General features: G+C 70.6%; 109 protein-coding genes, 2 tRNA genes, 1 pseudogene and 1 riboswitch (1 of these 113 running past the window's edge). Of the genes and pseudogenes, 47 read left to right on the plus strand and 65 right to left on the minus strand.

The features are described from left to right. Positions 1-144: 144 nt before the first annotated feature. On the minus strand, positions 145-489 hold the full coding sequence (locus tag BIV23_RS28125; RefSeq protein WP_071383780.1) for a hypothetical protein: 345 nt from the start codon (positions 487-489) through the stop codon (positions 145-147). Between the two features lie 129 nt (positions 490-618). Continuing rightward, positions 619-1,794, minus strand: coding sequence for an ROK family transcriptional regulator (locus BIV23_RS28130; RefSeq protein ID WP_071383781.1), 1,176 nt, complete (start codon positions 1,792-1,794; stop codon positions 619-621). Positions 1,795-1,842: 48 nt separating this feature from the next. Between BIV23_RS28130 and BIV23_RS28135 the strand changes: the two genes are divergently transcribed. From BIV23_RS28135 to BIV23_RS28145, 3 genes are all read left to right on the plus strand, one after another. Next, complete coding sequence (locus BIV23_RS28135) at positions 1,843-2,916, plus strand: Gfo/Idh/MocA family protein (protein ID WP_071383782.1); 1,074 nt, start codon at positions 1,843-1,845, stop codon at positions 2,914-2,916. Next, positions 2,916-3,410: a heme-degrading domain-containing protein gene (locus tag BIV23_RS28140; protein WP_071383783.1), complete on the plus strand. Its 495-nt coding sequence runs from the start codon at positions 2,916-2,918 to the stop codon at positions 3,408-3,410. The genes BIV23_RS28135 and BIV23_RS28140 overlap by 1 nt, the downstream gene beginning before the upstream one ends. Before the next feature lie 87 nt (positions 3,411-3,497). Next, the gene (locus BIV23_RS28145) at positions 3,498-4,379 is read left to right on the plus strand and encodes an LLM class F420-dependent oxidoreductase (RefSeq protein ID WP_071383784.1); all 882 of its coding nucleotides are present in this window, start codon (positions 3,498-3,500) and stop codon (positions 4,377-4,379) included. 98 nt (positions 4,380-4,477) lie between these two features. Here the strand turns inward: BIV23_RS28145 and BIV23_RS28150 are convergent, their stop codons facing one another. The 3 genes from BIV23_RS28150 to BIV23_RS28160 form a co-directional block, all read right to left on the minus strand. Then, a complete protein-coding gene (locus BIV23_RS28150; RefSeq protein WP_071383785.1) occupies positions 4,478-5,332 on the minus strand; it encodes a fumarylacetoacetate hydrolase family protein in 855 nt (284 codons plus the stop codon). Positions 5,333-5,461: 129 nt separating this feature from the next. Beyond that, on the minus strand, positions 5,462-6,202 hold the full coding sequence (locus BIV23_RS28155) for a YidC/Oxa1 family membrane protein insertase (RefSeq protein WP_071383786.1): 741 nt from the start codon (positions 6,200-6,202) through the stop codon (positions 5,462-5,464). Between the two features lie 117 nt (positions 6,203-6,319). Continuing rightward, positions 6,320-6,640, minus strand: a complete 321-nt coding sequence (locus BIV23_RS28160) for a DUF6412 domain-containing protein (RefSeq protein WP_071383787.1) — start codon at positions 6,638-6,640, stop codon at positions 6,320-6,322. Between the two features lie 110 nt (positions 6,641-6,750). On the opposite strand from BIV23_RS28160, the gene BIV23_RS28165 reads away from it, so the two are divergent. Beyond that, the gene (locus tag BIV23_RS28165) at positions 6,751-7,590 is read left to right on the plus strand and encodes a serine hydrolase domain-containing protein (protein WP_071383788.1); all 840 of its coding nucleotides are present in this window, start codon (positions 6,751-6,753) and stop codon (positions 7,588-7,590) included. 36 nt (positions 7,591-7,626) lie between these two features. Here the strand turns inward: BIV23_RS28165 and BIV23_RS28170 are convergent, their stop codons facing one another. Continuing rightward, complete coding sequence (locus BIV23_RS28170; RefSeq protein WP_071383895.1) at positions 7,627-8,154, minus strand: winged helix-turn-helix transcriptional regulator; 528 nt, start codon at positions 8,152-8,154, stop codon at positions 7,627-7,629. A gap of 105 nt (positions 8,155-8,259) precedes the next feature. Between BIV23_RS28170 and BIV23_RS28175 the strand changes: the two genes are divergently transcribed. Further along, positions 8,260-9,660 (plus strand): MFS transporter, encoded by a 1,401-nt coding sequence (locus BIV23_RS28175; protein WP_071383789.1) that lies wholly within the window; start codon positions 8,260-8,262, stop codon positions 9,658-9,660. A gap of 22 nt (positions 9,661-9,682) precedes the next feature. Here the strand turns inward: BIV23_RS28175 and BIV23_RS28180 are convergent, their stop codons facing one another. Continuing rightward, positions 9,683-10,477: a class E sortase gene (locus BIV23_RS28180; RefSeq protein WP_071383790.1), complete on the minus strand. Its 795-nt coding sequence runs from the start codon at positions 10,475-10,477 to the stop codon at positions 9,683-9,685. A gap of 200 nt (positions 10,478-10,677) precedes the next feature. Here BIV23_RS28180 and BIV23_RS28185 point away from each other — a divergent pair, with 200 nt between their 5' ends. Next, the gene (locus tag BIV23_RS28185; protein WP_071383791.1) at positions 10,678-12,153 is read left to right on the plus strand and encodes a glycoside hydrolase; all 1,476 of its coding nucleotides are present in this window, start codon (positions 10,678-10,680) and stop codon (positions 12,151-12,153) included. Here the strand turns inward: BIV23_RS28185 and BIV23_RS28190 are convergent. Together BIV23_RS28190 and BIV23_RS28195 are read right to left on the minus strand one after the other, a co-directional pair. Then, the gene (locus BIV23_RS28190) at positions 12,143-12,919 is read right to left on the minus strand and encodes a TIGR03943 family putative permease subunit (RefSeq protein WP_071383792.1); all 777 of its coding nucleotides are present in this window, start codon (positions 12,917-12,919) and stop codon (positions 12,143-12,145) included. The genes BIV23_RS28185 and BIV23_RS28190 overlap by 11 nt on opposite strands. A 14-nt stretch (positions 12,920-12,933) precedes the next feature. Continuing rightward, the gene (locus BIV23_RS28195; protein ID WP_079173436.1) at positions 12,934-13,953 is read right to left on the minus strand and encodes a permease; all 1,020 of its coding nucleotides are present in this window, start codon (positions 13,951-13,953) and stop codon (positions 12,934-12,936) included. Positions 13,954-14,097: 144 nt separating this feature from the next. On the opposite strand from BIV23_RS28195, the gene BIV23_RS28200 reads away from it, so the two are divergent. Both BIV23_RS28200 and BIV23_RS46960 read left to right on the plus strand, forming a co-directional pair. Next, positions 14,098-15,117, plus strand: a complete 1,020-nt coding sequence (locus tag BIV23_RS28200; protein WP_071383793.1) for a hypothetical protein — start codon at positions 14,098-14,100, stop codon at positions 15,115-15,117. Positions 15,118-15,649: 532 nt separating this feature from the next. Next, positions 15,650-16,462, plus strand: coding sequence for a NaeI family type II restriction endonuclease (locus tag BIV23_RS46960; protein WP_079173426.1), 813 nt, complete (start codon positions 15,650-15,652; stop codon positions 16,460-16,462). Between the two features lie 85 nt (positions 16,463-16,547). Here BIV23_RS46960 and BIV23_RS49735 read toward each other — a convergent pair whose 3' ends face one another. Continuing rightward, positions 16,548-17,363: a hypothetical protein gene (locus BIV23_RS49735; RefSeq protein WP_143079125.1), complete on the minus strand. Its 816-nt coding sequence runs from the start codon at positions 17,361-17,363 to the stop codon at positions 16,548-16,550. A gap of 97 nt (positions 17,364-17,460) precedes the next feature. Between BIV23_RS49735 and BIV23_RS28205 the strand changes: the two genes are divergently transcribed. Both BIV23_RS28205 and BIV23_RS28210 read left to right on the plus strand, forming a co-directional pair. Continuing rightward, positions 17,461-18,492, plus strand: a complete 1,032-nt coding sequence (locus BIV23_RS28205) for a NaeI family type II restriction endonuclease (protein ID WP_079173437.1) — start codon at positions 17,461-17,463, stop codon at positions 18,490-18,492. A 20-nt stretch (positions 18,493-18,512) separates the two neighbouring features. Then, entirely contained in the window at positions 18,513-18,989 is a 477-nt protein-coding gene (locus tag BIV23_RS28210; RefSeq protein WP_079173427.1) for a very short patch repair endonuclease, read from the plus strand. Between the two features lie 8 nt (positions 18,990-18,997). On the opposite strand, the gene BIV23_RS28215 is transcribed toward BIV23_RS28210, so the two are convergent. Then, complete coding sequence (locus BIV23_RS28215) at positions 18,998-20,053, minus strand: DNA cytosine methyltransferase (RefSeq protein ID WP_071383795.1); 1,056 nt, start codon at positions 20,051-20,053, stop codon at positions 18,998-19,000. A gap of 158 nt (positions 20,054-20,211) precedes the next feature. Between BIV23_RS28215 and BIV23_RS28220 the strand changes: the two genes are divergently transcribed. Then, positions 20,212-20,961 (plus strand): HNH endonuclease, encoded by a 750-nt coding sequence (locus BIV23_RS28220; protein WP_071383796.1) that lies wholly within the window; start codon positions 20,212-20,214, stop codon positions 20,959-20,961. Here the strand turns inward: BIV23_RS28220 and BIV23_RS28225 are convergent. Beyond that, positions 20,958-21,581: an ATP-binding protein gene (locus BIV23_RS28225; RefSeq protein ID WP_071383797.1), complete on the minus strand. Its 624-nt coding sequence runs from the start codon at positions 21,579-21,581 to the stop codon at positions 20,958-20,960. The genes BIV23_RS28220 and BIV23_RS28225 overlap by 4 nt on opposite strands. 218 nt (positions 21,582-21,799) lie before the next feature. Here BIV23_RS28225 and BIV23_RS28230 point away from each other — a divergent pair, with 218 nt between their 5' ends. Genes BIV23_RS28230 through BIV23_RS28240 form a run of 3 tightly spaced genes read left to right on the plus strand, consistent with a single transcriptional unit; the run spans position 21,800 to position 23,432 of the window. Beyond that, positions 21,800-22,645 (plus strand): helix-turn-helix domain-containing protein, encoded by an 846-nt coding sequence (locus BIV23_RS28230; protein ID WP_071383798.1) that lies wholly within the window; start codon positions 21,800-21,802, stop codon positions 22,643-22,645. Then, on the plus strand, positions 22,645-22,887 hold the full coding sequence (locus tag BIV23_RS28235; protein ID WP_071383799.1) for a DUF397 domain-containing protein: 243 nt from the start codon (positions 22,645-22,647) through the stop codon (positions 22,885-22,887). Before BIV23_RS28230 ends, BIV23_RS28235 begins: the two co-directional genes overlap by 1 nt. 32 nt (positions 22,888-22,919) lie before the next feature. Next, the gene (locus BIV23_RS28240) at positions 22,920-23,432 is read left to right on the plus strand and encodes a DUF6879 family protein (RefSeq protein ID WP_177240062.1); all 513 of its coding nucleotides are present in this window, start codon (positions 22,920-22,922) and stop codon (positions 23,430-23,432) included. Positions 23,433-23,777: 345 nt separating this feature from the next. On the opposite strand, the gene BIV23_RS28245 is transcribed toward BIV23_RS28240, so the two are convergent. After that, positions 23,778-24,581, minus strand: a complete 804-nt coding sequence (locus BIV23_RS28245; protein ID WP_079173428.1) for an inositol monophosphatase family protein — start codon at positions 24,579-24,581, stop codon at positions 23,778-23,780. Positions 24,582-24,681: 100 nt separating this feature from the next. On the opposite strand from BIV23_RS28245, the gene BIV23_RS28250 reads away from it, so the two are divergent. Next, positions 24,682-24,984, plus strand: a complete 303-nt coding sequence (locus BIV23_RS28250; RefSeq protein WP_071383800.1) for a hypothetical protein — start codon at positions 24,682-24,684, stop codon at positions 24,982-24,984. 17 nt (positions 24,985-25,001) lie between these two features. Here the strand turns inward: BIV23_RS28250 and BIV23_RS28255 are convergent, their stop codons facing one another. Beyond that, entirely contained in the window at positions 25,002-25,952 is a 951-nt protein-coding gene (locus tag BIV23_RS28255; RefSeq protein WP_071383899.1) for a GlxA family transcriptional regulator, read from the minus strand. A 164-nt stretch (positions 25,953-26,116) separates the two neighbouring features. Between BIV23_RS28255 and BIV23_RS28260 the strand changes: the two genes are divergently transcribed. Beyond that, on the plus strand, positions 26,117-26,560 hold the full coding sequence (locus BIV23_RS28260) for a hypothetical protein (protein ID WP_071383801.1): 444 nt from the start codon (positions 26,117-26,119) through the stop codon (positions 26,558-26,560). Between the two features lie 33 nt (positions 26,561-26,593). Here BIV23_RS28260 and BIV23_RS28265 read toward each other — a convergent pair whose 3' ends face one another. Next, complete coding sequence (locus BIV23_RS28265) at positions 26,594-27,913, minus strand: DUF445 domain-containing protein (RefSeq protein WP_071383802.1); 1,320 nt, start codon at positions 27,911-27,913, stop codon at positions 26,594-26,596. 229 nt (positions 27,914-28,142) lie between these two features. Here BIV23_RS28265 and BIV23_RS28270 point away from each other — a divergent pair, with 229 nt between their 5' ends. Together BIV23_RS28270 and rdgB are read left to right on the plus strand one after the other, a co-directional pair. Further along, complete coding sequence (locus BIV23_RS28270; RefSeq protein WP_071383803.1) at positions 28,143-29,507, plus strand: SGNH/GDSL hydrolase family protein; 1,365 nt, start codon at positions 28,143-28,145, stop codon at positions 29,505-29,507. 19 nt (positions 29,508-29,526) lie between these two features. After that, on the plus strand, positions 29,527-30,129 hold the full coding sequence (rdgB, locus tag BIV23_RS28275) for an RdgB/HAM1 family non-canonical purine NTP pyrophosphatase (RefSeq protein WP_071383804.1): 603 nt from the start codon (positions 29,527-29,529) through the stop codon (positions 30,127-30,129). Positions 30,130-30,171: 42 nt separating this feature from the next. Here rdgB and BIV23_RS28280 read toward each other — a convergent pair. The 4 genes from BIV23_RS28280 to bcp form a co-directional block, all read right to left on the minus strand. Further along, positions 30,172-30,247 (minus strand) — tRNA-Leu (locus BIV23_RS28280). 10 nt (positions 30,248-30,257) lie between these two features. Continuing rightward, positions 30,258-31,118: an HNH endonuclease signature motif containing protein gene (locus BIV23_RS28285; protein WP_071383805.1), complete on the minus strand. Its 861-nt coding sequence runs from the start codon at positions 31,116-31,118 to the stop codon at positions 30,258-30,260. Continuing rightward, entirely contained in the window at positions 31,115-31,741 is a 627-nt protein-coding gene (locus BIV23_RS46965; RefSeq protein WP_079173429.1) for an HNH endonuclease, read from the minus strand. Before BIV23_RS46965 ends, BIV23_RS28285 begins: the two co-directional genes overlap by 4 nt. Before the next feature lie 144 nt (positions 31,742-31,885). Beyond that, positions 31,886-32,353, minus strand: coding sequence for a thioredoxin-dependent thiol peroxidase (gene bcp / locus BIV23_RS28295; protein ID WP_071383807.1), 468 nt, complete (start codon positions 32,351-32,353; stop codon positions 31,886-31,888). 93 nt (positions 32,354-32,446) lie between these two features. Between bcp and BIV23_RS28300 the strand changes: the two genes are divergently transcribed. The 3 genes from BIV23_RS28300 (at position 32,447) to BIV23_RS28310 (ending at position 33,649) form a co-directional block, all read left to right on the plus strand. Continuing rightward, the gene (locus tag BIV23_RS28300) at positions 32,447-32,776 is read left to right on the plus strand and encodes a DUF3618 domain-containing protein (protein WP_071383808.1); all 330 of its coding nucleotides are present in this window, start codon (positions 32,447-32,449) and stop codon (positions 32,774-32,776) included. 97 nt (positions 32,777-32,873) lie between these two features. Continuing rightward, positions 32,874-33,176 (plus strand): GroES family chaperonin, encoded by a 303-nt coding sequence (locus BIV23_RS28305; protein ID WP_263980593.1) that lies wholly within the window; start codon positions 32,874-32,876, stop codon positions 33,174-33,176. 52 nt (positions 33,177-33,228) lie between these two features. Then, a riboswitch (guanidine-III (ykkC-III) riboswitch) is annotated at positions 33,229-33,297 on the plus strand. A 31-nt stretch (positions 33,298-33,328) separates the two neighbouring features. Beyond that, positions 33,329-33,649, plus strand: coding sequence for a DMT family transporter (locus BIV23_RS28310; protein ID WP_071383900.1), 321 nt, complete (start codon positions 33,329-33,331; stop codon positions 33,647-33,649). Between the two features lie 16 nt (positions 33,650-33,665). Here the strand turns inward: BIV23_RS28310 and BIV23_RS28315 are convergent, their stop codons facing one another. Beyond that, positions 33,666-36,461, minus strand: a complete 2,796-nt coding sequence (locus BIV23_RS28315) for a transglycosylase domain-containing protein (protein ID WP_071383901.1) — start codon at positions 36,459-36,461, stop codon at positions 33,666-33,668. A gap of 747 nt (positions 36,462-37,208) precedes the next feature. Here BIV23_RS28315 and BIV23_RS28320 point away from each other — a divergent pair. The 4 genes from BIV23_RS28320 to BIV23_RS28335 are packed head-to-tail and all read left to right on the plus strand — an operon-like array spanning position 37,209 to position 40,602. Continuing rightward, positions 37,209-38,009 carry an ABC transporter permease gene (locus BIV23_RS28320; RefSeq protein ID WP_071383810.1) on the plus strand — a complete coding sequence of 267 codons (801 nt, stop codon included), beginning with the start codon at positions 37,209-37,211 and terminating at the stop codon, positions 38,007-38,009. A 37-nt stretch (positions 38,010-38,046) separates the two neighbouring features. Then, positions 38,047-38,823: an ABC transporter permease gene (locus BIV23_RS28325; protein WP_079173438.1), complete on the plus strand. Its 777-nt coding sequence runs from the start codon at positions 38,047-38,049 to the stop codon at positions 38,821-38,823. 3 nt (positions 38,824-38,826) lie between these two features. Next, on the plus strand, positions 38,827-39,795 hold the full coding sequence (locus tag BIV23_RS28330) for an ABC transporter ATP-binding protein (protein ID WP_071383811.1): 969 nt from the start codon (positions 38,827-38,829) through the stop codon (positions 39,793-39,795). Positions 39,796-39,804: 9 nt separating this feature from the next. Then, positions 39,805-40,602 (plus strand): DUF1707 SHOCT-like domain-containing protein, encoded by a 798-nt coding sequence (locus BIV23_RS28335; protein WP_071383812.1) that lies wholly within the window; start codon positions 39,805-39,807, stop codon positions 40,600-40,602. A gap of 101 nt (positions 40,603-40,703) precedes the next feature. Here the strand turns inward: BIV23_RS28335 and BIV23_RS28340 are convergent, their stop codons facing one another. The 3 genes from BIV23_RS28340 to BIV23_RS28350 all read right to left on the minus strand — a co-directional run bounded on the left by BIV23_RS28340 (position 40,704) and on the right by BIV23_RS28350 (position 42,263). After that, a complete protein-coding gene (locus tag BIV23_RS28340; RefSeq protein WP_071383813.1) occupies positions 40,704-41,102 on the minus strand; it encodes a hypothetical protein in 399 nt (132 codons plus the stop codon). Positions 41,103-41,213: 111 nt separating this feature from the next. Next, complete coding sequence (gene rph / locus BIV23_RS28345; RefSeq protein ID WP_071383814.1) at positions 41,214-41,951, minus strand: ribonuclease PH; 738 nt, start codon at positions 41,949-41,951, stop codon at positions 41,214-41,216. A gap of 78 nt (positions 41,952-42,029) precedes the next feature. Beyond that, positions 42,030-42,263, minus strand: a complete 234-nt coding sequence (locus tag BIV23_RS28350) for a PTS sugar transporter subunit IIB (RefSeq protein WP_071383815.1) — start codon at positions 42,261-42,263, stop codon at positions 42,030-42,032. Between the two features lie 127 nt (positions 42,264-42,390). On the opposite strand from BIV23_RS28350, the gene BIV23_RS28355 reads away from it, so the two are divergent. Both BIV23_RS28355 and BIV23_RS28360 read left to right on the plus strand, forming a co-directional pair. Beyond that, the gene (locus BIV23_RS28355) at positions 42,391-43,692 is read left to right on the plus strand and encodes a PTS transporter subunit EIIC (protein ID WP_071383816.1); all 1,302 of its coding nucleotides are present in this window, start codon (positions 42,391-42,393) and stop codon (positions 43,690-43,692) included. A 143-nt stretch (positions 43,693-43,835) separates the two neighbouring features. Further along, on the plus strand, positions 43,836-45,083 hold the full coding sequence (locus BIV23_RS28360) for a PTS transporter subunit EIIC (RefSeq protein WP_071383903.1): 1,248 nt from the start codon (positions 43,836-43,838) through the stop codon (positions 45,081-45,083). A gap of 58 nt (positions 45,084-45,141) precedes the next feature. On the opposite strand, the gene BIV23_RS28365 is transcribed toward BIV23_RS28360, so the two are convergent. Further along, positions 45,142-45,894, minus strand: a complete 753-nt coding sequence (locus tag BIV23_RS28365) for an MBL fold metallo-hydrolase (protein ID WP_071383817.1) — start codon at positions 45,892-45,894, stop codon at positions 45,142-45,144. Between the two features lie 231 nt (positions 45,895-46,125). Between BIV23_RS28365 and BIV23_RS28370 the strand changes: the two genes are divergently transcribed. Next, positions 46,126-46,581, plus strand: coding sequence for a type II toxin-antitoxin system PemK/MazF family toxin (locus tag BIV23_RS28370; RefSeq protein ID WP_071383818.1), 456 nt, complete (start codon positions 46,126-46,128; stop codon positions 46,579-46,581). A 24-nt stretch (positions 46,582-46,605) separates the two neighbouring features. Here the strand turns inward: BIV23_RS28370 and BIV23_RS28375 are convergent, their stop codons facing one another. The 9 genes from BIV23_RS28375 to clpS form a co-directional block, all read right to left on the minus strand. Then, positions 46,606-47,088 (minus strand): hypothetical protein, encoded by a 483-nt coding sequence (locus BIV23_RS28375; RefSeq protein ID WP_071383904.1) that lies wholly within the window; start codon positions 47,086-47,088, stop codon positions 46,606-46,608. Positions 47,089-47,233: 145 nt separating this feature from the next. Next, positions 47,234-49,312 carry a putative Ig domain-containing protein gene (locus BIV23_RS28380; RefSeq protein WP_071383819.1) on the minus strand — a complete coding sequence of 693 codons (2,079 nt, stop codon included), beginning with the start codon at positions 49,310-49,312 and terminating at the stop codon, positions 47,234-47,236. Between the two features lie 280 nt (positions 49,313-49,592). Further along, complete coding sequence (locus BIV23_RS28385; RefSeq protein WP_071383820.1) at positions 49,593-50,543, minus strand: PLP-dependent cysteine synthase family protein; 951 nt, start codon at positions 50,541-50,543, stop codon at positions 49,593-49,595. A 17-nt stretch (positions 50,544-50,560) separates the two neighbouring features. Continuing rightward, entirely contained in the window at positions 50,561-50,893 is a 333-nt protein-coding gene (locus BIV23_RS28390) for a MoaD/ThiS family protein (RefSeq protein WP_071383821.1), read from the minus strand. 86 nt (positions 50,894-50,979) lie between these two features. Continuing rightward, a complete protein-coding gene (locus BIV23_RS53625) occupies positions 50,980-51,075 on the minus strand; it encodes a putative leader peptide (RefSeq protein ID WP_023550193.1) in 96 nt (31 codons plus the stop codon). Between the two features lie 79 nt (positions 51,076-51,154). Then, positions 51,155-51,577, minus strand: coding sequence for a M67 family metallopeptidase (locus tag BIV23_RS28395; protein ID WP_071383822.1), 423 nt, complete (start codon positions 51,575-51,577; stop codon positions 51,155-51,157). A gap of 185 nt (positions 51,578-51,762) precedes the next feature. Next, positions 51,763-53,193: an amino acid permease gene (locus tag BIV23_RS28400; RefSeq protein WP_071383823.1), complete on the minus strand. Its 1,431-nt coding sequence runs from the start codon at positions 53,191-53,193 to the stop codon at positions 51,763-51,765. A gap of 368 nt (positions 53,194-53,561) precedes the next feature. Further along, complete coding sequence (locus tag BIV23_RS28405) at positions 53,562-54,167, minus strand: DUF2017 domain-containing protein (RefSeq protein ID WP_071383824.1); 606 nt, start codon at positions 54,165-54,167, stop codon at positions 53,562-53,564. A gap of 13 nt (positions 54,168-54,180) precedes the next feature. Next, entirely contained in the window at positions 54,181-54,498 is a 318-nt protein-coding gene (clpS, locus tag BIV23_RS28410) for an ATP-dependent Clp protease adapter ClpS (protein WP_071372255.1), read from the minus strand. A 58-nt stretch (positions 54,499-54,556) separates the two neighbouring features. On the opposite strand from clpS, the gene BIV23_RS28415 reads away from it, so the two are divergent. Next, positions 54,557-55,903, plus strand: a complete 1,347-nt coding sequence (locus BIV23_RS28415) for a nicotinate phosphoribosyltransferase (RefSeq protein ID WP_071383905.1) — start codon at positions 54,557-54,559, stop codon at positions 55,901-55,903. A 108-nt stretch (positions 55,904-56,011) separates the two neighbouring features. Next, entirely contained in the window at positions 56,012-56,605 is a 594-nt protein-coding gene (locus BIV23_RS28420; protein ID WP_071383825.1) for a nicotinamidase, read from the plus strand. Between the two features lie 20 nt (positions 56,606-56,625). On the opposite strand, the gene BIV23_RS28425 is transcribed toward BIV23_RS28420, so the two are convergent. Then, on the minus strand, positions 56,626-56,943 hold the full coding sequence (locus BIV23_RS28425; protein WP_071383826.1) for a hypothetical protein: 318 nt from the start codon (positions 56,941-56,943) through the stop codon (positions 56,626-56,628). A gap of 121 nt (positions 56,944-57,064) precedes the next feature. Further along, positions 57,065-59,428, minus strand: a complete 2,364-nt coding sequence (locus tag BIV23_RS28430; protein WP_071383827.1) for an immune inhibitor A domain-containing protein — start codon at positions 59,426-59,428, stop codon at positions 57,065-57,067. 305 nt (positions 59,429-59,733) lie between these two features. Between BIV23_RS28430 and BIV23_RS28435 the strand changes: the two genes are divergently transcribed. Then, positions 59,734-59,973, plus strand: a complete 240-nt coding sequence (locus tag BIV23_RS28435) for a hypothetical protein (protein ID WP_071383828.1) — start codon at positions 59,734-59,736, stop codon at positions 59,971-59,973. A gap of 88 nt (positions 59,974-60,061) precedes the next feature. On the opposite strand, the gene BIV23_RS28440 is transcribed toward BIV23_RS28435, so the two are convergent. Both BIV23_RS28440 and BIV23_RS28445 read right to left on the minus strand, forming a co-directional pair. Next, on the minus strand, positions 60,062-60,703 hold the full coding sequence (locus BIV23_RS28440) for an RDD family protein (protein WP_071383829.1): 642 nt from the start codon (positions 60,701-60,703) through the stop codon (positions 60,062-60,064). 74 nt (positions 60,704-60,777) lie between these two features. Then, entirely contained in the window at positions 60,778-62,397 is a 1,620-nt protein-coding gene (locus tag BIV23_RS28445) for an RDD family protein (protein WP_071383830.1), read from the minus strand. A 234-nt stretch (positions 62,398-62,631) separates the two neighbouring features. Here BIV23_RS28445 and BIV23_RS28450 point away from each other — a divergent pair, with 234 nt between their 5' ends. After that, a complete protein-coding gene (locus tag BIV23_RS28450) occupies positions 62,632-63,045 on the plus strand; it encodes an SsgA family sporulation/cell division regulator (protein ID WP_071383831.1) in 414 nt (137 codons plus the stop codon). Positions 63,046-63,086: 41 nt separating this feature from the next. Here BIV23_RS28450 and BIV23_RS28455 read toward each other — a convergent pair whose 3' ends face one another. Continuing rightward, positions 63,087-64,502, minus strand: a complete 1,416-nt coding sequence (locus BIV23_RS28455; protein WP_071383832.1) for an FAD-binding oxidoreductase — start codon at positions 64,500-64,502, stop codon at positions 63,087-63,089. Between the two features lie 92 nt (positions 64,503-64,594). On the opposite strand from BIV23_RS28455, the gene BIV23_RS28460 reads away from it, so the two are divergent. After that, complete coding sequence (locus tag BIV23_RS28460; protein ID WP_071383833.1) at positions 64,595-64,813, plus strand: hypothetical protein; 219 nt, start codon at positions 64,595-64,597, stop codon at positions 64,811-64,813. Positions 64,814-64,826: 13 nt separating this feature from the next. Here BIV23_RS28460 and hppD read toward each other — a convergent pair whose 3' ends face one another. After that, complete coding sequence (hppD, locus tag BIV23_RS28465) at positions 64,827-65,975, minus strand: 4-hydroxyphenylpyruvate dioxygenase (protein ID WP_071383834.1); 1,149 nt, start codon at positions 65,973-65,975, stop codon at positions 64,827-64,829. A 122-nt stretch (positions 65,976-66,097) separates the two neighbouring features. Here hppD and BIV23_RS28470 point away from each other — a divergent pair, with 122 nt between their 5' ends. The 5 genes from BIV23_RS28470 to BIV23_RS28490 are packed head-to-tail and all read left to right on the plus strand — an operon-like array spanning position 66,098 to position 70,358. Further along, positions 66,098-66,577 (plus strand): Lrp/AsnC family transcriptional regulator, encoded by a 480-nt coding sequence (locus BIV23_RS28470; RefSeq protein ID WP_071383835.1) that lies wholly within the window; start codon positions 66,098-66,100, stop codon positions 66,575-66,577. Positions 66,578-66,612: 35 nt separating this feature from the next. Continuing rightward, the gene (locus tag BIV23_RS28475; RefSeq protein ID WP_071383836.1) at positions 66,613-67,260 is read left to right on the plus strand and encodes an ABC transporter permease; all 648 of its coding nucleotides are present in this window, start codon (positions 66,613-66,615) and stop codon (positions 67,258-67,260) included. Beyond that, positions 67,253-68,524, plus strand: a complete 1,272-nt coding sequence (locus tag BIV23_RS28480) for a betaine/proline/choline family ABC transporter ATP-binding protein (RefSeq protein WP_071383837.1) — start codon at positions 67,253-67,255, stop codon at positions 68,522-68,524. Before BIV23_RS28475 ends, BIV23_RS28480 begins: the two co-directional genes overlap by 8 nt. Further along, positions 68,521-69,405, plus strand: a complete 885-nt coding sequence (locus BIV23_RS28485) for an ABC transporter permease (RefSeq protein ID WP_071383838.1) — start codon at positions 68,521-68,523, stop codon at positions 69,403-69,405. The genes BIV23_RS28480 and BIV23_RS28485 overlap by 4 nt, the downstream gene beginning before the upstream one ends. Beyond that, positions 69,402-70,358, plus strand: coding sequence for a glycine betaine ABC transporter substrate-binding protein (locus BIV23_RS28490; protein ID WP_071383839.1), 957 nt, complete (start codon positions 69,402-69,404; stop codon positions 70,356-70,358). The genes BIV23_RS28485 and BIV23_RS28490 overlap by 4 nt, the downstream gene beginning before the upstream one ends. A gap of 18 nt (positions 70,359-70,376) precedes the next feature. Here the strand turns inward: BIV23_RS28490 and BIV23_RS28495 are convergent, their stop codons facing one another. The 4 genes from BIV23_RS28495 to BIV23_RS28510 all read right to left on the minus strand — a co-directional run bounded on the left by BIV23_RS28495 (position 70,377) and on the right by BIV23_RS28510 (position 75,720). Continuing rightward, positions 70,377-71,168, minus strand: coding sequence for a S16 family serine protease (locus BIV23_RS28495; RefSeq protein ID WP_071383840.1), 792 nt, complete (start codon positions 71,166-71,168; stop codon positions 70,377-70,379). A gap of 178 nt (positions 71,169-71,346) precedes the next feature. Next, positions 71,347-71,988, minus strand: a complete 642-nt coding sequence (locus BIV23_RS28500) for an IclR family transcriptional regulator (protein WP_071383841.1) — start codon at positions 71,986-71,988, stop codon at positions 71,347-71,349. A gap of 297 nt (positions 71,989-72,285) precedes the next feature. After that, positions 72,286-74,094 (minus strand): DEAD/DEAH box helicase, encoded by a 1,809-nt coding sequence (locus tag BIV23_RS28505; RefSeq protein ID WP_071383842.1) that lies wholly within the window; start codon positions 74,092-74,094, stop codon positions 72,286-72,288. Between the two features lie 186 nt (positions 74,095-74,280). Continuing rightward, positions 74,281-75,720, minus strand: coding sequence for an MFS transporter (locus BIV23_RS28510; protein ID WP_071383843.1), 1,440 nt, complete (start codon positions 75,718-75,720; stop codon positions 74,281-74,283). Positions 75,721-76,011: 291 nt separating this feature from the next. Here BIV23_RS28510 and BIV23_RS28515 point away from each other — a divergent pair. Beyond that, a tRNA-Cys gene (locus BIV23_RS28515) sits at positions 76,012-76,083 on the plus strand. 19 nt (positions 76,084-76,102) lie between these two features. On the opposite strand, the gene BIV23_RS28520 is transcribed toward BIV23_RS28515, so the two are convergent. The 8 genes and pseudogenes from BIV23_RS28520 to BIV23_RS28555 form a co-directional block, all read right to left on the minus strand. Beyond that, a complete protein-coding gene (locus BIV23_RS28520; RefSeq protein WP_071383844.1) occupies positions 76,103-77,263 on the minus strand; it encodes an SUKH-4 family immunity protein in 1,161 nt (386 codons plus the stop codon). Between the two features lie 313 nt (positions 77,264-77,576). Then, a complete protein-coding gene (locus BIV23_RS28525; RefSeq protein ID WP_071383845.1) occupies positions 77,577-79,883 on the minus strand; it encodes a xanthine dehydrogenase family protein molybdopterin-binding subunit in 2,307 nt (768 codons plus the stop codon). Then, on the minus strand, positions 79,880-81,985 hold the full coding sequence (locus BIV23_RS28530) for a 2Fe-2S iron-sulfur cluster-binding protein (RefSeq protein WP_071383846.1): 2,106 nt from the start codon (positions 81,983-81,985) through the stop codon (positions 79,880-79,882). The genes BIV23_RS28525 and BIV23_RS28530 overlap by 4 nt, the downstream gene beginning before the upstream one ends. Beyond that, positions 81,982-82,875 carry an FAD binding domain-containing protein gene (locus tag BIV23_RS28535; protein WP_071383847.1) on the minus strand — a complete coding sequence of 298 codons (894 nt, stop codon included), beginning with the start codon at positions 82,873-82,875 and terminating at the stop codon, positions 81,982-81,984. The genes BIV23_RS28530 and BIV23_RS28535 overlap by 4 nt, the downstream gene beginning before the upstream one ends. A 250-nt stretch (positions 82,876-83,125) precedes the next feature. Next, the gene (locus BIV23_RS28540) at positions 83,126-84,760 is read right to left on the minus strand and encodes a beta-N-acetylhexosaminidase (RefSeq protein WP_071383906.1); all 1,635 of its coding nucleotides are present in this window, start codon (positions 84,758-84,760) and stop codon (positions 83,126-83,128) included. Positions 84,761-84,770: 10 nt separating this feature from the next. Further along, a pseudogene (locus BIV23_RS28545) lies at positions 84,771-85,404 on the minus strand (carbohydrate ABC transporter permease); the annotation flags it as partial. A 236-nt stretch (positions 85,405-85,640) separates the two neighbouring features. Continuing rightward, entirely contained in the window at positions 85,641-85,925 is a 285-nt protein-coding gene (locus BIV23_RS28550; RefSeq protein ID WP_071383907.1) for a DUF3039 domain-containing protein, read from the minus strand. Positions 85,926-85,954: 29 nt separating this feature from the next. Then, the gene (locus tag BIV23_RS28555) at positions 85,955-86,527 is read right to left on the minus strand and encodes a YqgE/AlgH family protein (protein ID WP_071372285.1); all 573 of its coding nucleotides are present in this window, start codon (positions 86,525-86,527) and stop codon (positions 85,955-85,957) included. 278 nt (positions 86,528-86,805) lie between these two features. On the opposite strand from BIV23_RS28555, the gene murA reads away from it, so the two are divergent. After that, positions 86,806-88,152: a UDP-N-acetylglucosamine 1-carboxyvinyltransferase gene (gene murA / locus BIV23_RS28560; RefSeq protein WP_071383848.1), complete on the plus strand. Its 1,347-nt coding sequence runs from the start codon at positions 86,806-86,808 to the stop codon at positions 88,150-88,152. 203 nt (positions 88,153-88,355) lie between these two features. On the opposite strand, the gene BIV23_RS28565 is transcribed toward murA, so the two are convergent. The 7 genes from BIV23_RS28565 to BIV23_RS28595 all read right to left on the minus strand — a co-directional run bounded on the left by BIV23_RS28565 (position 88,356) and on the right by BIV23_RS28595 (position 96,309). Further along, positions 88,356-88,637, minus strand: coding sequence for an HU family DNA-binding protein (locus BIV23_RS28565; RefSeq protein WP_071383849.1), 282 nt, complete (start codon positions 88,635-88,637; stop codon positions 88,356-88,358). 347 nt (positions 88,638-88,984) lie between these two features. Beyond that, on the minus strand, positions 88,985-90,400 hold the full coding sequence (locus BIV23_RS28570) for an NAD-dependent malic enzyme (RefSeq protein ID WP_071383850.1): 1,416 nt from the start codon (positions 90,398-90,400) through the stop codon (positions 88,985-88,987). A 355-nt stretch (positions 90,401-90,755) separates the two neighbouring features. Continuing rightward, a complete protein-coding gene (locus BIV23_RS28575; protein WP_071383851.1) occupies positions 90,756-93,134 on the minus strand; it encodes a HelD family protein in 2,379 nt (792 codons plus the stop codon). Positions 93,135-93,226: 92 nt separating this feature from the next. Continuing rightward, a complete protein-coding gene (locus BIV23_RS28580) occupies positions 93,227-93,973 on the minus strand; it encodes an anti-sigma factor family protein (RefSeq protein WP_071383852.1) in 747 nt (248 codons plus the stop codon). A gap of 86 nt (positions 93,974-94,059) precedes the next feature. Next, on the minus strand, positions 94,060-94,647 hold the full coding sequence (locus BIV23_RS28585) for a sigma-70 family RNA polymerase sigma factor (protein WP_079173430.1): 588 nt from the start codon (positions 94,645-94,647) through the stop codon (positions 94,060-94,062). A gap of 257 nt (positions 94,648-94,904) precedes the next feature. Beyond that, complete coding sequence (locus tag BIV23_RS28590; protein ID WP_071383853.1) at positions 94,905-95,465, minus strand: CGNR zinc finger domain-containing protein; 561 nt, start codon at positions 95,463-95,465, stop codon at positions 94,905-94,907. Between the two features lie 100 nt (positions 95,466-95,565). Then, positions 95,566-96,309, minus strand: coding sequence for an SAM-dependent methyltransferase (locus BIV23_RS28595; RefSeq protein WP_071383854.1), 744 nt, complete (start codon positions 96,307-96,309; stop codon positions 95,566-95,568). A 90-nt stretch (positions 96,310-96,399) separates the two neighbouring features. Between BIV23_RS28595 and BIV23_RS28600 the strand changes: the two genes are divergently transcribed. Both BIV23_RS28600 and BIV23_RS28605 read left to right on the plus strand, forming a co-directional pair. After that, positions 96,400-97,788: a S1 family peptidase gene (locus tag BIV23_RS28600; protein WP_071383855.1), complete on the plus strand. Its 1,389-nt coding sequence runs from the start codon at positions 96,400-96,402 to the stop codon at positions 97,786-97,788. A gap of 154 nt (positions 97,789-97,942) precedes the next feature. Beyond that, entirely contained in the window at positions 97,943-98,446 is a 504-nt protein-coding gene (locus tag BIV23_RS28605) for a hypothetical protein (RefSeq protein ID WP_071383856.1), read from the plus strand. 187 nt (positions 98,447-98,633) lie between these two features. Here BIV23_RS28605 and BIV23_RS28610 read toward each other — a convergent pair whose 3' ends face one another. From BIV23_RS28610 to BIV23_RS28625, 4 genes are all read right to left on the minus strand, one after another. After that, positions 98,634-99,788 (minus strand): uroporphyrinogen-III synthase, encoded by a 1,155-nt coding sequence (locus BIV23_RS28610; RefSeq protein ID WP_071383857.1) that lies wholly within the window; start codon positions 99,786-99,788, stop codon positions 98,634-98,636. 126 nt (positions 99,789-99,914) lie between these two features. After that, the gene (locus tag BIV23_RS28615) at positions 99,915-101,294 is read right to left on the minus strand and encodes a nitrate/nitrite transporter (protein WP_071383858.1); all 1,380 of its coding nucleotides are present in this window, start codon (positions 101,292-101,294) and stop codon (positions 99,915-99,917) included. 145 nt (positions 101,295-101,439) lie between these two features. Continuing rightward, a complete protein-coding gene (locus tag BIV23_RS28620; RefSeq protein ID WP_071383859.1) occupies positions 101,440-102,129 on the minus strand; it encodes a response regulator in 690 nt (229 codons plus the stop codon). Continuing rightward, positions 102,129-103,799, minus strand: coding sequence for an ATP-binding protein (locus tag BIV23_RS28625; RefSeq protein ID WP_107471286.1), 1,671 nt, complete (start codon positions 103,797-103,799; stop codon positions 102,129-102,131). The genes BIV23_RS28620 and BIV23_RS28625 overlap by 1 nt, the downstream gene beginning before the upstream one ends. Before the next feature lie 282 nt (positions 103,800-104,081). Between BIV23_RS28625 and BIV23_RS28630 the strand changes: the two genes are divergently transcribed. The 4 genes from BIV23_RS28630 to BIV23_RS46970 all read left to right on the plus strand — a co-directional run bounded on the left by BIV23_RS28630 (position 104,082) and on the right by BIV23_RS46970 (position 107,958). Further along, entirely contained in the window at positions 104,082-104,957 is an 876-nt protein-coding gene (locus tag BIV23_RS28630) for an ABC transporter ATP-binding protein (RefSeq protein WP_079173431.1), read from the plus strand. Then, a complete protein-coding gene (locus tag BIV23_RS28635; RefSeq protein WP_071383860.1) occupies positions 104,954-105,832 on the plus strand; it encodes an ABC transporter permease in 879 nt (292 codons plus the stop codon). The genes BIV23_RS28630 and BIV23_RS28635 overlap by 4 nt, the downstream gene beginning before the upstream one ends. 52 nt (positions 105,833-105,884) lie before the next feature. After that, complete coding sequence (locus BIV23_RS28640) at positions 105,885-106,961, plus strand: ABC transporter substrate-binding protein (protein ID WP_071383861.1); 1,077 nt, start codon at positions 105,885-105,887, stop codon at positions 106,959-106,961. 292 nt (positions 106,962-107,253) lie between these two features. Then, positions 107,254-107,958, plus strand: a complete 705-nt coding sequence (locus tag BIV23_RS46970) for a response regulator transcription factor (protein WP_177240064.1) — start codon at positions 107,254-107,256, stop codon at positions 107,956-107,958. On the opposite strand, the gene BIV23_RS49740 is transcribed toward BIV23_RS46970, so the two are convergent. The 3 genes from BIV23_RS49740 to BIV23_RS28650 form a co-directional block, all read right to left on the minus strand. Next, positions 107,950-108,603, minus strand: a complete 654-nt coding sequence (locus BIV23_RS49740; RefSeq protein WP_143079126.1) for a hypothetical protein — start codon at positions 108,601-108,603, stop codon at positions 107,950-107,952. The genes BIV23_RS46970 and BIV23_RS49740 overlap by 9 nt on opposite strands. A 130-nt stretch (positions 108,604-108,733) precedes the next feature. Then, positions 108,734-109,147 carry a hypothetical protein gene (locus BIV23_RS28645; RefSeq protein ID WP_071383862.1) on the minus strand — a complete coding sequence of 138 codons (414 nt, stop codon included), beginning with the start codon at positions 109,145-109,147 and terminating at the stop codon, positions 108,734-108,736. Positions 109,148-109,402: 255 nt separating this feature from the next. Further along, positions 109,403-110,380 (minus strand): LysR family transcriptional regulator, encoded by a 978-nt coding sequence (locus BIV23_RS28650; RefSeq protein ID WP_071383863.1) that lies wholly within the window; start codon positions 110,378-110,380, stop codon positions 109,403-109,405. An 84-nt stretch (positions 110,381-110,464) separates the two neighbouring features. Here BIV23_RS28650 and BIV23_RS28655 point away from each other — a divergent pair, with 84 nt between their 5' ends. Beyond that, positions 110,465-110,960, plus strand: the beginning of a protein-coding gene (locus BIV23_RS28655) for an MFS transporter (protein WP_071383864.1). It continues 731 nt past the right edge of the window; 496 of the gene's 1,227 nt are visible here — the first part of the coding sequence; the start codon lies at positions 110,465-110,467; the stop codon falls past the right edge of the window.

Genomic DNA, 110,960 nt, shown 5'->3' on the forward strand with positions numbered 1-110,960 from the left:
GGAGGCGGGGGCGGAGCCAGGGGCGGGACCGGGGGCGGGGTCACCACCGGGGCCGGGACCGGCGCTGGTGCCGGGGACGGGCGCAGTCGCATGAATCCATGGTCGGGCCGGGTTCCCGGGAGCGCGCGGGGAGCCGTGCCGGGGTCAGTCGACGACGGTGACGTCCACCGTGGCCACGGCGTCCGGGTCCGAGGCGCAGGCCAGGTGGATGTGGGCCACGCCCGGCCGCGTGCCCGGGTCGATCCGGGCGGTTCCGACCAGGGTGCCGGTCACCTTGAGCGTGAGGTCGATGGTCTCGACGGACGGCCCCTCGGCACGGCCGCCCTCACGCGGCTTGCTGCACCCGGCCAGCGTGAGATGGACGCTCTGCCCCGCCTTCACCTTCGCGGGGCTGACCGTGCCGACCGGACCTGCGGCGAAGGCGGCCCCGCCGAAGGCCACGAGGCCGACACCGACGAGGGCCGTACCGGCGATACGAGAGCGGCGCATGGTCACTCCTCACTGCGGTGACCGGTGAGGCCGTCGGGACTCGGGTCACCCATTGAGTCGATTGATGCGGTCGGTTCCATGGTGGGACGACCGGCCGCCCTCGCAACCCGGCCGCGGCGCACGGCACCGTCACGCGTCCCCGCGCCCGAACAACCGCCCCAGCAGCAACTGCGCGGCCCCCTCGGCGACGAGGCCCTCGCCTCCCTGCGCGACCCGGACCGGCACCGCCCCGCCCGGCATCCCCTCCCGCCGGGCCCGCGCCGCCAGTACGTCACCGACGCCCCGCACGTACACCTGCGGCGCCCCGGCCACGGTCCGCCCTCCGAGCAGCACCGCGTCGATGTCCAGCAGCCCCACCAGATTCGCCGCCGCCACCCCCAGCACCCGCGCCGCCTCCGCCGGCTCCCCGCGCCCCACGGCCCCGAGGCACAGCACCTCCACGCACCCCCGGTTCCCGCACTCGCACAGCGGACCGTCCAGCTGGATCACCTGGTGCCCGAACTCCCCCGCCCCGGTCCGCGCCCCCCGGTGCACGCTCCCGCCGATCACCAGCCCGGCCCCGAGCCCGGTGCCGAGATGCAGGTACGCGAAGGATCCGGAGCCGCCCTCGCCCCGCACCGAGAGCCCCAGCGCGGCCGCGTTCGTGTCCTTGTCGACCACCACCGCCACCCCGAGCCGCGCCTGCAGCACGTCCCGCAGCGCGAAGCCGTCCCACTCGGGAAATCCCGTGACCCGGTGCAGCACTCCGCGCACGTGGTCGAGCGGCCCCGGCAACGCCACCCCCACCCCGAGCAGCGTGGCGGCACCGGCGAGTGCGCCGTCGTCCCCGAGGCCCAGGGCCTGGCCCACCAGTTCCTCCACCGCCCGGGCGAGCACTCCGAGCACGGTCGTCGCCCCGGCCCCCAGGTCCAGCTCCGCGCGCCGCTGCGCCACCACGGCGCCGTCCAGGTCGACGAGCACGGCCCGCAGTTCGTCACGGTCCAGGTGCACCCCGACCGCGTGCCCCGCCTCCGGCACCAGCCGCAGCACCGTGCGCGGCTTGCCCCCGGTGGACGCCCGGCGCCCGGCCTGTGCCGCGAACCCCTGCTCCCGCAGCCGCGCGGTGATCTTGCTGACGGCCTGCGGGGTCAGCCCGGTACGCTCGGCCAGTTCGAGCCGGCTGATGCCCTCCGCGCCGGCGTCCCGCAGCAGTCCGAGCACCAGCGCGGCGTTGTGGCTGCGCACCGCACCGAGGTTCGCCCCCGCCCGGCCACCCGTGCTCACCGACACTCCGCTCTGCGCCCTCGTCCTGTTCACGCCACCCATTCTGCCCGCCGCTTGCACTTTGGCAACAGCGTTGCGAAAGTAGGTCGCATGAGTGCTGCTGCCACCCCTCTCCGCGTCGGCCTGATCGGCTACGGCCTCGCCGGCTCCGTCTTCCACGCCCCGCTGATCGCCCAGGCCGAGGGCCTCACCCTGGACACCGTGGTCACCTCGAACCCCGAGCGGCAGGAGCAGGCCCGCGCCGAGTTCCCGGACGTCCGCACGGCCGCCACACCCTGGGAGCTGTTCGACCGCGCCGACGAGCTGGACCTGATCGTCATCGCGTCCCCGAACAGGACGCACGTCCCGCTCGCCACCACCGCCCTGAAGGCGGGCCTGCCGGTCGTGGTCGACAAGCCGGTCGCCGGCACCGCCGCCGAGGCCCGTGACCTCGCCGCCCTCGCCGAGGAGCGCGGCCTGCTCCTGTCGGTCTTCCAGAACCGCCGCTGGGACAACGACTTCCTGACCGTGCGCCGGCTGCTCGCGGACGGCGCGCTCGGCGACGTGTGGCGCTTCGAGTCCCGCTTCGAGCGCTGGCGCCCGCAGCCCAAGGGCGGCTGGCGCGAGTCCGGCGACCCGGCAGAGATCGGAGGTCTGCTCTACGACCTCGGCAGCCACCTCGTCGACCAGGCCCTGGTCCTCTTCGGCCCGGCCACCGAGGTGTACGCCGAGACGGACGTCCGCCGTCCGGGCGCCGAGACCGACGACGACACCTTCATCGCCGTGACCCATGCGAGCGGCGTCCGCTCCCACCTCCACGTCTCCGCGACCACGGCCCAACTCGGCCCGCGCTTCCGGGTGCTGGGCTCGCGGGCGGGCTATGTGAAGTACGGCCTGGACCCGCAGGAGGCGGCCCTGCGCGAGGGGCTGCGCCCCGGCCCCGAGTGGGGCGCCGAGCCCGAGGCCCTGTGGGGCCGCATCGGCGCCGGGGAGTCCCCGCTGACCGACGGCGGCACCCCCGTACCGACCCTGCCGGGCGACTACCCCGCCTACTACGCGGCCGTCGCCGACGCCCTGCGCGACGGCGCGCCGGGCCCCGTGACCGCCCTGGAGGCGGCCGCCGCCCTCGACGTACTCGAAGCGGCCCGCCGCTCCGCCCGCGACAGGACGACGGTGACCCTCTGATGACCCAGCCCACTCCCCGCCCCACCCCCGAGCCGGCCCCGTCCGTCGAGGAGCTGGAGGCGCAGGAACGCCGCCTGGTCTTCCGGCAGTTCACGTACGACGACGCCTGGGCCCTCGGCTCGCTCCTGGTCGAAGTGGCCCGGGAGCGATCGGCTCCGGTCGCGATCGACATCCACCGCGCCGGCCAGCAGCTCTTCCATGCCGCCCGGCCCGGCGCCACCCCGGACAACGACGCCTGGATCGCCCGCAAGCGCCGGGTGGTCGAGCGCTACGGCGCCTCCTCCTACCTGGTCGGCTCCCGCTTCCGCGCCAAGGGCACGACCTTCGAGGACTCCTCCCGCCTGGACCCCGACACCTACGCGGCCCACGGCGGCTCGTTCCCGGTCCGCGTGGAGAACGTCGGCGTCGTCGGCGCCGTGACGGTCTCGGGCCTGCCCCAGCTCCAGGACCACCTGCTCGTCGTCGAGGCCCTGGAGCGGTTCCTGAAGGTGTGACACCCGCCGGGAATCCGTGGGGGGATCCCGCCGGTTGGGAAGAGCTGTAGACGTGATGATCACGACCCGCCCGGAGGGATCGCCCCCATGAGCAGCACGAGCACCTCGAACGGCTTGAAGGACAGGATCGGCCGCTACGGCGTCTGGAGCTTCGCCCTGCGCGCGGAGGAACCCTCCCGGCGCGGCGAACTGGCGGAGGCGGCGGCCGAGTTGGAGGAGATCGGCTTCCGCGCCGTATGGCTGGGCGGCAGCAGCGCGGCCCGGCATGCCGTACCGCTCCTGGAGGCCACCGGCGCCCTCACCGTCGGCACCAGCATCCAGAGCATCTGGGACTACGACGCCGAGACCAGCGCCGCGGCCTTCGCCCAGGTGGACGCGGACCACCCCGGCCGCTTCGTGCTCGGCCTCGGGGTGAGCCACGCCAAGCTCGCCGAGCAGTACCGCCGCCCCTACTCCGCACTGGTCGCCTACCTCGACGCCCTGGACGCGGCGGGCGTCCCCGCCGACCGCCGGGTCCTCGCGGCCCTCGGCCCCCGGACCCTGGAGCTGTCCCGGGACCGGGCGGCGGGCGCGGTGCCCTACCTGGTCACCGCCGAACACACCGCCCAGGCCCGCGAGATCCTCGGCGAGGGACCGCTGCTCGCCCCCGAGCTGAAGGTCGTCCTGGAGCCCGACCCGGCCCGGGCCCGCGCCATCGCGCGCGAGACGCTCGCGATGTACCTCGCCCTGCCGAACTACACGAACAACTTCCTGCGCCTCGGCTTCACCGAGGACGACGTGACCGGCGGCGGCAGCGACCGCCTGGTCGACGCGGTCTTCGCCTGGGGCGACGAGGCCGCCGTCCGCGACCGCATCGACACCTTCCGCCAGGCGGGCGCGGACCACGTGGCCCTCCAGGTGGTGACCGGAGGCCCGCGGGAGAAGCTCCCGAGGGAGGAATGGCGCCGCCTCGCCTATCTACTGAGGTGAGGAGAGCGCCCCAAAGGGGCGCGGGGAACTGCGCGACCAGCCACAACGGGCCCGCAGCCGCCAAGCGACCGCAGTTCCCCGGCACCCCGGCGGAGCGTCTACGCGTCTTTGAACTCCTGCCGCTGCCGACCGAGCCCCGTGATCTCCAGCTCGACCACATCCCCGCCCCGCAGATACGGCTTCGGCTCCGGCTGCCCCATCGCCACCCCCGCCGGCGTCCCCGTGTTGATGACGTCCCCGGGGTACAGCGTCATGAAGTGGCTGACGTACCGCACGACCTCCCCCACGGGAAAGATCTGCTCGGCCGTCGTCCCGTCCTGCTTCAGCTCCCCGTTGACCCACAGCCGCAGGGACAGCGCCTGCGGGTCCGGCACCTCGTCGGCTGTCACCAGCCACGGCCCGAGCGGGTTGAACGTCTCGCAGTTCTTGCCCTTGTCCCAGGTCCCGCCGCGCTCGATCTGGAACTCCCGCTCGGAGACGTCGTGCGCCACCGCGTACCCCGCGACATGCGCGAGGCCGTCCTCGGCCGACTCCAGGTAGCGGGCCGTACGCCCGATGACGACGGCCAGCTCCACCTCCCAGTCGGTCTTCACGGAGCCGCGCGGGACGAGCACGGTGTCGTGCGGCCCGACGGCGGTGTCCGGGGCCTTGAGGAACACCACCGGCTCGGCGGGCGGCTCGGCGCCGGTCTCCCGGGCGTGGTCGTGGTAGTTGAGGCCGATGCACACGATCTTGCCGATCCGGGCGAGCGGCGGCCCGGTCCTGAGCCCCGCCGCGTCGAGCGCGGGCAGCTCACCGGAGGCGGCGGCCCGTACCCGGCCGAGCGCGGCCTCGTCGGCGAGGAGCGCGCCGTCGATGTCGTCGACGATCCCCGACAGGTCCCGGAGGGTTCCCTCGGCGTCGAGCAGCGCGGGCCGCTCCGCCCCTGCCGTGCCGACTCGCAGCAGCTTCATGGTCACAATCTCCCTCGATCGCGGGGGCGCCCGGCCGATGGGTGCAGCCATCGGAGGACTGGCTGATCCTCCAATCCCTCGGTCCACTCCGCAAGACCCTGTTCACGTACTGGACCGTAACCGGGCCTCTCACTGATAAAGGGCGGCCCGCTCCACGGCGCTCCAGGTCGTGCTCGTGACGACGTACAGCGCGGCCGCGAGCGGGACGACGGCCACGGTGACGAGAGTGAAGAACGACATGAACGGCATGACCTTGTTGAGCGCGCCGAGCCCGGGCACCTGCCCGCCCTGCCCGCCGTCGCCGCCCGTACCCGCCACGGCGACCGGGTTGTTCGCCATCATGCGCTTGGTGCGCCGGTAGTTGAAGGCGGCGACGGCCGCGACGAGCGCGAAGAGAGCGGCGTAGACGAGCCCGGCCGGCCCGAACGGGCCGCCGTCGGCGAGCGCGTCGGCCCAGCGCCCGCCGAGCGGCGCCGCGAACAGCTCGTGTCCGAGCAGGCCGCCCGCCGCGCCGCCGATCGTGGAGCTGGAGAAGAGGTGGTAGAGCAGGAAGAACGCGGGCAGCTGGAGGAGGCTCGGCAGGCAGCCGGACAGCGGCGAGACCTTTTCCTCGGCGTGCAGCTCCAGCACCGCCTTCTGGAGCCGCTGCGGATCCTCGGCGTGCTTCGTGCGCAGCTCGGCGATCCTCGGCTGCAGCGCGGCCCGGGCCCGCTGGCCACGGGCGGCGGCGCGGGACAGCGGGTGGACGAGGAGTCGTACGAGCGCGGTGAACAGGACGATCGCGGCGGCGGCCGCGGAGGCGTGGAACAGCGGGGTGAGCAGGTCGGCGAGGTCCTCGACCAGGCGGGCGAAGACAGTGAGAACGGACATGGGTGAGCCCTCCGGGGGTCTCGTCGTGCCGGATGTCCGGGCAGGGCCGGAACGGAACAGAGCGGCATGACGACCCGCGCGGGGTCACGCGTACGGGAAAGGGAAGGGGTGCGTGCCCTACGCGGCGGTCGCCGGGAGGGCGCGTCCGGGTGCCCTGGGCCGTCGCCGGCCGGGCGCGTCGGGATCACGCTGGGGCAGGAAGGCCGTACGCCGGTCCCTGTCCCGGATCGCCGTACGCACGCGCGTGGGCGGAACGGCCGGCGCGCTGCGCGCCGAGAGCAGGAGGCAGACGGAGAACGCGGAACCGGCGGCGGCGGTCGCGGCCAGCGCCACGGTCGCGGAGAGGTTGCCCGTGTCGAGCAGCAGGACCGGCAGCAGGACGAGCAGCAGCGAGGCGACCGCGCGCGACGAACGCGCCGACACGAAACCCCGCCTCATCCCGTCCCTCCCCGTGAGCACTTGCCGACGTAGGCAACTTCCCACGTCTGTTCGCCCTTTATACCTGAGAGGGCGCTCGTGTCCGAAGCCCGAACCCGAGGGGAGTCCCCGTGCCACGCATCCCGACCTGCGTCCTGACGAGCGACGCACCGGCCGCGCGGGTCGCCGACGGCCACGCGGCGGACCGCTTCGTCGAGATCGGCTCCTTCACCAAGGTGCTCACCGGCACGGCCCTGACGCGCATGGCCGCCGCGGGTCTGCTCGACCCGGACGACCCCGTCGAGTGCCACCTCCCCGCCACGCCCGGCACGGGCATCACGCTGCGCAACCTCGCCACCCACACCTCCGGCCTGCCCCGCCTCCCGCCCGAGCCGATCCCCGTCCACCGGCTCGCCGACCCCTACGCCGCCTTCGACGAGTCCGCGCTCACCCGGGCGCTCGGCCGGCTCGACGAGGTCGCGGTCCGGCCGCCGGGGCAGCAGGAGGAGTACTCCAACTTCGGGTACGCGGTCCTGGGCGCCGCGCTGGTCGCGGCGGCCGGTGTGCCGTACGAGGAGCTGCTCGCCGAGCACGTCCTGCGCCCGCTGGACGTCCACGAGGTCGGCGCGCGTCCGGACGCGGACCGGCGGCTGCTCGCCCCGGGGCTGTTCGGCCGGGCCCGTCGGCCCTGGACGATGGACGGGCCGATCCTGCCGGCGGGCGGGCTGTGGGCCACGCCGCGCGCGGTGGCCGATCTGCTGGTCCGGCTGGCGATCGAGCGCCGGCTGGGCGATCCGGCCCCCTCGTGGCAGCGGTCCGGGGCCCTCCTGTGGCACAACGGCGCGACCCGGCACGCCTCGCTCTTCGCCGGGGCGACGGACGACGGCCGCTGGGTGGTCGTCCACCGGCTGAACGCCGACTCGGACGACACCGACCGCACCGCCATCGACCTGATCCGGCGGATCGCCTAGGACCGCCCGGGGCCGCCCGGGGCCCCTGAAGCTGCCCTAGACGGACTCGGTCTCCAGCGGCTCCAGCAGTCGCTTCGGCTTCAGCAGGACCCGGCTCACCGGGTCGGCCGGGTCCCGGTCGAGGCCCGGTCCGGGCCACATGACCACGTCCCCCACCGGTACGACGCCCCCGCACGCGGGGCACTCGCCGTACGCCCCGAGTTCGGTGCCGCAGTCCGCGTGCCGGAAGGAGCGCAGCCGGGCGTCGGTGTAGTGCTCGCGCCCCCACAGGCCGAGGGCGCGCAGGGTGGGCCACAGCGCGATGCCGCGGTCGGTGAGGACGTACTCGTCGCGCGGCGGCGACTGCTGGTATCGGCGTTTTTCGAGGATGCCCTCGGCGGTCAGCGTCTGGAGCCGCGCGGCCAGGACGGCGCGCGGGATGCCGAGGTGGACGAGGAAGTCGTTGTAGCGCCGCACGCCGTACAGCGCGTCCCGGACGACGAGCAGTGTCCAGCGCTCGCCGACGATCTCGAGCGCGCGAGCGATCGAGCACTGCTGTGTCGCGTAGTCCTTGCCCAGTGCCATGCCGCCCACTGTAACCACGTTCCCCACATAGGTTCAATGAATGAACTGCACGTGCTACGGTGACGGAGTCAGGTCAGTTCATTGACTGAACCGTAAGGAAACGCCATGACCGGGCTCGACTCCGCCACCGCCACCCCCGTCGGCGCCGCGACCGCCGCATCCGCCCGGGACGCCCCCGGCGCCCGCCCCCGGGCCACCCTCGCCCTGACCAGCGCGGCCACCGCCGTGGCGCTGATGACGTACACGGCCCCGATGGTCACGCTCCCGGACACGGCGCGCGCCCTGCACACCGCCCTGTCCGGCCAGGCCTGGCTGCTGAACGGCACCCCGCTCGGCCTCGCCGCGCTCCTGCTGGTGGCCGGCAGCCTCGCCGACGACTACGGCCGCCGCCGGCTCTTCCTCAGCGGCACCCTGGCCCTCGGCCTCACCACCGTCCTCGGCGCCTTCGCCACGTCCACCTGGCAGTTCACCCTCGCCCGCATCGCCCAGGGCGCGGCCAGCGCCGCGCTCCTCGCGAGCAGCCTCGGCCTGATCGTGGCGGCCCACCCCTCCCCGCGCGGCCGACTGCACGCGACCGCCGTCTGGGGCGCCTTCGTCAGCGGCGGCATCGCGGCCGGGCCGCTGATCGCGGGCGCGCTGCCGAACTGGCGCGTGGCGTACGGCGTCCTGGGCGCCACCGCCCTCGTGGTCGCCGCGCTCGGCACCCGCGTCCTCGCCGAGTCCCGCGCCCCGCGCGGCGGCCGCCCCGACATCCCGGGCGCCCTGGCCTTCGGCCTCGCCCTGGTGTCCCTGGTCGCCGCCCTGACCCTCGGCCGGGACGGCTGGCTGCGCGCGCCCGTCGGCCTCCTCCTCGCGGCCGCCGTGGTCCTGATGGCGCTCTTCGTCGCGGTCGAACGCCGGGTCGCGACCCCGATGATCGACCTCGGCCTGCTGCGCCACGCCCCCTTCCTCGCCTCGGCCGGCGGCGGCCTGTTCACCGGCCTCGCCGTGATCGCGCCCTTCAGCTTCCTGCCCGCCCTGATCCAGCAGACACTGCGCCTGTCCCCCATGGACACGGCCTGGCTGCTGCTGCTCTGGTCCGGGCTGAGCTTCACGGTCGCCCTCCAGGTCAAGCGCCTGGCCGGCCGCGTCACCCCGCGCGTCCAGCTCGCCGTCGGCTTCGCCCTGCACGCCGTCGGCGTCCTGACCATGCTCGGCGCCGTCGGCTCGGGCTCCTGGGTCCGGCTGCTGCCCGGCCTGGTCATCGGCGGCGTGGGCAGCGGCCTGCTCAACGGCGGTCTGCCGCTGCTGGCCGTCGAGTCGGTCCCGCGCGAGCGGGCCGCGATGGGCTCCGGCGCCCAGCAGACCTTCCGCTACGTCGGCTCCAGCGCCGGCGTCGCCCTGACCATCGCTCTCGCCACCTCCTCCGGCAGCCTCGCCCACGGCGCGGACATCGCCCTGCTGGTGTCGGCGGGACTGGCGGCGGTGGGCGTGGTGAGCGTGCTGGCGCCGCGGGAGCGGTCCTGAACCGACGGCGGCCCCGGCACGCTCACCTCGGCCGCACGGACACCAGCTTCCCCCACACCGCCATCCGGTAGCGGGAGGTGAACTCGGGGGTGCAGGTGGTCAGGGTGATGTAGTACCCGGGGCTGTCGTAGCCGTAGGACGGCCGGTCGAGGGAGCGCGGGACGGGCCGGATCACCCCCGAGTCGGTCGCCGAGGTCTGCGGCAGCACCTGGTCGACGTCGTAGGTGTACGTCGCCGTCCGCGTCTCCACCTCGATGTCGTCCCCGCGCCGCAGCCGGGGCAGATACCGGAAGGGCTCGCCGTGCGTGTTGCGGTGCCCGGCGAGCGCGAAGTTCCCCGCCCGGCCCGGCTGCCCGGTGCCGCGGTAGTGGCCGACGTACCCCTTGTCGAGGACGTCGGCCTTGCTCACGCCCTCGGCGACGGGGACGCGCAGCCCGAGCCGGGGGATGTCGAGGACGGCGTACGCCTGGGAGCGCCGGGGCGGGGCGGCGACGGGGACGGGGACGGACGACGACCGCGGCGCGGGTGCCCGCCCCGTCGTACCGGAAGGGCCGGGCGACGCGGGACCGGGACCGGAACCCGGGTCGGCACTCCGGCCGTCGCCGCTCCCCCACTCCCGCTCCAGCGCCTGCACCTGCCGCTCGGCCCCGCGCCGCGCCTCCCGGTTGGTCCACCACAGCTGGTGCACGACCAGCAGCGCGAGCAGCACCCCGACGGTGACGAGCGCCTCGCCCCCGCCCCACAACAGCCGCCGGCGCCGGGCACGTCGGCGCCGGTCGCCGTGGACCACGACCCGCACACCGGTTGCCGCGAGCATCCGCACCACCTCCCCGGGAGCCGCCCGCACGATAGGCGCGGCGGGCACAACTGGCCATAGCCGCAAGGGGTTCGGGATGCCGAACCCTTCATCAACTGGTTTGAGAAAGCATTGTCAGAACTCTCGACAGCCCCACCCGCCACCCCCGATGCTTCCTGCTGCCGGAAGCCGCAACGGGGAACTGAAGAGGCGGAGAAGCCATGATCCGACGCAGAACACTGTTGGCCGCGGCGGGCGGCGGCATCCTGGGCAGCGCCCTCGCGACGGGCACCGCGCGCGCGGACGCGACGATACCGGTCGACCCGTCCGCAGCCTACGGCACGTGGGAGGGCTGGGGCACGTCCCTGGCCTGGTGGGCGAACGTCTTCGGCACACGGGACGACTTCGCGGACATCTTCTTCACGACGAAGTCGACGACGTACAACGGCACGTCGCTCCCCGGCCTCGGCCTGAACATCGCCCGCTACAACCTGGGCGCGTGCAGCTGGAACAGCGTCGGCGGCGAGTCGATGGTCGCCTCCGCGAACATCCCCAGGTTCAAGCAGATCGAGGGGTACTGGCAGGACTGGACGAGCGAGGACCCGGCCTCGTCCTCCTTCAAGTGGACCGCGGACGCCACCCAGCGCGCGATGCTGGTGAAGGCGGTCCAACGCGGCGCGACCACCGAGCTGTTCGCCAACTCCCCGATGTGGTGGATGTGCCTGAACCACAACCCCTCGGGCGCCTCCGGCGGCGGCGACAACCTCCAGTCCTGGAACTACCGCCAGCACGCCTCCCACCTGGCCGCCGTGGCCCTGTACGCGAAGCAGAACTGGGGCGTGACCTTCTCCACGGTCGAGGCCTTCAACGAGCCCTCGTCCTCCTGGTGGACCGCGACCGGCACCCAGGAGGGCTGCCACATGGACGCGACCGTCCAGGCCGCCGTACTGCCGTATGTCCGCAGCGAGTTGGACAAGCGCGGCCTCACGTCGACGAGGATCTCGGCATCGGACGAGAACACCTACGACCTGGCCCGCACCACCTGGGACTCCTTCTCCGCCACGACCAAGGGCTACGTGGACCGGGTCAACGTCCACGGCTACCAGGGCTCGGGCGGCCGCCGCGACCTGCTCTACTCGGACGTGGTGACGACGTCCGGCAAGGCCCTGTGGAACTCGGAGACCGGGGACAGCGACTCGACGGGCCTGACCCTGGCGAGCAACCTCCTCTACGACTTCCGCTGGCTGCACCCCACGGCCTGGGTGTACTGGCAGGTGATGGACCCCAGCTCGGGCTGGGCGACGATCGCCTACGACGCCGCCACCCTCCAGCCCGGCGCGGTGCAGACGAAGTACTACACGCTGGCCCAGTTCACCCGGCACATCCGGCCGGGCATGACGATCCTCGACACGGGCGTGAGCTACGCGGTGGCGGCCCTGGACACGTCGGCGAAACGCCTGGTGATCGTGGCCGCGAACACGTCCGCCTCCGCCACGACCCTCACCTTCGACCTCTCCGGGTTCTCCGCGGTGACGGGCGGCCCGGGCGGCCTGGTGCCCCGCTGGAACACGGTGACGACGGGCGGCTCGGACCTCTACACGGCCCACTCGGACACCTACCTGTCCGGCAAGGCCGTGGCCGTCCCCTTCGCCGCGAAGTCCGTCCAGACGCTCGAGGTGGACGGAGTCAGCGTGTGACGGCGGAAGGCAGCGGAAGAGCGTCCTGGTAGCCGTTGAGCGGCCGGGGCACCTTCTTCACCGTGAGGGCGTCCAGCGCGACCGGCGCGGACCTGGTGCCCAGCCGCCCGCCCGGGTGCCAGATCCCGGTGACCGACACCCAGGCACCGGCGGGCGGCACGTCACCGCCGTAGATCCGCACCTTCACCGACTGGGCGTCCGCGGCACAGCAGTTGATGATGATCCGCGTCAGATCCCAGCTGCCTCCCCCGTGGGGCGTGACGATCCCGGTCATGAGGATCGTCCGCCCCTTGATGTCCCGCGCCGGGTCCTGCTGCACCCGGCCGGTGAAGTCGGACAGGGTCATGGGCACGGGCGAACCGGCCGGCAGCGGATCGAAGGCCTGCCGCTCGGCGACCGGCTTGGCCGGCTGCCGGGAGGCGGTGTAGGCGCCGAGGGCGGGCGGGGCGTAGAAGAGCAGACTGAGCGCGGGCAGGAGCAGCAGCCAGGCGACGCGGGGCAGACCGGAGTGATCGTGCCCGTGGCTGTCGTGGTCGTGACTGTCCTGGTCATGGCTGTCGTGGTCACGGCCGGCCGGCTCGCCTCCGCCGGGACGGTCGAGCAGGGCACCGGCGACGCCCAGCAGCACGAGGACGACGCCGGAGGCGATGAGCAGGGGCCGCATGCTCTCCTTGACGTACCGCAGGCAGAGGTCGCTGAAGAGGGAGATGTGCAGCAGCCCGAGCCCGCAGAGCGCGAGCAGCACCGCCCGCAGCGACCTCTTCACAGCGGTACTCCCCTTCACAGCAGTACTCCCCCGACCAGCGCGCTGCACGCGACGGCGACGACGACGGTGGCGGCCGAGAACCGTACGGCGAAGGCCCGCCCGAAGGTCCCCGCCTGGAGCGCGATGAGCTTCAGGTCCACCATCGGCCCGACGACCATGAACACGAGCCGCGCCACCGCCGGGAAGGCGGTGAGAGAGGCCGCGAGAAAGGCGTCGGCCTCGGAACACACCGCGAGCAGCACCGCCAGACCCGCCAGGAACAGCACCGACAGCCAGGGCGACCCGGCGAAGGTGTCGAGCACGGAGCGCGGCACGGCGACGTTGAACGTGGCCGCCGCCATGGCCCCGAGCACGAGAAAACCTCCCGCGTGCAGGAAGTCGTGCTGGAACCCGCGCCGGAACTCGTCCCACCGGCTGCGCCCGTCCCGGTGCCCGCCGTGCTGCTCCCGCACGACGGGCCGCAACCACTCCGCCTTCCCGAACCGCAGCCACAGCCAGCCCATGACGACGGCGGTGACGAGCGAGGCGAGCAGCCGGGCCAGCACCATGGCGGGCTGCCCCGGGAAGGCGATCGCGGTGGCGGTCAGTACGACGGGATTGATGGCGGGCGCGGACAGCAGGAACGCGAACGCCGCGGCCGGCGGAACCCCTCGCCCGATGAGACTGCCGGCGACGGGCACCGAGGCGCACTCGCACCCCGGCAGCACCACCCCCGCGACCCCGGCCACGGGCACGGCGAGCGCGGCCCGCCGGGGCAGGACGCGCTGGAAGACCCGCTCCGGCACGAAGGCGTTGATCGCCCCGGACAGCGCGGTCCCGAGCAGCAGAAACGGCGTGGCCTGCACGGTCACGGCCAGGCAGACCGTCCGCCAGGCCTGCACCGCCGGCGCGTCCCCCCACCGCCCGACGACGAACAGCAGGACACCGGGCACGACGGCGGCCGCGACGAGCAGCAGGGGCCAGTACGGCGGCAACGCCGCCCCCTGCCGACCGCCGTCGGCCTCGCTCTCGGTCCCGGTCCCGGCCTCTGTCAGCCCAACCCCACCGACGCTCTTCACACAGCCCCCACTGGATGCCCACACCCGAGCTCACACGAAGATAGACGAAGGCCCGCGGCCCCTCCCCCGCGCCCCCTCCACGCCTCACTTTTGTCACCGCGCGGCAGTACGGTGTCCCCCATGCGCCCCGACACGCCTGCCTCGCCTGCCGAGAACGTCGACCACACCGCGGAAGCGGCACGCCTGGAGCGGACCGCCGGCCTGTACCCCGAGGACGCCGAAGCCCTGCTCCTGCGCGCCGCGGCCCACCTGGAGCTGTCCGGCGACCGCCCCGCCGCGACCACGCTCTACGACCGCCTGCTGTCGACCACCGCCGACCTGGACAACCCTCCCCTGATCCGGGCCCTGAAGGCCTCGAACCTCTGGGAGTACGGCCACGAGGCCGAGGCCAGGGCGATCATCGAGGGCATCCGCCTCGCCGCTCCCCGCGACCCCGCCCCCTGGCTGATCGCGGCGGAGTCCCTGGAGTCCCACGACGAACTGGAGTCGGCGGAGCAAACCCTCACGGAAGCCGCCCGCCTGCTCCTTCCGGAGGGCACGGAACCCCCTGCCCCCACCCACCCCCTCCTCTACGGCCGCCACCGCGTCCGCCGCATGCTGGGCCTGCCGCACGACGACTGGGACACCCTGGCGGACACCCTCCACTCGGCCCCCGTCCCCCTGGACGAACTCCACGACCCCAAACGCGTCTGGTCCCTCGGCTCGGACAACCCCGCCGAACTGGCCGCCGAGATCTCCCGCCTCCAAGCCGAACTGGGCGCCTACCGCGAGGCCCTCTCCCGCCCCTTCCCGGTGGCGGTCCTGCACTGGCCGGCCACGGAACTGTCGGAACTCGTGTCGGCATACCCGGCCTTGTCCTCGGAGTACCCGTCCCGCGACGAACACCTGTCGACCATAGAGTCGTCGTTGCGCGAGCTGTCGTCTTCGGGCACGGCGAACCTGGGCATCGTGACGGGCACGGTCCCGTCGTACGAGGCCTTCGCAGCCTCGGAGGGCTCCTCCCCGGACGACGTGACCCTGCTGCCGCAGTACGCGACGACGCTGGCGGCGAGGGGAAGGGCGGAGGTTTGGCCACCGGAGAGGGGCGCCGAGTGCTGGTGCGGCTCCGCGGAGGGCTACGGCGCCTGCCACGGAGCGTAGAACGTAGAACCGCAACGACAAACCGGGGGGCCACAGGATCACCCGCCCGCCACCGTTGCCCCATCAAGCCGACCGACCCGCCACCCACCTCCCCACCCGCTCCCCCGGGCCGCCCGCTCGCTTCTCCCCCGTGCTGGAGCGGCCCGGGGTCAAGGGTGGCTCGAAGAGCCATCGGCACCAGCCGACGCGAGAGCGGAGCGGAAGCGCCCTTGAGGCCCAGCTGCGGAAGCACAACGATCCCGAGGAGCGGGCGTACCCAACTGCCCTAACTGGCTTGTTCCCAACTGGTGTTCGGTACATTGGCGAGAACAGACTCGAGATACGCCGACGAGCAACCATTCCACCGATGCGCCCTGGGGCGAAGCCCCGCAGGGGAGGAAGCCGACCAGAACTCCGGTCGCCCTTATCGCCCGACACGGTCGGCAGGTGGCGTCAAGATGCGACCTCTGCCATCGACTTGACCACGATCATTCGCTGGGATGAGATGAGCATCTTCTAACTCGGCTGAGCCAAGCAAACGTGAGAGTGGCGCGTGACACGGCTGACCCTGCCGCATCTGGGCGAGATCTGCACCAACAGCGATGACGGAGAACATCCGCTACTCGCTCCAGAAGACGACCACGAACTGCAGTCCGTTGCGGCCTGGCTCGCTGAACACCCGATAGCCGAGTCTTATACTGACGCCATCCGAAATTCGATTGATTACGTCCTCGATGGCGGAAGGACGGGAAGGTTTGACCTTCTCTCCCCCGAGGTGCACCCGGGTGAACGTGCTTCAGTGGGGGCAAAACTCGAATACGAGATTCTGAGAACCTTCAAGCTGCCCAAGACTAAGCCGCTCGATACACATATCACTGGCATCCCAGTGGATATCAAGGCAACCGTCGGCGCCAACTGGTCAATCCCGACCGAGGCTCATTGCAGGCTCTGTATTTGCACTCAGATACAGCTCAAGAAAAATCGACACAAATCATGGCTCATTCGAGCCCATCACTCATGGCTCTACCGTGGCAAAGGCAATAAGGATCAGAAGCGCGGCCTCGCAGTACATGCGCGAGACAATTGGAGCTTTCCCCTCTACGACTGGACAGAGCTACCGGTCAATCCGTTGCGCTACTTGACAGAGGAACAGGCGGCACAGGTTCTCGCCAAGAGACCTGGCCAAGTCAAGCGGATGCTGAAGATGTTCGAATATCTCGAGGGTCACATCATTCCGAGGAATGTGTTCCTGATTGTGGGTGCAGGTAGGCAGGACCCCATGCGGCGTGCTCGGCAGCTTCCGGGAGGCAGCGGCACAGAAAGGACTCACGGTTCTGTGTGGCACATGGCTGGAGGAGCGAGATGAAGCTGCCGCACGCGGCATCACTCTCATGTCCGGGGAATGGATTGCCCTGCGCGAAGCACCGACGAAGTCGGCCTCACTGGCTGACTCATGAGCTGGCACCAGGCCGATTAAGCCCGATAATTCGCGCAGCAGCCCGGTCGAGGTGCGCTGCCGACGGCAGATGCACCTCCCCGAATCTCGTTGCAGCCTCGAGTTCGATCGAATCGAAATGGAGAGGCGGTAAGATACCAGAGAGCAGCTCCTCGGTACGGGTCTTCCGCCCGGCATTCAAGCCTTTCCTGAACTTACTATTGCCAACTCGAAGGCTTAATGCCCGGCGGCCAGCCCACGCATCAACCCGGAACAGGGCATCAGCCAGAGGGTGGACACGTAAGTCCATCCCCCGGCTCCTGAGCTGCACCAGCGTATAGACCTCGCGTAAGAACCCGTAGTATGCATTACCAATACGCCACCTCATTGCCGCACGCGCCCGCCGCTCGGAATAGCGTCCACTTTCCACCAAGCGACGTATTATCCGCCTTGACGGATCACCTAACATGCGCCGACCCGTCTGTTCGTCGAGCGCGAATTTCCGAAACTGCTGATAAGTTGGAGCGGTCCCGATGTGCTCCACGCACGCATGAAACGTGTGCGTAAAAGCGAAATTCGGATGCCAATCGACGATCTCAGGCACGCTTTCGCCGACCTGACGCCTGACGTCCCCTAAGGCATGCTCCGTTTCGCGGCAGATCCGGCGTACGTCGCTCTCCGTAAGGCCGTACAACACGCGCGTTCGATGCGCCATCACGACAGGGACCACTTCGACCCGCCGCGGATCCGTCTTCCAAGCCTCAAACCGCTGCCTCGTCGCTACGGAGGTACAGAACAGTTCAAGTACGTCTTCTGCTGAAGTCTCGATCAAGCTGGCTCCTTGGTTGTCGTCTCCAACTAGGCTTCTGCGCAGAGCTGTTGACAACGCGCCCAGTTGCATCCAGATGACAGTGATCAGCGATACTCGCATGACTGACGTCTTCCAAGCCAGGAGTCCGCCTGTGACGCTATTCGAGCACCCCGGCCCCGCACCGGGCGTCTACGACGACCCGGAGTTGATGCTCGTCCGGCAACGCCTCCTCTCCCTCGATCCGAGGGGGGAGACCGTCGCCCGTGTCCTGCGAGAAACCATCGACCGGCTCCTAGACGGCGAACACACTGGCCGGTTCGACTGGGACGACCTGCACAAGACCGAGAAGACACACGCCGGAACGCTCGTGGAGATCAACCTTTTGCGGGAGCTCGGCCTCGACAGCGGGGAGGACCTCGACTACCTGATCGAGGGAATCGAGGTCGACTGCAAGTTCTCCCAGAAGCTGTACGGCTGGATGATCCCGCCTGAGGCTCTTGACGAGATCTGTCTGGTGGTTTGGGCAGACGACCATCAAGGACTGTGGAGCGCGGGGCTACTACGAGCCAACCGTGCCAAGCTCACCACCAGTGGAACCGTCACAAAGAAGGGCAATAGGGACGGAAAGTTCCAGCTGACAAAGCAGCATCGCTCCCTGGTGACTTGGCTGTGGCATGAGGAACGGCTTGAGGAGAACCTGCTCCTGCATCTCGACACGGAGACACGGGATGCCATCCTCAACGCGGGGGCCGGGTCGAAGCGCAGCCCAGGCCAGGCGAAGATCAACGAACTGTTCCGTCGAGTGCAGGGACGCCGGATCAGCCGCACGGTGATACGTACCCTTGCAATGCAGAAGGACTACATGAAGCGCGTGCGGTACAACGGAGGTGCACGCGAGAAACTCCGGAAGGAGGGCATCCTCATCTGCGGCGACTACCCGAACCACCAGGCCGTTGCAGAACAGCTGGGACTACCCGTTCCTCAGGAAGGCGAAAGTGTCAGCATTCGTGTTGTTGAAGCTAAGCCACATCACGAAGAGGAGCCGAGGGTACGGCTCGAGGGGCGTCACTGGGTGAAGGCGAGGCCCGATGACCCCAGGGAACCGGCGCCCCTTCTGCCCGAGACCAAGAAGGCGACCACTCAGCACTGAGTGATCCAGCAGGAAACAGGATGCCGGAACTGAACAACAAGCCCGCCGAGGAGGAGCCCTGGGTGCCCCCCGAGGGCTCCTGGGCCTCATCTGCTGCCCGACGGCGGAATATGCAAGCGATCCGCAGTCGGGACACCAAGCCAGAGCGTCTGGTCCGCGGCCTGCTTCACGCCCAGGGCCTGCGCTACCGGGTAGCGGCCAAGCCGCTGCCCGACCTTCGCAGGACAGCAGACATCGTCTTTCGTCCCGCGAAGCTGGCTGTGTTCATTGACGGCTGCTACTGGCACGGATGCCCAGAACACTACGTGCCGCCGAAGACCAATCCTGGCTACTGGTCGGACAAGGTTGCAAGGAACATGGCCCGCGACAAAGACACGGACGAACAGCTTCGGGCGGCAGGCTGGACCGTGCTCCGGTTCTGGGAGCACGATCCAGCCGAAGAGTGCGCAGTAAAGATCGCCGCGACGGTCAGCCGCCTGCGGAAGACCAGGGAGTAAGCCTCGGCTCAGCCCTTCTCTGCCTGCGCCGCTGCTTCAAACGCGGCGTAGATCTGGTCCCCGACTGCCTGAGCCACTGGAGGCGGGAAGGCGTTCCCGACCTGCCTGTACGCCGCAGTCTTACGGCCAGAGAACTTCCACCCCTCGGGGAAGCCCTGGATCAAGGCCGCCTGGGTCACGGTTAGCTTGGGGCCTGCTGGTGCGAAGAGATCGCGCTCCGAGTCCTTCATTTCATCGGGCTCGTTCGCGACGCCCATTCCGCACACGCCAAGTTCTGCCCAGGCCTTCTTGGCGCGTGTCGGACCAAGATCAGCACCACCGTGCTTCTTGGAACCGCCGACGACGGTGGGGGCGACCCCATCCAGGGCCCGCTCATACCACCGTTTGAATGCGTTCTCGGCTCGAGGGTCGTCTGCCACGGCGTCGTACCGCGCCCGCATTGAGTCGTGCAGCGCGTCACCCACGGTGATGACCTTGGTCTTCGTCGGCTTGTGGTGCTCGAAGTGGCGGGCGTACTCCGGCTTCATCGCGACGAGGATGGCCCGGGGGCGCAGCTGCGGGACGCCGTAGTCCTTGGCCTCCAGGATGTCCCAGTAGCACTCCTCGTACCCCATGGACTCCAACTGCTTGATGATGTCCTGGCGGTACTCGTCGAACTTCGGGTCAAGCAGACCGCGCACGTTCTCAATCATCACGGCCTTCGGCTCGAGGTCATCAACGAGCCGCAGCATGGTCGGGAAGAGGTCCCTGTCGTCGTCGCGGCCGAGCTGCTTGCCCGCAGCCGAGAACGGAGGGCACGGAACACCGCCGGCCAGAAGGTCAAGCTCGCCGGGCTCAAGCCCCAAGGCGTCCGCTTGGAAATCCTTGAGGTCAGCCTCGATGACTCGGCAGCCTTCCCACTCCGGATTCGCGCTGGTGTTGGACCTGAGGGTCTGGCATGCGTCTCTGTCGATCTCAATCAGAGCGACGTGCTTGAATCCAGCGTTGTGCAGGCCGACAGCCTGACCTCCAGCTCCAGCACAGATCTCCACCGAGGTGTACTTGCGCTTCTTCGTGCGGGTCATGCCCCCTCCTTACAGCCATACAGCGGCAGACACATCTTGCAATCCACCATCACTGAGGGTGACAGACCCCACTGACAACGACCCACCAAGTGTGCCGCACGCCCCGCAGTTCGCTGAACGCACCCTCCGTCACGCCGAACACTCATACGATATTGCTCATGCGGACTCCTCCTTGGACCGAAGACGAACTTGTGCTGGCTGGAGCGCTGGTGGTGAAGAACGGCTGGCGCGAACTCCGCACCGAGGATCCGGAGGTGCAGGAGTTGTCCGAGCTGCTGCGCTCGCTTCCGATTCACAGCGCCGAGGCCCTCGCACTGCCCGGCTTCAGGTCTCCGGGCAGCGTCAGCCGCAAAACCGGCGATTTCATGACAAATCATCCGCTGTACAGCGGCGCAGCGACGCGGTGCGGCAAACCGACACTGTTGATGATCGACGCGCTCATTAACCGTGAAGCCGAGATGCTCCAGGCTGCACAGGCCATTGAGGAGGGCATCGGCTCGGGTGAGCTGTATGACATCCCGCCCCAGCCTGAGGAAGTCGATGAGACGGGCAGCACAGCTATCGAAGGGCGTCTCCTCGTTCGCCGGGCCTTGGCACGCGAGCGTGACCCGAAGCTGCGCAGGCTCAAGATCAAGCAGGCTCGGGGTCGGGGCCGACCGCTCAGCTGCGAAGTGTGCGAGTTCGACTTCGCGCGCGCTTACGGCGAGCTCGGCGACGGGTACATCGAAGTGCACCATGTCACTCCCTTGCATGCCTCCGGAACGCGTGAGACCAAGCTCGATGACCTTGCTTGTCTCTGCGCCAACTGCCACAGGATGTGCCACAGGAGTCGTCCGGGTGAATCGTGGCGCACTCCTGCATCGCTTCGGGCGCATATGAGGAAGTCCATTCAGTCGGCGCTCCACTAGGCAGCGCCCGTTTCGGCCTCATAGTGCATCTGAGCCCGGTCCAGGATGTCGTCCGGGTCGTAGCCACGGGCGGCAGTCCAGTGCAGCAGATCTGCGATCAGTTCAATCGCCGACGCTTCGAGACCCGCTCTGATCACACCTCGGGGGCCAACGCCGTTGCCCTGATAGTTCTCAAGAGCAGCGGCGGCACGCTCAAGGCGTCGGCACGACTGTTGCGCACCGAGTTCGACCTCGCACCAGACTGACTTACCGGCCGCAGTCAGGACCGTGCCCCAGTCGGCCGCCAGCATCCCAAGCAGGTGCAGACCGCGCCCGCACTCCTCGTCGCAAGACAGCGAGACGAGTGCAGGCATCGCACGGCTCCTGTCATGCATCTCAATCCTCAGCCTCTCATCCCTCCATTCAAGGATCAGAACTGCGGAAACGCCCTCACCGACGTGCTTGACGACATTCGTCGCAAGCTCCGTGACGAGTAGAGCAACCTCGTCGGCATCCGCAGGCATGCCCCAGCGGCTCAACTGACTCGCTGCCGCTGTGCGCAACAGCCTCACCTCCGAGGGCGCGGCCTCAAACGGCAGCACACAACGGAGTCCGGGTTCGCTGACTTCGCAGTCAGACATATCCGCCCTCCCTCCCAGGCCACGCACATGCCTGCGCCCGCCGTATCCAAACGGCTGCACTGCGTAGCGGTTCGAGGTCGAGCATGGCACATGAGAAGTCTCGCTATGTAACTTCTCACAAGAATCGATCGAGTGAATCCGGTGGTGAGCGTGTTCAGTGCTACTTAGCCTGATGGGGTTCTCCGGGCCATCACCCCGGCGCACGGCGAAGGAGCCGAATGTCCGAGCGGACCACTACACGTCGTCGCCAACTAGGCGCCGTGATGCGCAAGTTGCGCGCCAGGAAAGGGCTGACTCTTGAAGAGGCGGGCCTGCTCGTCGGCGTCTCGAAGGCGACGGTCAGCCGGTACGAGACCCAGGCGGGTCCGGTCAAGTGGATCGTCGTTGAGGCGCTGTGTCGCGAGTACGGCGCAACTGAAGCTGAGCGGCGGGCAGTTGTCGGTCTGGCGAAGGACGCCAAGCAGCAAGGCTGGTGGAACTCCTTCGCGGACTCCATCCCCGAGAGCATGAACCTGCTGCTCACCCTTGAGGACGAGGCGGTACGCGAGAGTCACTTCTCCTGCGTCTACGTCCCCGGCCTCCTCCAAACGCGGGCTTACAGCACTGCGCTCCAGCAGGCCAACGAAGTTCCGCTTGAGCAGGCGGAGATCGAGCGCTTGGTCGACATCCGCATGAAGCGGCAGGAGATCCTCACCCGCCCGAAGCCGCCGCGACTGTGGGCGATCCTCGATGAGTCCGTTATCCGCCGCGTTGTCGGGTCGCCGCAGATCATGAAGGAGCAGCTCGGGCGACTGCTCGAAGCGAACGAGTCCCCTCACATCACACTCCAGATACTGCCGTTCTCCAAGGGAGCCCATGCCGCCGCGCTGGGAAGCTTCGTCATCATCGGCGGGCCCGAGCCGGCCCTTGACGTGGTGTACGTCGACTTCCACGCCGGCTCCCTCTTCCTGGAGAAGGACGAGGAACTGGAGCGATACAGACTTGCGTTCGAGTACCTCCAGGCACAAGCGTTGGACATGGAAGCCTCGTCCGCCATGATCCACCACGCCCTCAAGGAGCTGTGATGCCTGCCAGCCCTCAGTCTGTCTCCGAGCCCAAATGGTTCAAGTCGTCGTACAGCGGCGGCAATACGACCGAGTGCGTGGAGACGGCCTTCCTCGCATCTGGCGTGCTCGTGCGTGACTCGAAGAACATCGGCGGGCCCAGGATTGAGATTCCTGGTCCGACCTGGAACAGGTTCATATCCACCCTGGACGCCATGATTCCGGGCATCAATGCAAGCAAGGCGGGCCGCCTGCACCGCTGAGCTCGTGGTCCAGTTCTTCTTGGAGGTACAGCGTGACCGCCGTTCCGACGTTTGAGGAGTTATTCCGCGGCTGCCGCGAATCGGCGGTCCATCTGGAGATGCGGGACTCCTACATGAAGTCGGACCCGGCGTACGTCGACTGGAACGCCGGCGTGGCGATCGAACCCGCAGAGAGGTGGGCCGACTGGCTCTCCCTGGTCTCCGAGGCTACGAGTCGTGGAGTGAAGGTCCGCCGCGCCCGGATCGTGTCCGAGCCTGTGAGCAGGTACATCCGGTTCGAGTACGAGGTGACCGAGGGCCTGAACATGGCCGCAGGTGAGGAAGTGCGCTGGCTGCCGCGCAGGAAGGCCACCGGTATCGCCCTGCCCGGCAATGATTTCTGGCTGTTCGACTCGTCCCTGCTCCTCGTGAACCACTTCGATGGCGAGGGTGAGTGGCTTGAGCCGTCCCTGAGCGCTGACTTCCAGGAACTCAAGCTGTGCGTCAACGCCTTTGAGGCGGTGTGGGAGCTGGGTATCCCGCACGCTGAGTACAAACTCACCTAATCAGGCGGGGGAACTGGCCTGTCCGTTGGACAGGAAGAACCGGTGTGCCCAGCAGTCGGCGGCGAGCCAGCTGTGAACCGTCCGGTAGAGCGGGACTTAGAAGTTGAGCGGCGGCCTGCCTGCGAGCGATTGGTGGATTGGGGACACCGGTGCCTCGGCGAAGCCCGTGTCACGGTCGTCGGAGCCGGCCTATATCTGCCAATCGCCGATCCGGCTGACGGTCGTAGCCCTGCCACCGCTGGTCCACGAACCGCTCAACTTCGAAGACCCAGGAAAGCGGGAGGGAGAGACAAGGTCGGTCCGCCCTGAGCTTGGCTGACAGGGGGCCGAGGAAGAGGGGGACAGTCACAAGCCCTGGCGGCTCGTCTCCCACAGCTCCGCCAACTCCTCCGCCACCCCCGGCGCCGCCAGCAGCAACGGGGCGTTGTACACGGGGAATTGAGGGGAGGCCACCGCGCCCGCCTCGCTCGCGATCAGGTACGCCGGCAGGCCGTCCACCGCGTGGAATTCGCCGATGGCCGCTGCCGTGGCGCGGCCTGCCGCGACCTGGGAGAGGGAGAGGGCCGTGGAGCCCATCACCCTGGTGGTGCAGTGGCGGTGGGAGAGGGCGGCCAGGAGGGGGTCCAGGCCGGGCCAGTGGGAGTGGGCGGCCCATTCCGTGAGGAAGAGGTGGCCCGTGAGGGTGGTGTGGGGCGAGGCGTGGATCGGGGTGCCGTTCAGGTGGGCGCCGCGGCCTCGGATCGCGGTGAAGGTCTCGCGGCGCCAGGGGTCGGCGACCAGGCCGAGGAGCGGGGTGCCGTCGGGGGACACCAGGCCCAGGGAGAAGGAGCACCAGCCGATGCCGTGGGCGTAGTTCGTGGTGCCGTCGACCGGGTCCACGACCCAGTACGGGGCGATCGGACATGCGGGCTCGGTCACGCCGTACTCCTCGCCCTCGATGCCGTGTGTCGGGAAGGCCGCCCGGAGGACGGAGCGGACGTGGGTCTCGATCGTCTCGTCCGTCTGCGTGACGATGTCCGCCGGGCCTGCCTTTTCCCGTACGTCCTCGCCGTGGCGCGGGCGGCGGATCGTCTCCGACGCCCAGGCCGCCAGGTCGGTCGCGATCGTCAGCGCGCGGTCCAGGTCCACATCCACGTCGTGTTCCTCCACGGACGCAGGATGGCAGGGGCTGGTGCTCGGTGTCCCGGCGGGGCTCGTTAGCCTCGGCTTCCTACAGAAGGTGACACAAAAGACAACACAGGAGGCAGTCGTGGCCAAGGTTCCCAGTGCGGTGGTCGCCGCCGGCGGGCTCGTCGGTGGGTACGGCGTGGCCCGTTGGACCAAGAAGCGGCAGCTGGGCGGGGCCGTGCTGGCCGTGGCCGGGGTCGCTGCCGCGCAGCAGTGGCGCAAGCAGGCCGGTGGGAAGGCGGCGGGGGCGCTGAGCGCCGCGTACGTCGCCGCCTTCGCGGGCTCGCATCCGCTGGCCAAGAAGGTCGGCGCCTGGCCGTCCGTCGTCGGAGTCGCCGGCGCCGTCGCCCTCGCCTCCTGGGCCGTCGCCGACCGTAGGGCCTGAGGCGGCAGACACCTCGGCTACGGCGTACCCGTCCTGAACGACTTCCGGTATGCCAGCGGGCTCGTGCCCACCACGCGGCGGAAGCGTTCCCGGAACGCCGTCGGGGAGCCGAAGCCCGTCTGCGCGGCGATGCGCTCGACAGGGTACGGCGTCGTCTCCAGCAGATGCTGGGCGCGCCGTACCCGGGCCCGGTGCAGCCACTGCAGCGGCGTCGTACCGGTCTGTTCGCGGAAGCGGCGGTTGAGGGTGCGGGTGCTCATGCCCGCCCGTGCCGCCATCTCCTCCAGCGACAGATCGCGGTCGCAGTGGTCCTCCAGCCAGGCCAGGAGGGGCTCCAGGGCGGCGCCGGAGGGGGCCGGGGGCAGGTCGTGGACGATGAACTGGGCCTGGCCGCCCTCCCGTTCCAGCGGCATCACCGACATCCGGGACGCGTGTGCGGCGACCGCCGAGCCGAAGTCGTTGCGGATCATGTGCAGGCACATGTCCAGCGCCGCCGCCGCGCCCGCCGAGGTCAGGAACTGGCCGTTGTCCACGTAGAGGACGTTCGGGTCGACCGTGACCCTCGGGTACAGCTCCGCCAGCCGGCCGGCGGCGATCCAGTGGGTCGTCGCGCGCAGGCCGTCCAGCAGGCCCGTCGCCGCGAACAGGAACGCGCCCACGCAGATCGAGGCGATCCGGGTGCCCCGCGCCGCCGCCGAGCACAGGGCCTCGGCCACCCCGGGCGGGAGCGCCGAGGGGGGTTCGGCCACGCCCGGCAGGATGATCGTGTCCGCCTCCGCCAGCGCCTCCAGACCGTACGGCGCCCGCACCGTGAACGCGCCCGCGCTCACCTCCTCCCGCACCGAGCACACCCGCACCCGGTACGGCTCCCGGCCGTCCGGCAGCCGGGCCCAGCCGAAGGTGTCGATCGGGGCGGAGAGGTCGAACGGGACGACGCCGTCCAGCGCCAGTACGGCCACGGTGTGCATGGCGAGATCGTACGGGTACGACGGATTCCGGCCGACAGGCACGCCCAGGTGCGCGGCGGGTGTGTTCCGGGTGGCGGCAGCCGGGTGCCCGCTGGCGATAATCCGTCGGTTGCTGGCACTCTCGCCACTTCTCCGGCGTCCCCGGCCCGCCTAGCGTCACCGCCGTGACCAAGTTCCTCCTCGCCGTGCACGTCCTCGCCGCCATCGTCGCCGTCGGACCCGTGACCGTCGCCGCCAGCATGTTCCCGCCCGTCGCACGCCGGGCCCTCGCCGCACCCGAGGACCCGGGTGCCGCCGGGACGCTGGACCTGCTGCACCGGATCTGCCGTGTCTACGCCGTCGTCGGCGTCGTCGTCCCGGTCTTCGGGCTCGCCACCGCGAGCCGGATGGGGATGCTGGGCAGCGGCTGGCTGATCGCGTCGATCGTGCTGACGGCCCTCGCCGCCGCCGTCCTCGGCGCCCTCGTCCTGCCGGGACAGAGCGCGGTCGTGGAGGGCCGGGGCACGGACACCGCGCGGCTCGCCATGCTCACCGGCGTCTTCAATCTGCTGTGGGCCGCCGTGACCGTCCTGATGATCGTGCGCCCCGGTTCCACCACCGGGGCGTGAGCACGGGGACGGGCCTCGGGCGAGGGAGCCCCCTCACGCCCCCAGCGTCCGCGTCACCACGTAGATCAGCAGGCCCGCCAGGGAGCCCACCACCGTGCCGTTGATCCGGATGAACTGCAGATCGCGGCCGATGTGCGCCTCGATCTTGCGGGTGGTGTGCTCGGGGTCCCAGGCGGCCACGGTGTCGGTGATCAGCGAGGTGATCTCCCCGCGGTACGTCGTCACGACGTGCACCGCCGCGCCCTCCACCCAGCTGTCGACCTTCTCCTGCACCTTCGGCTCGGTCGCCATCCGCTGCCCCAGCGACAGCAGCGCCGCCCGCACCCGCAGCCGCAGCTCGCTGCGCTCGTCCTCGGCCGCCGCCACGATCATGGACCGTACGGCCGTCCAGGCGGACGCGATCAGGTCCTGCACCTCGCCCCGGCCCAGCACCTCGCCCTTGAGCCGCTCCACCCGCGCCCGCGTCTCCGTGTCGGACTGGAGGTCGGAGGCGAAGTCGGTGAGGAAGCGGTCCAGGGCGCCGCGCGCCGGGTGCGCGGGCATGTCCCGCATCTCGGTGACGAAGCGGAGCAGCTCCTTGTAGACGCGCTCACCGACCTTGCGGTCCACGAATCTCGGGGTCCAGCCCGGTGCCCCGCCCTCCACGGCGACCATCACGTCGTCCCGGTGCAGCACCAGCCAGTCGTGCGCCCGGGACACCACCAGGTCCACCACGCGCCGGTGCCCGCCGTCGGCGACGACCTTCTCCAGCATCTTGCCGATGCCGGGCGCGATCTCCTGGGCGCCCGCCCGGCGGGTGATCGCCTCCCCGACGACCGCCTGCACGTCCGAGTCCCGCAGCACCGTCAGCGCGCCGCGCAGCGCCGTCGCCAGCTCGGCCGTCACCCGGTCCGCGTGCTCGGGCCCCGCCAGCCAGACGCCGAGCCGGGTACCGATGCCGACGGCGCGCAGCCGCTGCCGTACGACGTCCTCGGAGAGGAAGTTCTCGCCGACGAACTCGCCGAGCGAGACGCCCAGTTGGTCCTTCTTGGTGGGGATGATCGCGGTGTGCGGGATGGGCAGGCCGAGGGGGTGGCGGAAGAGCGCGGTGACCGCGAACCAGTCCGCCAGCGCGCCCACCATGCCCGCCTCGGCCGCCGCGGCGACGTAGCCCGCCCAGGGGCCGGCGCCCTCGTGCGCGGCGAGCTTGGCGAGGACGTAGACCAGCGCCACGAACAGCAGCAGGCCGGTCGCCGTGAGCTTCATCCGGCGCACCCCGCGCCGACGCTCCTCGTCGGCCGGGGTGAAGGCCGTCATGGTCCTGTACGACACACCCCGCGCCGTTTCCGTCTCGGACGCTTCCGTCGCTTCCATCGGCTCCACCCGTTCCGGTCCACCCGTGCGGCGATCCCGCACACAATTGTCCCTTCCTGACCGACTCCCGGAACGGAACGAGAGTTCCCGGCGTCCATCCACAGGGGACTTCCGGGCAGGGCCCTGACAGCTCTCCCCGGCCCATGCCGCATCATGGGCCCATCACCAGCGGAACAACAGAACCGTCGGAGCATCGGGCTCCCGATCCCCCGAGGGGAACAGAACAAGCGTGACCAAGCGTCGTGACGGGGGTGCGGGGGTGTCCCCCGCAAGACACTGCGTACTGTTGACCGCGCTCATCGCGCTGGTCGTGGCCATATCCGCCGTCATCTACCTCACCGTGGGCGCCGACGACGGCACCGCGCGCGGCACCCTCGCCGACGACCGCCCGCACCACGACTCCTCCGCCGCCCCCGCCTCGACCGGCACCTGGGTGGGCTCCTGGGCCACCGCACCGGTCGGCGGCGAACCCGGCACCGAGATCCAGGGCCTGGCGGGCCACTCGGTGCGCAACGTGGTGCACGCCGACACCGGCGGCACCAGCGCCCGGATCACACTGTCCAACCTGTACGGCCAGTCACCGCTGACCCTCACCCACGCCTCCGTCGCACTCTCCGCCGGGGACGGCACCGCGGCGGCCGACCCCGCGTCGATGCGCCGCCTGACCTTCGACGGCGCCACCGCCGTGGTCGTACCCCCCGGCGGCCAGGTCGTCAGCGACGCCGTCCGGCTCGCCGTCCCGCACGACAGCGACGTCCTCGTCACCACCTACTCCCCCACCCCCTCGGGCCCCGTCACCTACCACCCGCACGCCCGGCAGATCTCCTACGTCGCCACCGGCGACCGCACCGAGGACGCGACGGGCACGCCGTACACCGCACAGACGCCGTACTGGCGCTACGTCACGGCACTGGACGTACTCAGCAACGAGGCCGACGGCACCGTCGTCGCCTTCGGCGACTCCATCACCGACGGCATCACCTCCACCACCGACGCCAACAGGCGCTGGCCCGACCTCCTCTCGGACCGGCTGCGCACGGCGCTGGAGAGCGGAAGCCGGCTGCCGCGCTACAGCGTCGTGAACGCGGGCATCAGCGCCAACCAGGTCCTCGCGAGCGGCCTCGGCCGGCCCCCCGAGAACCAGAGCGGCCTCGACCGCTTCGGCCGCGACGCGCTCTCCCGCCCGAACATCAAGGTCGTCGTCATCGACCTCGGCGTCAACGACATCCTGCGCAACCCCGGCCTCGCCGACCCGGACCGCGTCGTCGCCGGCCTGCGCACGCTCGTCGCACAGGCCCACGCCCACGGCCTGAAGGTCGTGGGCGCCACCCTGATGCCCTTCCAGGGCCACCGCGGCTGCACCCGGGCACGCGAGGCGGTCCGGCAGCAGATCAACGCACAGATCCGCACCGGCACGGTGTACGACGCGGTCGTCGACTTCGACAAGGCCCTGCGCGACCCGTACGACCCCCGCCGCCTGCGCCCCGACTACGACTCCGGCGACCATCTCCACCCCAGCGACCGCGGCTTCGCCCGCATGGCCGAGGTGTTCGACCTGCGCAGCCTGGAGGGCGGCGGACAGACGGAGCTGTAGGCGGGGAATACTGGCGCGCATGACCCGCCTGATCCTCGCCACCCGTAACGCCGGAAAGATCACCGAGCTGAGGGCCATCCTCGCCGACGCCGGACTCCCCCACGAACTCGTCGGCGCGGACGCCTACCCCGAGGTGCCCGACGTCAAGGAGACTGGCGTCACCTTCGCCGAGAACGCCCTCCTCAAGGCCCACGCCCTGGCACAGGCCACCGGCCTGCCCGCCGTCGCCGACGACTCGGGCCTGTGCGTCGACGTCCTCAACGGCGCCCCCGGCATCTTCTCCGCCCGCTGGGCGGGCAAGCACGGCGACGACCTGGCCAACCTGGAACTGCTGCTGGCCCAGCTCGCCGACATCGACGAGGAACACCGGGGCGCGCACTTCGCGTGCGCGGCGGCTCTGGCGTTGCCGGACGGGAGGGAGCGGGTGGTCGAGGGACAGCTGCGGGGTGTGCTCCGGCACACGCCCGCCGGCGCGAACGGCTTCGGCTACGACCCGATCCTCCAGCCCGATGGCGACACCCGGACGTGCGCCGAGCTGAGCCCGGAGGAGAAGAACGCGATCAGCCACCGGGGGAAGGCGTTCCGGGCGTTGGTGCCGGTGGTGCGGGAGTTGTTGGGCTGAGACCGGAAGAGGGGCCGCCCGGACGGACGGCCCCTCAGCGTGTGGGCCCGGTGGGACTCGAACCCACGACACACCGGACCTAAACCGGCGCCCTCTTGGCCAGCTGGGGTACGGGCCCGCAGCGCCGCCTACTCTACCGGCCCACGGGGAACTGGTACGCGGCGAGATCGATTCGCGTAGGTGTCCGTCTGGCTGTGGCACGAAGGGCACAGATACCGAAGGTTTTCGCGACGGTTGTCCAGCCGGTCACCGTTGATGTGATCGATCTCCAGGACCAGGGACTTACCGTGCCAGATGTCGCCGACGCCGCACTCGGTGCAGACGTGCGGCACACCGAGGTCGTCGAGGGCACGTCGTAGCAGGGTGGTCTTGGTGCGGTTCGCGCCTGGCTCCTCTCGGCGCAGGATCTGGTCGGCAGACTTCCGGTGTCGCGATACCAAGCCGCGAAAGTGGCCTTGCCCGGTGAAGTGATCAGTAGCGATGCCGTGTACCTGCAGACTGCGCTTCACTCGTGCGCGGGCGGCGCCATTGGTGTCGCGGTAGCCGAGGATCTTGAGCAGACCGGAAACGCTGGTGGCTCGGGCGGCCGCCGATGCGAGAACGTCCCGGGGAAGATTTTCAAGGCTGCGCCCGCAACCACGCGTGAAGTGCGACGTGTCGATGCCTAATTGGTCCAGTCGCTTTCTGACGAGCCCGTAAGGGCTGTCCTCCGGCGGATAGCCCAGATACTCGAACATCTCGCGGATGCTGTGCGACCGGGCTGCCGCCTCTTCCAGCAGCTCGCGCGCATAGGACCGCTTCTCTCTGGGTGGAAGCGGCTCTTCGACGAAGTGCGAGGTGTCGATCCCGTAGTGCTCCAGCCTGTGGCGCAGGTAGCGCCGAGGACCACTGCCCAACGTCGTACCCAGCCGTCGCATCAGGTCCACCAGGCTGGTCGAGATGGCCGCGGTCCTCAACAGCACGTCCCTGGTGTACTTGGGAGTCGTCATGCGCCCCTCCGCCTCCGGCGCCCCCGATAAGTGTCAGTCGTGGCATGACAGTTGGGGCACAGCAGCCGAAGGTTCTCCGGGCGGTTGTCCCACCAGTCACCGCTGATGTGGTCGACTTCGAGGCGGAGCGGCTTGCTGTTCCACTCCGGCCCTGTGCCGCACGCCGCACAGACTTCACGGATTCCGGTGCGCAGGAGCTCTCGGAGCAGCCGTTCACCGGGGACCCTTCCGTCCTCGGGGCTACGCAGGGTGAGCAGACCGCCGAGCGATCCCTTCGGACGTCCTTTGCGCACAGGATTGAAGTGGGAAGTGTCGATTCCGAGCACGGAGATCCGGCGGCTGATGTGCGTTTGGTTGCCTCCGACCTGGCTGATTCCGAGGTGACGCACTACATCCTTGATGCTGAACGACACGGCCACGGCGGCGCGTAGGCGCTCTTCCGTGTGTCGGACCTGGTTCGTGGCGAAATGCGAGATGTCCACGCCGGCCTCGGCCATCTTCTCTCGCAGGTACCGCCTGCTTCCTGGAGTCGGTATGCCTCCACACCACCGAACGGCCTCGTCGATGTGGCTTGTTACGCGCGCTGCTTCCTCCAGCAGTTCGCGGGTGTACCTGGCGGTCATACCCCCTCCGTTCCGGCCGCACGTTCGCAGCCCGTACGGATCAACGAACCGCTTATCGGACAGTCACGCCCGGAAGCCGGGAAAGAGAAAGCGGCCCGCACCAGGTCACCCCCGGTGCGGGCCGCCGGCAACAGAGTCAGGCCCTCAGATGCCCAGGTCCTTGATGATCTTGGCCACGTGGCCGGTGGCGCGGACGTTGTAGAGGGCTCGTTCGACCTTGCCGTGCTCGTCCACGACGATCGTGGAGCGGATGACGCCCATGTAGGTCTTGCCGTAGTTCTTCTTCTCGCCGAAGGCGCCGTAGGCGTCGAGGACCTTCTTGTCCGGGTCGGCGAGGAGGGTGACCTTCAGGGATTCCTTCTCGCGGAACTTCGCGAGCTTTTCCGGCTGGTCGGGGCTGATGCCGACGACGTCGTAGCCGGCGGAGGCGAGGACCTCCAGGTTGTCCGTGAAGTCGCAGGCCTGCTTGGTGCAGCCGGGGGTCAGGGCGGCGGGGTAGAAGTAGACGATCACCTTGCGGCCCTCGTAGGAGGACAGGGAGACCTCGTTGCCGTCGGCGTCCGGGAGGGTGAAGGCGGGGGCCACGTCCCCCGGCTGGAGTCGCTCGCTCATCGGGCCAGCGTAACCGGGGGGCCTTGCGGTGCGGCGGGAGGAGAAGCTGACAGACTGTCCGGGACAGCATCAGAAGACTTCGGAGGCCGTACGGTGGCGGACACGTCGGACACCAGAACCCCGGCGCAGATCGAGGCGGACATCAAGCGCCGCCGCGAAGTGCTGGCCGAGACGCTCGACGAGATCGGCGTGCGGGTCCATCCGCAGACGATCATCGGGGACGCGAAGGCGAAGGCCGCCGCCCATCTCGATCACACCGTCGGGCGGGCGTACGTTCAGGTCAACCGGATGGTCAGCGACGTGCGGGCGCAGTTCGTGGACGACGAGGGCGCGCCCCGGCTGGAGCGGATCGTGCCCGTCGCGCTGCTCGCCGTCGGTGTCGTCGGGCTGTTCGCCGTCGGCCGCAGGCGGCGCAAGGGCTGACCCGGACGCGGACAGGCGTGACGAAGGCAGGTAGGTTCGAGGCGTGAGCGCCAACAGAAACGACAACACCCCTCAGCACGACAAGCTGCCCATCCGGATGCTGCACGACCGGGTTCTGGTCAAGCAGGACGCCGGTGAGGGCGAGCGGCGGTCGGGCGGCGGCATTCTGATTCCCGCCACGGCGGCGGTGGGCCGGCGGCTGGCCTGGGCCGAGGTCGTCGCGGTCGGGCAGAACGTGCGGACCGTGGAGCCGGGCGACCGGGTCCTGTACGACCCGGAGGACCGGGCCGAGGTCGAGGTGCGGGGTGTGGCGTACGTGCTCATGCGCGAGCGTGATCTGCACGCCGTGGCCGCGGACCGGTTCGAGGGGTCCGAGGACTCGACCGGCCTGTACCTGTAGTCCCGCTGCTCGAAGGGGCTGGTGACGGTTGTCACCAGCCCCTTTTGCGTGGGCTTTGCTATGTTCGGAAGCGAGCCCGACGAGACGCGCCGTACCGGGATGCAGGCAAAGACGACGCACCCCGACCGCATGAAGTCTCGGAGGTGCTCCTCATGGCCTGGGTTCTGCTCGTCGTCGCCGGTCTGCTCGAAGTCGGCTGGTCGATCGGGATGAAGTACAGCGAGGGATTCACGCGGCTGGTCCCGAGTGTGCTCACGGGTGCCGGGATCGTCGCGAGCATGGTGCTGCTGTCGTACGCCGCCAGGTCCCTGCCCATCGGTACCGCCTACGGCGTGTGGGTGGGCATCGGGGCGGCCGGGGCGGCGGTGCTCGGCATGGTGGTGCTGGGTGAGCCGGTCACCGCCGCCCGGATCTTCTTCGTCGCTCTCCTGCTGGTCGCCGTCGTCGGGCTGAAGGCGACCAGCGGTCACTGAGACCGAGCGCCGGCCGTCAGGTGCCGGGGCCGCCGCCCGCGCCCGCGTCGGTTCCCGTCGTACCGCCCGTACCGCCGCCCGGTGTGCCGCCGCCGCCCAGGGTGCCGCCGCTGGGGCTGGCGGTCGTGCCGCCGGTCGTGCCGGTGCCGGTGGTCCCGCCGCCGGTCGTCGTGCCCCCGCCGGTGGTGGCGCCCGTCGTGCCGGTGGTCCCGCCGCCGGTGGTGGCGCCCGTCGTACCGGTGCCCCCGCCGGTCGTGGTCGTGCCGCCGGTGGTCGGGGTGCCCGTGGTGCCGCCGGTGGTCGGGCTCGCGGTCGTGCCGCCGGTGGTCGGGGTGCCGGTGGTCGGGGTGCCGGTGTTCTGGCCACCGGTCGTGCCCGGCGTGGCCGAGGTGCCGGTGCTGGGCTCCTGCGGCTGGTCGGCGCCCGACGCCAGCTGGAGGTCGAAGTCGGAGGCCGGGGTGCCCTGGAGCGCGGCCTGCGTGTACTGCGTCCAGATCTGGGTCGGCGCACCGCCGCCGTTGATGCGCGGCAGGCCGAGGGCGCCGTACAGCGACTTGTGCTGGGCGGTCACCGGGTCCTGGCCCATGACGGCGACGACCGTGGCCAGGTCGGGGGTGTAGCCCGCGAACCAGGCGGCGGTGTCGCTCTCGGCGGTGCCGGTCTTGCCGGCCGTCGGACGGCCCGCGGCCTGTGCGGCCGAGGCGGTGCCGTTCTCGACCACGCTCTGGAGCATGGCCGTGGTGGTGTCGGCCGCCTCCCGGCTGACGGCCTGCTTGACCGTCGGGTCGGGCAGCTTGATCTCGTCCGTGCCGCTGTCCTTGGTGAGCTTCTTCACCAGGGAGTACTGGCCGTGCTTGCCGTGGTTGGCGAGCGTCGCGTACCCCTCCGCCATGTCCAGGACGCTGGCGGTGGCGGTGCCGAGGGCGATCGACGGGTACGGCTGGAGGTCCGGGGTGCCGGAGGGGATGCCGAGGTCGATCGCGGTCTGCTTGACCTTGGACGGGCCGACGTCGACCGCCATCTGCGCGTACACCGCGTTCACGGACAGGTCGGTGGCCTTGGTGACCGTGATCTGGCCGTACGACTTCTGGTCCTCGTTCTGCGGGGCGTAGGCGCCGCCGCTCCAGCCCTGCACGGGCCGCTCGTTGGTGCCGTCGTACATCGTGTTCGGCGTGATCTGGCGGCCGTCCTGCGTGGTCGAGCCGTTCTGCACCGCGGAGGTGAACACGAACGGCTTGAACGTCGAGCCGACCTGGAAGTCACCGCGGGTCGCGCCGTTGGTGTACTGCTTCACGTAGTCGATGCCGCCGTACATGGCGACGACCTCGCCCGTCTTGGGGTCGACGGAGGCGCCGCCGGCCCGGACGTAGTTGTCGACCTTGTTGTTCTTCTTGTCCAGCTTGGCGACCAGTTGGTCGTTCACCGCCTTGACGAAGGCGTCCTGCCTGTTCTTCTGGATGGTGGTGGTGATGCGGTAACCGCCGGTGGCGAGCTGGTCGTCGGTGAGGATGTTGTTGGTGGTCAGGTAGTGCTTGACCGCTTCGACGAGGTAGCCGCGCTGGCCGGACATGCCCGTGGAGACCGTCTGCTCCTTCGGCATCGGGAACTGCATCCCGGCGCGCTTGGCGGCGCTGAGCCAGCCCTTCTTGACCATGCCGTCCAGGACGTAGTTCCAGCGGGCGACGGCCGCGGCCTTGTTCTCGGGGTGGGCCACGACGTCGTACTCGCTGGGCGCGTTGACGAGCGCGGCGAGGTAGGCGGCACGGGCCGGGTCGAGGTTCTGGGCGTCGACGCCGTAGTAGGCCTGGGCGGCGGACTGGATGCCGTAGGCGTTGCGGCCGAAGTAGCTGGTGTTGAGGTAGCCCTCCAGGATCTCGTTCTTCGACTTCTGCCGGTCCAGCTTGATCGCGATGAAGAACTCCTTGGCCTTACGGGTGACCGTCTGTTCCTGGGCCAGGTAGTAGTTCTTCACGTACTGCTGGGTGATCGTCGAGCCGGACTGCGTGCCCTTGCCGGTCGCGGTGTTCCAGGCGGCGCGCAGCATGGCCTTGGGGTCGACGGCCGACTCGGTGTAGAAGTCGCGGTCCTCGGCGGCCAGTACGGCGTGCTGGGCGTCCTTGGAGACCTGGGCGAGGTTGACGTTCTCGCGGTTGATCTGTCCGTCGCGGGCGAGCTGGGAGCCGTCGGCGTAGAGGTAGACGTTGCTCTGCTTGGTCGCGAGGGCGTTGGCGGGCGGGATGTTGACCATCGAGTAGCCGAGGAAGAACAGGCCGATGACGAGCAGTACGCCGAAGAGGAAGGTGCCGAGCACCATGCGCCAGGTGGGGATGATCCGCCGCCACCCGGTCCGCTTGGGCCGCTTCTTCTTCCCCTTGCCCCCCTTGCCGTCGTTGCCCGCGCCGTCGCCGGGAGCGCCGGGTCCGTCGGCGGACCCGGCGGCTGCGGCGAGGAGGGCGGTGGCGTCCTCGGAGGAGGAGGAAGCGGCAGCCGCTGCGCCCGCCTGGCCGGCGGCGTTCGCGGTGCCCGCGCCGACGGCCGCGGCCGGACCGGCGGCGCCGAGCGCGCCGGCCGTGCGGGCGGCGCGGGACGCGGTGCCCGGGGTGTTCGCACGCGGGGTACGGACGGTGCCGTCCGGCGCGGTGCCCGGCTTCTTGCCGGGGTCGCCGGGCTCACCCGAGCGGGGTGCGCCGACCCGGCGCAGGACCTGGGTGGTCTCGGGCGTCCGGGGCTCACCGGGGCCCTGACCTGCCCCGGTCGACGCGCTCGACGAGTCGTCCCGGGGCCCCCGGGGCGCACCGACGCGCCGCAGCACCTGCGTGCTCTCGGGGGACTGGGGCTTCTCGGCGCCGGAGCCGCTGCCGCCGCCCGCCGCGCCGGAAGCCGGAGCCGGACCCGGATCGTCGGGCCCGGCGGAGGTCGTCGCGGGGGTGGGCGCGGAGGTCGTCGCGTCGGACTCCGTACGCCCCCCGCGCGCCGCCTGGCGGGCGCGGGCCATCGAGGCCGTGCGGTCCTGGGCCGAGCGGGCCTCGGGCGCCGTCGGTTCACCCGTCCGGCCTACTCCGCCCTGTCCGGCCTGCCCGGCCTCTTCGGCATCTTCGGCAACTTCGGCCTGTGCCGAGTCTCCCTGCTCGGTCCGTGCTGACCCCTGCGGGCCGGGCGAAGGTGTGACCGAAGCCGCTTGCCTCGTCTCCGCCTCCCCGTCGGCCTTCTCGTCGGCCTTCTCCTCCCGGGCCGGGGCGGAGGGCCTGTCGGCCTCCCCTGTCGCCCTGTCCGGGGTGCCGGGCCCGTCAGCCGGCAGCGGCTTCTCCGGCGCCACGCCTTCCTTCGGCTGCTGCGGCTGTGGCTCGTCGCTCATGTCGTGCACGGACTCCTGTTTCGTCGTACGTCGTTTCCGTACGCCTCGTACGCCTTCTACGCCCCCGGTGTGAAGACTCTCGCACCTGGCGTTCCGTTCCCGGATTCCGGCACGGTTCGGGCACGAAAACACGTGGCCGGGCGCCGGGCCTCCGGACTAGGCTCCTGCGCTTCGGTGTCGAGCGGTCCCGGGAGGTGGACTGGCGTGGGCGGGGGACGGTTGTACGTGGCCGTCGCGGCGGGGGGATTCAGACGGTACGCGACGTATCGGGCGGCCACCGCGGCAGGGGTGTTCACGAACACGGTCTTCGGACTGATCCTCGTGTACACGTACCGCGCGCTGTGGGACGCCAAGCCGCACCTCGGGGGGTACGACGAGGCGCAGGTGGTGACGTACGTCTGGCTCGGGCAGGCCTTCCTGTCGACGCTCGCGATCGGGGGCGGGGGCGTCGAGGAGGAGCTGATGGATCGTATCCGTACGGGGGACGTGGCGATCGATCTCCACCGGCCCGCCGACCTCCAGCTGTGGTGGCTCGCCGCCGATCTGGGCCGGGCCTTCTTCCAGCTGCTGGGGCGGGGCCTGGTGCCGTTCGCCTTCGGGGCGCTGTGCTTCCCGGCGTACCTGCCCACGGACGCCGGCACCTGGCTGGCGTTCCTCGTCACGGTCCCGCTGGCGATGGTGGTCGGCTTCGGGATGCGTTACCTGGTGGCGCTGAGCGCGTTCTGGCTGCTGGACGGCACGGGCGTGGGGCAGATGATGTGGCTGGCGGGCTACTTCTGCAGCGGGATGCTGTTGCCGCTCAACGTCTTCCCGGGCGCGCTCGGCGAGGTCGTACGGGCGCTGCCGTGGTCGTCGCTGCTCCAGGCGCCGGCGGACGTGCTGCTGGGGCACGCGGATCCGCTGCGGACGTATCTGTTCCAGGGGGCGTGGGCCGCGGTGCTGCTGGGCCTCGGCCGGCTGGTGCAGTCGGCGGCGACGCGGCGGGTGGTGGTCCAGGGTGGGTGAGGGCGGCCGCGTGCTCGCGGGGGTGCGGGCGTACGGGATGATCGCCGGGATGTGGGTGCGGTCCACGATGGCCTACCGGGCGTCGTTCGCCATGACCACGTTCGGGAACTTCGCGGCGACCTTCTTCGACTTCGTCACGATCATGCTGATGTTCTTGCGGGTGCGCGCGCTCGGCGGGTACACGCTGGCGGAGGTGGCGTTCCTGTACGGGCTGTCGGCCGTGTCCTTCGGGCTGGCGGATCTGGCGATCGGCTCGATGGACCGGCTGGGGCGGCGGGTGCGGGACGGCACGCTGGACACGCTGCTGGTGCGGCCGGTGCCGGTGCTGGCGCAGGTGGCCGCCGACCGGTTCGCGCTGCGCCGGCTCGGCCGGGTGGTGCAGGGCTCGCTGGTGCTGGGCTGGGCGCTGACCCGGGTGGAGATCGACTGGACGCCGTCGAAGCTGCTGCTGATGCCGGTGACGGTGGCGAGCGGCTGCGCGATCTTCTGCGCGGTGTTCGTGGCGGGGGCGGCGTTCCAGTTCGTGGCGCAGGACGCCTCCGAGGTGCAGAACGCCTTCACGTACGGCGGGACGACGCTGCTGCAGTATCCGCCGACGGTGTTCGCGAAGGAGCTGGTGCGCGGGGTGACGTTCGTGCTGCCGCTGGCCTTCGTCAACTGGCTGCCCGCGACGTACGTGCTGGGGCGGCCGTATCCGCTGGACCTGCCGCGGTGGGTGGCGTTCACGCCGCCGCTGGTCGCGGCGGGCTGCTGTGCGCTGGCGGGGCTGGCGTGGCGGGCGGGACTTCGTTCGTACCGGAGCACAGGGAGCTAGCACGTGCCGGACAGTGACTTCATCAGGCTCGAAGAGGTCGAGAAGGTCTTCGAGGTGCGCAAGAGGACCGGGTTCATGAAGCGGGAGCGGCGCGAGGTGCGGGCGGTGGACTCGCTGTCCTTCTCCGTGGCGCGCGGCGAGATGGTCGGCTACATCGGGCCGAACGGCGCCGGGAAGTCGACCACGATCAAGATGCTGACCGGCATCCTGACGCCGAGCGGCGGCCGGCTGCGGGTGGCGGGCATCGATCCGTCCCGGGAGCGGACGCGGCTCGCGCAGCGGATCGGGGTGGTGTTCGGGCAGCGTACGACGCTGTGGTGGGACCTGCCGCTGATCGACTCGTACCGGCTGGCGCACCGCATGTACCGCATCCCCGAGGCCCGCTACCGGGAGAACCTCGCCCGCTGCGTGGAACTCCTGGAGCTGGGCGACCTGTTGGACGTGCCGGTGCGGCAGCTGTCGCTGGGCCAGCGGATGCGCGGGGACATCGCGGCGGCGCTGCTGCACGATCCCGAGGTGCTGTACCTGGACGAGCCGACGATCGGTCTGGACGTCGTGTCGAAGGCCAAGGTGCGGGGGTTCTTGCGGGAGTTGAACGCCGAGCGCGGCACGACGGTGCTGCTGACCACCCATGACCTGCAGGACATCGAGCAGTTGTGCTCGCGGGTGATGGTGATCGACCACGGCCGGCTGATGTACGACGGCCCGCTCGCGGGGCTGCACGAGGCCGGGGAGAGCGAGCGGACGCTGGTGGTGGACCTGGAGCGGGAGCTGCCGCCCGTGGAGGTGCCCGGAGCGCGCGTGGTGCGGGTCGAGGGGCCCCGGCAGTCGCTGGCGTTCCCGGCGGGGCAGTCGGCGGCGCCGCTCGTGGCGCATCTGGCGGCGCGGTATCCGCTGGTGGATCTGTCGGTGCGGGAGCCGGACATCGAGGCCGTCATCGCGAAGATGTACGCGGAGAAGGCCGTCTCGTAGGCTGCTGTCATGACCGACGACTCGGTCCCGGACCACCGGGCCCCTGCTCCCGCTCCCGCCCCCACTCCCGATCTTCGGGCCTCCGACGCCGACCGTGAGCGCGTGGCCGAGGTGCTGCGGGACGCGCTGGCCGAGGGCCGGCTCGACATGGCGGAGTTCGAGGAGCGGCTGGAGGCGGCCTACCGGGCGCGCACCTACGGCGAGCTGACCCCGCTCACCCGCGATCTGCCGACGGCCGCCGCGGCGGCGCCGCCCGCCCCGGTGTCGTTCACCAAGGCGCCTGCGGAGAGCGGGAGTTGGGCGTCCCGGATCGTCGGCGGCGAGGGGTCCTCGGCGGGCGGGGTGGCGATCCTGTCGGGGTTCGAGCGCAAGGGCCGCTGGACGGTGCCGAAGCGGTTCAACTGCTTCGCGTTCATGGGCGGCGGCGAGATCGATCTGCGCGAGGCGGACTTCGCGGACCGCGAGGTCGAGATCAACTGCGTGGCGATCATGGGCGGCCTGCAGGTCACCGTGCCGCCTGGGGTCGAGGTCGTCGTCCGGGGCATCGGCGTCATGGGCGGCTTCGACCACCCCCGGGACGACGACGGTCCGCCCGAGCCGGGCGCGCCGCGCGTGGTCATCGGCGGGTTCGCCTTCTGGGGCGGGGTCGGGGTGTCACGCAAGGTGACCCGGGCGGAACAGCTCCGTCTCAAGGAGCGGCGGCGGCAGGAGCGGGTGGAGCGGCGGGAGTCACGGCGAGAACTCCAGCGGGAGCGGCACGAGGGGCGGCGCGAGCTGCGGAGGGAACGCCGGGACCGGGAGTACTGAGCGCCGTCGGCGGCCGCGGGTACGTCGTGGTTGTTCGCGCCCGCGCGGCGGAGCCGCATGTCGACACGGCCCCGCGCCCCTTCGGGGCGCGTCCACTCGCCCTACTTCGTGCAGACCTTGGTCAGCTCGCCGGCCGCGTCCGTCACCGGGTTCAGGTCCGGTGTCCTGTCCCCGTTCCTGATGGCCGTACGAACGTTGTCCACGGCCTTCTTCACGTCGTCCACCGCCTTGTTGACGTCCGTGTGGTCGGTCTTGTCGCCGATCTTGTCGAGGTTCTTCTCGATGGCGTTCAGCGAGTCGTCGGCCCGGGTCGGGTCGTTCGCCGCGTTCTCGACGGCCTGTTGCAGGCCGGTGACGTTGTCGGCGATGGAGTCGGCGGTGTGCACGCAGTCGAGGGCCTTGTCGACGCTGTCGCATCCGGTGGCCAGGCCGGCGGTGAGTGCGACGGTCGCCGCGACGACGGCGGCGGCGGTGAGACGACGGCGTCGGCTGACGGCCATGATGGTGGTCCCCTCCTCTGGTCGGGCTGCTGTGTCCAGCTGCTGTACCCGAAGGACGCCGGGAAGGGGCGCGCGGGTTGCCCCCGCGCGCCCCTCCTGTTGGTCCGCGCTTTACTTCCCGAGCGTGGCGTCCAGCGTGGCGCGCTGGATCCGGGCCAGTTCGTCGCAGCCGCTCACGGCGAGGTCGAGCAGGGCGTTCAGTTCGTCGCGGGCGAAGGGCTCGGCCTCGGCGGTGCCCTGGACCTCGACGAAGCGGCCGTCGCCGGTGCAGACGACGTTCATGTCGGTCTCGGCGCGCACGTCCTCCTCGTAGCAGAGGTCGAGGAGGGGGACGCCGCCGACGATGCCGACGGAGACGGCGGAGACGGTGCCGGTGAGCGGCTGGCGGCCGGCCTTGATCAGCTTCTTGCCCCGGGCCCAGGCGACGGCGTCGGCGAGGGCGACGTACGCGCCGGTGATGGCGGCCGTACGGGTGCCGCCGTCGGCCTGGAGGACGTCGCAGTCGAGGACGATGGTGTTCTCGCCGAGCGCCTTGTAGTCGATGACGGCGCGCAGGGAGCGGCCGATGAGGCGGGAGATCTCGTGGGTACGGCCGCCGATCTTGCCCTTGACGGACTCGCGGTCGCCGCGGGTGTTGGTGGCGCGGGGCAGCATGGAGTACTCCGCGGTGACCCAGCCCTCGCCGCTGCCCTTGCGCCAGCGCGGGACGCCCTCGGTCACGGAGGCGGTGCAGAACACCTTGGTGTCGCCGAAGGAGACGAGGACGGAGCCCTCGGCGTGCTTGCTCCATCCGCGCTGGATGGTGACCGGGCGGAGCTGTTCGGGGGTACGGCCGTCGATGCGAGACATGGCGACGAGCCTAGCCGCACACGGGGAAGGGGCTCCTCCCGCGTCGGGAAGAGCCCCTTACAGGTGAACCGGTGCGGTTCACATCATGTCTTCGATCTCCGCGGCGATCGGGTCGGCGTCGGTGCCGATGACGACCTGGATGGCGGTGCCCATCTTGACGACGCCGTGGGCGCCGGCGGCCTTCAGGGCGGCCTCGTCGACCTTGGAGGCGTCGTGCACCTCGGTGCGCAGCCGGGTGATGCATCCCTCGATCTCGTCGATGTTGTCGATACCGCCGAGGCCGGCGACGATCTTCTCAGCCTTGCTGGCCATTTGCTCTCCTCACGCACGGTTGGCCCAACTTCACGAGCGATTGCGCCGTGCGTACCGAAGGATGACGTCACAGCAAACCCAATCGTCCACGACTGGTCTACACCACAGGACAGGCGGTCGCCAACCGATGAGCACAGAGGCCGAGGTGAGTCCAGCCCGCGCCCGGTGGAACCGCGCCTTCCAGGGCCTGCAGAAGATGGGCCGCAGCCTCCAGTTGCCCATCGCCGTACTGCCCGCGGCCGGCATCCTCAACCGCCTCGGCCAGCCGGACGTGTTCGGCAAGGACGGACTGGGCTGGACGGACGTGTCCAAACTGATGACGGGCGCGGGCGGCGCCCTGCTCGACGGCTCGCTCGGTCTGCCGCTGCTGTTCTGCGTGGGTGTGGCCATCGGCATGGCGAAGAAGGCGGACGGCTCGACCGCGCTCGCGGCGGTGGCCGGGTTCCTCGTCTACTACGGCGTGCTGCACCAGTTCCCCGAGTCCTGCCCGGGCGGCTCGAAGGCGATCCCGCAGATCGGCTGCCAGGTCAGCACCGGCGCGGGCGTGGGGTCGGTGACGCCCTACACCTTCCAGAACCCGGGCGTCTTCGGCGGCATCGTGATGGGTCTGCTGGCCGCCTTCTTCTGGGCGCGGTTCCACCGCACGAAGCTGGTGGACTGGCTGGGCTTCTTCAACGGCCGCCGGCTGGTGCCCATCATCATGGCGTTCGTCGCGATCGTGTTCGCGGCGCTGTGCCTGTGGATCTGGCCGCCGATCGGCAGCGGGCTGGAGAGCTTCAGCTACTGGCTGCGGGATGCCGGTGCCTGGGGCGCGGGTGTCTTCGGGCTGGCGAACCGCGCGCTGCTGGTGGTCGGCCTGCACCAGTTCCTGAACGTGCCCATCTGGTTCCAGTTCGGCAGCTTCACCAAGCCGGACGGCACGGTGGTGCACGGCGACATCAACATGTTCCTGGCCGGCGACCCGAACGCGGGGCAGTTCACCTCGGGCTTCTTCCCGATCATGATGTTCGCGCTGCCGGCCGCCGCGCTGGCCATCACGCACTGCGCGAAACCGAGCCGCCGCAAGGAGGTCGGCGGTCTCATGCTCTCGGTGGCGCTGACGTCGTTCGTGACGGGCATCACCGAACCCATCGAGTACTCCTTCCTCTTCATCGCGCCCCTGCTGTACGCCGCCCACGCCGTGCTCACCGGTGTCTCGATGGCGGTGACGTGGGGGCTCGGGGTCCACGACGGCTTCAGCTTCTCGGCGGGCCTGATCGACTACGTGATCAACTGGAACCTGGCGACGAGACCGTGGGCGATCATCCCGATCGGCCTGTGCTTCGCGGCGGTCTACTACACCGTCTTCCGGTTCGCGATCACGCGGTTCGACCTGCGGACGCCGGGCCGGGAGCCCGAGGACGAGGTCGAGGACATCACCAAGGCCTGAGCCGGGCCCGATCCCTTTAGCACACCGGCACACCGCGTAGCGTTCCGGTAGCGGATTTCGTGGTTCCTTATCCCACCTTCATCGTGCTACAACAGGTCTACACCACTGAGTGGTGTAGACCACCACCGATGGAGGAACCCACCATGAGCACCGCCACCGCCACGGCGGCTCCCGCGAAGAAGCGGGGATCCGGCCTGTTCCAGGGCCTGCAGAAGGTCGGCCGCAGTCTCCAGCTGCCGATCGCCGTACTGCCGGCGGCGGGCATCCTGCTGCGGCTGGGGCAGCAGGACGTCCACGACAAGCTGCACCTGCCCGACAAGGTCACGGCGGTGTTCGCCACGGCCGGTGGTGCGATCTTCGACAACCTCCCGATGCTGTTCTGCATCGGTGTCGCGATCGGCTTCGCCAAGAAGTCCGACGGCTCGACGGCGCTCGCCGCCCTGGTCGGCTTCCTGGTCTACAGCAACGTGCTGAAGGCGTTCCCGCTGACCCAGCAGCACATCGAGAGCGGCAAGATAGTCGAGGCCACCTACAACAACCCCGGTGTGCTCGGCGGCATCCTGATGGGTCTGTTCGCCGCCGTGCTGTGGCAGCGCTACCACCGCAAGAAGCTGGTGGACTGGCTCGGCTTCTTCAACGGCCGCCGGCTGGTGCCGATCATCATGGCCTTCGTCGGCACGCTCATGGGTGTCTTCTTCGGTCTGGTCTGGAAGCCCGTCGGTGAGGGCATCTCCCACGCCGGCGAGTGGATCACCGGTCTCGGCGCGCTGGGCGCGGGTCTGTTCGGTCTGGTCAACCGTGCGCTGATCCCGGTCGGCATGCACCAGTTCGTGAACACCGTCTCCTGGTTCCAGATCGGCGACTACAAGAACTCCGCCGGTCAGATCGTCCACGGTGACCTCAACCGCTTCTTCGCCGGTGACCCGCACGCCGGTATGTTCATGTCCGGCTTCTTCCCGATCATGATGTTCGGTCTGCCGGCGGCCGCCCTGGCCATCGCGCACTCCGCCCGCCCCGAGCGCCGCAAGGCCGTCCTCGGCATGATGATCTCCCTCGCGCTGACCTCCTTCGTCACCGGTGTCACCGAGCCCATCGAGTTCTCGTTCATGTTCATCGCGCCGATGCTGTACGCGATCCACGCGGTGCTGACGGCCCTGTCCATGGCGGTCACCTGGGCGCTCGGCGTGCACGCGGGCTTCACCTTCTCCGCGGGCTTCATCGACTACGCGCTCAACTGGAACCTCGCGACCAAGCCCTGGCTGATCATCCCGATCGGCCTGGTGTTCGCGGCGATCTACTACGCGGTCTTCCGCTTCGCGATCACCAGGTTCAACCTCCCCACCCCGGGCCGCGAGCCCGAGGAGGAGGTCGAGGACCTGACGAAGGCATAGCGCTCCGCGCGAAGGCCCCGGAACCCGTTCGGTTCCGGGGCCTTTCTCGTACGTGGTCTCAGATCTCGTACGTCGCCCTCGGCGCGGCCAGGTGCACCGGGCCGTCGAACACCTCGCGCGCGTCACGGAGGTTGGCCTCCGGGTCGGTCCACGGCGGGATGTGGGTGAGGACCAGGCGCCGGGCGCCGGCGCGCGCGGCCGACTCACCCGCCTCACGGCCGTTGAGGTGGAGGTCGGGGATGTCCTCCTTGCCGTGCGTGAACGCGGCCTCGCACAGGAACAGGTCGGTGTCCCGGGCCAGCTCGTCCAGGGCCTCGGTCACGCCCGTGTCCCCGGAGTACGTCAGGGACCTCCCGGCGTGCTCGACGCGGATGCCGTACGCCTCGACGGGATGGCGGACCAGGTCGGTGTGGACCGTGAAGGGGCCGATCTCGAACGTGGAGGGCTTGACCGTGTGGAAGTCGAAGACCTCGCTCATCGAGGAGGCGGAGGGGGTGTCGGCGTACGCCGTGGTGAGGCGGTGTTCGGTGCCTTCGGGGCCGTAGACCGGGATGGGGTCGCAGCGGCCGCCGTCGTGGCGGTAGTACCGCGCGACGAAGTACGCCAGCATGTCGATGCAGTGGTCGGCGTGCAGATGGCTGAGGAAGATCGCGTCGAGGTCGTAGAGACCGCAGTGGCGCTGCAGCTCGCCCAGGGCGCCGTTGCCCATGTCGAGAAGCAGCCGGAAGCCGTCGGCCTCGACGAGGTAGCTCGAGCAGGCCGATTCCGCGGACGGGAACGACCCCGAGCAGCCGACGACGGTGAGCTTCATGAAGCAGAAACCTCCGTTGGCGGTGAAGATCGGAACGGCAAGATCAAATGGGCGGGAAAACGGGGGTCGTGCGGTTTGTCGAGCGTAAGGCGCGAAAGCACGGGTCGCTCCTCCGCAAAGGGCCGTTGTGGGCGAACTCACCTGCGCTGTCACCGGTTCGGCTGGAAAGGGGGGCGCAGAAGCAACCGCCAAGGGCGCGCGATTCACAGCGCGCGCCGGTACCGTCGTCGTATGGACACGTCCTGGTGGCTGGCGCTCGCGGCGGTGGTACTGCTCGCGCTGGTCGCCACGCTCGTCGACGGCTGGGGGCGGGGTCGCCGGCCCGGCGGGCGGCGGCTGCGGCCGCCGGGCCGCGCCGGTACGCACACGCGTGACGGACGGCCGGTCCCCGGGGACATCTGGTGGGCAGAGGTTCCCTACGAGGACCGGGCCGAGGCGAGGGACCGGCCGTGTCTGGTGCTGGCGGTGCGCGGGAACCGGGCCACGGTCGCGAAGATCACCAGCAAGTACCACGACGAGCGGTCCGGGGTGATCCCGCTGCCCCCGGGCGCGGTCGGCGACGCCCGGGGCAGGCCCAGCTTCCTGGAGACCGACGAACTGCGCGAGGTGCCGGTCGGCGACTTCCGGCGCCGGGTGGGTGTGGTGGACCCGGTGCTGTGGGACCAGGTCCGGCATCTCGCGGGCTGAGGACCGCCTACGTCACGGGATCGCCTACTTCACGGTCACCGTGACCGCCCACTCCTGGAGGCCCATGCACGACACCTCGCCGGGCTTCGTCGGCTGCGCGCACATGGGGCGGGACGAGGTCAGCTTCTCGGTGCCGGCCGCCACGGCGTGGTAGGTGGCCGTGGCCTGGCCCGGCCGGATGACGAGGCCGGTGTTGATCGCCTTCAGAGCGGTGCCGCTCGCCTGGACCGGCTTCCAGGGGCGGGACTTGGTGCCCTCCAGGGTCAGCCGGACCTCGCCGCCCTTGGCCACGCAGACCGTGCGGCCGGCGTCGGTCGCCTTCAGGTCGACGGCGGAGGCACAGCCGCCGGAGGCCGGTGCCGAGGGTGAGACCTTGCCGGCACTTCCGGTGTCCGTGCCCTTGCCGCCCTTGCCGCCCTGGGCGCCGGTGTCGCTCTTGGAGCCGCATCCGGCGAGCAGCAGCACCGCGGCCGCGAGGGCTGCGAGGGACGTCGCGCTACGACGCATGGGTTTCGCCTTTCTGCCGTGGCCGTGGGGAGTCGGCCGCCTGGTGCAGATGAGACGTACCGGCACGACGAACGGATCCCGCACACGGAGTCTTTCCTTCCGCGTGCGGGATCACAAGTGGTTCAGGTGCTGCGGAGGGTGCGGATCAGCTGGTCGTCACGGCCGTGTCGTCGATGACGAAGCTGGTCTGGAGGGAGGAGTCCTCGACACCGTTGAACTTCAGGGTGACCGTCTGGCCCGCGAACGAGGACAGGTCGAAGGTCTTCTGCGCGTACCCCGTGTTGGCGTTGAGGTTCGAGTAGCTCGCCAGGGTCGTCGAACCGGCGCTCACCGTCAGCTTGTCGTACGCGGTGCTGCCGGTCTCGGCGGTGTCGATGTGCAGGTAGAAGGTGAAGCTCGCCTTGCAGCCGGCCGGGATGGTCACCGACTGGGACAGGGTGTCGGTGTGCGAGGAGCCGTAGCCGTCGAGCCAGGCGTAGTAGGAGCCGCTGTGGGCCGCCTCACCGGTGTCGTTGGTGATGACGCCGCTGGTCGCGGTCCAGCCGGTGCTGCCCGACTCGAAGCCCGGGTTCGCCACCAGCTGGGAGGAGGTGCAGCCACCGCCGCCGGAGGTGCCGACGGTCCAGGTGAAGGAGGTCGAGCCGGTCGCGCCGGTGGAGTCGGTCGCGGTGACGGTGACCTGGTAGGTGCCCGCGGCGGACGCCGTGCCGGAGATCAGGCCGGTGGAGCTGTTGATCGACAGGCCGGTCGGCAGGCCGGAGGCGCTGTAGGTCAGGGAGGCGCCGCCGCTGTCGGAGGCCTTGATCTGCAGGCTGGCCGAGCTGCCCGTGGTGGTGGACTGGCTGCCCGGGTTGGTGACGGTCACCGTGTTGCCGCCGCTGCTGCCACCGGAGGTGAAGGCGGCGGTGCCGTTCGGGGTGCCCCAGCCGGTCGGGCCGTCGTAGCCGGTGCCCGCGGTGCAGAAGTACGAGGGGGAGCAGGAGCCGTTGCTGCCGCTCGTCACGTCGTACAGGTTGCCGGTGTGGCTGTAGGGGTACTTCGCCGGGTAGTCGCTCGCGCCCGGGGTGCCCGCGAGTGCGTAGACGCTCGCGATGATCGGCGAGGAGGCGCTGGTGCCGCCGTAGACCGCCCAGCCGGAGCCGCCGAAGGTGTCGTAGACCGCCACGCCGGTGGCCGGGTCGGCGACCGCGGAGACGTCGGCCTCCATGCGCTTGGAGCAGCCGGTGTCGGTCTGCCAGCTCGGCTTCGGGTCGTACGCCGAGCAGCCGGAGCCGGTGCCCTCGGTGCTGGAGGTGTTCCAGACGGACTCGCTCCAGCCGCGGGAGTTGGAGGCGGTGGAGAGCGCGGTGCCGCCGACGGCGGTCACGTACTGGGAGGTCGCCGGGTACTCGGCGCCGTAGCCGGAGTCGCCCGCGGAGACGGTGATCGCGACGCCCGGGTGCTTGAAGTACTGCGAGTCCTCGCTGGTCTGGGCGGAGGACTCGGAGCCGCCCCAGCTGTTGGAGACGAACTTGGCGCCGAGCGCGACGGCCTCGTTCTCGGCGGTGCCGAGGTCGGAGTCGGTGGCGGAGTTGGCCTCGACCAGGACGATGCTGCAGTTCGGGCAGACCGCGCTGACCATGTCGATGTCGAGCATCTCTTCACCGGCCCAGCCGGTGTCGTTGGTCGGCAGCGAGGTGGTGGAACCGGTCTGGCTGACCTGCTTGAAGCAGCCGTTGGCCTTGGTGCAGGCGGACAGGCCGTAGGTGGAGCGGTAAGTGGCCAGGTCCGACTCGGCGTTGGGGTCGTTGTAGGCGTCGACGATGCCGACGGTCATCCCCGAACCGGCCGACGTCGGCAGGTTGTAGGCGCTGTGCAGGTTGGCCGGCGAGAGGCCGGAGGGGGTGGCGGCGGCGAGTGCCGCGGCGAGCCGCTGCTTGATGTCGGTGCGGCGCTGCGCGAAGCAGGACGCCTCGCCGGGCTTGGCGGTGGCGCACAGGTGCTGGGTCGGCACCTTCTGGCCGGCCTTGCCGGTCGAGTGGAACGCCTGCCGCTTCGGGTCGGTCAGGGCCTTGCTGTTCTGCGTCACCTTGGAGGTGTGGGGCGCGGGAGCGGTGGCCGCCTGGGCCGCCCCTGCCGTGGGTGCCGCGGCGAGTCCGGCGACGGTGAGGGCGAGGGCGGGGAAGGCGACGGAGACGAGTCTTCGAAGACTCCGTCTGCGGCTGCTCGGGCGTGACTCACGCATGGGGTACTGCCTCCGTTGAAGTGGGGATTTCACTGGATTGGCAGGCCCGTGACGCGCGTAGCGGCGGTGGGACCGCGCAGTCATGAGCATGACACTCGCAGACACCCGACATGGCTCTGGGTGAGCGTGACATGACAGGGTGCGCCGAGGAACGTAGCTCCGGCGGGGTCGGGACCGGCAGTACCGGGGGGATTTCTTTGCCTCGCCATAGGAATGGCTTAGCCCCCTCATGAGAGGGGGCTGGCGACCGCTTGATGCGCGTTAATGCGGTGTTACGGCGTTACGCCCAGAGCTGGCCCTGCAGCGTCTCGATGGCCTCCTCGGTGGTGGCCGCCGTGTAGACGCCGGTGGACAGGTACTTCCAGCCGCCGTCGGCCACGATGAAGACGATGTCCGCGGACTCCCCCGCCTTGACCGCCTTGCGGCCCACGCCGATCGCCGCGTGCAGGGCGGCGCCGGTGGAGACGCCCGCGAAGATGCCCTCCTGCTGGAGGAGTTCACGGGTGCGCGTGACCGCGTCGGCCGAACCGACCGAGAAGCGGGTGGTGAGGACCGAGGCGTCGTACAGCTCCGGTACGAAGCCCTCGTCGAGGTTCCGGAGGCCGTAGACCAGGTCGTCGTAGCGCGGTTCGGCGGCGACGATCCGGATGCCCGGGCGGTGCTCGCGCAGGTAGCGGCCGACGCCCATCAGGGTGCCGGTGGTGCCGAGGCCGGCGACGAAGTGGGTGATCGACGGCAGGTCGGCGAGGATCTCCGGGCCCGTCGTGGCGTAGTGGGCGCCGGCGTTGTCCGGGTTGCCGTACTGGTAGAGCATCACCCAGTCGGGGTGCTCGGCGGCCAGTTCCTTGGCCACGCGCACGGCCGTGTTGGAGCCGCCCGCGGCCGGCGAGGAGATGATCTCGGCGCCCCACATGCCGAGCAGGTCCCGGCGCTCCTGCGAGGTGTTCTCGGGCATCACGCACACCATGCGGTAGCCCTTGAGCTTGGCCGCCATGGCCAGCGAGATGCCGGTGTTGCCGGAGGTGGGCTCCAGGATCGTGCAGCCCGGGGTCAGCCGGCCGTCCTTCTCCGCCTGCTCGATCATGTGCAGCGCGGGGCGGTCCTTGACCGAGCCGGTGGGGTTGCGGTCCTCCAGCTTGGCCCAGATCCGGACGTCGGCGGACGGCGAGAGCCGCGGCAGGCGCACCAAGGGGGTGTTGCCCACCGCGGCCAACGGGGAGTCGTAGCGCATCGCTGCTCAGCGCCCTCTCAGCGCATTCCCGCCCGCCGCCCGACCGCCACCCCGGCCGGACGCGGCTTCGCCGCGGCAGATCCTCCTGCCACGGCCGGCAGGATCGTCACGGTGTCGCCGTCGGTCAGCTCGGTGTCGATGCCCTTGACGAAGCGGACGTCCTCGTCGTTCAGGTACACGTTGACGAAGCGGCGCAGCTGACCGTTGTCCACGATGCGGGCCTCAATGCCCGCGTGCCGGGTCTCGAGGTCGGCGAACAGCGCGGCGAGGGTGTTCCCCTTGCCCTCCACCGCCTTCTCACCGTTGGTGTACGTGCGGAGGATGGTCGGGATGCGGACCTCGATGGCCATGGTTGCGGGCTCCTGTCGGAAAGGGTCGGAAAGTGGGCGCACGGCGTCGCGCGCCGTGGCTCACGGCCGTACGGCGGCGGGAAACGTCAACAGATGGCGCTGTTCAGCCTGCACAGATCGACGTGCAGCCGCGCCACGAGCAGCATGCCCGGCGCTTTCTCGCTCACGTCGTTCAGAACCATGCGCTCATCGTAACGATTCCCGGTCCGGGTCCCGGAGTGTGATCCCGCATGCCGGACGCATTTCGTCCGGCACCTGAGATCAGTAGGCCTCCACGACCGTGACCTCCTCCTCCGTGACCTCGCCGTCCACGATCCGGAAGGAACGGAACTGGAAATCGCCGAGGCCGTCGGTGTCGGCGGTGGAGACGAGGACGTAGTGGGCGCCGGGTTCGTTGGCGTAGGAGATGTCGGTGCGCGAGGGGTGGGCCTCGGTGGCGGTGTGGGAGTGGTAGATGACCACCGGCTCCTCGTCGCGGTCGTCCATCTCGCGGTAGAGCTTGAGCAGGTCGCCCGAGTCGAACTCGTAGAACGTGGGCGACATCGCCGCGTTCAGCATGGGGACGAAGCGCTCGGGGCGGTCCGAGCCCGCCGGGCCGGCCACGACGCCGCACGCCTCGTCGGGGTGGTCCTTGCGCGCGTGGGCGACGATCTGGTCGACGAGGGCCTGGGTGATGGTCAGCATGCTGGCCAGAATAAGCGGCGCGCGAAGCGCTCGTTCAGGGTGGTGGCGGGAGACGGGCGGGAAAGCAGATGGGCCGGTCCGTACCGAGGGATGGTACGGACCGGCCCATATGCCGGACGTCCTGAGCGGCGGCCGCGGCGGGGCGCCACGAGAGCTCCGCGCGGCCGGACGTCCCGGGGAGGAGGTCAGCGCTTGACGAAGGCAGCGGCCTCCGGGTTGCGGCGCCTGAGCACCAGGTAGGAGACGAGGAGGAGCACGGCCCACAGCGGAGCACAGTAAAGCGACACCCGGGCGTCCTTGTCGATGCCCATGAGCACGATCACCATGCCGATGAAGGCGAGCGCGATCCAGCTGGTGAACGGCGCCCCCGGTGCGGGGAACTCGCTGCGCGGCAGCACTCCGCGGTTGACCTTGGTCCGGTAGCGGATCTGGCAGATCAGGATGATGATCCAGGCCCACATGCCGGAGATGGTCGCGAAGGAGACGACGTAGTCGAACGCCTTGCCCGGCCACTGGTAGTTGATCCAGACGCCGACGAGCATCAGCGCGGCGGAGAACGTGGTGCCGACGAGCGGGGTGCCGCTGCGCGTCAGCTTGGTGAACACCCGGGGTCCCTGGCCGTTCTGCGCCAGGTCGCGCAGCATGCGGCCGGTGGAGTACATGCCGGAGTTGCAGGAGGACAGCGCGGCCGTCAGGACGACGAAGTTCACGATGCCGGCGCCGACGGACAGGCCCATCTTCTGGAAGGCCGCCACGAAGGGGCTCACGCCCGGGTGGAACTCGGTCCACGGCACGACCGACAGGATCATGATCAGCGCGCCGACGTAGAAGACGGCGATGCGCCAGGGCACGGTGTTGATCGCCTTGGGCAGGACCTTCTTCGGGTCCTTGGACTCGCCCGCGGTCACGCCGACCAGCTCGACGGCGAGGAAGGCGAACATGACCATCTGCAGGGTCATCAGGGTGCTGCCGACGCCGTGCGGGAAGAAGCCGCCGTCGTTCCACAGGTGGCTGACGGAGGCGGTCCTGCCCGCGTCGGAGAAGCCGAACGTGAGGATGCCGACGCAGATCAGGATCATGCCGATGATCGCGGTGACCTTGACCATGGAGAACCAGAACTCCAGCTCACCGAAGAGCTTCACGGAGATCAGGTTGGCGGCGTAGAGCACGATCGTGAAGATCAGTGCCGAGACCCACTGCGGGATGGCGAACCAGTACGTCATGTAGGCGGCCGCGGCGGTGACCTCGGTGATGCCGGTGACCACCCAGAACAGCCAGTACGTCCAGCCGGTGACGAAGCCCGCGAAGGGGCCGATGAACTCGCGCGCGTACTCCGAGAACGAACCCGACACCGGGCGGTACATCAGCAGTTCGCCGAGTGCCCGCATGATCAGGAAGATGACGAGGCCCGCGACGGCGTACGCCAGGATCAGACTCGGGCCGGCCTTGGAGATGCCCTTGCCCGCGCCGAGGAACAGGCCGGTGCCGATGGCACCGCCGATGGCGATCATCTGGATCTGCCGGGCCCCGAGCCCGCGCTGGTACCCCTCGCCGCCCTCGCCGTCCCGCACGGCCTCATTGCCGTCGTGATGCTGATCGACCTGCGCTGAGGTCATGTGTGGTGCGCCTTTCTCCATGCCGAACCGCGGCCCTTCGTCGGCCTCGGATCGGGTTTCGATCCCCCCGGATTGATGGAGTTGTGCCTGGCCGACGGTCGTCGGCTCGGTGGCGCACCCGGCCCGACATGGGTGGCGTCGGCCGGGCGGTCGTGAAGATTTATCACAACCGCAATAATGATCACACGAATGGGATGTGGCGCATCCCACAGAAAGAAGCGGACAAAGAGCGCACTACCGCGACAAATACGGCCGCAAGGGTGACGGGATCGTTATCCGGAATTGAGCGTCCGCTGAGCGAACACCCGTACACCGTGCGGTGCCCGTCCCCGGCGGCCGCCGGGAGCCGCGCCGGGGCTACGCCGGAGCTACGGCAGCAGCGTGGACACGAGGGTCTCCTGGAGACCGCCGAGCCACAGGTACGCCATCACCATCGGCTTGCGCGGGTCCTCGTCCGGAAGCCGGTAGAGCAGGTCGGTGTCGTCCTCGTCGGTGATCTCCAGCCGGGAGCCGATCGCGAGGCGCAGGTCGTTCAGGGCGCCGAGCCACTGCTTCGACTCCTGCGGCGCGAGCTTCAGCACCGCCCCGCCCTCGTCCACCGGGGCGAGCGCGTCCAGGGCGCGGATCACCGCGAGTGCGTTCTCGCGCTTGCCGGCCCGCAGGTCGTTCTCGGTGAAGCGGCGGAACTCGGCCGAGTGGGCCCGGCGTTCCTCGGCCTCGGCGGGCGAGTCCGGGACCTTCTCGGGGTCGCTGTAGGCGTCCGGGAAGAGCCGACGCAGCACCGGGTCGGCGGGCGGCTCACTGGGCCCTTCCGCGAACAGCTCGGCGAGCGGGTCCTCGGGGGCCTCGGCGCCCGGGCCGGGACCGATCAGCTCCAGGAGCTGGACGGCCAGCGACCGGATGATGGAGATCTCGACGTCGTCGAGCGCGACGGCCGCGCCGCCGCCGGGAAGCGGTTCGAAATGTCCGGGCATCTGAAGGGGTTCGCTACTTCCGGTCCTGCTGGAGGGTGGCCCACAGACCGTATCCGTGCATGGCCTGCACATCGCGCTCCATCTCCTCGCGGGTTCCGCTGGAGACGACCGCCCGGCCCTTGTGGTGGACGTCGAGCATGAGCTTGGTGGCCTTGTCCTTGGTGTAGCCGAAGTACGACTGGAAGACGTACGTCACATAGCTCATGAGGTTGACCGGGTCGTTGTGCACGATGGTGACCCAGGGGACGTCGGGCTCGGGTACGGCGAAGACCTCCTCCGCCGACTCGGTGCGTTCGATCTCTACGGGCGCGGGTGACGTCACAGTGCCCATGCTGCCACGGCGAGGAAAAATCGTCACACCGACGAAAAGGGGTGTAGCATCCATGGTCATGAACACAGCGGACCTTGGGCTGCCGGTGGACGTTCCCTCGACGGCGCTCTTCACGGACCAGTACGAGCTGACCATGCTCCAGGCGGCGCTGAAGGCCGGTACGGCCGAACGGCGGAGCGTGTTCGAGGTCTTCACCCGGCGGCTGCCGCACGGGCGCCGCTACGGCGTGGTGGCGGGTACCGGACGCGTCCTGGACGCGGTGGAGAACTTCCGCTTCGACCCGGACCTCCTCGGCTTCCTCCGGGAGCGGAACATCGTCGACGAGCAGACGCTGGCCTGGCTCGCCGACTACCGCTTCAGCGGTGACGTGTGGGGCTACCCCGAGGGCGAGGTGTACTTCCCCGGCTCGCCGCTGCTGCGCGTCGAGGGCACCTTCGCCGAGTGCGTGCTGCTGGAGACGGTGATCCTCTCCATCCTCAACCACGACTCCGCGATCGCCGCGGCCGCCTCCCGCATGGCCTCGGCCGCCGGGGACCGCCCGCTGATCGAGATGGGGGCCCGGCGCACCCACGAGCTGGCGGCGGTGGCCGCCGCCCGGGCGGCGTACGTCGGCGGCTTCGCCACCACCTCCGACCTGGCGGCCGGCTTCCGCTACGGCATCCCGACGGTCGGCACCTCGGCCCACGCCTTCACGCTGCTGCACGACCACGAGCGCGACGCCTTCCAGGCCCAGGTCGACACCCTCGGCCGGGGCACCACGCTGCTGGTGGACACGTACGACGTCGCCGAGGCCGTCCGTACGGCCGTGGAGGTGGCCGGGCCCGAGCTGGGCGCGGTCCGCATCGACTCGGGCGACCTGCTGCTCGTCGCGCACCGGGTGCGCCAGCAGCTGGACGAGCTGGGGGCCGCCGACACCAAGATCGTCGTCACGTCCGACCTGGACGAGTACGCCATCGCCTCCCTCGCCGCCGCCCCCGTGGACGCGTACGGCGTCGGCACCCAGCTGGTGACCGGCTCCGGGCACCCGACCTGCTCCATGGTCTACAAGCTGGTCGCCCGCGCCGAGTCCGGCGACCCGACGGCACCGCTGGTGCCGGTCGCGAAGAAGTCCAGCGGCGGCAAGACCTCCGTCGGCGGCCGCAAGTGGGCGGCGCGCCGGCTCGACGAGGACGGGGTCGCCGAGGCAGAGGTCGTCGGCACCGGCCCGGTACCGCCGGAGCTCGCGGACCGGCAGCTGCTGGTGCAGCTGATCAAGGGCGGGGACGTGCTGGGCCGCGAGCCGCTGGACGTCCCCCGCAGTCGGCACATCGCCGCCCGCGCGAATCTCCCGCTCTCGGCTACACAACTCTCCCGAGGGGAACCCGTCCTTCCGACGGAGTACCTGACCGAGCGCTCGGGTAGCTAGAGCGGGACCCGCCCGTCCGCCCCGAGTCCGCCCTCGTCCGCCCCCTCCCGTCCGGGCCCGGAAGTCTCTAGGCTCGGTTGATTAGCCGACAGTCGAAGGACACCCACCATGCGCCGCGCCTTGATCGTCGTAGATGTGCAGAACGACTTCTGCGAGGGGGGCAGCCTCGCGGTGTCCGGCGGCGCCGACGTCGCCGCCGCGATCACGGAGCTGATCGGCCAGGCGGCCGGGAGCGGGTACCGGCACGTGGTCGCCACCCGCGATCTGCACATCGCGCCCGGCGGCCACTTCGCCGACGACCCCGACTACGTCCGCTCCTGGCCCGCGCACTGCGTCGCGGGCACGGAGGGCGTCGGCTTCCACCCGAACTTCGCCCCGGCCGTCGCCTCCGGCGCGGTGGACGCGGTCTTCGACAAGGGCGCGTACTCGGCGGCCTACAGCGGCTTCGAGGGCAAGGACGAGAACGCCGTCCCCCTGGCCGACTGGCTGCGCGCACGCCACATCGACGAGGTCGACGTGGTCGGCATAGCGACCGACCACTGCGTACGCGCCACCGCCCTGGACGCCGCCCGCGAGGGCTTTCGCACCCAGGTCCTGCTGGACCTCACGGCGGGCGTCGCCGCGGAGACGACGGAGCGCGCGCTGGAGGAGCTGCGGGAGGCGGGCGTGGAGCTGACGGGCAAGCCGGTCGTCAGCGGCTGAGGCCCGCTCCCCCCGCCCGGCTACGCCACCGCTGACCTGCGCAGAAGGGCCCTGATCGGGTGCCACAGCTCGGTCACGATGACACCGTTGTCGGCGGGCGCCGTCCGCCATATCAGGCCGTCGGGGTGGTGCAGGACCGCCGTGATCTCGTCCGGGGTCGGCGGGGCGGCGTTGCCCCGTAGGTAGATCGCGCGCAACCCCAGGTTGCGCAGCCTGGTCAGGGCGCGCGCCCGGTTCTGGGCGTGCACGAGTACGCGCACCCCGGCGGTGTCGTAGGGCAGGTTCAGTGCCACCACGACCGTGCCGTTCGGCAGCTTGGTGAAGCCTCCAGCGGCCATGCCGTCAGATCCCCGTTCCGGTCGGTGTCAATAAGCGGTCCACATGACGCACCTAAACACGATCGGCGGCAACCCGCCAAGGGTTTGCCGCCGATACGTGTCTGACCTGCGAAAACGCTGACTACTTCACCGCGGGGCCGACTTCCAGCTCGATCGTCGAGCCGTTCGGGGCCTGCTTGGTGATCTTTATCCTGGTGTTGGTGTCAGTGACCTTGACACCGCCGGTCGGGTTCGCCGGGTCGTAGTAGGCGCTGGTGTGATCGTTGAAGACCGGCACCCCCTTCTGCGACGTGATCCTGGTGGCGACGCCCGACTGGTGCAGCGTGATCGCGTCCGTCGGCTCCAGCGTGAAGGGGGAGTCGTAGGCCTGCATCCGGTTGCGCAGCAGCGTGCCGTCGGACCAGCGCAGCGCCTTCGGGTGGGCGTCGACCGGCAGGATCAGCCCGGTGCCCGGGTGGGCGTTCGCGTTGGTGTTGTTGTCCGCCTGGGAGGTGTCCCACTTCCAGATCAGCAGGCCGTTCTGGTACGGGTAGTGCTCCACCCAGTCGGGACGTGCGGTGTTCTGGTAACCGAAGTTGTACGGGCCGGACTTGAGGGTCTTGTCGTACGACACGTACTGCCGGTTCTCGGCGAGGTAGTACTGCTTGTAGTCCTTGGTGAAGGACGCGCCGATGCGGGAGAAGCCCGAGGCGGTCCAACCGGCGTCCGCGGACTCGGCGTTGTCGGAGAACAGGGGCGCGCCGTCCGCCGTGACCGTGATCTCGTCGGCCGCGAAGCCCTTCAACGCCACGCCGCCGTCGGTCTGGTAGCGGAAGCGCAGGTCGATCTTCCTGCCCGCGTAGGCGTCGAGGGAGTACGACAGCTTCTTGTACGCGTCACTCGTGCCGGTCAACGCGGGCTTGCCGGAGCCGTCGCGCGGGACGGCCCGGCCGCCCACCGTGCCGTCCAGGGCGGTCCAGTCGGCGCCGCCGTCGGTGGACACCTCGGTGTAGAGGTAGTCGTAGCCGTTCTCGATGTCGTACCAGCCGTCCAGGCTCAGGGCGGCCGAGGCCTTGCCGGTGAGGTCGACGGAACGGGTCAGCGTGTTCCTGAGGTTGTCGCCGCTGCCGCTCCACCACTGGGACGCGCCCTGCGCCGGGGTGACGACCTCGGTCGTGACCGCCTTGTCGGGCAGCGAGACGACCACCGCCTGGCGGTACTTGGTGTTGTACTCGGCGTAGCCCAGCTTGTGCCAGGAGGGGACGCCGGCCTTGGCCGTGTCGTAGTTCAGCCAGCCCAGCTGCAGCTTGTCCCAGGCGTTCAGGTCGCCGGGCAGGTCGCCGATGGCCTCCTTGCCGGTGCCGAGCCAGGAGCCGGAGGACATCAGGGTCCAGAAACCGGTGGAGTTGTCGCCGCCGGCGGTGTCGTACTCGTCGGGCAGGCCGAGGTCGTGGCCGTACTCGTGGGCGAAGACGCCGAGGCCGCCGTTCTCCGGCTGGATGGTGTAGTCGCCGACCCAGATGCCGGTGTCGCCGACCTGGGCGCCGCCGAGCTTGTTGCCCGCCGGGCCGGTCGCGCCCGCGTCGGTGCCGAAGGCGTACCAGCGATGGGCCCAGATCGCGTCCTTGCCCTGCGCGCCGCCGCCCGCGGACTCGTCCTCGCCGGCGTGCACGATCTGGAAGTGGTCGACGTAGCCGTCGGGTTCGTTGAAGTCGCCGTCGCCGTCGTAGTCGTAGCGGTCCCACTGGTCGTACTGGGCGAGGTCCTTCTCGATGTCGGCGCCGGACCTGCCGGCCGCCTTCTGCCCGGCGACCCAGGCGTTCAGACCGTCGCTGACCACGTTCCACACGCTCGGGCAGTTGGTGGAGCCGCAGGCGTTGTTGCCGTAGCGGGCCTCGTTGTAGGGGACCTTGACCCAGTCCGCGACCTCGCCGTCGACCGAGTAGCGGCCCGAGGACTGCTTCTCGTAGTACTTCTTCAGCGACTCGGTCTTGCCGCCGGTGCCGAAGTAGAGGTCCTGGTAGTGCTTCCGGTTGTAGTCCGCCTGCCAGGCCGTCGAGTTGTCCTTCGTACGGTCCGGCGCGGCGATCGTGTTGTGCAGCGGGCCCGCGGTGCCGCCGTACGCGGGGTCGGTCCGGTCCCCGAACTCCACCAGGATCGTGAAGATCTTGTCGGTCTTCTCGCGGCTCAGCTCGACGTACTTGCCGTCGCCCTTCCTGCTCTTGAGCTCGACGACCTTGGAGCCACCCCGGTCCTTCGCCTCGGCCTTGCCCGCGATCAGCTGGTTCAGCGCCTCCTGGCGCTGGGCCTTCCGCGTCTTGCTGAGCGGGCCGTCGAGGTCGTGCGCCTCCTGCCTCACCGGGGCAGGGTCGTGCCGGTGGGCGGCGGCGGAGCGGGCCGGCCGGGTGGCGGCCTCCGCGACGGCGAAGGTGGCGAACGTGGCGGAGGCCGCCGCCAGCGTCACGCCGATCGCGGCCGCTCTGAACGTCCAGGATCTGCTGGTCACTTGAGTTCCTCCCCTGCGTCTGTCCGACGCATGTCAAGTGACGCAATTTGACTAGAGGTTTAGAAGAAAAGACAGATCTTGACTCAATCAGGCCCCGTGCACTATGCCGAGCTGACGTTCGCTTTACGCACCTGCAGGCGGACTATGCCGCCACCCCATGACTCCGTGCGCCCCCTGTGCACCGGTACCGTGGGTTAGGTCACGCTTACCAACCGTCCGGCTCGGGCATGCACGCGGTGAGAGTCGAACGGCACGCCACCTGTTCCCCCGACAATCCCCCGAAGACTTCCGAGGACACGATTGCCATGCCTCGTCCGACCGCCGCACAGCTCGCCTACGGTTCCTGCACCGTGATCTTCTCGACGCTCGCCATGCTGCTGCTGTCCCAGACGAGTTCGGGCCTCGGGATCACCGTCATCGCCCTCGCGGCCCTGGCCCTCGGGCTGCTCGTCGCGATGACGGTGCCGCTGCCGAAGGCCCGCGCGGCCGTGGCACCGGCCGACCCCGTCGAGCCCGCACCCCAGGAAGCGCCGGTCTCCCTGTGAGGGACGGACACGGGAGCGGCGGGCTCGTGACAGCTCACGAACCCGCCGCTCTCGTGTCGTGTCCGCGGCTCGCGGTCACGGCATCCGGTCAACTCGTGCTGACCACCACCGTCTTGGCCGCCTTGTCGTGCAGGCCCTGCTTGTACGGCTTGTCGAAGTAGCTCCAGCCGCCGCAGATCGCCGTCCAGACGCAGGCGCAACAGAACGCGAACGGCACCCACAGCACCAGGGAGCGGATCAGCATCGTCTGCACGGACGGGGTGGCGCCGTCGTCCAGGTTCGCCACCCGCATGCCGAGCCACTTCTTGCCGAGGGTCTGGCCGTACCTGCTCATCATGAAGGTGTCGTACGCGGTGTAGAGCACGGCCCCGATGACCGACTGCCCGACGGACTTGGCGACCTCGACGTGGTCGCCGTTGATGTCGTACTCGCGCACCCCGAACGCCCAGGTGAGCAGCCACACGACGATGCCGACGAGGATCATGTCGAAGATCCGGGCGAGGGTACGCCGGGCGCTGTCGGCCAGCGGGGGCATGCCGGCCAGCGGGTCGGCGGGGTAGCCGTACGGTCCGCCGCCGTACGGTCCGCCGCCCGGCGGCGGGGGCTGCTGGGCGCCGCCGTACGGGGTGTCGTACGGCGAGCCCGACCCCTCGTGCGACGGGGGCCGCTTCCTGAACGGGTCGTCCTCGGGGGGCTGCTCTCCTGAGCCGGGGGGCGGTGCGCTGCTCATGGCCCGAGTGGATCGCGAACACCCCGGCTCCGCACGCGGCGGGCGGCCGTACGGAGTAGCTCCCCCTTCCCGCGTCAGCCGGCGACGAAGGTGTGCGCCGCCTTGTCGTGCCAGCACTGGTGCCAGGGCCGGTCGAACAGGCACCACAGCACGCCCACGATCCCGATGCCGAGCAGCCCGGGGACGCTGTAGACGAGCCAGCGGCGCAGCGCCGGGCCGAAGGCCGGGGGCTCGTGGGCCTCGATGTCGCGCACCTCCAGGCCCAGCGCCCGCTTGCCCAGGGTGCGGCCCCACTTCGCGGTCGGCAGCACCTCGTAGGCGACGCCGACGAGGAGGAGGACGGCGAGCACGATGCCGAGGCTGGTGGCGGTCGTGCCGTCGAGCAGCCAGACGGTGACCTCACGGCCGGACAGCCTGGCCGCGTCGATCTTCTGCTGGACGTGGTCGGCGGCGCGCAGGCCGAGCGGCACGGCGGCGGCGGCCGTCACGGCGAGCACGATCAGGGTGTCGATCAGCCGGGCCGCGAGCCGCTTGGCGAGTCCGGCGGGCCGGGCGGCGGCCTGGCGGCGCGCGGCCGCCTGGAAGACGTCCTCCACCGGCGGTTTCCACGGCGCCATGGGCTGCTCGTCCCCGCCCCCGGCCAGCTGGTGCACCTGCTGGGCCCAGGAGGCCTGGCCGCCGCCCGGCCCGCTGGTCAGCGGGGTGCCGGGGGCGCCGCCCTGCGCCGGCACCGACGGGGCGACGGCGGCCTGGGCCTGCTGGGCGGCCTGGGGTGTCTGCGGCGGCTGAGCGGCAGCGGCACGTGCGGCGGCGGCCTTGCCCGCGCCGAATCCCGGGCCCGCGGCCGGAGACGGCGCGGCGGCAGGCGGGGCGGGCCGGCCGACGGGTCCCTGCGGGCCGAAGCCGCCGGCCCCGCCCTGCCCCGGGCCCGCGTCCGTGCCGGACCCCTGCGGGCCGAAGCCGCCCGAGGCGTCGGCGGAACTCGCCGTACCGGCGCCGGGACCGGCCTGGCCCGGCACGAAGCCCGTACCCGGCCGGCCGGCGGCCGGCGCACCCGGGCCGGAGGTCTGCGGGCCGAAACCGGAGCCCGCGCCGGCCTCCTGGCCCGCGGCGGACGGCTGGGCGCCCGGCCGGGCCTGGCCCGGCACCGGGCGGAACGTCATCGTGCCCTCGTCCCTGACGGCGGCAGGGCCGGGGACCGGACGGCGGAAGATGAAGGTGCCGCCGGGATCCGGGGCGTCGTCCTGCGCGGGCGGGACCGGGGCCGCGGCATCGGTACGGCCGCCCTGGCCGCCCGGCTCGCCCTGCCCCGCCGCCGGGACCCTGGGATCGGCGCCCCACGGGGTGTGCCCGTCACCGGCGCCCGCCCGGCCCTGCGCGCCGCCCGCACCGGCACGCTGCCCCTGCTGCCCGCCGGCCGCCGGGCCGCCCGCCTGCTGCTGCCCGGTGGGCGTCGCCGGCTGGGGGTCCTCGTCGAAGAAGTGCGGCCCCGTCTCCTCCACGGCCGGGGCCGGGGTCACCGGGCGGACGCCCGGGGGCGGGGTGAGCGGCTCGCCGTCCCGCGGCGCCGGGCGGCTGGTGCCGGGCACCCAGGAGGCGCCGTTCCAGTACCGGACGTAGCCGGGGATGGACGGGTCCGGGTAGTAGCCCTCGCGGGGCCTGTCGTCACCTGGGGCCGGGGTTGGGGCGCTCATGTCCGTCGTCCCGTATCTGCTCGGGGGTGTGCTGAAGGGTCCACATCTATCAGACCGGGGCGGCCCGCAGCGCCAGTCCCGCCGGACCGAACCCCTTCCGGGCAACGCCGGACCCGGCTCTCACAGATCCCCGGAAAAAATTTCCCAGAACCCGCGTAATGGCGCGGCCCTCGCCCTCTCTCCCCCGGTGCGGGCCCGTTCCGAGGCCCCCGGCACGAGAAGAAGGGCAACGTCATGCATCACACCGTGGTGGAGCGGGAGCTGGAGCTGAGGCTCATCCTGGCGCCGGAGCGCAGCATCCCGGTCCCGGCCCGGCTCGTCTACCGCTCCGACGATCCGTACGCCGTCCACATCACCTTCCACATCAACTCCGAGTCCCCGGTCCACTGGACGTTCGCCCGCGATCTGCTGGTGGAGGGGGTGTTCCGGCCGTGCGGGCACGGGGACGTGCGGGTGTGGCCGACGAAGGCCGACGGGCGCAGCGTCGTGCTGATCGCGCTCAGCTCCCCGGACGGGGACGCGCTGCTGGAGGCGCCGATCCCGCAGGTGTCGGCGTGGCTGGAGCGGACGCTGACGGCGGTGCCGCCGGGGACGGAGGGCGAGCAGCTGGGCATCGACGACGCCCTCGACCAGCTGCTCGCCCGGTGAGCAGCTGGTCGAGGCCGGTGAGCCGACGGGGCCGCGGGGGCTCAGAACAGCTTGCCCGGGTTGAGGATGCCCAGCGGGTCGAAGGCGTGCTTCACCGCGCGCTGCATCTCCACCCCGACCGGGCCGATCTCCCGGGCCAGCCACTCCTTCTTCAGGACGCCGACGCCGTGTTCGCCGGTGATGGTGCCGCCCAGCTCCAGGCCGAGGGCCATGATCTCGTCGAAGGACGCGCGGGCCCGCCGGGACTCGTCCTCGTCCTGGGCGTCGAAGCAGACGGTGGGGTGGGTGTTGCCGTCGCCGGCGTGCGCGCAGACGCCGATCGTCAGGTCGTACGCGGCGGCGATCCGCTCGACGCCTTCGAGCATCGCGCCCAGCCGGGAGCGGGGCACGCACACGTCGTCGATCATCGTCGTGCCCTTGACCGCCTCCAGCGCGGTCAGCGAGAGCCGCCGGGCCTGGAGGAGGAGTTCGGACTCGGCGGCGTCCTCGGCCGGTACGACCTGGGTGGCGCCGGCCGCCTCGCACAGGGCGCCGACGGCGGCGAGGTCGGCGGCCGGGTCCGGGGTGTCGAAGGCGGCCAGCAGCAGCGCCTCGGTGGTCTCCGGCAGACCCATGTGGGCGAGGTCGTTGACCGCCTTGACGGTCGTACGGTCCATCAGTTCGAGGAGGGAGGGCACGTGACCTCCCTCCATGATCCGGCAGACGGCGTCGCAGGCCGCCGCGGCGGAGGGGAACTCGGCGGCCAGCACCAGTTGCCGCGGCGGCTTCGGCTTCAGCGCGAGGACGGCCCGGACGACGATGCCGAGGGAGCCCTCGGAGCCGACGAAGAGCCGGGTGAGGTCGTAGCCGGCGACGCCCTTCGCCGTGCGGCGGCCGGTGGACATCAGACGGCCGTCGGCCAGCACCACGTCCAGGCCGAGCACGTACTCGGCCGTGACCCCGTACTTCACACAGCACAGGCCGCCGGAGGCCGTGCCGATGTTGCCGCCGATGGTGCACATCTCCCAGCTGGACGGGTCCGGCGGGTAGTACAGGCCGTGTTCCTCGACCGCGCGGGAGAGCGCGGCGTTGACGACGCCCGGCTCGACCACCGCGATCCGGTCGACCGGGCTGATCTCCAGGATGCGGTCCATCCGGGTGAGGGACAGCACGACGCAGCCGTCGGTGGCGTTCGCGGCGCCGGACAGACCGGAGCGGGCGCCCTGCGGGACGACCGGGACGCACAGCTCGGTCGCGACACGCATGACGTGCTGCACCTGTTCGACGGTGCGGGGCAGGACGACGACGGCGGGGGCGCCGGCCGGGCAGAAGCTCGCCATGTCGCGGGCATAGGACGCGGTGACGTCCGGGTCGGTCAGGACGGCCTCGGCGGGCAGGCCGGCCAGGAGCCGGTCGGTGAGGTTGCTCGTCTCTGCGGTGTCGTCGGAGCGAGGGGCTTCGATACGGCTCATGATCACAGCGTGACACTCGCGGCCATCGGTGTGAACCCCGTACCGGCCTCCCTTGGGCCGCCCGGATGTGCTCGTCGTACTGACGCACAGTGAGCGCCATGGACTACCGACTGACCATGCCGGGTACCTGCCGGGTGTTGTTGCTGGCGCTGCTGGCGGCCGGTGTCGCCGTGGCCGTGGTGCTGACGCTGCTGCCGCGGGAGCGGCCACGGACGGTGGTCCGGGCACCGGCCGCCGGCCCGGGGGCGCCGTTCACGCGGGCGCGGGCGGTGCCGGGCGGCGCACCAAAGATGGCACCGCCCAGGATCACCTTGTAGGGAACTGGGGGAACTAGAGGTTGCCCCGCTTCTCCTGCTCGCGCTCGATCGCCTCGAACAGGGCCTTGAAGTTGCCCTTGCCGAAGCCCATCGAGCCGTGCCGCTCGATGATCTCGAAGAAGACCGTCGGACGGTCCTGGACCGGCTTGGTGAAGATCTGCAGCAGATAGCCGTCCTCGTCGCGGTCGGCGAGGATCCTCAGCTCACGCAGGGTCTCGATCGGCACACGGGTGTCGCCGACCCACTCGCCGAGGGTGTCGTAGTACGAGTCCGGGGTGCCGAGGAACTCGACGCCGGCCGCGCGCATGGTGCGTACGGTCTGCACGATGTCGTTGGTGTTCAGCGCGATGTGCTGGACGCCGGGGCCGCCGTAGAACTCCAGGTACTCGTCGATCTGGGACTTCTTCTTGGCGATCGCGGGCTCGTTGAGCGGGAACTTCACCTTCAGGGTGCCGTCCGCGACGACCTTCGACATCAGGGCGCTGTACTCGGTGGCGATGTCGTCGCCCACGAACTCCTTCATGTTCGTGAAGCCCATGACGTTGTTGTAGAAGGCCACCCACTCGTCCATCCGGCCGAGCTCGACGTTGCCGACGCAGTGGTCGATGGCCTGGAAGGTGCGCTGGGCGGGCTGGGCGACCATCGGCCGGGCGGCGACGTAGCCGGGCAGGTAGGGGCCGTCGTAGCCGGTGCGCTCGACGAGGGTGTGGCGGGTCTCGCCGTAGGTGGCGATCGCGGCGAGGACGACGGTGCCGTGCTCGTCCTTCACCTCGTACGGCTCGGCGAGCGAGCGGGCGCCGTGCCCGACGGCGTAGGCGTGGGCGGCGCGGGCGTCGGGGACCTCGATGGCCAGGTCGATGACGCCGTCGCCGTGCTCGGCCACGTGCCGGGAGAGGAACTCGCCCCAGGGGGTGCTCGGCCTGATCACCGAGGTGAACACGAACCGGGCGGAGCCGTTCTCCAGGACGTAACTGGCGGTCTCGCGGCTTCCGTTCTCCGGTCCGGAGTACGCGACCACCTTCATGCCGAAGGCAGTGGAGTAGTAGTGCGCCGCCTGCTTGGCGTTGCCCACGGCGAAGACGACCGCGTCCATCCCCTTGACCGGGAAGGGATCGGCCTGCCGGGCGGTGTCGGGAGTCTGGTGTGTGGTCTGCTGCGTCATGGCGGAAGCGTGGCCCCGCCCCGCAAGGTGCGCAATAGTTTGCGTATCGGCTGGGCAGTCTGTACAGCGATATGGCCGTACCAGCGAGCTTTCTGTACAGGATGACCATCCCTGGAGGTGCCGTGGCGATCGATCATCTGGACGGGCGGATCATCGTGCTGCTGGCCGACGAGCCGCGCGTCGGGGTGCTGGAGATGTCCCGGCGGCTGGGGGTGGCGCGCGGGACCGTGCAGGCGCGTCTGGACCGGCTTCAGTCGAACGGAGTCATCCGCGGATTCGGTCCCCAGGTGGAGCCCGCGGCCCTCGGCTACCCGGTCACCGCCTTCGCCACGCTCCAGATCCGGCAGGGCCAAGGCCCCGACGTCCGGGCCCACTTGACGACCGTGCCGGAGGTGCTGGAGCTGCTGACCACGACCGGCAGCGGGGACATGCTGTGCCGGCTGGTGGCCCGGTCGAACGCCGATCTTCAACGGGTGATCGACCGCGTCGTCGGTTTTGATGGCATCGTCCGGGCCTCCACGGCGATCGTCATGGAGAACCCCGTTCCGCTGCGGATCATCCCGCTGGTGGAGCAGGCCGCCCGGGACAGCGAAGGGACGTGACCTGTAGCGGCGTGACCGGTCTGGGGTGAGCGCGGGTGAACTTCTGGGAGTACCTGGGCAGTCGTCAACAGCAGCTGCTCGCGGACGCCTACCAGCACGCCAGCGCGGTCTTCCAGTGCATGGTCCTCGCGACCGTCATCGGGGTGGTGATCGGGGTCGTCACCTACCGCTCCGACTGGGCGGGCAACCTCGCCACCACCGCGACCTCCACCGTGCTCACCGTCCCCTCCCTCGCCCTGATCGGTCTGCTCGTCCCGGTCGTCGGGCTGGGCGTGCCGCCGACGGTGATCGCGCTGACGCTGTACGGGCTGCTGCCGATCGTGCGCAACGCGATCGTGGGCCTGCGCGGGGTCGACCCGATGCTGGTGGACGCGGCCCGGGGCATCGGCATGTCCCGGGCGATGCGGCTGGTGCGGGTGGAGCTGCCGCTGGCCTGGCCGCCGATCCTGACCGGGATCCGGGTCTCCACGCAGATGCTGATGGGCATCGCCGCGATCGCCGCCTACGCCTCCGGCCCCGGGCTCGGCAACGAGATCTTCCGCGGGCTCGCCTCCCTGGGCAGCAAGAACGCGCTGAACCAGGTGCTCGCGGGCACCCTCGGGATCATCATCCTCGCACTCCTGTTCGACGCCGCGTACGTCCTGATCGGGCGGCTGACCATCCCCAGGGGGATCCGTGTCTGAGACCGCCGCCCAGGAGACGACCGCGCACACCGCCTCGACCGCGCACGGCGCCTCGATCGAGCTGGAGAACCTGACCAAGCACTACCCGGGCGGCGCGCAGCCGGCCGTGGACGGCGTGAGCATGGAGATCAAGGCGGGCGAGACGGTCGTCTTCGTCGGCCCGTCCGGCTGCGGGAAGTCCACGACGCTCAAGATGATCAACCGGCTGATCGAGCCGACCGGCGGCCGGATCCGGATCGGCGGCGAGGACGTCACCGACATCGACCCGGTGAAGCTGCGCCGCAAGGTCGGCTACGCCATCCAGTCCGCCGGTCTCTTCCCGCACATGACCGTCGCGCAGAACATCGCCCTGGTGCCGAGGATGACCGGCTGGCCGAAGGCGCGGATCCGGGCCCGGGTCGAGGAGCTGCTCGACCTCGTCGGGCTCGACCCGGGCGAGTTCCGGGGGCGCTATCCGCGCCGGCTGTCGGGCGGACAGCAGCAACGGGTGGGTGTGGCACGGGCGTTGGCGGCGGATCCGCCGGTGCTGCTGATGGACGAGCCGTTCGGCGCGGTCGACCCGATCACCCGCGACCACCTCCAGGACGAGCTGATCCGGCTCCAGCACGAGCTGCACAAGACGATCGTGTTCGTCACCCACGACTTCGACGAGGCGATCAAACTGGGCGACCGGATCGCCGTGCTGCGCGAACGCTCGCACATCGCCCAGTTCGACACCCCGGAGGCGATCCTCACCAACCCGGCCGACGACTTCGTCTCCGGTTTCGTCGGCGCGGGCGCGGCCCTGAAACGGCTGAACCTGACCCGGGTGCGGGACGTGGAGATGCGGGACTACCCGACGGTGACCGTGGACACCCCGCTCCAGCAGATCTTCGGGCATCTGCGCTCCAGCGGCGAGAGCGAGATCCTGCTCCTCGACCGGCGCCGGCGCCCCTACAAGTGGCTGCGCCGCGGCGACCTGATGCGGGCCAAGGGCTCGCTGGCCCGCGCGGGCACGCTCGTGCACGACACGGTGACCCGGGACGGCACCCTGCGCGACGCGCTGGAGGCCGTGCTCACGGACAACGCGGGCCGCGTCGCGGTGACCGGCCGACGCGGGGAGTACCTCGGCGTCGTCGACATGGAGACGCTGATGAACTCCGTGCACGAACTGCTGGAGGCCGACCGGCTGGAGGCGATGGAGGCGCAGCACGAGCTGGAGGAGGCGCGCGCCCAGCAGACCCATCAGGAGCAGGAGGGTCCCGGAGGGGTGACGAAGGCATGAGCACTCCCACGGGCAAGGCCCCGGCCGGCAAGGCGCCGTCCGCCGAGCGCCCCGCCGGCGAGCACGAGGTCGAGGGGCTCGCCTTCCGCGACGAGGGCGAGGCCGAGCAGGAGGCGCCGCCCCCGGCGCAGCGCCCGCCCGCCCGGCGGGTGACCTGGCAGCGGCTGACGTTCCTGCCGGCGTTCCTCGTCGCCGTACTGCTCGCGACCTGGCTGTGGTTCCGGCAGGCACACCTCGACACGATCTCGAGGAACGCGCTGTCGAACGGCCAGGTGTCCAAGGCGCTGTGGCAGCACGTGGAACTGACGGCGATCTCCACCTTCTTCGTGCTGGTCATCTCGATCCCGCTGGGCATCGTGCTCACCCGGCGCTCCTTCCGCAGGGCCACCCCGGTGGCGCTGACCTTCGCCAACATGGGTCAGGCGACGCCCGCGATCGGCCTGCTGGCCCTCCTGGTCATCTGGCTCGGCACGGGCACGAAGGCCGCCCTGATCGGGATCATCGTCTACGCGATCCTGCCGGTCCTCTCCAACACCATCGCCGGTCTGCAGGCCAACGACCCGACGCTGCTGGAGGCGGCCCGCGGCATCGGCATGTCCCCGCTCGGCGTGCTCACCCGGGTGGAACTGCCGCTCGCCGTCCCGCTGATCCTCGCGGGCGTCCGCACGGCCCTGGTCCTCAACGTCGGCACGGCGGCCCTGGCGACCTTCGGCGGGGGCGGCGGCCTGGGCGTGCTGATCACCACCGGCATCACCACCCAGCGCATGCCGGTGCTGGTGCTCGGCTCGGTCCTCACCGTGGCACTCGCCCTGCTGGTGGACTGGCTGGCCTCGCTGGCCGAGGCGCTGCTGCGGCCGCACGGCCTGGAGGTGGGCGCATGAGACGCGGTGCGTGCCTGACGCTGGCGGGGCTGCTGCTGGCCTCCGGCTGCGGGCTGACCAGCGGCTCCCCCATGGCTGACGACGTGGGGCCGGGCACGATCGGCACGGGCGGGCCGCTCAAGGGGGCCCACATCACCGTCACCTCCAAGGAGTTCACCGAGCAGCTGATCCTCGGCGCGATCATGGGGATCGCCTTCCAGGCGGCCGGCGCGGACGTGCTCGACCGCACCGGCATCCAGGGGTCGATCGGCGCCCGGGAGGCCGTCAAGGGCGGCACGGCGGACGCACAGTACGAGTACACGGGCACCGCCTGGATCACGTACCTCGGCCACAGCGAGCCCATCCCCGACCCGCAGCGACAGTGGCAGGCGGTGCGCGACGCGGACCTGCGCAACGGGCTGACCTGGCTGCCGTCCGCGCGCCTGAACAACACCTACGCGCTGGCCATGAACCAGGCCCACTTCAGGAAGTACGGCACCACCACCCTCTCGCAGGTGGCCGCGCTCGCCGCGAAGGACCCCGGCGCCGTCACGCTGTGCGTGGAGAGCGAGTTCGCCAACCGCGCCGACGGACTGCCCGGGCTGGAGAAGGCGTACGGGATGAGGATCCCGGCGGGCAACGTCACACAGATGGACACCGGGATCATCTACACCCAGGTGGCCAAGGGGAAGTGCACCTACGGGGAGGTGTTCACCACCGACGGGCGGATCAAGTCGATGAACCTGGCTGTGATGGCGGACGACAGGAAGTTCTTCCCGGACTACAACGCGGCCCCGGTGGTCAACAGCAAGGTCCTGAAGCAGTGGCCGGCCATCGCGCACGTCATCGAACCGGTCACCAGGAAGCTGGACAACTCGGTCGCGCGGACCCTGAACGCCAGGGTGGACGTGGACGGCCAGGACCCGCACCAGGTGGCGCTGGACTGGATGCGGCAGCAGGGCTTCGTGAAGTAGCGTCCCGGCGGCGGCCGTTCAGCAGCTCGGGACCGAACCCTTGCCGCTCTCCAGGACGTTCAGGGCGTTCACCGCGCCCTTCAGCGTGGTGACCGGGACCAGCTTGAGCCCCTTCGGCAGGTCCGCCTCGGCGTCGGTGCACTCGGCCTTCGGCACCAGGAACACCGTCGCGCCGTCGCGGCGGGCGGCCTGCGTCTTCAGGGCCACCCCGCCGACCGCGCCCACCGTGCCGTCGGCGTCGATCGTGCCCGTGCCGGCGATGTTCCGGCCGCCGGTGAGGTCGCCGCCGTTGCCGTCGCCGTGCAGTTTGTCGATGATCCCCAGCGTGAACAGCAGGCCCGCGCTCGGCCCGCCCACGTCGGCGAGCTTCAGCGTGACCTTGACCTTGTCGGCGCTCAGCCCGAGGTACTTGAGCGCCGCCTGCGTCGCCGCGTCCTGGGACTGCTGCATCTGCGCCTGGTTGTGCTGCTCGATCTCCTTGACGGTGTCGCCGCTCGGGTAGACGGCGTCGCGCGGCATCACGGCCCGGTCGGTACGGAACCAGTTGCCGATCACGTCCCCGAGGGACACCCGGGCGTCCGGACCGGTCGCCATGATGGTCACCATCCGCAGCTGCCCGCTGGTCCTGCGCACGGGCGCACCGGCGACGTTGATCACCTGGGTGCCCTGGTTCGTACCGAGCACGTTCGCGGTCATCCCGGGCTGGGCCACCGAGAACGGCAGCGGCGCGAACACCGCCGTGGCGAGCAGGGCCACGACGGGCAGCGCGCAGACGGCTACGGCCTGGGGACGAGTGAGACGTGAGAGCACGGGTTCAATCTAACGCGACCGCCCCGGGCGGCCCGCGCCACGTGTCCCGTACGGCGTACGCGCCCGGTCCGCCGCACGCCGCGTACAGGTCCGTTCCCGTACGTGCGGGGGTCGGGGCCGTCGTCGTGACCACGGGCGACCGCGGCCACGACGGTTCCGGCACCGGGCGGCCACGCGCTCAGCGCAGGGCCTCGGCCACCTCCCGGGCGGCCTCCACCACCCTCGGCCCCACCCGCTCCGGTACGGAGTCCACCAGCATCACCACGCCCACGCTGCCCTCGACCCCGGTGACCCCGACGAGCGGCGCGGCGGCCCCGCTGGCCCCGGCCTCCAGCTCCCCGTGCGTCAGTGTGTACCCGGGATCGGCGGCGGACGGCTGCCGGGCGGCCAGGATGGCCTTCCCCGCCGCTCCCCGGTCCAGCGGGTGCCGGAAACCGGCCCGGTACGCCACGTGGTAGTCGGTCCACGTCGGCTCGACCACGGCGACGGCCAGTGCCTCCGCGCCGTCGACCAGGGTCAGATGGGCCGTCGCGCCTATGTCCTCGGCGAGCGAGCGCAGCGCGGGCAACGCGGCCTCCCGGACCAGCGGGTGCACCTGGCGGCCGAGCCGCAGCACCCCGAGGCCGACCCGGGCTCGTCCGCCCAGGTCACGCCGTACGAGCGCATGCTGTTCGAGGGTGGCGAGCAACCGGTACACGACGGTACGGTTCACGCCCAGTTTGGTGGACAACTCGGTGACGGTCAGCCCGTGGTCGGTGTCGGCCAGCAGCTTCAGGACACGCAGTCCCCGATCGAGCGTCTGCGAGGTCTCCGCGGTCACGACGCCCACTCCTTTGGTGGTGAGGCCGGCGGGCCCCTGAGCGGCGGATGCGTGGCCGAGTCCCGTCGGCGACGCGTTCAGAGGCCGCCGATCGGCAGAACGGCTCCGGCGGCTCCGGGCCAAGGTCGCTTCACGGCTGCGCTCCGCGGCGACGCTGCCACGGGGCGGTGCGTAGCGGGACAGTAGCGAAGCCGGTTCGCTGAGCGGAAGTCTCCGTCCAGAATCCGGGCAAGACGAGATCCGGCCTGCCTGGATTCGTCCGGATACGGGGTCCGGGACGGGGTCCGGGTCGGGGTGTCACCGCATGCGCGTGGCCCACTCCTGCACCTTGTCGATCCGCTGCTTCAGCTGTCCCGCCGTCGCCTCCGCGCTCGGCGGCCCCCCGCACACCCGCCGCAGCTCGGTGTGGATCACCCCGTGCGGCTTGCCGCTCTGGTGGACATAGGCGCTGACCAGCGTGTTGAGCCGCTTGCGCAGCTCCATCATCTCCTTGTGGGAGACCACGGGCCGCCGCTCGGCGGGCAGTTCGAGCAGGTCGGCCTCGGTGTCCGGCTTCTTCTTGCTGTGCGCGATCTGCCGGGCCTGCCGCTTCTGGAGCAGCAGCTGCACCTGGTCGGGTTCGAGCAGCCCCGGGATGCCGAGGTAGTCCTGCTCCTCCTCGCTCCCCGGGTGCGCCTGCATGCCGAACTCGGCACCGTCGTACAGGACCCGGTCGAAGACGGCCTCGGACTCCAGCGCCTCGAAGGAGAACTGCTCCTGCTCGCCGGTGTCCTCGTCCTGCTGCTTGTTCGCCTCCTCCATCTCCTTCTCGGATTCGGCGTACGGGTCCTCCTCGCCCTCCTTCTTCGGCTTGTCGAGGGCGTGGTCCCGCTCCTTCTCCATCTCATTGGCGAAGGTCAGCAGGTCGGGCACGGTCGGCAGGAACACGGACGCGGTCTCGCCGCGCCGCCGGGACCGTACGAAACGGCCGACGGCCTGCGCGAAGAAGAGTGGCGTCGAGATGGTCGTCGCGTACACGCCGACCGCGAGCCGGGGCACGTCGACGCCCTCGGACACCATGCGCACCGCGACCATCCAGCGATCCGTGCTCGCGCTGAAGTCGTCGATGCGCTGGGAGGCCCCGGCGTCGTCGGACAGCACGAGCGTGGCCTTCGTCCCGGTGATCTCACGGATCAGCTTGGCGTAGGCGCGGGCGGAGTCCTGGTCGGAGGCGATGACGAGCGCGCCGGCGTCCGGGATGGCCTTCCTGACCTCGGTCAGCCGCTGGTCGGCGGCGCGCAGCACGCTGGGCATCCACTCGCCGCGCGGGTCGAGCGCGGTCCGCCAGGCCTGGCTGACCGCGTCCTTGGTCATCGGCTCGCCGAGCCGGGCGGCGATCTCGTCACCGGCCTTCGTACGCCAGCGCATCTGGCCGCTGTAGGAGAGGAAGATGACCGGCCGGACGACGTGGTCGGCGAGGGCGTTGCCGTAGCCGTACGTGTAGTCGGCGGCGGAGCGCCGGATGCCGGCGTTGTCCTCCTCGTACGTGACGAAGGGGATGGGGTTGGTGTCGGAGCGGAAGGGCGTACCCGTCAGCGCGAGCCGGCGGGTGGCGGGCTCGAAGGCCTCCAGGCACGCCTCGCCCCAGGACTTGGAGTCACCGGCGTGGTGGATCTCGTCGAGGATGACGAGGGTCTTGCGCTGCTCGACGCGGTTGCGGTGCAGCATGGGCCGCACGCCGACACCGGCGTACGTGACGGCGACCCCGTCGTACTCCCGGCCGAGCGGCCCGGCGCTGTACTCGGGGTCGAGCTTGATGCCGATACGGGCCGCGGCCTCGGCCCACTGCTTCTTCAGGTGCTCGGTCGGGGCGACCACGGTCACCTGCTGCACGACATGGTGGTGCAGCAGCCAGGAGGCGAGCGTCAGCGCGAAGGTCGTCTTGCCGGCGCCGGGCGTGGCGACGGCGAGGAAGTCGCGCGGCTGCTCCTGTACGTACTTCTCCATCGCCCCCTGCTGCCAGGCACGCAGCTTGCTGGCGGTACCCCAGGGGGCCCGGCCGGGGAAGGCGGGCGAGAGGTGGTGGGACGACGAGGCGGGGGAAGCGGAAGCGGCGGTAGTAGTCACGGTCTCCGTTTTGTAGGGCTCGTTCTGGGGCTCGGCGCTCGGCTACGTATGACAACCGGGCCACCCTACCGGCGCCGCACCACCGTCAACGCCCGGACGAGGCCGGGGCACCCGCGGGTGGGATCCACATCACAACGGCGGTGATCACCGGCGTACTCGGCGGCGATCACCCCGGCGTGATCGCTGTCAGGCGCGCAGTCGCCGGGTCACCCACGCCCCCACCAGCGCGACCCCCGCCATCGGCAGGAAGACGGCCGCGAAGGCGAGGGGACGGGGGCCGTCGGCGGTGGTGGCCGCGGCGCTGCCGCCGCCCAGGGCCGCGAAGGCGGCGCCGGTGGCGGCGAGGAGGACGACGTTGGCCAGGGCGTCCGAGATCTGGAGTGCGGCGGAGTTCGCGCCGGCCTCCTGCGGGGCGGACAGCCGGAGCAGGAGCACGCTGGTGGAGGAGATCACCAGGCCCATGCCGAGGCAGCCGAAGGTCCAGGCGACGGCGACGGTCCAGACGGGCACGGCGTGCACGAGCACGCCGGGCGCGGTGGCGACGGCGGCGGCGACGAGCGCCATCCCGGCGGTCATCAGCCGCTCCCGGTACGGCGCCATGCGCGGCCGGGACTGCAGATACGAGCCCAGCGCCCAGGTCACCCCGCCCGGCGCCAGCGAGAACCCGGCGAGCGTCGGTGACAGACCGCGCTGGGTGACGAGCATCAGCGGCACGAAGGACTCGGCGACGATGAAGGAACCGGCGGACAGGCCGCGCAGCAGCACGACGGAGGGCAGGCCGCGGGCGGCCCGGTAGGTGCCGCGCGGGAGGAGGCCGAGGACGGCGGGCACGAGCAGGGCGGCGCCGGCCAGTGCGGGGAGTACGGCGAGGGGCCGCAGGTCCTGGGCGGCGTACTGGAGGAGGCCGGCGCCGAGCGAGATGCCGAGGGCCAGCCGGATCCGCCGCCGGTCGAACGACCCGGCGGCCTGGTCCTTCTGCACCGGGCCGGACGCCCGGCGCCGTATCTGCGGCAGAGCGAGGGCGAGCGGGAGCAGGACGAGGACCGGGATGCCGAGGAAGACCCAGCGCCAGCCGAGGTGCTCGGTGACAGCGCCGGAGGCGAGGGGGCCGACGATGGAGGGGACGACCCAGCCCGCCGCGAAGGCCGCCATGATCGCGGGCCGCAGCCGCTCGGGGTAGGCACGGCCGACGACGACGTACAGCGCCACGATCACCAGTCCGCCGCCGAGCCCCTGCACGGCCCGCCCCAGGACGAACACCCACATGCTCTGGGCGGTGCCGGCGATGACGAGCCCGGCGGCGAAGCCCGCGATACCGGCGCTCAACGGCCCGAGCGGACCGCGCCGGTCGGACCACTGGCCCGACAGCACCATGCCGAACAGGCTGGTCGTGAAGTATCCGGAGAACGCGAACGCGTACAGCGCCACCCCGTCCAGCTCCCGCGCGGCGACCGGCATCGCGGTCCCGACGGCGGTCGCCTCGAACGCGATCAGCAGCACGACGGAGACGATCCCGACGCTGAGCGCCCGGTACGACCGGCTCAGCACGCCGTCCGTTCCTCTGTCTGCGTCGGTCTCGGCGGCTTCGGTCAGGCCATCGGCGTCACGGGGCTCCAGGGCGGTCATGCCCGTCAGCGTAAGGCCCGCAAGCCGCTTTCACCCCTGTCGGGAGACCGGTCCGACCTGCGACCTTGGTCGTACGCCCCCCGTTTCATGAACGCGGTATGGCAGTCGCGTTGCAGCCCGCCCGCCTCCCTTGAGCCCGCCCACCACCCCCCGTAAGTTCATTACCACGAACACGGCCGTGTGCCCGAGTGGTTGAGGGGCTCGCCCGCGCTGCATCCCTCAGCGAGCTCCGCTCGCGGGGAGTCACGTGGGTCCGATCCCCACCACGGCCGAGAACGAACAACCGAACACGGCCGTGTGCCCGAGTGGTTGAGGGGCTCGCCTGCAAAGCGAGTTACGTGGGTTCGATTCCCGCCACGGCCTCTGGTGCGGGCGGGGTGCTTCAGAGCACTCCGCCCGCTTCGTCCTGGAAGGCTTCCGTCCAGTAGTGCCAGTCCGTGTCCGGGGTGGCGCCCGTGGGGTCCACGGACGTCAGGGTGTGGAGCATGGCCGCGGCCAGGTCCTCGTAGGTCAGAGTGGTCAGCTCGTGGTGCAGGTGGCGGTGGATGGCGCGCTCGTGGTGCAGCAGCCAGAGGGTGAAGGCGAGGGTGGAGACGTCCGTGTTCAGCGGCTGGAGGGTGGCGTCCAGCTCGCTGAAGGTCAGGACCGCGCCCGTTCTGCCGTCGACCAGCAGGCCGGTGTCCTCCAGCAGATGGCCGAGGCGGATCAAGTGGTCGGCGTGGGCCGGGAGTTCGTCCAGGGGGAAGTCGCCCGGGCGCTCCTGCGTGTAGTACTCGCGCAGGGTCGGGAGGGGGACGTCCGTGTCCGTGGAGAAGAGCACCGCCTGTTCCGGCAGGCCGGTCTCGCACAGGAAGCGGCGGGTCGGCTCGTGGGTGAGCGTCGGGGGGAAGTCGACCTCCTCGAAGCGGGTCACCCGGCCCGGTCCGAACTCCTGGTCCAGGACGCGTGCGGGGACGTCCAGGGTGAGGCCGCGGGCCGTGCCGGCGCCGGCGACGAGGGAGAGCGGGCGGATCAGGGCCGCCGCCTTCCAGTACGGCGGGATCGCGCCGTTCGCGCCCTCCTCGAAGAGGGACAGCAGGCGGCGCGTGGCCTCGGCGGCCGTCTCGGGGCCGTACCGGCCCGCCAGGGAGGCGAAACGGCCGCGCAGGCCCGCCAGTTCCTCGGTGACCGCGGCGAAGCGCAGCAGCGTGGCGAGGGAGGGCGCGAAGGGGCGGGGGTCCGAGGGGTCGCAGAGGTAGGCCGTCGTGAGCTCGCCCGTGGCGCCGTCGAGCAGGATCGACTCGCGCTCCATGCCGGCCGGGTTCAGCAGTTCGCCGATGACCAGCCGGCCGCGCAGCTCCTCCGCCAGCCGGAAGGGGGCGTCGGCGGCGTCGGCGAGCGTGCGCAGGCCGTGGGTGCGCAGCGGGGAGAAGGTCAGCAGGTCGGTGGCCACGGGCAGGCCGGCGCCACCGAGCAGGCCGCGCGTCGGCGCGTGCGTGACGTAGCGGTCCAGCTCCGCCTCCGTCAGCGTGATCGCCGTGATCCCGGTGTCGGTCGTGCTCATCGCTCCCCCGCGATCGTCCGTCCCCGTCAGTGATCCGACGTACGTCCGTGACTGCCCGGCGTACGTCCCGGAGCGCTGCCGCCCCACTGCTCCCGCAGACTACGCCGCCCCACTGACAACGCCCCTCGCCGGGAAGGACGTCAGCCGACCCGCAGACGTTGCGCGTCGGCGCGGCTCCTCGTGCAGCCGCCGACAGGCGTTGCGGCAGCGGCGGTTGAGGCAGGCCCGGGCCGACGGCCGGCCCTCGATCACCCGGGACCGCCGGTCCCGGTACCGGCGGTCACCCGGTACCGGCGGTCACGTGGGCCGCTGTTCAGCGGTCCGTCGCCACCGCCGCCTGCGGGCGGATCGGGAGGCGGTTGACCGGCCGGCCGGTGGCCGCGCGGACGGCGGAGGCGATCGCCGCCGGCGCCGTCACGACCGGCACCGCGCTGACCGACTTGGCGCCGAAGGGCGCGACCACGTCCCGCTCCTCGACCAGCTTCACGATCTGGACGTCCGGCACGTCCAGGGCGGTCGGCAGGGCGTACCCGGTCAGGTCCGGGTGCCGGACGAGGCCACGCGGCGTGCGGAGGTTCTCCGTGAGCGCGATGCCCACGCCCTGGGTGACGCCCGCCTCGATCCGGGCCGCCAGTTGCGCCGGGTTCAGGATACGGCCGACGTCCTGGGCGAGCGCCAGCTCCACCACCCGCACCGAGCCCAGCTCGATGTCGACGTCCACCACCGCGCGGATCGCGCAGAAGGCCAGCCCGACGAAGGCGTCGCCCTGGCCCGCGGCGTTCAGCGGCTCGGTGGGATGCGGGCGGCACTGCGCCGTGGCCCACAGCTCCTTGCCCTCCATCGCCTCCGTGACGGTGGTCGACAGGACGCCGTCGTACGACGTGATCTTGCCGTCGGTGATCTGGAGCAGTTCGGTGGACATGCCGAACTTGTGGGCGAGCGGCTGGAGGAGCTGGGTGCGGACCATCTTCGCGGCCCGTTCCACCGCACCGCCCGAAACCCACGTGTGACGGCCCCGGCAGCCCGCGCCGGCCGGCGGCTGGTCGGTGTCGACCGGGGCCACGTGGACCTCCTCGATGCCGAGGGTCTCCTGGACGATCTGGCGGGCGAGGGTCGTGAATCCCTGGCCGGTCTCCACCGCCGCGCACAGCACGGTCGCCACGCCGTCGTGGACCTTCACCGTCGCCGTGGACACCTCGTCGGCGCCCTCCGCGCCGAGCATGTGCACCATGCCCAGGCCGTAGCCGACGCCCCGGCGCACCGCGCCGGGCTCGCCCGCGCCCTCGGGGCCGCCGGGCAGCAGCCAGTCCTCCTCGGGCTCGTCCTTGGGCAGCGCCGGCAGCGGGAAGTCCCGTACCGCCTGGAGGAGTTCGGCGACCGGCGCCGGGCAGGTCACCGTCTGGCCGATCGGCAGGACGTCCCCCGTCGCGAGGACGTTGCGCAGGCGCAGCTCGGCCGGGTCCGCGCCCAGCTTCTTCGCCAGCTTGTCCATCTGGGCCTCGTAGGCGGCGCACACCTGCATCGCGCCCTCGCCGCGCACATGGCCGGAGGGCGGGTTGTTGGTGCGTACGGCCCAGCCCTCGATGAAGGCGTTCGGGACGACGTACGGGCCGCACGCGAAGGACACGGCGGCGGCGAGCGCGTCGGCGGAGGTGTCGGCGTACGCGCCCGCGTCCAGCAGGATCTGCGCCTCGACCTTCACCAGCCTGCCCTCGGCGTCGGCGTGGTGGCGGTAGCGCAGCAGGGTGGGGTGGCGGTGGGTGTGGCCGAGGAAGGACTCCTCGCGCGTGGCCGTGAGTTTCACCGGGCAGCCGGTCCTGAGCGCGAGCAGGCCGAGCGGGAGCTGGAAACCCTGGTCCTCGCGGTCGGCGGTGGCGCCCGGCACCCCGGTGACGACGATCTTCACCTGATCGGGGGACAGGCCGTAGCAAGCGGCGGCGGTGTTGCGGTCGGCGTGCGGGTCGGTGGAGCCCAGGTACAGCTCCACGCCGCCGTCGGGACGGGGCACGGCGAGGCCGGCCTCGGCGCCGATCGGGGCCGGGTCCTGGCGCCCTATGCGGTACAGGCCCTCGACCACGATCTCGCCGGCGGCCTCCGGGTCGCCGTGGTGCAGCGGGATGTGCCGGATCAGGTTGCCGTCGGGGTGCAGCGGTTCGGCCTCGAAGGCCTGCTCCGGGTCGGTGACCGGATCGAGTACTTCGTACTCGACGATGACGGCGGCGGCGGCCATCCGCGCGGTGTCGGGGTGGTCGGCGGCGACGGCGGCGATGGGCTCCCCGTGGTGGCGTACGACCTCGGAGGCGAACACCGGGCGGTCGGGGGTGCCCCGGCCGTGGCGCGGCGTGCCGGGCACGTCCTCGTGCGTGATGACGGCCCGTACGCCGGGCATCTCACGCGCGTGCGTGGTGTCGATGTTCACGATGCGCGCGTGCGCGTGCGGCGAGCGCAGGACGGCCGCCCACAGCAGGCCCTCGGCCCACAGGTCGGCGGCGTACGGGAAGGTGCCCTCGGTCTTGGCGCGGGCGTCGGCGTGCGTCAGGGACGCGCCGAGGCCGTGCGACGGCTCGCCCTCGGCGTCGGGTTCCGCGGCGGTGGGCGCCGTGGCCGCTTCGTTGCTCACACCTGGCCTCCGTCCTGGCCGTAGTGCTGGTCGTGCGTGCCGTGCGGATCCTGCGGGTCGTACGGACCCTGCGGTCCCGGTGTGCCGTACGGCGGCGTGCCGTACGCGTCCGCCGTGTCGCCGTAGCCGTCGTGGCCGTGCTGTCCGTCGGCTGCGCCGCGGCCGCTCTGCGGTGTGTCGAACGCGCCGGGCGCCTCGAACGCCGACGGGTGGACGCCGCCGGCGCCGGGGCCCGCCTGGTGCGGGATGCGCGCCGCGTCCGCGTCCGTTCCGTCGCCGGCGTGGGCGTGGGCCGCCTCGCGCTCGGCGACGACGTCCTGGACGGCCCGCAGGACACCGCGGTAGCCGGAGCAGCGGCACAGGTTGCCGCACAGCGCCTGCCGGGTCTCCAGCTCGGTCGGCGCGGGGTTGCCCTCCAGCAGGTCGTGCACGGTCATCGCCATGCCGGGCACGCAGAAACCGCACTGCACGGCGCCGCACCGGGCGAGCGCGCGCTGCACGTCGGAGGGCCGTCCGTCGGCGGCGAGGCCCTCGACGGTGCGCACCTCGCTGCCGGCCGCGGTGACCGCCGGGACCAGGCAGGAGGCGACCAGCCGGCCGTCGACCTGGACGTTGCAGGCCCCGCACTCACCCTGCGAGCAGCCGTCCTTGGCGCCCGCGAGGCCGAGCCGCTCGCGCAGCACGTACAGCAGCGACTCGCCGATCCAGGCGTCGGTGACGGGACGGTCGGTGCCGTTGACGCGCAGCACGTAGGAGGCGAGGGGGTGGTCGTCGGCGGGCGGGAGCGGCGCGGCGTGCTCCTCGGCGAGGGCCGCCTCGCGCGCGGGCGCGTGGTCCTCGCCGGCGGGCTCCTCGGTGCCCGCGTCGGGCGTGTCGTCCGTCGCCGGAACGGCGGTCCCGGGCGCGTCGGCGGCCCGGCCGTCCTCGTGGGCTGCGGTCGCCCGCGCGGCGTCCGCGACGCCCACGGCCTCCTCGGCGTCCACGGGTTCCGCGGCGGGCTCGGCGGGCGCTGTCGCGGTCCGCCGGGCCTCGGTCGGCCTCCCGGGCTCCTCGTGGCCCGCGGGGCCGTCAGCGGGGCGCCCAGGGGCTTCCACGGGGGCGGGACCGTCGTGGTCGGCGTGGCCGTCCCGGCCGTTCGGGTCCGGCACCGCCGCTGACCCGGCCCGCGGTGCCACGGGCCCGGCGGGAGCCGGGAGTTCGGCGGGCGGGGCGGTGCCGGCCGCCTCGGCGGGCGCCGTGCCCTCGGTGAAGCCGGCGGGTTCCGCGGGAGCGGCGGCCTCGGCGAAGCCGGTGAACTCGCCGGTGTGAGCGGCCTCCGGGTAACCGGCGTCCGCCCGCTCGGCCCGCTCGGGCTCGGCGTGCCCGGCGTCCCGGTGTCCCGCGTGCTCCGCCGGCGCGTGGCCGGCCTGCTCGTGCCCGTAGCGCTCCCCGGCGTACGCCTGTGCCTGCTCCCCGGCGTACGCCTGCGCGGGCGGACCGCCCGCCGGGTGCGCGCCGGTGTGGTCCGGCAGCGGGTGGGCGGCCGGGGGCTGCCCGTCGTCGGGGCGGTGGTCCCAGGGACCGCCGGTGTCCTGGGTCGCCCAGGGCGCGGGCGCACCGCCGGGCAGGGTGGCCGGCGGGGTGCCGCCGCCCCACTGCTCGACCAGGGACGACGTGGTGAACTCGCCCGATTCGTCCGGAAGATCGCCGTCGGCGACGGGGATCGACCACTGCCCGGTGACGTCGTGTCCGGGGACGGCCGGGGCGGCCGGGTCCTCGAAGGTCCACTGCTGGGTGGCGGCGGGCTCGTAGGTGAACCGGTCGTCCGCGCCGGGAGTCTGCGGCACGGCGTTCGGGTCGGGCCACTCGGCACCGCCCGCGGGCGCGGTCCAGGCGCCGGGCGCGGCCGGGTCGCCGGTGCCGGGGGCAACCGCTATCTGCGGCGGCACGTAGCCGTGCCCCGGCGCGGCCAGCGGCGTGTCGCCGGACAGCAGGGCGTCGATGCCGCCCTCGGGGAGCTTGACGAAGGCGGTGGCGCCGTCGTCGTAGTCGCCCTGGGGCAGCGGGTCCCAGCGGCCCCCGCCCTGGGGCGCGCCCTCTCCGTGCCGGTCGTCGGCGGTCACGACAGCGCCCTCCCCAGTGCTCGTCGGGCCAGCGCGGCGACGGTGCGCCGCAGGTGCAGTACGGCGGGCGGAAGCGCGGGCACCGAACCGTCGGACTCCGGTGCCGGGTCCGGGATGCAGGCCGCGGCGACGTACTCGCCGAAGGCGGTCAGGGCCTCCGGGACCAACGCGCGGTCGTTGTCCCAGTCGATGAGCTGTGCGACCCACTGCTCGGCCTCCAGCGGCCGCAGCGGCATCGGCGCTATGGCGCCGACGGCGCACCGCACTCCGCGCCGGGCGGGGTCGAGGACGAGGGCCACGGAGGCCAGCGAGCGGCCAGGGCCGGTGCGTCCGGTCGCCTTCAGGAAGACCTGCGGGGCGTGCAGCAGCGGTACGCGCACGTAGCCGATGAGTTCGCCGCCGCGCAGCATTTCCATGCCGGCGAGCAGGTGCGACACCGGGATCTCCCGGCGGGCTCCGTCCTGGCCCGCGATGATCAGGGTCGCCTCCAGGGCGGCCAGCACCGGCAGCGCGTCCCCGGTGGGGGCGGCCGAGGCGATGTTGCCGCCCAGGGTGCCGGCGTTGCGGATGTGCGGCGGGCCCGCGGCGCGCGCGGCGGCGGCGAGCGCCGGGATCAGGGCCGCGAAGTCGGGGCGGCCCATACGCGCGTGCGTGAGGCCCGCGCCGAGCAGCGCGTGGCCGTCCTGGTACTGCCAGCCGCGGATCTCGCTGATCCGCCCGAGGCCCACCAGGGCGGCGGGCCTGAGCTGGCCGGAGTTGACGGCGGCCATCAGGTCGGTGCCGCCCGCGACGGGCACGGCGGTGGGCACGGCGCCGAGGGCCGCCACCGCCTCGTCCAGCGTCGTGGGCAGCGTGACGGCCTGCGCCGCCTGCGGTGCGTGCGTGGTCAAACCGGCTGCCCCTTCCCGCTGCCCCACCTGGTCCCACCTGTGTGGCCGTACGGTACGTGCTCACAGGGCGGACGTGGCAACTCTGGCACATCTTCGCAAGGGCCGAACGCGGGGGTCCGCTAGCAGGCACTAGGAGTTATTCGCCCACTTCAACACGGAGATTGACCGATTTGGCACAGCTTCACCGGTGCGCACCGATTGACACTCTTCGGTGACTCTTGGCGCGCTTTTCACCGCGTGTTCGGTACGGTCACCTGTTCGGCGGCGCCCCCTCGATCGGGCGGCCCAGGACCCCGGGGCGCTTCTGCCACGGCCGGGGCCCGGCAGGTGGCCGGTAAGCGACCCCGAGGGCGTCAAGTCGCGCGTAGTGGGCGGCCATCCGGCGTTCGAAGCCGGTGAAGTCCCGTTCCCCGGGGGTGGGCAGGCTGCTCCAGGCCACCTCGGCGAAGGCCGCGAGCCGCGGGAAGGTCTGGTAGTCCACGCGCGCGGTGTCCTCCATCACCTCGGTCCAGACGTTGGCCTGAGTGCCCAGCACATGCCGGGCCTCGGCCTCGGTCAACCCGTCCGGAACCGGTTCGAACCGGTAGACGTCCTCCAGGGTGCGCACGAAGCCGATCGGCACCGGTTCGTCCTCGCCCGGGGCCTGACGGTGGTCCAGATACACGTACTGCTCCGGGCACATGACGACGTCGTGGCCGGCCCGCGCGGCCGCGATCCCGCCGCCGAAGCCGCGCCAGGAGGACACCGCGGCGCCCTCGGCGAGCCCGCCCTCCAGGATCTCGTCCCAGCCGATCAGCCGCCGTCCGCGCGCGGAGAGCCACGCGTCGAAGTGCCCGATGAACCACGACTGCAACGCGTCCTCGTCGGCCAGCCCGAGATCCGCGATCCGGTTCTTCGCGGTGACCGACCCGGTCCACTGCTCCTTGCGGCATTCGTCGCCGCCGATGTGCACGAACGGCGAGAACTGCGCCGCGCCGGCCGGGAACAGCTCCAGGACCTCCTCCAGCACCCCCTCGTAGAAGCGCAGCGTGTTGTCGGTGGGGGCGAGTACGTTGGAGGAGATCCCCCAGTTGTCCATGACGGTCAGGGCGGTGGTGTCGATGACGTCGGTGTTGCCGAGTTCCGGGTACGCGGCGATGGCGGCCTGCGAGTGGCCCGGTACGTCGATTTCCGGGACGACGGCGATATGCCGCTCGGCGGCGTAGGCGACGATCTCCCGGATGTCGTCCTGGGTGTAGTAACCGCCGTGCGGCTTCTCCTCCCACAGCGGGGAGGCCCGGTGACCGAATTTCGACCGCGCCCGCCAGGAGGCGGTCTCGGTCAGCCTCGGGTAGCGCTTGATCTCGATGCGCCAGCCCTGGTCGTCGGTCAGATGGAAGTGGAAGACGTTGAGTTTGTGCGCGGCCATCAGGTCGAGGTAGCGCAGCACGCCTTCCTTGGGCATGAAGTGCCGTGCGACGTCGAGGAGAAGACCGCGCCAGCGGAATCGCGGGCTGTCCTCGACGGTGACGGCGGGCACGTCCCAGACCCGGTCACGCCGCAGCGGCGCCCGCCGGAAGGCGTCGGCGCCGAGCAGTTGACGCAGGGTCTGGGCGCCCCAGAAGACTCCGGCGGGGCCGCCGCCCTCGACGCGGAGGGGCCGCGCGTCGGTGACGAGGCGGTAGCCCTCGGGCGGCAGGCCGGGATCGATGCCCAGCACGATCCGGTTCGGGCGGGCGGAGTCCTCCGGCAGCGGCAGGCCGGTCGCCGCGCCCACGGCGGCCCGCAGCCAGCGCGCGGTGCCCTCCGTGCCGGGCAGGGTCTGCAGTGCCGTGCCGGCGTCGAGACGTACGGAACCCGACGGGTTCCCGGCGACGCTCGCGGGTGCGGGAATCACATCAACCATGTCAGTCACGTCAGTCCTTTACCGCTCCGCCCGGTCCGGAGACCAGACGTCGCTGTACGAGTACGAAGACCAGCACCGGAAATCGTCATCACCGTGGACGCGGCCATGACCCCGCCCCGGTCCGGGTCGTCCGGTGTGCGGAACCGAGACGAAGGAAAACACGCTCGTGGCCACCGGGCCGGGCAGCACGAGCGGGAAAAAGATCCGCCAAAGGGGAATCGCGCACGGCTCGCCCCGTAGAGGTAGGCGGCCACTTCCAGCGCCTCGGGAACGGCCTCTACGAACCTCCGCGGCATCCGGATCGCGAACGGCAGCGAGAAGGCGATGCGGGGCAGGATCAGGGCACCGGGCGTGTTCCGCCGGCCGAAGTCCCGTACGAGGAAGAACAGCGGGATCGTGAGGGCTTCCACGGGCGCCGTCCGGGCCATCCGGAACATGGTCAGCAAGGTGGTCCGGAAGCGGAATCGGAATCGCGTCACGGCGGTCGCGGAGAGAAACGCGATCAACGCCGAGACGATCACCACACTGCCCGCGGCAACCACGCCGTTCACGAAGTACCGGCCGAATTCCCGCTGTCCGAACACCCGCCGATGGCGGATACGGCAAGGTGTCCAAGTCAAGGGACGCGGGGAACTGCGCGACAGGCCACGACGCACCCGCACTCATAAACGCGGGCCGCCGGGGAGCGGACTGCATGGAGCGCCCCTCCGAGCTTCGTTGCAACATACGCAATAGCTGTTTCGCTCTGCACAACAGGCCTGAAGGTTAAGGACAACAGGGACATGCCGACAAGAGGTCTCCACCACTTCGTGACACGCGAAAGCCCTCGGGACGCGCCGTAACGCGCCCCGAGGGCTCCGGAAACCTCAGCCCGCGGGGGCTACTTCTTCTTGTCGCCGCCCTTGTCGTCGCCGCCGCTGCCCATGGACTCGTAGATCTCCTTGCACATGGGACACACGGGGTACTTCTTCGGGTCGCGGCCGGGCACCCACACCTTGCCGCACAGCGCCACGACGGGGGTCCCGTCGAGGGCGCTCGCCATGATCTTGTCCTTCTGGACGTAGTGGGCGAAGCGCTCGTGGTCGCCGTCGCCGTGGGACACCTGTGGTGTCGGCTCTACGAGGGTCCCCGTACCAGCCCCGGGCTCGGGCTCAAGAGTGCTCATACCGCCCAGGGTACTGAAGCTCACACCCATCAGTTGAGCGAAGGGTCGTCCGGATACGTGGCCACCATCGCCAGTTCGTTGCGCTGTCGGCGCAGCACCTCGCGCCACAGCCGCTCCGGGGCCGGCGAGGAGACGTCCCCGGGCTCGGACTCGACCACGTACCAGGCGCCCTCGACCAGCTCGTCCTCCAGCTGGCCCGGGCCCCAGCCCGCGTACCCGGCGAAGATTCGCAGGGAACCGAGGGCCGAGGCGAGCAGCTCCGGCGGGGCCTCCAGGTCGACCAGGCCGATCGCGCCGTGCACCCGGCGCCAGCCGAGCGGGGCGCGGTCGCCGGCCGCGCCGCCCGGGATGACCGCGACACCGAGCGCCGAGTCCAGCGAGACGGGCCCGCCCTGGAAGACCACTCCGGGCTCCCCGGCGAGGTCGGCCCAGCCCTCCAGGATGTCGCCCACGTCCACGGGGGTGGGACGGTTGAGGACGACACCGAGGGAGCCCTCCTCGTCGTGGTCGAGAAGGAGCACCACCGCGCGGTCGAAGTTCGGGTCCGCCAGGGCGGGGGTTGCCACGAGCAGCCGCCCTGTGAGCGAGGACACCTCGGTCATGCCAGACATGATCCCGCATCTTCGACCGGTGTGGGGAGGCGGTGAGAGGCATTCCGGGGGACGCAGGTCAGGGCGCAGGGAAGCGGGCCCGGCGCACGCGTGCCGCGGTGACCCCATGTGCCCGAAAGGGAACGGTTCGTGTTGTGACACAGCTATGACGGGTCTTGGCGGTCCTTGGGCTTACGAACGGGGGGTGATCGGCGACTACGCTGTCTCTCCCGGCCCGCGCGCAACAGTGATCGGCCGCCCCCTGCCCATCTCATCGGAACGCGAGATTCATGACCGTCAACGGCTCTGACGACGTACTGCTTGTCCACGGCGGCACCCCGCTCGAGGGCGAGATCCGTGTCCGCGGTGCGAAGAACCTCGTACCGAAGGCCATGGTCGCCGCCCTGCTGGGCAGCGGCCCGAGCCGACTGCGCAATGTTCCGGACATCCGTGACGTGCGCGTCGTGCGCGGCCTGCTCCAACTGCACGGGGTGACGGTCCGTCCGGGCGACGAGCCCGGGGAGCTGGTCCTGGACCCGACGCACGTCGAGAGCGCCAACGTGGCCGACATCGACGCCCACGCCGGTTCCAGCCGTATCCCGATCCTCTTCTGCGGCCCCCTGCTGCACCGTCTCGGCCACGCCTTCATCCCGGGCCTCGGCGGCTGCGACATCGGCGGCCGGCCCATCGACTTCCACTTCGACGTGCTGCGGCAGTTCGGCGCGACCATCGAGAAGCGGGCGGACGGGCAGTACCTGGAGGCGCCGCAGCGGCTGCGCGGCACGAAGATCCGCCTGCCCTACCCCTCCGTGGGCGCGACCGAGCAGGTGCTGCTGACGGCCGTACTGGCCGAGGGCGTCACCGAGTTGTCCAACGCGGCCGTCGAGCCGGAGATCGAGGACCTCATCTGCGTGCTGCAGAAGATGGGCGCGATCATCGCGATGGACACCGACCGCACGATCCGCATCACCGGTGTGGACAAGCTGGGCGGCTACACCCACCGCGCCCTGTCGGACCGTCTGGAGGCCGCCTCCTGGGCGTCGGCCGCGCTCGCGACCAACGGCAACATCTACGTCCGCGGCGCCCAGCAGCGCTCGATGATGACGTTCCTGAACACCTACCGGAAGGTGGGCGGCGCCTTCGAGATCGACGACGAGGGCATCCGCTTCTGGCACCCGGGCGGTCAGCTGAAGTCCATCGCGCTGGAGACGGACGTGCACCCCGGCTTCCAGACCGACTGGCAGCAGCCGCTGGTGGTGGCCCTCACCCAGGCCACGGGCCTGTCCATCATCCACGAGACGGTCTACGAGTCCCGCCTCGGCTTCACCTCGGCGCTGAACCAGATGGGCGCCCACATCCAGCTCTACCGCGAGTGCCTCGGCGGCTCCGACTGCCGCTTCGGGCAGCGCAACTTCCTGCACTCCGCGGTCGTGTCGGGCCCGACGCGGCTGCAGGGCTCCGACCTGGTCATCCCCGACCTGCGCGGCGGCTTCTCGTACCTGATCGCGGCCCTGGCGGCCGAGGGCACGTCCCGCGTCCACGGCATCGACCTCATCAACCGCGGCTACGAGAACTTCATGGAGAAGCTCGTGGAACTGGGAGCCAAGGTCGAGCTGCCCGGGAAGGCGCTGGGCTAGCCGTCACGAACGTCGAAAGGGCGGCCCCTCGGTGAGAGGGGCCGCCCTTTCGACGTCGTCGGCTGAGGCGCCCTGAAGGGGCGCGGGGCCCTGTTGGCCGTGCGGCTTTGCCGCGTGGGCGCGACCAGCCGCAGCCGACCTGCAGTCACCCCGGCGCTCCGGGCGAACGGCGCTCCAGTGGACCGGCGCTCGAAGCGGAGCGCTTACTTACCCTTGGCCGCTTCCTTGAGCTTGCTGCCCGCGGTGACCTTCACGCTGTAGCCGGCGGGGATGTCGATCGGCTCGCCGGTCTGCGGGTTGCGCGCGGTACGAGCGGCACGGTGGGTGCGCTCGAAGGTCAGGAAGCCGGGGATGGTGACCTTCTCGTCGCCCTTGGCGACGATCTCGCCGACGGTCTCGGCGAACGCGGCCAGCACGGCGTCGGCGTCCTTGCGGGTCACCTCGGCGCGATCGGCCAGCGCGGCCACCAGCTCACTGCGGTTCATGTTGTTACTCCCGTGTTTTTCTTGCCGTTGGGGTGTGCCATGCGGCGGTGCCGCCCGAGGCACTGCGATGCCGATGCGCTCGCGCCCAGAGTGGCATCCTGCCCCTACCTGCGGCGGGAAAGCCAATCCGGCACCCGTAGGAGTCGTGAGAACACCCTGGGGAGTCACACGAAAAGCGCCCGCTCGGCGTCACCCTAGAGCGCGCCCGGCACCGGCCGGTTCCACGACGCGCCGGTGCGGGGGCCGCCGTGGTGATCCTCACAGCCCCTGCACAGTACGACACGCCGTCACCGAGGCGTCGCCCGGGCGCCTTTCGGCTGTCACCCGGGCAGCCCCCGGAGGGTCGGTCAGGCCGTCGCGCCCGCGGCCTTCGCCGCGTCGCGCACCGCGCCCGCGACCGCGCCCGCGACCTTGTCGTTGAAGACGCTCGGGATGATGTAGTTCGGGTTCAGCTCGTCCTCGCTGACCACGTCCGCGAGGGCCTGCGCCGCGGCGAGCATCATCTCGGTGTTGACGGTGCGGGACTGGGCGTCCAGCAGGCCGCGGAAGACACCCGGGAAGACCAGCACGTTGTTGATCTGGTTCGGGAAGTCGGAGCGGCCGGTGGCGACGACGGCCGCCGTCTGGCGGGCGACCGCCGGGTCCACCTCGGGGTCCGGGTTCGCGAGCGCGAACACGATGGCGCCGTCGGCCATGGCGGCCACGTCGTCGCCGTCGAGCACGTTCGGGGCGGAGACGCCGATGAAGACGTCGGCGCCGCGCACGGCCTCCTTCAGGGTGCCGGTCAGGCCCTCGGGGTTGGTGTTGTCGGCGATCCAGCGCAGTGCCGAGCCGGCCGGGGCGTCCACCAGGTCCGCGCGGCCGGCGTGCACGACGCCGTGGATGTCGGCGACGACGGCGTTCTTGACGCCCGCGGCGATCAGCAACTTGAGGATGGCCGTACCGGCCGCGCCGGCGCCGGACATGACGACCCGGATGTTCTCGATGGCCTTGTCCGCGACGCGCAGGGCGTTGGTCAGGGCGGCGAGGACGACGATGGCGGTGCCGTGCTGGTCGTCGTGGAAGACGGGGATGTCGAGGGCCTCGCGCAGCCGGGCCTCGATCTCGAAGCAGCGCGGCGCGGAGATGTCCTCCAGGTTGATGCCGGCGAACCCGGGGGCGATCGCCTTGACGATCTCCACGATCGCGTCGGTGTCCTGGGTGTCCAGGCAGATCGGCCAGGCGTCGATGCCGGCGAAGCGCTTGAAGAGGGCCGCCTTGCCCTCCATGACGGGCAGCGCGGCCTTCGGGCCGATGTTGCCGAGGCCGAGCACGGCGGAGCCGTCCGTCACGACCGCAACGGAGTTGCGCTTGATGGTGAGGCGGCGGGCGTCCTCGGGGTTCTGGGCGATCGCCATGCAGACGCGGGCCACACCCGGCGTGTAGACCATGGAGAGGTCGTCACGGTTGCGGATGGGGTGCTTGGACTGCATCTCGATCTTGCCGCCGAGGTGCATCAGGAACGTACGGTCGGAGACCTTGCCGAGGGTGACGCCCTCGACGCCCTTGAGCTTCTCGACGATCTCCTCGGCGTGGGCCGTGGAGGTGGCCGCGATGGTCACGTCGATCCGGAGCTTCTCGTGGCCGGACGCGGTGACGTCGAGGCCGGTCACCGAGCCTCCGGAGGACTCCACGGCGGTGGTGAGCTGCGAGACGGAGGTTCCGCTCGCGGGCACCTCCAGCCGGATGGTCATCGAGTAGGAGACGCTGGGCGCCGTTGCCATGGCCGACTTCCTCTGCTTTCACCGTGTCGCGAGTTGTGCCGTCCGATCGTCGCACCTACCCGTGAGTACGTGATAGTCGCCTCGGATTGCGGACGTTTTGTTCATGAGCGGTGCCTGGTTTCGGAAAACCACTTCCACCATACGAGAACTGATCAGGCAAAGAAAGAGACCCACGTCACATCGGACGTGGGTCTCTGGCACGTTTACGACACCGACCCGCCATGCTCGCCTCGCGGCAAGTGGTCGCTCGTAGCGACGAAGGTTGGGCCCGGGGGCTTGGATCGAGCCGGTGCCGTACCCAGGCTAACAAACGGATGCCCAGGGCCATTCCTCCTGCGGGGAGTTCACAGGAAAGTCAGTCCCTCAGCAGATCCGGCACGCCGGCCGCGTCGGGCTCGTCCCGGTCCCCCGAGACCACCGTCAGCTGCTGGGTGGCCCTGGTCAGCGCCACGTAGAGGACGCGCAGTCCGGCCGGGGACTCGTCGGCGATCTCGGCCGGCGAGACGACCACCGTCGCGTCGTACTCCAGCCCCTTGGCCTCCAGGCTGCCGAGCGCCACCACCCGGTCGCCGAGCCCGGCCAGCCAGCGCCGGGCCTCCTGGCGCCGGTTCATGGCGACGACGACGCCGACCGTGCCGTCGACCAGGTCCAGCAGCCGCTCGGCCTCGGCGCGCACGGTCCGCTCCAGGGAGTCCGGTACGACGCTGAAGCGGGGCTCGACACCGGTGGACCGTACGGCGGACGGCGCCTTCGAGCCGGGCATGGCGAGGGCGAGGACCTTGGCGGCCAGCTCGGCGATCTCGGCCGGGTTGCGGTAGTTCACGGTGAGCTGGAAGCGGCGCCGGGGCCGGGTGCCGAGGGCCTCGTCGCGGGCCTCGGCCGCCTCGTCCGGGTCGGACCAGGAGGACTGGGCGGGGTCCCCGACGACCGTCCAGGTGGCGTGCCGGCCGCGGCGGCCGACCATCCGCCACTGCATCGGCGTGAGGTCCTGCGCCTCGTCCACGATGACGTGCGCGTACTCGGTGCGCTCCTGCGCGAGGCGCTCGGCCCGCTCCCGCTGGCTCTCCTCGCGCACCGGCATCAGCTCCTCCAGCCCGGTGAGGTGGTCCAGCGGATCGAGGTCCCGCTTCTTCTTCGGGCGGGCCGGGACGCCGAGGATCGCCTGGAGCTCGTCCAGCAGGGCGATGTCGTGCACGGAGTGGCCGTCGCGCTTCAGGGAGCGGGCGACCTTGCGGACCTCGCCGGGGTTGAGGATCCGGCGCGCCCACCGGCCGAGCCGCTTCTCGTCGGCCATGGCCGCAAGGACCTGCTTCGGGGTCAGCTCGGGCCACCAGGCGTCGAGGAAGCCGATGAAGGAGTCCTCGGAGGTGACGTCCTCGTCGAAGGAGGAGCGCAGCTCGGCGGCGAGCTCCGGGTCGGAGTGCCGGCCGGCCGCGCCGGACCGCGCCCACAGGGCGTCCAGCAGCAGCTTGCGGGCGCGCGGGCGCAGCAGGTTGACCGGCGCGGTGCCGCCGAGGGCGGTCCGGCGGACGCGGTCCAGCTCGGCCGCCTCCAGCTCCAGGCGCCGCCCGAAGGCGACGACGCGCAGCCGGGTGGGGCTCGCGGCCGCGGTCCACTGCCCGGCGTCCTCGTCCTCGTCGGGGGCGTCGAGGGCGAGCTGTTCCACGGGCTCGGGGGTGCCCAGCTCCAGGGCGCCCCGGGCGGCCTTCCGCAGCACCTTCAGCATCCGGTACGAACCCTTGGCGCGGGCCACGGACGGGGAGTCGTACAGCGTGGCCTCGGCGCCGTCGACCAGCGAGCCGATCGCGCGGATGGCGACCTGCCCCTCCTCGCCGAGCGAGGGCAGCACGCCCTCGGTGTAGGCGACGAGCAGCGGGGTCGGCGAGACGATGAGGATGCCGCCGGAGTAGCGGCGCCGGTCCTGGTAGAGCAGGTAGGCGGCCCGGTGCAGGGCGACGGCGGTCTTGCCGGTGCCGGGCCCGCCCTCGACGTAGGTGACCGAGGCGGCGGGCGCCCGGATCACGAGGTCCTGCTCGGCCTGGATGGAGGAGACGATGTCCCGCATGGTGTGGCTGCGGGCCTGGCCGAGGGCCGCCATCAGGGCGCCGTCGCCGATGACGGGCAGCTCCCGGCCGTCGAGGCGGGCGGTCAGCTCGGGCCGCATGAGGTCGTCCTCGACGCCGAGCACGCGGCGCCCCTTGGACCGGATGACCCGGCGCCGTACGACCCGGCCGGGGTCGACCGGGGTGGAGCGGTAGAACGGCGCGGCGGCGGGCGCCCGCCAGTCGATGACCAGCGGCGCGTAGTCCGCGTCCAGGACGCCGATACGCCCGATGTGCAGGGTCTCGGCGATGTCGGCCGTGCCGTCCTCGCGCACGGCGCCCTCGGCCGGCTCCACCGCCGTGTAGGCCCCGTCGGGCCCCTTCTTCCCGTCCTTGCCGAGCAGGAGGTCGATCCGCCCGAAGAGGAAGTCCTCGAACTCGTTGTTGAGCCGGTTCAGGTGGATGCCCGCGCGGAAGACCTGGGCGTCGCGCTCGGCCAGCGCGCCCGGGGTGCCGACCTGGCCGCGCTGGGCCGCGTCGTTCATCAGGAACTCGGCCTCGTGGATCTTCTCCTCGAGCCGCCGGTACACCCGGTCCAGGTGTTCCTGTTCGACGCTGATCTCCCGGTCACGGACGGAATCGTGTGCGCCGTGTACCGAGCCGACCGCGGACTGCTGAACCTGAGCGGCCACCGGGCCCCCTTCTGACGTGCCAAGCAGCCGTCAACCGTACGCGAAGGGGGCCCGTCAAAGCTACGGCGCGGCCGTACCGGCCGCCGCGGACGCTAAGCGTTGACCTGCACGAGCTTCTTGCCGTCGAAGGTCACGACCTCGAAGTGGTCGATCTCGTTCGGCTTGAAGGCCGTGGCGCCGCCGATGTAGAGGGGCTTCTTGGACTCCTCGGTCTGCGCGTCCGGGATGCCGTAGCCCCAGTTCGGGACGGACCACGACGACATGGTCACGCGCTGGCCGTTCTTCGCGACGGCCACCAGGGAGCACTTGAGCGGGCCCTTGACGTTCTTCAGCTCCAGGACCGCCTGGGTGCCCCAGTCCTTCTGCTCCGTGCCGATGGTCGCGCTGGCGCCGGACGAGGCGTCGGTCGCCGACTGCTTGTCGGCCATGGCGGAGAACGCCGTCTGCGCGGACGAGGCCGTGACCTGCCCGCCGCCGGAGCTGCCGCCGCTGTTCGCGGCGATGGCGGCCAGCGGCCCGGCGATGATCAGCGCGGCGGCCGCGGCGATCATGTAGAAGGAGCGGCGCCGCTTCTGGGCGCGCTTCTCCGCCACCTCGTCGACGAGCCTCTCCACCAGCCGCGGAGTGGGCTTGGCGGACAGCGAGTCGCCGATCGACGGCGTGCTGCCGGAGCCCGGAAGATCCGCGAGCGCGGCGAGCATCGGCTCCATCCCGGCCAGCTCGTCGAGCTGCTGGGCGCACCACTCGCAGCCCGCGAGATGGGCCTCGAAAGCGGTTGCTTCGGCGTCGTCGAGAATCCCGAGGGCATAGGCGCCGACCGTCTCGTGCTCACTGGGCACCGAAGATCCTGAACCGGGACTCATGGGACCAGACATACCCGGACCACCAGGGCCAAATCCCTGAACCCCCCCGTAACCATTGCTCATCACGCCGTCACCCCCCGCTCCTCCAGTGCCAGCTTCATCGACCGCAGGGCGTAGAACACCCGGGAGCGGACGGTGCCACTGGGTATGCCAAGCGTCTCGGCCGCCTCATTGACCGTACGCCCCTTGAAGTACGTCTCGACCAGGACCTCCCGATGGGCCGGGGTCAGGTCGTCGAGCGCGTCCGACAGCGTCATCAGCCACAGCGCCTTGTCGATCTCGTCCTCCGCGGGGATGACCTCCAGCGGCGACGGATCGACCTCCTGCGGCCGGGCCTGCCGGCTGCGGTGGCCGTCGATGACGATGCGGCGTGCGACCGTCACCAGCCAGGGGCGTACCGAACCGGTCGCCCGATTGAGCTGACCGGCGTTCTTCCAGGCACGGATGAGTGTTTCCTGCACGACGTCCTCGGCGCGCTGGCGGTCACCGGCGACCAGCCGCAGGACATACGCGAGCAGAGGTCCGGCGTGCTCTCGATACAGCGCACGCATCAGCTCCTCATCCGGTTCCGAGGGCTGTGATGAGGACATGCGATGTCGGGCCCTCGATCCACGTTCATTGGCCACGGCCGCATCCTTGCGCACGCCCACCTCCGGTGTCCGGGGGTTCCCCCAGTCGGTCGCTCGCCCACCCGTACGGAAGTGAGGGGTGACGTGTTCAAACGGGAGCGACAGATTTCTCGGGGACGGCGAGACGAGCGAGACATGAACACACATTCCCACCGCATGATCTTTACATTTCCGACACATCGCCGGGGGTGGTCAGGGGACGGCCGAGCTTCCCGGCCCAGCTCTCCGGGAAACCCCGTGTTACGCAAATCACGTAGGGAAAGGGGGAGTCACCCGGCTCAGGCGCGGGCGAGAGCGGCCCGCCGCCGGTGCCGCGCCACCCGCTCCCGGTTCCCGCAGACCTCGCTGGAACACCAGCGCCGGCGCCGCCCCCGGGACGTGTCGAGGTACACGAGCGAGCAGTTGTCGCCCTCACACTCCCGGACGGCCGCCCGGGCGACGGGATCGGTGAGCAGCTCGACGGCGTCCCGGGCGACGAGCGCGAGCAGCGCCGCGCAGGAGGGCGGAGCCGCCAGCTCCCGGACGAGGTCCCCGCCCCGCGTGCGTACGGCACGGGGCGCGGGGGTCGCCGCCCGGGCCAGGTCGTTGACCTGCCGCAGAGCGCGTTCGTACAGGGCGGCGTCCGGCACGCGCGGGGCCCGCACCAACGGCCCGATGCACGACCGCAGTTCCCTGAACCCCTGCACCCAGTGACCCTCCGCATGCGCCAGCGACGTGCCGGCCGGCACCAGTCCGACTCCCCCGATCCAGGCGCACAACGCCCCGACCCCGGCCAGCTGTTCGGCCGGATGCGAGGTGGCGAGGAGATCGAGACAGATGCGTCCGGCCTCGAATGCCATGTGCCTGTCACCGCCTAGGCAGGAACCGTGGGGACTCCCCGTGAGGGCTTCTCTTCACAGTGCCCGCCCGGACGCCGGGCCGGAACCCCTCGTACCGGGGTCAGGCGGAGTCGGCCGTCCGGCGCAGAACCAGGGAGACGAAGCCCCAGGTTTCCCGGTAGGCGCGCAGCCATTCGGTACGGCGGGTGTTGGCGGTCTCCAGCACCTCCGGGCTGTCCGGATCCTCAGGGCGGTCCAGGGCCCACGCGGCCAGCGAGCCCCAGCAGGCCCACTCGTAGTCGTCCAGCTCCCGGCGCGTGCTGACGTGTCCGTCGACCGGGGTCCAGCCGTCGGCGACGACACGGTCCACGGTGTCCGCCAGGTCGGTGAAGTTCCCGAGCATCTCGACGGCCTCCTGCGACGGAGGGCGCTCCCAGAACCCGTCCCCGATGAGGACACGGCCGCCGGGAGCGAGGTGCTTGCGGGCCGCGGCGAGGGTGGGCAGCAGGCCGCCGAAGGCATGCGCGGCCCCGAAACTGAGGACTACGTCGAAGGGCTCCTCGGACGCGAACTCCTCGGCCTTCCGGTGGTGCAGGACGAGACGGTCCTGGACGCCGAGTTCGCGCGCCGCGACAGCCGCCTGGGCCAGGGCGTCCTCGGAGATGTCCACCCCCTCCGCGTGCGCATCCGGGCGCGCGGCCAGGGCGCGCAGGAGCCATTCCCCCTGGCCGCAGCCGAGGTCGAGCACTCGCTCGTCCCCCTTCGGCAGGCCGCGTTCCAGCAGCCGGCGCACGGAGTCGTCGTCGAGGGGGGACTTGATGGGGTGTTCGGCATGAGCGATGCGGGAGATCTCTTCACGATTCACCGGGGCAGCCTGCCAACGACTGCGCCTCCGCGCACGTCATTTACCACAGACCCCCACTTCGGGGGGAGACAACCGAGGAAACGAGGCCCTGTGAAGAAATCCGGCAGACGCCGCAGACGGATAGGCATAGCCCTCCCCGTCGCGGCGCTGACCCTGTCCCTCCCCTTCATCGCGTCCCCGTCCGCGGGTGCGTCGGCGCAATCGGCAGTCCCCGCCCCGGCAGCGGCCGCCGGTTCGGGCGGTCAGACGATCGAGAAGAGGCAGGAAACCCTCGACAAGATCGCCGGCCGGATCACCGAGGGACTCTCCGAATCGGACCGCGCCAGGATTCCCGGCTTCACCGACATCGAAGTCGACCCCCTCCACAACAGCCTGCGTCTGCACTGGAAGGGCACCCCGCCGCAGCGGGTACGGCGCATCCTCGCCCACCTGCCCGAGGGCGTGCACGCTTCGGTCCTTCCGGCCCGCTACTCCAAGGCCGACCTGCACGCGGCCCGGAACAGGCTTCTGCGCGGCGGAAAGCCGGCGGATCTGCGCATCGCCGGCACGTCGGCCCCCCTCCGCATCACCAGCATCGGCCCCGCGGTCGACGGAAGCGGACTGCGGATCGGCTACGACGAAGACCGTGGCACGGGCAAGAGCGAGCGGATGGACCCGCTGGCGTCGGCCGCTCGCCAGGACAGGTCGGGTGAGGTCAAGGCGGTCGCCGACCGACTGACCGGGGTCCACACCACTGTGGCGTACCAGCCGCTGAGCGTGGACCTCTCCTCGCGGCAGGAGGACAACACTCCGTGGCATGGCGGGGCGGCCCTGCGCAACCCCGGCGGGGGCGTCTGTTCCAGCGCGTTCAGCGTCAAGACCGCCGACGGGCGGTACGAGCTCAGCGCGGCCTACCACTGCGACGGTCGCGGCGGCGTGTGGCACACCTACTGGGGCAACAGGCTCATCGGCACCACCGACAGCGCCCAGCGGCTCGCGTCGGACGACGCCCTGGGCATCAGCCTGCCGTCCGGGCAGTCCGCCGGGCGACTGTACGACGGTCCGGCGAACGAGACCGACGGGTACTCCAAGCCCGTCACCGGCTGGGGCCACAACAACGTGGGGGACTACGTCTGCACCGACGGCGCCAACTCCGGCGTGCACTGCGGTGTGCAGATCTCCGAGACGGACATCGGGGTCACGGGAGCGAACGGCGTCTACCGACCGGACACCGACCTCGCCTACTCCACGTCACGCACGAAGGACCACATCGCGGCGGCGAACGGCGACAGCGGCGGACCGGTCTTCGCAGGGGTGAACAACTACACCTCCGACGAGGCACGTGGCATGATCACCGCCCTCGACCGCACCGTGACCTGCCCGTCGTCGGAGTACGTCCTCGACAGCGGCGTGCGCACCCCCTGGTGCGTGCAGGGTGTGTACTTCGTGCCGATCTTCAAGACTCTGCAGGACATGCACTGGACCCTGGTCACCCAGTGACCGCGGGCTGAGCGACCGGTGGGCCGCCGGGCTGGACCAGCGGCCCACCACACGAGGCGACCATCACAAGTTCATCACCTCTCCTGCGCATTACTCACAGATCTGGCGCCTCGCGGGCTACCGTCGTCGCTTCTCGGACATCCCAGGGGGACGAATGACCAGCCCATACATGCCGTCACCACCCACCCCGCCGGTGCGCCCCGCTCCGAAGTGGGCCCGGAAGCGCTATGTACTGCCCGCGATCGGCTTCGCTTTCCTCCTGGGGATCGGCGCGGGCGCCGACGGGCAGCACAGCGACGGCAACAGCGTGAAGACGGCGGCCAGTCAGCCCCGGCCCACCGCGACCGTCACCGCCACCACCACCGCAACGGCGACAGCACCCGCGAAGCCCGCACCTGGACCGACCGTGACGAAGACGGTCAAGGCGACGGTGACGGTCACCGCCCAGGCGGCCACCGACAACGGCGGCAGCAGCTCAGACGGTTCCGGCAGTCAGAGCGCGTCGGGCACCTGCTCCATCGTCTCCAACGCGGGGAACTGCTACTCCGCCGGCGAGTTCTGCCGCAACAGCGACCACGGAGCGACGACGACGGACGCCTCCGGCACGAGCATCACGTGCGCCCCCAGCGGGAGCAGGTGGCGCTGGACCTACTCCTGACCGCTGGGGCCGGCCCGCCGAAGCCGCTCCTCAGGCGTCGGCATCGCCACCGCCGGCCGCGTAGCGGAGGAACTCCGTCCAGGTGGCGGGGGGGCGGCGGCCTCCGCATCGGGGACGGCCCGCTGGACCGGAACGCCGGGAAGGTGTTGTGGTTCGAGACGGGGTGACGGGGACCGAGCCGGATCGCCTACGCGTCCGCGTACTTCGCATCCGACGCCGGGTCCAAGGCCAGGCGGTAGCCGCGCTTCACCACCGTCTGGATCAGTTTCGGGGTGCCGAGGGCCGTGCGGAGGCGGGCCATCGCCGTTTCCACCGCGTGTTCGTCGCGGCCCGCGCCCGGCAACGCCCGCAGCAGGTCCGAGCGGGGCACCACCCAGCCGGGGCGGCGGGACAGGGCGCGCAGCAGGGACATGCCGGCCGGGGGGACGGGTTTCAGGTCGCCGTCGACCAGGACCGCGTGGCCCCGGATCTCCACCCGGTGACCGGCGATCGGCAACGAACGGGCCCGCGCCGGGAGTTCCTGGCACAGCAACTGCACCAGCGGTCCCAGCCGGAAGCGCTCCGGCTGGACCGTGTCCACGCCGTGCGCCTGGAGGGGGAGCGCCGTCACCGGGCCCACGCAGGCCGGGAGGACGTCGTGGGAGAGGGCGGAGAGCAGGTCCGGAAGGAGGGCCCTGTCCTCGGCGCGCGACAGCAGCGACGCCGCCGCCGGGGCGCTCGTGAAGGTCAGGGCGTCCAGCGAGCGCGCGATCGTCGCGTCCAGCAGACGGTCCAGCGGGGCCGTGTCCTCCGGCGGCATCCAGCGGTACACCGGGACCGGAAGCACCTCCGCACCACCGGCACGCAAAGACTCCACGAAGCCCGGCAACGGCTCACCGTGCAGCTGTACCGCGATACGGCGGCCCTCCACGCCCTCCTCCAGGAGGCGGTCCAGGACCTCCGCCATGGATTCCGAGGACGGGGACCACTCCTCCGTCAGTCCGGCCGCGCGGATCGCGCCCTTGACCTTCGGGCCGCGGGCCAGCAGTTCCGCCTCCCGAAGACGGGCGAGGAGCGGGTCGCCCAGGCCCCAGCCCTCGGCCGCCTCCACCCAGCCCCGGAAGCCGATGGCGGTCGTGGCCACGACGGTGTCCGGGGCCTGGTCGATGATCTCCTTCGTCGCGGCGAGGAGTTCCCCGTCGTCGGCGAGCGGCACGATCCGCAGGGCGGGCGCGTGCAGGACGACGGCACCGCGCCGCTGGAGCAGCGCGCTCAGCTCCTCGGCCCGGCGCGCGGCGGTGACGCCCACGGTGAATCCCGCGAGCGGACCGTGCTCGGGATGCTGCTGCTCTTCGTCGTACATGGCTCTCCTCGCTCACCGGCACACGCCCCTGACCGGTATGCCGTACGAGCCTGTCAACGGCGCGTGACAGGCTCGGTTCGGGGTGATGTCACCGGTGTTACGTCCTACCTCGACACCGGCCGTACGTCACACTTCGGCGTAGCTGAGCTGCGACTTCGTTTCCGTCGTGGCCTCCGTTACAGCCTGCCTCACCGGGCGGCGGAGGTATACGGCCCACGTCAGCGCGAAGCACACGCCGTAGAAGGCGAGGAAGGCGACGAACGCGCCCGTCCCGGAGCCGTAGGAGAGGAACGACTGGCGGAAGGCCATGTTGATGCCGACGCCGCCGAGCGCGCCCACCGCGCCGATCAGGCCCATCGAGGCGCCGGACAGACGGCGGCCGTGGGCCACCGCCTCCTCGCCCGTCAGGCCCTTCGCCAGCGCCTTCGCCTGGAAGATGCCCGGGATCATCTTGTACGTCGAGCCGTTGCCGAGGCCGCTCAGGACGAACAGGACGACGAAGACGGACACGAACAGGGGGAGGGACTTCTGCATGCTGGCCATGATCAGGACGGCCGTCGCGGCCGCCATGCCCACGTAGTTCCAGAGCGTGATGCGGGCGCCGCCGTAGCGGTCGGCCAGCCAGCCGCCCAGCGGGCGGATCAGGGAGCCGAGCAGCGGGCCGATGAAGGTGAGGTACGCCGCCTGGAGCGGGGTGCGGCCGAACTGGTTCGTCAGGACCTGGCCGAAGGCGAAGCTGTAGCCGATGAAGGAGCCGAACGTGCCGACGTAGAGGAAGGACATGATCCAGGTGTGGGCGTCCTTCGCCGCGTCCTTCGCCGCGCCGGTGTCGTTCTTCACCGTCGCCAGGTTGTCCATGAAGACCGCCGCCAGGGCGGCCGCCAGGACGATCAGGGGGATGTAGATGCCCAGCAGCAGCCGCGGGCCGCCGTTGGCGCCGATGATCGCCAGCGCGACCAGCTGGATCACCGGCACGCCGATGTTGCCGCCGCCCGCGTTCAGGCCCAGGGCCCAGCCCTTCTTCCGCAGCGGGAAGAAGGCGTTGATGTTGGTCATGGAGGACGCGAAGTTGCCGCCGCCGATGCCCGCCAGCAGGCCCACCAGCAGGAACGTCGTGAAGGACGTGCCCGGCTTCATCACCGCGAACGCCGCCACCGTCGGCACCAGCAGCAGGCCCGCCGAGATGATCGTCCAGTTGCGGCCGCCGAAGACGGCGACGGCGAAGGTGTAGGGGACCCGGACGACCGCGCCGACCAGCGTGACCATCGAGGTCAGCAGGAACTTGTCGGCGGGGGTCAGGCCGTACTTCGGCCCCATGAACAGGACCAGCACGGACCACAGGGTCCAGACCGAGAAGCCGATGTGTTCCGAGAGCACCGAGAACCACAGGTTCCGGCGGGCGATCCGCTCCCCGGTCGCCTGCCAGAATCCCTCGTCCTCCGGATCCCATCGCTCGATCCAACGGCCACTGCGACGGGGTACGCCTGATGCGGCTGGGGCTGTCATCGCTCGTTCCTCCACGGGCTCCGGCTGCACGACACTGAGCCCGAAGGTAGGGAGCGGGAGTTTCCGCGCTGTGGCTGTGGGTGACCGGAAGGGAACGTTGCTCTCACTCACTCACAAGCCGACCGGTGAGGGAAGCCGCCGTGCCTCAGGACGCGATGCGGTACCGGTGCTCCGGCCGGCCCGTCGCCCCGTAGCGCAGGATCAGGCGGACCGTTCCCTCCTTGACGAGGTACGACAGATAACGCTGAGCTGTCGCCCGGGAGACTCCCGTCAGCTCGGCGGCCTCGGCGGCCGACAGATCGCGGTGGGCGGTGCGCAGCGTCTGCTGGACCAGCGCGAGCGTGGGCGCCGAGTGGCCCTTGGCCGGGACCCGGGGCACGGCGGGCGGCCGCACCGCGCTGAACAGGGCGTCCACATCGGCCTGTTCGGTCTCCATGGTCTCCCCGAGGGTGTCGACGCGGTGCTGGAGCTCGCGGTACGCGGTGAGCCGTTCCGCCAGGTCGGCGGCGCCGAACGGCTTGACCAGGTAGCCGACCGCGCCGAGTTTCATGGCCGTGCGGACCGAGGCGATGTCCCGGTCCGCCGTGATGACGAAGGCGTCGGGGCGGGCGCCGCCCGCGTCCCCGGTGAGGCGGCGCAGCACGTCCAGTCCGCTGCCGTCGGGCAGGAAGATGTCGAGGAGGAGCAGGTCGGGGCGCAGGTCGTGCACCGCCTGCAGGGCGTCGGCCACGCTCGCCGCCTCGCCCACCACCTCGAACCCCCGGACCCGGGACACGTAGTCGCAGTGGATGTGGCTGACCCGGAAGTCGTCGTCCACGACCAGGGTGCGGATCATCAGCGGTCACCTCCTCCCACGGACAGCGTCATCCTTCCACCGGTCGTCACAGGATCCGGCAGGGGCAGCCGTACGGTGAAGACCGCGCCCGGACCCTCGCTGACGGTGATCGTGCCGCCGTGCCGCATCACCAGGCGGTGGACCAGGGCGAGGCCCAGGCCGCGCCGGGCGGTGCCCCGGTCGGGGCGGGTCGACCAGCCGTCCTCGAAGATCGAGTCGTGGGCGCCGGGCGCGATGCCGGGGCCCGTGTCGGCCACCCGGACGGTCGTCACCCGCTCCTCCTCGGTGAGCGTGAGCCGTACCGCGCGTCCGCCCGCCGGGGGCGGTCCGTCGGCCGCCGCGTCGATCGCGTTGTCCAGCAGATTGCCGACGATCGTCAGCAGCCGGGGCAGATGCGGCGGGTCCTCGCCCAGCGCGGAGCCGGCGTCCAGCTCGACATACACCCCGCGCTCGGCGGCCACCGTCGTCTTGGCCACGACCAGACCGACCATCAGCGGGTTGCCGATCCGCTTGCGCACGGACTCGGTGAGCGCCTGCCCGGCACCGGCCGACTCCACGGCCACCTCGTACGCGTCGTCGTACGCCCCGATGTCCAGCAGTCCGGCGAGCGTGTGCATCCGGTTGGTGAACTCGTGCTGCTGTGCTCGAAGGGCGTCCGTCAGACCGCGCACGGAGTCCAGCTCCCGCAGCAGTCCGACCAGTTCGGTGCGGTCCCGGACGGTCACCACCGCGCCCAGCTCCCGCCCGTGCAGGGTCACCGGCATCCGGTTGACGACCAGACAGTGCTCGTCGGTCAGCACGTCGATGTCGGTGCCGGTCACGGTGCCGTCCAGGGCCCGGCGCAGCCGGCCGTCGGGCAGGACCTGGCCGAGGGTGCTGCCGAGCGCGGTGCCCAGGCCGAGCAGTCGGCGCGCCTCGTCGTTCACCACGCTGATCCTGCCGTCCGGGTTGAAGGCTATGACGCCCTCACGGATGCCGTGCAGCATCGCCTCACGGTCCTGCAACAGCCCGGCGATCTCCTCCAGCTCCAGCCCGAACGTGGTCCGCTTCAGCTGCCTGGCCAGCAGGAACGCGGCCACAGAACCGAGAGCGGTGGCGATCGCGGCGTACAGGCCGAAGGTGGGAAGCTCGCGCCAGAGCTCGCCGACGACGTCGTTCTCCGGCATGCCCACCGACACCTCGCCGACCAGGTCGCCCGTCGGCCCGTACAGCGGCACCCTGCCGTTGGCGGACCGCCCGGTCGCGCCCTGGTCGGTACCGACGTGCGGCAGGCCGTCCCGCGCCACGATCGGCTCGGTCACCGGCGAGCCGACCAGCTGCGGCATGGGGTGCGAGTGGCGGATGCCATGCAGGTCGATCACCACGACGTACGACGCCCCCGACGACTGCCGGATGCGTTCGGCGACGGCCTGGACGATGCCGGGCCGTACCGCGCCACCGACGCTCTCGTCCTGCATGGCCCGGCGGACCTGCGGGTCGGCGGCCGTCGTCTTGGCGATGGCCACGGCTCGCTCCTCGTAGGTGCGGTCGAGCGCGGAGCGCTGCGCGAAGGCGAACAGGCCGAAGCCGATGACGCCCGTGAGCGCCAGGATGGCGAGCTGGCTGACGAGGATCCGCGCGGACAGTCTCCCCCTCCCGCCGCGCCCGATCCGTATGCGGATGGGTGTCACAGGTGCCTCATCGCCCCTGTTCTGAGTGGTGCCGGGACGGCCCTGCGCCGGACCCGTGGTGGCGCGATTGTGCCTGATGGCCGGAATTCTGCCCAGCCCCGTTTCACTGAGCAGAACGAGCAGAACCCCGGTTTACGCGGCTTTCGCGGGATACCTGGGAAACAGCGACGTAACACCGGGTGGCCTCTAGCGTCTGCCTTCACCCGCTCCCGACGAGGTGCGGAACTCGACCCGACGAGGTGTGGAACCCGCCCCTCGAGGCGTGGAAGGAGACGGCCCCCCATGGCTTCGCGAAACGATGTCGCGAAGAGCCCGATCACCGGTACGGCGACCGCAGGCGCAGCAGCGCGTGAGGATGCGCGCATCGAGATCTCCGGGCTCACCAAGCGATTCCTGACCCCGGCCGGTGAGGTGTTCACGGCACTGCAAGACGTGTCGTTCACCGTGGAGCCCGGCCAGTTCTGCGCGGTGGTCGGTCCCACCGGCTGCGGCAAGTCGACCACCCTGGGCATGGTCTCCGGGCTCGACCGGCCCAGCGAGGGCTCGGTGAAGGTCGGCGGCCGCGAGGTGGACGGCATCACCGACGGCGTCAGCTTCATGTTCCAGGCGGACGCGCTGCTGCCGTGGAAGACGGTCCTCGGCAATGTGCTGATGGGCCCGGTCTTCCGTGGCGTGCCCAAGCAGCAGGCGCAGGCCTCGGCCCGGGACTGGCTGCGCCGGGTGGGGCTCGCCGGGTTCGAGGACCGCTATCCGCACCAGCTCTCCGGCGGTATGCGCAAGCGCGTCGCCATGGCGGCGGCCCTGATCAACGAGCCCAAGATCCTGATCATGGACGAGCCGTTCGGTGCCCTGGACGTGCAGACCAAGGCGATCATGTCGACCGAGCTGCTGACCCTGTGGGAGCAGATCCGGCCGACCGTCGTCTTCATCACCCATGACCTCGACGAGGCCGTGGCGCTCGCCGACCGGGTCGTCGTGATGACCTCCAGCCCCGGTTCGGTCAAGGCGGTCTTCGACATCGACCTGCCCCGCCCGCGCGGCTCCGTCCAGGAGATCCGCTTCCAGCCCCGGTTCATCGAACTGCAGCACCAGATCTGGGACACGCTGCGCGAAGAGGTGGAGCGCGCGTACGCCCGCACCGCAGGAGGTAAGGCATGAGCACGACGTCCACCGTCTCCCCCGCTCCGGCCGGCAACGGCGCGCAGGCCTCGGTGGAGACCGACGCCAGACGCAAGGTCCGCAAGCGCGTCACGGCGATGTGGACGGGCCGCATCGTCCTCGGGATCCTCGTCGTCGGCGGCTGGCAGGCGTTCACCGCGCTGGGGATCGTCGACAAGTTCTTCTTCGGGCAGCCGACCGGCATCGTCACGCGGCTGATCGACCTCTTCCAGCACGGCACCGAGCAGGGGTCCTACTACGCGGACATCTGGACCACGCTCCAGGAGGCGCTCATCGGCTTCGCCATCGGGACCGTCACAGGGGTCGTCGTCGGCGTCGCCCTGGGCCAGAGCCGGTTCCTCTCCGACGTGCTCGGCCCCTACATCAAGATCGTGAACGCGATCCCGCGTATCGTCCTCGGCTCGATCTTCATGATCGCGTTCGGCATCGGCACGCTCCCGAAGGTCCTGCTCGCCGCGGTCCTGGTGTTCTTCATCGTCTTCTTCAACGCCTTCCAGGGCGTGCGCGAGGTGGACCGCAACATCCTCGCCAACGCCAAGGTGCTCGGCGCCTCGGAGCTGCAGATCGTCCGGCACGTCACCGTGCCCTCGGCGCTCACCTGGATCATCGCCAGCCTGCACAGCGCCTTCGGCTTCGCCATCGTCGGCGCGCTGGTCGGCGAGGTGCTCGGCGCGCAGCACGGCCTCGGCCTGGTCATCAAGACCTCGATGGACAACTTCGACCCCAACGGCGTGTTCGCGACCATGTTCGTCGTCGCCGTCATCGTGATGGGCGCCGAGTGGCTGATCGGCAAGCTCGAACACCGGCTGCTGGCCTGGCGCCCACCGTCCCCGTCCGAGGTCAACTCCCTCTGATTCCCTCCCCGTTCCCCCCTCTTCCGTCCCCTCCCGAAGGAAAGTGGCCGCCATGTCCAGACGACCCGTCGCCGTCGCCGCGTCTCTCCTCACCGTCCTCGCCCTCGGTGCCACCAGTGCCTGTTCCGGCGGCTCCAGCAGCGCGAGCGGCCTGCCGACCGTCAAGCTCATGGTCGGCGGCATCGACAAGCAGATCTACCTGCCCTACGAGCTGGCCGACAAGCTCGGCTTCTACAAGAAGTACGGCGTCGACGTCTCGCTGAGCACCGAGCACCAGGGCGGTGTCGGCGCCGAGGACGCCATGGCCTCCGGGCAGGTGGACATGGCGGGCGCCTGGTACGTCCACACCATCGACTTCCAGGTGAAGGGCAAGGCGGTGGAGGGCATCGTCCAGCTGTCCGGCGCCCCGGGCGAACGGGAGATGTGCACCCCGAACAGCGGCGTCCACTCCGGCGCGGACTTCAAGGGGAAGACGCTCGGCGTCACCGACATCGGGTCGGGCACCGACACGCTCACCCAGTTCATGGGCGCGCAGAAGGGCGTCAAGGCCAACCAGTTCAGCCGGATCGGTGTCTCCGAGGGCGGCACCGCCGTCGCCGCGCTGCAGAACGGCAAGACCGCCTGCGTGATGACGACGCAGCCGACGGTCGCCGCGATCGAGAAGAAGGGCATCGGCACCCCGACGATCGACCTGGCCAGCACCGCGGGCGCCAAGGCGGCGCTCGGCGGCACCTGGCCTGCCGCGACCGTCCTCGCCCAGACCAGCTGGGTCAACTCCCACAAGGACACGGCGCAGAAGGTCGTGGACGCGCTCGTCGCCACCATGCACTGGATCAGCACGCACAGCGCGGCCGACATCGCCGACAAGCTGCCGTCGTCGTACGTGTCGAACCCGCTGATCACCAAGGCCGACTACATCACGGCCCTGACCGCGGACAAGGGCCAGTTCCTCCCGGACGGCATCATGCCGGCCGGCGGTCCGAAGACCGTTCTGGCGACCGAGGAACTCGTGGGCCACGCCACGTCGTCGGTGGATCTGTCCAAGACGTTCACCAATGAGTTCGCCCTCCAGGCCGACAAGACGGAGGGCATCACCACGACCTCGACCCCGGCCGGGGCGAACGGCTGACTTCTCGACGAACACCGGGGCTTCTGGTGGCTGAGCACCCAGCCACCAGAAGCCATTTCACGCGCCGGGGCGCCGCCCCGTGACCGATTACAAAAAGAGCGCTTGCAAAACTCTTACCTCCCCCAGAGTCGGCCAGCCGAATTGTCGGGACCGGCCGGCGTGCAATCAGGTTCGGGATATCGAACACTGAAAACAGCGTCGCCGGGCTGTTGACAGCTCGGCATTCCGCGCTCAGGATCATGCACACGGCATCGCTGTTGACCATGATGCCGACTGCGCACGGGGGATGTACATGAGGATAATGCTTGTCGAAGACGACTTGCGAGTATTGAGGATACAATCAGAGCTTCTCAACAGGCATGGGTTCCAAACCTCATTGGCAAGGAACTACGATGAAGCGATGATCGCCATGTCGAGCAATCCAGACTTGGCTATAGTCGACGACGGGTTGCCTGGCAGAGGCGGCCTTGAACTCTGCTCAAGGATCCGACGCACAACGAAAATACCCGTGATCGTCGTCAGCAGTCAGACTGATCCCGAATCCAGATTGCGGGGTTTCCGCGCCGGCGCCGACGATTACGTATGCAAGCCGTATTTCATTCCGGAGCTCCTGGCCCGCATCAACGCCATTCTGGAGCGAACCCGAGTCACTTTTGACCCGGAGCCACAGGTAGAGGCTTACGATGAGCTAAGGGTCGGAGCCCTCGTGCTCGATGGCTCCAGAAGGACTCTCTCAGTCAACGGCGTAGACACCCATGTGAAGCCGAGAGAATTCGACCTGCTGTGGTACTTGGCCTCTCATGCCGACGTGGTGGTTCGCCGTGAAGTGCTGGCCCGCCATCTCTGGCGGGCGGACATATCGGAAGTCAGCCGGAGCCTCGAAGTTCATATCGCGATCCTTCGAGGGAAGATCAGGAGATCTGGGGTTGAGATCAGAACACTGCGAGGAGTAGGTTACAGAATTGTCGAGACTGGCGAAAATCCGAAACTAGCCTAGCTCGGCTATCGGTGCGCCCGACGCGTTCTTCGCGACGACGTGACGTATATCGTTCCACCCTACGCGTCCCGAGTCAGTAGGAAGCCACAGTGAGTAAGCCCCGACCAACCCCGGATTGGGCGCCGGGAGTGGAACCACATGGCTTTTGATCGTCCGGCCCGAGGTCATGGTCACGTCGACGGTGCTCGCAGAGCCCTGGACAAAGCCAATGGCCAGCATGTCCATCGAGCTTCCCCGGAACAGCTGAGCCACAAAATGCGGCTTCGTCCAGAGCTTGGGCGTTCCGGGCCGATTCCAGCCGACCTGCGCCGGGCCACACGCAACTTGGTGCGGATGGTCCGGTGCGGATACTTCTCCAACGCCGTAGCACTCTGTCCCGCCGGTCACCCATGCGAGGGGTGACCAGTTGCTCGGCCTCGTGTTTTCACTGGCCGCAGCGAGAACCGCGAATCTGCCCATTGGCAACGGAACAAGAGTAGCCCTGGGGTTCAGTTTTCCTGCTGGTTTCGTAATAGGTTCGGCGCTATTGGCACTACTGCTGTGCGTCATCAGCGCAGAGATTGCAAGTCCTGCAATCACGAGTACGGAGACTGTCACACCGAGCACCTTGAACAGCCGGTCACGACCGTGCTTGCGAATGGTCATCGTGCTCTCGCTTTGCCGCTGCTTCGAAGCTGTTGATTGAGATGCCACCCGCTTCCCCGAGGAGAATTGTCACCAAGGGGAAGCGGGTGACGGTTTGAATTCAGACGTCGCTACGAAAGCGACCTGTCACCTAGAAGTACAGGTAAACCCCAGGAGTCGGGTTGTTGTTGCTGTCACGCTGGGACCCGATGACCTCAACGATGCTGTTGTACTCGTAGGTCTGCTTGATGATCTGCGACTGCGGGCCGTTCTGAGTCGGCGTCGAGCCCGCGTGGTCGGCCTGCTCGGTGTTGAAGTTGTCGTAGTACACGACCTCGACAGCCGCGCTCCACTTGTCACATCCCACGCCGCCGAAGGCCGTGGCGACGAAGGGGCGGGGAGAGCTGGAGATGTTGCCGCCAGTCACGTGGTTGTCGCAGTTGCCGCTGGACGACGAACCACCCTGCGTCGCGTAGATGGGCCCCGCGAACGCAGGTCCGGCCATGAGCGCCGTGGCAGCTCCTGCCGCACCGACCAGAATCGCCGCCTTCTTGAACATGTTCACTACTTTGCTCCCCGTGGTATCGGATGGGTACTCAAATCCGGTAGTCCATGGCTTACCGGGTCGAGAGCACAATGATCCTTTGAAGCTTCAACAGCGAACAAGATTGTTGAGGTTACGTTAAGGTCTTAGCCTGTCCTATTGGTCCGAAACGGTAGGTGTTCCGGCTCGTTGGGTGTTGTGCGAGCGAACTGCCGGGCATTGCCGGGCACGAAGGCGCGGCGCGTTCACCGATTCGAATGTTCATCGAATCGACTTTCATCGAATCTTCCCGGGCAAGGGAAATATGTCCTCAAGTGGAATCCACGCCTCCACAGGCAGTCGCAGCCATCCCTCCCGCTCCGCCGGCTCCGCCGCCGCCCGCCGCAGCGCGTCCAGCCCCGGATGGACCAGGCCCCTGCGCCACACCAGCGAGACCGGCGACAGCGGAACGGGGTCGACGAGCGGGCGGCGGACCGTGCGGGGCAGGGCCGGGAAGTCCACCACGGCCAGCACCGGATACCGGGTCTTGCCCATGATCCGCTCGAACTCCTCGTCCCCGACGGCCAGCGGCAGCGGCGGGGCGAGCCGGATGCCGTACCCCTCGAACAGGCGGGACGCCAGGTCGGTCCACTCCAGGGTGCGCGGATTGCCGGCACCGGCGTACACCGTCTCCCCGGCCAGCGACGCCACCGGCACCTCGGGCAGCGCGGCCAGCCGGTGCGCCTCGGGCAGGATCACGGCCATCGGCTCGTAGCGCACCGGCTGCCGCTCCAGCCCCGACCGCAGCGCCGGGTCCAGCCCGGCGAACCGGCCGAAGGAGACGTCCAGCCGGCCCGACAGGATCTGCTCGGCGGCTCCGGTCAGACCGCTCTCGTAGCGAGCCATCAGCTCGCAGTCGGGGGCGAGTTCACGGGCCCGGTGCAGCACCCGGCGACCGGTGACGAGGCCCGGCGAGTTGAGGTCCACCAGCAGCGGGCGGGCCCGCCCGAAGGACGTGCGGGCCGCCAGCAGCTCGTCCTGCGCCGCCAGGACCCGGCGGGCGTACGGCAGCAGGCGCTCACCGTCGGCCGTCAGCGTCACCTGCCGCGTGCTCCGCAGGAACAGCTCGGCGCCCAACTCCCGCTCCAGCCGCCGCACATCACGGCTGAGCGCCTGCTGGGCGACGTACAGCCGGGCGGCGGCCCGGGTGAAGTGCAGTTCCTCGGCGACGGCGACGAAGGCGCGCAGCAGTCTCGGGTCCAGGTCGGCGGGCATGAGCGCGAACTTACAACACGGGTGCGTGAATGGGCGCCGAGCAGGTGTTGGACCCCTTGATCCACCCTGGGCGAGGGTGAATCCATGCCCTCCGTCATATCGACTCCGGCGCGCCGGAGCGCCTACCTCCGGCTCTTCTCCCTGCGCGGCACGCGTGCGTTCACCACCGGCAATCTGCTCGCCCGGCTGCCGATGGGCATGTTCAGCGTGAGCGCTGTCGTGATGATCGCCGGGTCCCGGGGTTCGTACGCCCTCGCCGGTGCCGTCACCGCGACCGGACTCGTGGCGACAGCGCTCGCCGGACCCGGGATCGCCCGGCTGATCGACCGGCACGGGCAGGCCCGGATCGCCGTGCCCGCCACGCTCCTCTCCGTGCTCGGCAGCCTCGCGCTGCTGCTGTGCGTGCGTTTCGGCGCTCCCGACTGGACCCTGTTCGCCGCCTACGCCGCGACCGCGGCCACCCCCAACATCGGCGGCCTCTCCCGCGCCCGCTGGGCCCATCTGCTGCGCGACGACCCCGGCGCGCTGCACACCGCGAACGCCTTCGAGCAGGCCGCCGACGAGCTGTGCTTCATGCTCG

It is taken from the genome of Streptomyces monashensis (genome assembly GCF_001866665.1).
In the GTDB taxonomy this organism is placed as follows: Bacteria; Actinomycetota; Actinomycetes; order Streptomycetales; family Streptomycetaceae; genus Streptomyces; species Streptomyces monashensis.

Excerpts from the sequence above, each read along its gene's own strand:
- BIV23_RS28125 (WP_071383780.1), bottom strand. The coding sequence starts at position 489 with ATGCGCCGCTCTCGTATCGCCGGTACGGCCCTCGTCGGTGTCGGCCTC.
- BIV23_RS28130 (WP_071383781.1), bottom strand. The coding sequence starts at position 1,794 with ATGGGTGGCGTGAACAGGACGAGGGCGCAGAGCGGAGTGTCGGTGAGC.
- BIV23_RS28135 (WP_071383782.1), top strand. The coding sequence starts at position 1,843 with ATGAGTGCTGCTGCCACCCCTCTCCGCGTCGGCCTGATCGGCTACGGC.
- BIV23_RS28140 (WP_071383783.1), top strand. The coding sequence starts at position 2,916 with ATGACCCAGCCCACTCCCCGCCCCACCCCCGAGCCGGCCCCGTCCGTC.
- BIV23_RS28145 (WP_071383784.1), top strand. The coding sequence starts at position 3,498 with ATGAGCAGCACGAGCACCTCGAACGGCTTGAAGGACAGGATCGGCCGC.
- BIV23_RS28150 (WP_071383785.1), bottom strand. The coding sequence starts at position 5,332 with ATGAAGCTGCTGCGAGTCGGCACGGCAGGGGCGGAGCGGCCCGCGCTG.
- BIV23_RS28155 (WP_071383786.1), bottom strand. The coding sequence starts at position 6,202 with ATGTCCGTTCTCACTGTCTTCGCCCGCCTGGTCGAGGACCTCGCCGAC.
- BIV23_RS28160 (WP_071383787.1), bottom strand. The coding sequence starts at position 6,640 with ATGAGGCGGGGTTTCGTGTCGGCGCGTTCGTCGCGCGCGGTCGCCTCG.
- BIV23_RS28170 (WP_071383895.1), bottom strand. The coding sequence starts at position 8,154 with ATGGCACTGGGCAAGGACTACGCGACACAGCAGTGCTCGATCGCTCGC.
- BIV23_RS28175 (WP_071383789.1), top strand. The coding sequence starts at position 8,260 with ATGACCGGGCTCGACTCCGCCACCGCCACCCCCGTCGGCGCCGCGACC.
- BIV23_RS28180 (WP_071383790.1), bottom strand. The coding sequence starts at position 10,477 with ATGCTCGCGGCAACCGGTGTGCGGGTCGTGGTCCACGGCGACCGGCGC.
- BIV23_RS28185 (WP_071383791.1), top strand. The coding sequence starts at position 10,678 with ATGATCCGACGCAGAACACTGTTGGCCGCGGCGGGCGGCGGCATCCTG.
- BIV23_RS28200 (WP_071383793.1), top strand. The coding sequence starts at position 14,098 with ATGCGCCCCGACACGCCTGCCTCGCCTGCCGAGAACGTCGACCACACC.
- BIV23_RS28205 (WP_079173437.1), top strand. The coding sequence starts at position 17,461 with ATGACTGACGTCTTCCAAGCCAGGAGTCCGCCTGTGACGCTATTCGAG.
- BIV23_RS28210 (WP_079173427.1), top strand. The coding sequence starts at position 18,513 with ATGCCGGAACTGAACAACAAGCCCGCCGAGGAGGAGCCCTGGGTGCCC.
- BIV23_RS28215 (WP_071383795.1), bottom strand. The coding sequence starts at position 20,053 with ATGACCCGCACGAAGAAGCGCAAGTACACCTCGGTGGAGATCTGTGCT.
- BIV23_RS28220 (WP_071383796.1), top strand. The coding sequence starts at position 20,212 with ATGCGGACTCCTCCTTGGACCGAAGACGAACTTGTGCTGGCTGGAGCG.
- BIV23_RS28225 (WP_071383797.1), bottom strand. The coding sequence starts at position 21,581 with ATGTCTGACTGCGAAGTCAGCGAACCCGGACTCCGTTGTGTGCTGCCG.
- BIV23_RS28230 (WP_071383798.1), top strand. The coding sequence starts at position 21,800 with ATGTCCGAGCGGACCACTACACGTCGTCGCCAACTAGGCGCCGTGATG.
- BIV23_RS28235 (WP_071383799.1), top strand. The coding sequence starts at position 22,645 with ATGCCTGCCAGCCCTCAGTCTGTCTCCGAGCCCAAATGGTTCAAGTCG.
- BIV23_RS28255 (WP_071383899.1), bottom strand. The coding sequence starts at position 25,952 with ATGCACACCGTGGCCGTACTGGCGCTGGACGGCGTCGTCCCGTTCGAC.
- BIV23_RS28265 (WP_071383802.1), bottom strand. The coding sequence starts at position 27,913 with ATGGAAGCGACGGAAGCGTCCGAGACGGAAACGGCGCGGGGTGTGTCG.
- rdgB (WP_071383804.1), top strand. The coding sequence starts at position 29,527 with ATGACCCGCCTGATCCTCGCCACCCGTAACGCCGGAAAGATCACCGAG.
- BIV23_RS28285 (WP_071383805.1), bottom strand. The coding sequence starts at position 31,118 with ATGACGACTCCCAAGTACACCAGGGACGTGCTGTTGAGGACCGCGGCC.
- BIV23_RS46965 (WP_079173429.1), bottom strand. The coding sequence starts at position 31,741 with ATGACCGCCAGGTACACCCGCGAACTGCTGGAGGAAGCAGCGCGCGTA.
- bcp (WP_071383807.1), bottom strand. The coding sequence starts at position 32,353 with ATGAGCGAGCGACTCCAGCCGGGGGACGTGGCCCCCGCCTTCACCCTC.
- BIV23_RS28305 (WP_263980593.1), top strand. The coding sequence starts at position 32,874 with ATGCTGCACGACCGGGTTCTGGTCAAGCAGGACGCCGGTGAGGGCGAG.
- BIV23_RS28310 (WP_071383900.1), top strand. The coding sequence starts at position 33,329 with ATGGCCTGGGTTCTGCTCGTCGTCGCCGGTCTGCTCGAAGTCGGCTGG.
- BIV23_RS28325 (WP_079173438.1), top strand. The coding sequence starts at position 38,047 with ATGATCGCCGGGATGTGGGTGCGGTCCACGATGGCCTACCGGGCGTCG.
- BIV23_RS28335 (WP_071383812.1), top strand. The coding sequence starts at position 39,805 with ATGACCGACGACTCGGTCCCGGACCACCGGGCCCCTGCTCCCGCTCCC.
- BIV23_RS28340 (WP_071383813.1), bottom strand. The coding sequence starts at position 41,102 with ATGGCCGTCAGCCGACGCCGTCGTCTCACCGCCGCCGCCGTCGTCGCG.
- rph (WP_071383814.1), bottom strand. The coding sequence starts at position 41,951 with ATGTCTCGCATCGACGGCCGTACCCCCGAACAGCTCCGCCCGGTCACC.
- BIV23_RS28350 (WP_071383815.1), bottom strand. The coding sequence starts at position 42,263 with ATGGCCAGCAAGGCTGAGAAGATCGTCGCCGGCCTCGGCGGTATCGAC.
- BIV23_RS28355 (WP_071383816.1), top strand. The coding sequence starts at position 42,391 with ATGAGCACAGAGGCCGAGGTGAGTCCAGCCCGCGCCCGGTGGAACCGC.
- BIV23_RS28360 (WP_071383903.1), top strand. The coding sequence starts at position 43,836 with ATGAGCACCGCCACCGCCACGGCGGCTCCCGCGAAGAAGCGGGGATCC.
- BIV23_RS28365 (WP_071383817.1), bottom strand. The coding sequence starts at position 45,894 with ATGAAGCTCACCGTCGTCGGCTGCTCGGGGTCGTTCCCGTCCGCGGAA.
- BIV23_RS28370 (WP_071383818.1), top strand. The coding sequence starts at position 46,126 with ATGGACACGTCCTGGTGGCTGGCGCTCGCGGCGGTGGTACTGCTCGCG.
- BIV23_RS28375 (WP_071383904.1), bottom strand. The coding sequence starts at position 47,088 with ATGCGTCGTAGCGCGACGTCCCTCGCAGCCCTCGCGGCCGCGGTGCTG.
- BIV23_RS28380 (WP_071383819.1), bottom strand. The coding sequence starts at position 49,312 with ATGCGTGAGTCACGCCCGAGCAGCCGCAGACGGAGTCTTCGAAGACTC.
- BIV23_RS28385 (WP_071383820.1), bottom strand. The coding sequence starts at position 50,543 with ATGCGCTACGACTCCCCGTTGGCCGCGGTGGGCAACACCCCCTTGGTG.
- BIV23_RS28390 (WP_071383821.1), bottom strand. The coding sequence starts at position 50,893 with ATGGCCATCGAGGTCCGCATCCCGACCATCCTCCGCACGTACACCAAC.
- BIV23_RS53625 (WP_023550193.1), bottom strand. The coding sequence starts at position 51,075 with ATGGTTCTGAACGACGTGAGCGAGAAAGCGCCGGGCATGCTGCTCGTG.
- BIV23_RS28395 (WP_071383822.1), bottom strand. The coding sequence starts at position 51,577 with ATGCTGACCATCACCCAGGCCCTCGTCGACCAGATCGTCGCCCACGCG.
- BIV23_RS28400 (WP_071383823.1), bottom strand. The coding sequence starts at position 53,193 with ATGACCTCAGCGCAGGTCGATCAGCATCACGACGGCAATGAGGCCGTG.
- BIV23_RS28405 (WP_071383824.1), bottom strand. The coding sequence starts at position 54,167 with ATGCCCGGACATTTCGAACCGCTTCCCGGCGGCGGCGCGGCCGTCGCG.
- clpS (WP_071372255.1), bottom strand. The coding sequence starts at position 54,498 with ATGGGCACTGTGACGTCACCCGCGCCCGTAGAGATCGAACGCACCGAG.
- BIV23_RS28415 (WP_071383905.1), top strand. The coding sequence starts at position 54,557 with ATGAACACAGCGGACCTTGGGCTGCCGGTGGACGTTCCCTCGACGGCG.
- BIV23_RS28420 (WP_071383825.1), top strand. The coding sequence starts at position 56,012 with ATGCGCCGCGCCTTGATCGTCGTAGATGTGCAGAACGACTTCTGCGAG.
- BIV23_RS28425 (WP_071383826.1), bottom strand. The coding sequence starts at position 56,943 with ATGGCCGCTGGAGGCTTCACCAAGCTGCCGAACGGCACGGTCGTGGTG.
- BIV23_RS28435 (WP_071383828.1), top strand. The coding sequence starts at position 59,734 with ATGCCTCGTCCGACCGCCGCACAGCTCGCCTACGGTTCCTGCACCGTG.
- BIV23_RS28440 (WP_071383829.1), bottom strand. The coding sequence starts at position 60,703 with ATGAGCAGCGCACCGCCCCCCGGCTCAGGAGAGCAGCCCCCCGAGGAC.
- BIV23_RS28445 (WP_071383830.1), bottom strand. The coding sequence starts at position 62,397 with ATGAGCGCCCCAACCCCGGCCCCAGGTGACGACAGGCCCCGCGAGGGC.
- BIV23_RS28450 (WP_071383831.1), top strand. The coding sequence starts at position 62,632 with ATGCATCACACCGTGGTGGAGCGGGAGCTGGAGCTGAGGCTCATCCTG.
- BIV23_RS28460 (WP_071383833.1), top strand. The coding sequence starts at position 64,595 with ATGGACTACCGACTGACCATGCCGGGTACCTGCCGGGTGTTGTTGCTG.
- hppD (WP_071383834.1), bottom strand. The coding sequence starts at position 65,975 with ATGACGCAGCAGACCACACACCAGACTCCCGACACCGCCCGGCAGGCC.
- BIV23_RS28485 (WP_071383838.1), top strand. The coding sequence starts at position 68,521 with ATGAGCACTCCCACGGGCAAGGCCCCGGCCGGCAAGGCGCCGTCCGCC.
- BIV23_RS28490 (WP_071383839.1), top strand. The coding sequence starts at position 69,402 with ATGAGACGCGGTGCGTGCCTGACGCTGGCGGGGCTGCTGCTGGCCTCC.
- BIV23_RS28510 (WP_071383843.1), bottom strand. The coding sequence starts at position 75,720 with ATGACCGCCCTGGAGCCCCGTGACGCCGATGGCCTGACCGAAGCCGCC.
- BIV23_RS28520 (WP_071383844.1), bottom strand. The coding sequence starts at position 77,263 with ATGAGCACGACCGACACCGGGATCACGGCGATCACGCTGACGGAGGCG.
- BIV23_RS28540 (WP_071383906.1), bottom strand. The coding sequence starts at position 84,760 with ATGGTTGATGTGATTCCCGCACCCGCGAGCGTCGCCGGGAACCCGTCG.
- BIV23_RS28550 (WP_071383907.1), bottom strand. The coding sequence starts at position 85,925 with ATGAGCACTCTTGAGCCCGAGCCCGGGGCTGGTACGGGGACCCTCGTA.
- BIV23_RS28555 (WP_071372285.1), bottom strand. The coding sequence starts at position 86,527 with ATGACCGAGGTGTCCTCGCTCACAGGGCGGCTGCTCGTGGCAACCCCC.
- murA (WP_071383848.1), top strand. The coding sequence starts at position 86,806 with ATGACCGTCAACGGCTCTGACGACGTACTGCTTGTCCACGGCGGCACC.
- BIV23_RS28565 (WP_071383849.1), bottom strand. The coding sequence starts at position 88,637 with ATGAACCGCAGTGAGCTGGTGGCCGCGCTGGCCGATCGCGCCGAGGTG.
- BIV23_RS28570 (WP_071383850.1), bottom strand. The coding sequence starts at position 90,400 with ATGGCAACGGCGCCCAGCGTCTCCTACTCGATGACCATCCGGCTGGAG.
- BIV23_RS28590 (WP_071383853.1), bottom strand. The coding sequence starts at position 95,465 with ATGGCATTCGAGGCCGGACGCATCTGTCTCGATCTCCTCGCCACCTCG.
- BIV23_RS28605 (WP_071383856.1), top strand. The coding sequence starts at position 97,943 with ATGACCAGCCCATACATGCCGTCACCACCCACCCCGCCGGTGCGCCCC.
- BIV23_RS28610 (WP_071383857.1), bottom strand. The coding sequence starts at position 99,788 with ATGTACGACGAAGAGCAGCAGCATCCCGAGCACGGTCCGCTCGCGGGA.
- BIV23_RS28615 (WP_071383858.1), bottom strand. The coding sequence starts at position 101,294 with ATGACAGCCCCAGCCGCATCAGGCGTACCCCGTCGCAGTGGCCGTTGG.
- BIV23_RS28620 (WP_071383859.1), bottom strand. The coding sequence starts at position 102,129 with ATGATCCGCACCCTGGTCGTGGACGACGACTTCCGGGTCAGCCACATC.
- BIV23_RS28630 (WP_079173431.1), top strand. The coding sequence starts at position 104,082 with ATGGCTTCGCGAAACGATGTCGCGAAGAGCCCGATCACCGGTACGGCG.
- BIV23_RS28635 (WP_071383860.1), top strand. The coding sequence starts at position 104,954 with ATGAGCACGACGTCCACCGTCTCCCCCGCTCCGGCCGGCAACGGCGCG.
- BIV23_RS28640 (WP_071383861.1), top strand. The coding sequence starts at position 105,885 with ATGTCCAGACGACCCGTCGCCGTCGCCGCGTCTCTCCTCACCGTCCTC.
- BIV23_RS46970 (WP_177240064.1), top strand. The coding sequence starts at position 107,254 with ATGAGGATAATGCTTGTCGAAGACGACTTGCGAGTATTGAGGATACAA.
- BIV23_RS49740 (WP_143079126.1), bottom strand. The coding sequence starts at position 108,603 with ATGACCATTCGCAAGCACGGTCGTGACCGGCTGTTCAAGGTGCTCGGT.
- BIV23_RS28650 (WP_071383863.1), bottom strand. The coding sequence starts at position 110,380 with ATGCCCGCCGACCTGGACCCGAGACTGCTGCGCGCCTTCGTCGCCGTC.